Below are 115,343 nucleotides of genomic sequence, written 5' to 3'. Positions count from 1 at the left end.
AGTACTCCTCTATGTGGTCCGAGGGCGTCGAATCGCCGAAGGTCGCGAACATGCGCCGCAGACCTGCAATGTCGTCGTCCGAAGCGCGCTGGGTGGCCAGGCGCGCAGCGATGCTTTCGAGCGCGGCCCACATATAGATCATCTCCACGATCTCCTTGCGCGTCTTGCGCAAGATGTAAACACCGCGACGGGGCACCGTGCGTAGGAAGCCCTCCTGCTCCAGCAGCGTCATCGCTTCGCGCACCGGTGTGCGGCTCACGCCCAGCTTTTCGGTCAGTTCCTTCTCATCCAGACGGATCTCGTCTCGCGAGCGGTAGATGTCGGTTTCGGCAATGGCCTGCTTGAGCTTCGCGTAAGCCTGATCGCGCAGCGAAGCGGTCGCGTTGATCGGCTCCAGCGTCAAGGTGACCGGGGGCATCGCGGTGACGAATTCTCTTTCGGCGGACATCGGTCGTTTGTCTCCAACGTTCTGTTTAGCCGTTACTGCTGGGGAATTTCATATTTCCAATACAATATATCAGCAGAACGCTCGTGACTAAGCGGGGTTTACGCGTAACCGGCGCGCATTTCTCACGATTCGCGGGTTTGCCCTCAATACATAGCTTTCTATTTATATTTTTCTAAAAAAACTTTAACTATCGTTTATTCATTGGCGCTTCTACTCTTGCTTCACGGTACTCGACACGAGGAGACAGCCATGAGCCACCTGGACACCCGCCACGATCATCAACTGGAAGCGCAACTGTGCGCGTTCAATACGGCATTTGCCGAACTGGGCCTGCGGTTTCGCTGGGACGCGCGCACGCTCTACTCGCTCGCCTCGGTCGCCGGTGAACATGCGCGCGTCGCCGCTTATATCGAGGCGAATCACCCGCATCTGCTGAAGGCGTACAGCATGGAATTTCTGTGCGAGGCGATTCTCGCTCGCAAGAACGCGCAGGCACCGGGCGAGTGGCCGCTGGCGGCGCCCGCCCCACGCAGTTCGCAGGAATGGGGGATGGCCGCCGCCATGGAGCAGGATTGGCGCGAAGGCGGTTTGCCCGCGCTCGCAGGCGCGTAACACTTGCGCACGCATGCGCGAGCCCGAAAAAGACGAAACCCGTCTGGATTCGTCGCGCGCTACCGCGCTATCCAGACGGGTTCGGTATTGAAGGACAACTAAGGGGTACTGGGCAGGCCGGCGCGCTCAGGTGTTGCTGCGGGCCTCGGCCTCTTCCTCCTGCAGCTTGCGCCACAGAATCTTGCCGCTGCCCGATTTCGGCAGCGCCTCGACGAACTGCACGATGCGCGGCGCCTTGTAGGCCGCCATGTTGTCGTGCGCCCAGGCGATGATGTCGTCTTCATTCACGCTGCCGACCTGCTTCGGGTCGAGTACGACGACCGCCTTCACGGTCTCGCCGCGGCGCGCGTCCTGCGTACCGATGATGCACACCTCGTTGATCGCCGGGTGCCGGTACATCAGCGCTTCGACCTCGGCCGGCCAGACCTTGTAGCCCGACGCGTTGATCATGCGTTTGAGGCGATCGGTCATGAAGTAGTAGCCCTCCTCGTCGCGCCGTACGAGATCACCCGTGCGCAGGAAGCGCTTGCCGTCGCGTTCGATGAACGCTTCGCTCGTCGCCTTGGGGTTGCGCCAGTAGCCCTGCATTACCTGCGGCGCGTTCATGATCAGCTCGCCCGATTCGCCGGGCGGCACTTCCTCCAGCGTGATCGGATCGACCACACGCGAGTCGACGTCGAACACCGGAATGCCGAGACACTGCGGCTTGGGACGCTGCGGCGGATTGATATGGGTGCCCGCCATGGTTTCCGACATGCCATAGCCTTCGACGAAGTCGAGCCCGGTCAGATCCTTGAGCTTCTTCACCACCGCGTCGGGCATTGTCGCGCCGCCGCCGCGCATCCAGGCGAGGCTCGACAAGTCGTACTCGTGAATGCGCGGGTTCGAGATGAAGTCCACCACCATCGTCGAGATCGCCTGCCAGCCGTTGATGCGGTAGTGCTCGATCGCACGCGCCGCGGCGTCGCGATCCCAGCGCGGCAGCAACACCACGGTCGAGCCGTTGTAGATCGGGCTGTTCATGCCGCCCTGCATGCCTGTTACGTGAAAGAGCGGCAACACGGAAAGTTGTACGGCATCCTGATTACTGCCAAACCAGTTGCAACCGCCCACGGCTGTCGCCATCACGCTGCGATGCGTATGCATGCAGCCTTTGGGCTTGCCCGTGGTGCCCGAGGTGTACGGCATCACGCAGAGATCGTCGGCGCCGGCGGTGAGCGCGCCGGGCACGCAGCGCGCCTCGAGCACGTCGGCCCAGTGCGCGACACCCGGACCACTGACGCAGCGCGGCGCGCTCACGAATTCGGGCGGCGGCGAAAACGGCTCGCACTTCAGATAGTCGCTATACGTCGCAACGAGCAGGTGCTTGAGGCCATCGCCCTCGCCTTCCTGCACGAGCGGCGCAATACGCGCATAGAGATCCTGTGCGACGAAAGCGGTCGTCGCGCCGCTGTCTTCCACGTAGTGCGCGAGCTCGTCGGTGAGGTTCATCGGATTGACCGGCACGACCACGGCGTTGGCGCGCAGGATGCCGTAGTAAGCGATGACCCATTGCGGGCTGTTCTGCATGTAGAGCAGCACGCGGTCGCCGGCCTTCACGCCGCACTCTTGCTGCAGATACCCGGCTACACGCTCCGCCTCGTCCTTGAACTGCGCGAACGTAACGGGCGTGTCGTAGAAGACGATAAACGGTTTGTCGGGATAGCGCGCCGCCGAGACCTCCGCGTTATAGAAAAGGTTCGTCTGCGGAATGCTCAGATGCGGCGAAAGTTGCGCGGGCCAATGGGGCGATCTCGAGGAAGGCGAATTTACGGAATGCGTCGGGGCAGACGTGGACATGGCAAGCTCCGTCGGGCAAGACTGGTGAAGCACGCGGCCGCCAGCCGCGCGCAGCGGCGTGACGCCACGTACCATGCGAAATCAGACGATGCTCGCGCCGCCATCGACGGCGAGATACTGGCCCGTCATATGCCGCGACGCCTGGCTCGCGAGAAACACCACGGCGCCCTTGAGATCGTCGTCGTCGCCGAGACGGTGCAGCGGCGTATGGTCGATCACCACCTGCCCCAGCTTGTCGAGCAGGCCGGCCGACATCTTCGACGGAAAGAAGCCCGGGCAGATCGCATTCACGTTGATGTTGTACTTGCCCCATTCGGCCGCCAGCGCGCGCGTGAAATTGATGGCCGCCGCCTTCGAGGTGTTGTACGCGATGGTCTGCATGGGCCCGAGCGAGCCCTTCAGCCCGGCAATCGAAGCCACGTTGATGATCTTGCCACGCTGGCGCGGGATCATGCTGCGCTTGCCCACTTCGCGCGCGACGAAGAACGGCGCGTTCACGTTCAGGTTCATGACCTTGTGCCACGCCTCGTCGGGGTAGTCCTCCGCGGGGGCGCCCCACGTGGCGCCCGCATTGTTCACGAGGATGTCGATCTGACCGCAGGCCGCGAGCGTCTCGTCCACGAGCGGCTTGACGGCTTCGGCGCGCTGCAGATCGCTCACGATCGTGGTCGCCTTGATGCCGAGCGCCTGCAAATGGCTCGCCGCCTCGGCGAGTTCGTCGGCCTTGCGCGCGGTAATCACCACATGGCACCCCATCTCGCCTAGCGCCTGCGCCATCTGCAAACCCAGCCCGCGCGAGCCGCCGGTGATGAGTGCGACCTGACCACCCAGCTCGAACATTTCCCTGACCCGCATGCTTTCGTCTCCTTGATGTCTGTCGACCGGCCGAAGTTCCGCATTGCGGAACGCGATGAGATGCCGACGATTCTAGCGGGGCCCGCCAGCCACGAAAATAGGGAAAAGCACGACCGTTCATTAAATAACATTTGTGCTTTTGCGTCCGGCTCTATGCGGCCTGAGTTGTCTCAGAAACGAAATGCAGCGGCAGATACTTGCACGCGCAACCGTTGCAATCGCGCGACAGCCAGCGTTTTCAGCCTTTTATCGAGCGTCTATCATCGGCCCCCGGTCAGCATCCACTGGCTTGGCACACACGAAATACGGCCCCGGTACCCCGGCGGTCCGAACAACTTACAACACGCAGCAGAAGAAAAAGGATCCCATCGTGAGACATACCCAGATTGCATCGGCCATCGGCGGCGTTGCCCTCGCTCTCGCTTGCCAGCACAGCTTCGCGCAAAGCTCGGTCACGCTGTACGGCATCGTCGACACCAGCATCCGTTACCTCACGAACGCTAACGCGCACAACGACAACGAGCTGCAGATGACGCAGGGCCCGATCACCGGCAGCCGTTGGGGCCTGAAGGGCTCCGAGGACCTCGGCGGCGGCCTCTCCGCCGTCTTCCGCCTCGAAAACGGCTTCAACCTCTGGAACGGCCAACTGGCGAGCTCGAATACGCTGTTCAACCGGATGGCGTACGTCGGGGTATCGAGCAACAAGTACGGCACGGTCACGATGGGCCGTCAGAACACCCCGCTGTTCGATCAGCTCGGCAACACCTTCGACCCGCTGACCGTCGGCAACTTCGACCAGGACGGCTGGCTGCCGGGCGCACTCGGCTATGGCCTGCGCGAGAACAATTCGGTCAAGTACGACGGCAAGTTCGGCGGCCTCGAAGTCGAAGGCATGTACAGCTTCGGCGGCGTGGCGGGCAGCGTCGGCGCGAGCAACATGTACGGCTTCACGGCCACCTACGCGGCCGGTCCGGTCCAGCTGCTCGCGGGCTACCAGCAAAACAGCGACGCGCACAACAACAAGTACCGCGTGGCCAACCTCGGCGCGGTCTATGCGCTCGGTTCGGTTCACCTGTACGGCGGCTGGCTGTGGGGCCAGGACAACACGGGCGTGGTGGACCAGTACATGGCGGCTGCGAATTCGCCCGCGGCGATCAACTTCGTGACGCCCGTGACGAAAACCAACCGCATCGACAACGGCCTCTATGCCGGCGCCACGTGGCAGGTCACCTCGCCGCTGCAACTGACCGCAGCGTACTACTACGACCACGCCAAGAACGGCCTGAACGAAGACGGCGTGACGCTCAGCACCGGCGTGCGCTACTCGGCCGTGCTGCTGGCCGAATACTCGCTGTCGAAGCGCACCGAAGTGTATGGCACGGTCGACTTCATGCGTGGCACCGGCTCGGCAACCGCCGACTTCCCGGGCCGCAACAATCAGACCGGTGTCGCAGTCGGTTTCCGCAACATCTTCTAATAGCGGATTGCATCGCCGGGTCTGACTACCGGCACAGCGGCGGCGCCGCGCTTTCGGGCGCAGCGCCGCCGTTTTTTTGCGCCCATTCTCGTGAGCGGCGCCCCGACAGCGCCAGTCCCGCGATATCTCAGATTCGTCTGATTCCCCTGCAGGACGGCGTCGATAGAATTTTTCTGTCTCCCAGAAACGTTCGACGTCAGGCCGCCCCATGTCCCAATCCGCCCAGGAAAAACTTCTCGCAGCCTTCGAAGCCCACGCGCACGCGCCCGACAATACGGACCTGCTCATGCAGATCTGTGAAACGCTGGTCCAAGCGCGGCGCGACGAGCAGATGCTGCCCTGGGCCGACAAAGGACTCGCGCTCGCCCCCGAGCACCGCGGGTTCATCCATGCGCGAGGCCGCGCGTTGCGCCTGCGCGGGCGTCACGCCGAGGCAGCCGCCAACTGGCTCGCGCATCAGTCGTTACCGTGGGGCCCGCTTTTCTGCGAAGCGCGGATCGGACGCGACCTCTACCTGAGCGGCGAAACGCAACGCGCCATCGACCACCTCGAAACCGCGTTGAGCCGCCATCCGGCGGACCTCTCGCGAGACGCGCTAAGGGCGCGCAAGTGGCTGGCCGAAGCGTTGCTGAGCCTCGGCGACACGCGCGGGTTCACACATTGGCTCGAACGCAATCGCAGCGACAGCGGCAACTATCGCTACGCCGAAGCGCCGATGTGGAGCGGCCAACGCGACCTGCGCGGCGAACGCGTGCTCGTGACGCACCAGATGGGCTTTGGCGACCAGCTCCTGTTGTTCGCGTCCGTGCGCCAGTGGCGTGACGCGGGCGCCGAAATCATGCTCACGTGCGACCACGCAATACATGGTCTCATGCAGGCTTCCTTGCCCGGGTGCATCGTGCTTGGCACCGCGCGCCCGCTTGCGCAGAGCGCGCCCCTGCCGCCCGAAACGCACGACACGATCAAGGCATTCGCGCCGACGCTGCAGGCCACACTGCTCCATCTGCCACTGCTCGCCGCCGCTGATTCACCGCGGCCCCAACCGTATTTCGACGCTTATCTGCGTGCGCCCGCGGCAGCGCGCGAACGGGCGTCCACGTGGTCGCAAACGTTGCGTGCGCGCGCGCCAGGCAAACGCCTCGTCGGCCTGTTCTGGGACTGCGCGCAACAGCACGCCCCGGAAGTCGGCAGCAAGGAGCGTTGCTGGGCCGGCTTGCGCAGCGTACCGCTCGAGCAAATCGAGCGCCTGACGACCCACCCCGCGCTCACGCGCGAAGTGCAGCTCGTCAGCCTGCACCACCCCGCCGCCGAACTGGCGAACGGCACGCCCCGTGGCGCGGTGAGTCACTACGGGCCCGGCATTGCGAGCTTTGCCGACACGGCGGCCTGCATCGAGCAGCTCGACGTCGTGTTGAGCGTGGACGCCGTCGCCGCAAACCTGAGCGCAATGCTCGGCAAACCCACCGCCGTGCTCGTCAACCCGACCGGCGAATGGCGCTGGGGCCGCACGGGCGCACGCACGCCGTGGATGAGCGCGGCAACGGTCCTGCGCCAGACGCAAATGGGTGAATGGCACGACGTCATCTCGCGCGCCATCGGCTGGTTACTTCGCAGCTAAATCGCGCGACAGGCATCGTGTGATTTTTCAAAGAAAACGAGCGGGCCAACGCCCGCTCGTTTGCTTTGGTTCATCGACATCCCTTTAATGCATTCGCTCATTTAATTACCTGCACATTCATTACGTTTTAATTACGATTAAAACAAAATGCTTTCGCATATAGCCGAACTTCCCAGGGATTACTACGGGGTGTAGTCAAGAAGCATGCAAATGTTTAACGCCGGGCGTACACTGCTCGCGCACGGCCCGTTACGGGGGGGCCGCTCCAAGCGATACAACCAAGCCACACAACGCAATGCCGACACGTGCATGAGATCGCGACAAGCGCCAAAACGCCAACCGCGATCGACAGGAGACATGGCATTGCCCTAGTTTCACAGGAGAAGAATCAACATGAGCTGGACGCGTGAACAGAAGAACGTCACGATCGCGGCGTACCTGGGATGGACGCTCGATGCATTCGATTTCTTTCTGATGGTTTTCGTTCTGAAAGACATCGCCACCGAATTCAACACCAAAATCCCGGCAGTGGCTTTTGCCATTACGCTGACACTGGCCATGCGCCCGCTCGGCGCGCTGATATTCGGCCGACTCGCCGACAAATACGGCCGCCGTCCCACGCTGATGATCAACATCGCGTGCTATTCCCTGCTCGAACTGCTCACGGGCTTCTCGCCCAACCTCACTACCTTCATCGTCCTGCGCGCGCTCTTCGGCGTCGCGATGGGCGGCGAATGGGGCGTGGGCTCCGCGCTCACCATGGAAACCATTCCGCCCAAGTCGCGCGGCATCGTTTCCGGCCTGCTGCAGGCGGGCTATCCGAGCGGGTATTTGCTCGCCTCGATCGTGTTTGGCGTCCTGTATCAGCACATCGGCTGGCGTGGCATGTTCTTCGTCGGCGTGCTGCCTGCGCTGCTCGTGGTCTATGTGCGTTTGCACGTGCCCGAGTCGCCGGCCTTCAAGGAGATGCAAAAGCGCGCGCGTCCGAGCCTCATCAGCACGCTCAAGCACAACTGGAAGCTTTCGCTCTACGCCATCGTGCTGATGACGGCGTTCAACTTCTTCTCGCACGGCACGCAGGATCTGTATCCGACCTTCTTGCGCGAACAGCATCACTTCGATCCGCACACGGTTTCGATCATCACCATCGTGCTCAATATCGGCGCGATCGTAGGCGGCCTCTTCTTCGGGCAGATGTCTGAAAAAATCGGACGCCGCAAGGCCATCTTCATCGCCGCGCTGATCGCGCTGCCCGTGCTGCCGCTGTGGGCATTCTCGCAAGGCCCCGTGCTGCTCGCACTCGGCGCGTTCCTCATGCAGATTTCGGTGCAAGGTGCGTGGGGGGTGATCCCGGTGCACCTCAACGAAATTTCGCCTGACGAAGTGCGTGCGACCTTCCCTGGCCTCGTCTATCAGCTCGGTAACCTGTTCGCTTCGGTGAACGCCACGCTGCAGGCGTCGCTTGCCGAAACGCACAACCAGGACTATGCAATGGCCATGGCGATCGTCGCCGGCACGGTCGCCGTCGTGATCGCCGTGCTGATCCCGTTCAGCCGCGAACGTCGAGGCATCGACATGACGCAGACCGCGAAAGAGGTGTCCGGCGTCTGACGTGCGGGCGGCCCCGTAACGCCGCGCTGCAGCAACACAATAAAGGCCGTGCCGGGTTCACCCGCACGGCCTTTTTGCTGATCTTGACCGGCGCCCGCATTCGCACACCGGGTAACACCTCCTGGCTGCACGGCGCGTGGCGTTGCATGATGTAAGCCAACAGGCATTTGCAGTCGGTTGATATACCGCCCGGAGGTCCACCATGAGCGAAACGCCCCAGCCCGATCCGGCGAGCCCTGTGGCAGTCTCCGCTCAGGCAGCGGCCCCAGCTAAGGCGCCGCCACCCAACACCGACGGCATCTGGTACGCCTCGTACCCTCCCGGCGTGCCGCACGAAATTGGCGCGAGCCAGTACGCCTCGCTCACACACTTCTTCGACGATTGCACGGCGCGCTTTGGCGAGCGCGTCGCCTATGTGAGCGCGGGCTCGCCGATGACCTACGCCGCGCTCGCCCGCAAGGCCACGGCGTTCGCGTCCTGGCTGCAAGGCGCGGGTGTACAGCGAGGCGAGCGTGTCGCGATCATGCTGCCCAACACCTTGCAGTATCCGGTTGCTCTCTTCGGCGCACTCAAGGCGGGTGCGGTGGTCGTCAACGTCAATCCGCTCTACACTGTGCGCGAACTTGCGCATCAGTTGCAGGACAGCGGCGCGCAGACCATCGTCGTGTTCGAGAATTTCGCGGCCACGCTCGAAGCGGCCCTGCCCGGCACGCAGGTGCAACGCATCGTCGTGACGGCGCTTGGCGACTTGCTCGGCGAGGGCGTGAACCTCAAGGGCCGCTTCATCAACGTCATGCTGCGCCACGTGAAGAAAATGGTGCCGCCCTACCACCTTCCGCACGCCGTGCGTCTTCTCGATGCGCTCGCGCACGGCGCGCGTGCACCGCACGCCCCGGTGGCGACGCGCGCGGAGGATCTCGCGTTCCTGCAATACACGGGCGGTACCACGGGTGTCGCGAAGGGTGCAATGCTCACGCACGGCAACGTGCTCGCGAACGTGCAGCAGGCAAAGGCCTGGGTCGGCAACCAGCTCGACGCCAAGGCCGAGACGGTGCTCACACCTTTGCCGCTCTATCACATCTATTCGCTCACCATCAATGCGCTGATCTTCCTCGCGCTCGGTGGCCGCAACATCCTGATCGCCAATCCGCGCGACATCAAGCGCGTCATGAAGGTGCTGCGACACGAGACGTTCAGTTGCATCAGCGCGGTCAACACGCTCTATAGCGCACTGCTCGATAACGCGGAGTTCCGCGAGCGCGACTTCTCGGGCCTCAAGCTCGCGATGGCGGGCGGCATGGCCATGCAGAAAGCCATCGCCGACCGCTTCCGGGCCGTGACGGGCAAGTCAGTCGTGGAAGGCTATGGGCTCACCGAATGCTCGCCGATCGTCTCGATGAATCCCGTCGATGTCGAACGCCTGGACGCGGGCCAGGCGCATCCGGAAGGCTCCATCGGGCTGCCCGCACCTTCCACGCAGGTGCGCTTTCGCAAGGACGACGGCACGTGGGCCGGCATCGGCGAACCCGGCGAGCTCTGCGTGAGGGGCCCGCAAGTGATGAAGGGCTACTGGAATCGCCCGGACGAAACGGCAAAGGTGTTTGCCGATGGATGGCTCACGACCGGCGACATCGGCGTGATGGATGCGCGCGGCTATATCCGCCTCGTCGACCGCAAGAAGGACATGATTCTCGTGTCGGGGTTCAACGTGTATCCGAACGAGATCGAGGACGTGCTGGCAATGCATCCCGGCGTGCGCGAGGTGGCGGCAATCGGCGTGCCCGATCCGGTGCAGGGCGAGCGCGTGAAGGTATTCGTCGTGAAGCGCGACCCCGCCCTCACGGAAGACGCGCTGATCCAGTTCTGCCGCCAGCAGCTCACGGGCTACAAGGTGCCGCGCCTCGTGGAGTTCCGCGAGTCCCTGCCGCAATCGACCATCGGCAAGATCCTGCGCCGCCAGTTGCGCGACGAGGAAATCGCGAAAACCGCGAAGACCCCTTAGATACGAGACGCTGAAGCAAGAGCGCCACGAAACGATAAGGTCTACCAGGCAGCGTTGCGAAACGTCACCCCGCGCGCGTTTGCGAGGCGCTCAAGCACGAAGCGATCCGAGGGGCGCAACGCGCCTATCAAGGCCGCGCCGGGCTCGAGCCGCCGCGCGATCCGCGCGTGCCACAGGGTGCCGATGTCGTCGTCCGCGACACCGCCGCCATGATCGCCGATGGCCCACGCAACGCATCCCGCGCACGCCGCTTCTTGCGCGAGCGCGCGTCCTCGCGCGAGCGCCGGGTCGAACACCACGCCATTTGCCGAATTCAACGCCGCACTCGCACGAGGCGCGCGTTCGCCCAACGCAACCCGCAGCGCTTGCGTCTGCCAAGCCGCGCCTAATGCCACGGCACCTACATCGCAGAGAAAAGCCCGCCTGTCCATCTAGCCCTCCGTGCGCCCTCCTGCCGATCGCTACGCAGTCCTGAAGTGAATCGATCACGTATAGCCGCGTTGCGCGCGCCACGCCGCGGGCCAGACGCCCTGCTTGCCCGGCGAGAGCACGCCCTGTGGATCGAGCGCATCCTTCACGGTTTGCGCGAGCCGCAACAGCGCGCCGTCGTTAAACGCGTACTGCGCCGCGGCGTAATCCATGTAGAGCAGATGCGAACGGTATACGCCGTAGCCGGCCGCGCCCGCGTCGCTCATCAGCGCGCGTAGCAGGTCACCCGCGCGCGCCGCGTCGTCACGGCGCTCGCGCGCGAAGATCGCCGCGAATACATGGTGCAGATAGCGCCCCGCCGCGGTGAAACCGCCGTAGTAATCGAAACCGTACTCGGCCGCGCGCGCCTTGACGAGCGCATACTGGCGCAGCGCGTCGCGGCCGTCGGCGGGACATAGCGGCGAGAAGTCCACATGCGCGCCCTCGCCGCCGCGCCAGTCGAGCATGCGAAACGCGCTCATCGCCGGAATGCCCGCGAGATTGCGATCCGCGCCACCTTGCGGTTCTTCGCCTTCCACATAGCGCCGCGCAGAAAAACGCACGCCAGGTACACCAGCGAACGCACGCTCGACAATGCGCCGCTCCATGTCGATTACCTCGGGCGCGCCATAAAGCGCGTAGTGCAAATTCCAGCGGCCGACGCCCAGGTCGCGCTGCATGGCGGCGACAGCGGCCTCGGGCATCGCGCCCTCGCCTTCGTACCAGCGCGAGCGTGGCGCAAGGCTCGCGGCACGCCGGATTGCGCCTTCGATCGCGGCGTGCTGCCGTATCGTGCCGCCGAGCTGCAGTGCGCGCAGTGTATCGACGAGCACACCGAGATCGTCCTCGCGCGCAAACTGGATCTCGCCAATCACGAACGCCTGCGGCGCCGGCATGAGCCAGAGTCCCATCTTCGTGACGACGCCGTAGTTCGACTGCGTGAAGAGCGCGTCGAACGACGGCCCGTAGCCCGGCCTGTAAAGTTGCCACGCCGTGCCGTTTTCGATCGCACCCATGCCGGTGCGTACCACGTCGCCGTTGGCGAGCACGACTTCCATTCCGCACTGCGACGCGGCGTGGTCGCCGTAGGCGGTCGTGCCGAAGCCGCGCTCGAGCGTGTTGCCCACCACGCTGCCCCAGCCCGCTGCGGGCGGATCGACCCACAGGCGCAGATGCTGCTCACGCAGGTGCGCATGCAGATCGAAGTAACTCACGCCAGGCTCGACGCGCGCCCACGCGAGACGCTCGTCGACTTCGAGAATGCGGTTCAGGCGCTGCAGGTCGAGCACGACCGAGCCCGCCAGGCGCGGTGCGGCGCCGCCATAGGCGAAGTTGCGTCCCGTGGAAACGGTCCAGAGCGGCACGCGCGTTTCGTTCGCCACGCGCAGGATCGCGCGGATCTCTTCGACATTCGCGGGGAGGATCGCGGCCGACGGCGCGAAGGCATGGGCATCGGCAACCGGCACGAACGGGTCGAAATACGGCTCGAGCGAGGCGCCGCCGCGGCAGACGTTCGGCGCCCCGACAATGCCTTCGAACGCGGCGAGCGCACGCGCGAAACGGGCCTCGTCGATGCCGGGTGGCAAGGTCGGCGCGGCGTCGCTCATCGGCCCGCTCTGCTGGCGTCGTTCATCGGCCCGCTCCGCTAACGTCGCTCATCGAAACCATTGTCACCACTGCCCGGGCTTGCCGCCCAGCGCGCCGCAGACCTCCAGCGCGATCTCGTGCAGCTTCGGTTCTGTCTGCGGCCCCGAAAGCGCATAGCCCGTGCGTTCGGTGCTCCAGTAGAACGTGCGGCGATTGCCGTCGCGCAAGAGACGCACGGGGTCACGCTCCGCGGCCGAACCGGCCACGTAGAGCGTGAGGCGCTCACCCGCATCGTTCTCGTACATGAACTGCGCCGCCGGACCCGTGTTGCCGGGCAACAGACGTCCGCCTACGAGCGTATAACCATACTCCGCGAGCGACGGCACCGAAAGCGGCTTGCCGAGGCGCTTCGAGAGCCACGCGACGAGATGCGCCTCGTCGGCGGCACCCACTTCCACGGGATGCCGCTGCTCCGGCGAATAGACGGCATAGGCAATGTCGGCGCGGCGCGCGAACGCTTCGGGCGTTTCGCGGCGCACGGCCCCCGGCGCCGAATCGGCGACCCGTTCTGGCGCGAGACCCGCGAACTGCGGCACGACCAGGGCGGCCGTCACCGAGAGCCCTGCGCCCACGGCCACCCACGCCGCCGCGATACCCGCGCGCCACCACCACGGCACGCGCGGACGCAGCACGAGCACGGCAGGCGTGGCGGCGGCGGCGTCGGCACCGGGCACCTCACCCTCGCCAGACACGCGCGAGCCTTCGCACAAGGCCTTCAGCGCGGCCTTCTGTGCGCGCCAGGCCGCGACACGCGCCGCCGCGCGCGGATCGTTCGCGAGGTGCGCCTGCAGCGCTTCGCGCTCGCCCGCGGGCAGTTCGCCGTCGACGAAAGCGCCCAGCATCGCAAGATCCTCTTCAGCGCCGCTGTCAGGGGCACCAGGCGGCGCGCCATCGCGTTCGTGGCCGAGATCGTCGTCATTCATCGTAGCGTCCCCACCACCCTGAGCGGCGCCGCGCGTTGCGCCGACTCGCGGCCCGGATCCTGCACCGGGCCCGTATCGAGCAACGCGCGCAGATGCTCGCGCGCCCGCGAGAGGCGCGACATCACCGTGCCCGCCGGCACCCCGAGCACCGCCGACGCCTCGCTGTAGCTCAACTCCTCCACACACACGAGCAGCAGCACCTCGCGCTGCGCCGCCGGCAAGGCATAGAGCGCCCGCTGCAGATCGCGCAGCACGAGACCATCCACTTCGCCGTGCGGCGCTTCTAGCGTGCGCCACGGCGCGGCTTCGTCATCCACCGCGATCTCGCGTCGGCCGCGCAGCTGGTCGATGTAGAGATGGCGCAGGATCGTGAACAGCCACGCGCGCAGATTGCTTTGCGGGCGAAACGAAGTCCAGCGCGAGAGCGCGCGCTCCGCGGCGTCCTGCACGAGGTCGTCAGCCCACGCGGCGTCGCCGGTCAGGGCGCGCGCGTAGCGTCGCATCGGCGCGAGTTGCGCCACGACCTGTGCCTCGAACTCCGGCGACGGTTGAAGCAACACGCCGCACGCCGCTCAGTAGCCACCGCCCGACGAACCGCCCGAGCTGGTCGACGACGCCCCGCCCGGATTCATGTCGCCACAAGCAGTCAGGCCTGCACCCGCAACGCCGGCCAGCGCCGCCCAGACGACATACGCAAGAATTTTGCGAAACCGCTCCATGATCCCCTCCATTGAGGTCCATCGCCGATATCGCGTAAAACGTTGCAGCCGGTGCGCTTATTCCGCGCAAGCAGCGATTTCGCTTTTCGTGCGCCGCCGCGCCCGCCATCCACGGCCGACCAGGTGCCAATAAAGTGCCAATACGGCGCTCCGACGTGCGCCGCCGCACGGAACGCAGCCCTCGCGCACCGCGAGAATCGTCGCAAGCGGATCGACATGCGTCGTGCAGGCGAGCGATGCGCCGCGGTACCAAGCTTCAAGCCGGCCGCGAATCGGTCGAGCATGGCCGGCCGTCATGGACTACGCTGTGAGGGTGAGCGCATGCGCGTCGAAACGTCACGGGTCTGACAACACGAGTGACATATCGTCAGCAGGTCTCGCCCTCGAAAACCACTGTCGCTGAACATTGCAACCTGTCATCCGGGCGCCCGCTTCCCAGCGGCCGACGACAAGGGACGCAGCGATGCATTTTTCGTCAATCTGCGGTTGCGGCCGCGAGCCGGTATAGTTCTGCAGTAAGCTTATTCCCCGCACGCGCGCTTCGCCGACACAAGGTAGAATCGCGGCGAGCAAACGTTTCCAACTGATTGCGGCATTGCGCCGCCTGGCCAAATCTAGTCCATGCCTTCCGCAGAATCGCACCCGCAAAACGACTTCATGAACGCCGCGCGTAAGGAAAGAAAGCGCGTCGAAATCTATCTGGTCAACGGCATTCGCCTGACCGGATGCATCGAGTCGTTCGATCAGTACCTGGTGATGCTGCGCACGCCCGTTGGCCTGCAAGGCATCTACAAGCGCGCCATTTCGACCATCCAGCTCGACACCGGCACCCGGCCGGGTCCGCGCCCGGGCGGCGCTCGCAGCTCGCACGGCGAGCATACGAGCCGCGGCCCGCACGGCAGCCATGGCGGCCATGGTCCGCGTGAACAACGAGAACCGCGTGAATCGCGCGAGCCGCGCGAAAACTGGTCGGCGCCGTCCGGCGCACCCTCGGGTGCACCGGGCAACGACCGTGCGTCCCAGGACGGCCCGGTCGTCGTCACGCGCCGCCGCCGCCTCTACGGCGCGGTGAATAACGGTGGCAACGGCGGCGAAGGCTCGGGCAACAGCTAAGCCGCTGCGCGCTGGCTGCACGCCGCGCAGGTTTTCAGAACAGTACGGGCGCGCCACGGCGCGCCCGCTCTTTTGCGCGCGCTTCGTCGAGTTCAACGCAGTTGCGCTTCTGCGCCTCGTTCTGCGCCTCGAATCGGCCTGGCGGTCGTCGCTCACGGTCACGATCCTGGCTTTGCGTTATTCTGAACATGACGCCTATCGCCAGGGAGACCGCCATGAGCGCATCCAAGCCGAAAGCCCCGCAGCCCTCGCAGGAAGACCCGCTCGACGAAGCACTCGACGAAACCTTCCCCGCGAGCGATCCGATCGCCGTGGACCCTACGCCCACCCGCTCACAACCCAAGCCGCATTCCGCAGACGAATCCCACAAGGGCCGCGACACGCATCGCCACGGCAAGCACTGAGCGCGCCCGGCACGGTCGCAGCATGAAAAAAGGCGGAGCGCCATTGGCGCTCCGCCTTTTGCGTGTCGCATCTGCAGTCTCGCAAGGCTGGACGCAAACATGCGCCCAGGCCATACCGCGTACTGTTGATCAGCGGATCGGCAAACCGCCTTCAACCTGTTGCTGCAACTCGCGCACCTGACGCTGCACCGTGCGCAGTTGCGCCTGGGCGGCCGTCTTCTGCGCCTGCAACGCGTTCGCCTGATCGCGGCCCTGCTTCTGCTGGTCCGCGACGAGTGCCTGCTGTTCGCGCGCGATGGCCAGATCCGCCTGGAGCCGGTTCGCATGATCCTGCGTGAGCGCGATCATGCGGTCCGTGAACGCCTTCTGCGCTTCAAGGCGCGTGCGGCGGATTTCCACTTCGGCAAGCTGCCCCGACTTCATCGCGAAGTCGCGATAGATCGCTTCAGCACGCGTCTCGTCGCTCGTCTTGATCACGCGCCAGAACGTCTTGTTCTGGAACAGCGTGACGTAGTACGTCATTTCCTTGCCGTAAAACAGCAAGCTCGCGCCATACGAGCCGTTGTACGTCGTACGCAACTCGGCGAGATCCGAACCTCGCAGCATCTGCTGCAGTTCGGCAACGTTGCCTGCGGCGTTCTGCTTCGCTTCATCCGGCGTGAGTACGCCTGGCTGGGTCGCTACGCTCGCTGCCGTAGGCAACGCAGCGGTTGCTACCTGCTCGTCCTGCACTGCGGGTGCGGCGGTGGTCTGTGCTACGGGCGCCGCTACTGCTGGATTGTCAGGCGGCGTCTGTGCGCAGCCCGTACCGATACCCCCGACTAACACCAGCACCGCCAAGGCGGTGCGACGAACTCTCCACTTGTAGTCCATGTAGTACCTGCTTTGAACAGTTCTAATTTTTACAAATCGGCACAATTATTACTCACTTTCACGTGTTTCGGGTCGCTCGTAGAAAATTTGCCGATTACGTATCTTTTCCCACAACACTTTGCGAGAAATTCCGAGGAATTGTGCGGTGTCCTTGCGCCGACGGCCGTTTTGGTCCAGCGCCACACAGAGCGGAAAGTGCGTTCGATCATGTCTCGCGAACGGCGGGCGCTGTGCCCCCGACGCAAACGGCACGTTTAGCCGCCAACCGGTTGTCGACCGGATGCGGCGCCCCGCAGCCGGACAAACTAGAGTGCCTTCTCTCAAACGCGCGCGATCCTTTCCAGTATCCTGCCCTCACCTTGCGGCGTGCCAGTCGCGCTGCATGGGCAGCATCGACATGACAAACAACATCAGTGGAGGAAGACATGAGCCGATTCATGGGACGCGCGGCGCGCCGTGTCGCGTTGGCGAGCGCACTGCTGTGCAGTGCGCTCGCCGCGCACGCGCAGAGCGACACGCCTGTCGGCGTCTGGCAGACGATCGACGATCACACCGGCCAACCGAAGGCGCTCGTGCAGATCAGCGCCGACGCCAACGGTGATCTAAGTGGCAAGGTCATCAAGGGACTCAGCGCGAATGACCAGCCCGACCGGCGCTGCACGGCCTGCACCGACGCACGCAAGGACCAGTTGATCCTCGGCATGACGATCATCGACAGCATGAAGAAAACCGACGAAGGTTATGACGGCGGCCACATTCTCGACCCCGAGAACGGCAAGATCTACCGCTGCAAGATGCATACGGAAGACGGTGGCCAGAAACTCGTCGTGCGCGGCTATTTGGGCATTTCGCTGCTTGGCCGCTCGCAGACGTGGGTGCGCCAGCAGTGAACGGATAGAGCTAAGAACCGGCGCGCAAACCGCAAGGGAACCTGAGAGACGAAACCGGCCGAAGCGGGCACATGCGCCGCTTCGGCCGGAGTTTGATACGCGCTGGTGTTACGCCGTGTGACGATACACAGAGCGATAGTTGAATGGCTGCGATGGCGCGGACGCGGGCGCGACCGGTACGAACGGCGAATTGCGCGGCGTGTTGCGTGCCGCTTCCTGCCTGCGCGCCGCTTTTTCGGCGCGACTCACGTGCTTGCGCATGCGCGTTTCGATGGTGTCGCACAACGTCACGCCCTCTTCGCCGAACAACTCGCCCATCACGCGCTTGAGCACGCCATTGTCGTGCCAGGTCTTGAAGCGGCGATGGCAGGTTTGATACGAAGGGTAGCGGCGCGGCATGGCCGACCAGGTCGCGCCGCTATACATGATCCACAGTACGCCGTTGAGCACCGAGCGCGTGTTGGCAAGCGGCCGGCCGCGCAATTCGGTGCGCGGGCGCAGTTCGGGCAGGAGCAGCATCACGCGCTGCCATTCTTCGTCGGTAATATCGCGATGCGGGGTCATGGAGAGTCCTTTGTCAGAAGCTGTACCGACAAACGATATCCACTCGCCCTCGCCGTCCCTATCAGACGAGTCCGAATCTTGAAAAAGGTGCCGCAGCGCTATTTCGAGACTAGCCTGATGCCAGTGTGTCGCCGCGCATGCGCCCGCAACCCGCACGCGCGGTGCGGGCGCCGTGCCGTCAGGTCAGCGCCGTATCGACAATGCGGCGCGGCGTTTCGAGATACTCCTTCGACTGCATTTCGACGATACGCGACACCGTGCGCGTGAACTCGTTGGCCATCGGGCCTTCCACGTAGAGCTCTTCGGGCGGCACGGCGGCCGACATCAACAGCTTGACCTTGTGGTCGTAGAACACGTCGATGAGCCACGTAAAGCGGCGCGCTTCGGACTGCATGCGCGGCGTCATCTGCGGGACGCCTGAGAGGATCACGGCGTGAAAGCGGCTCGCCAGTTCCAGATAATCGTTCTGCGAGCGCGGACCGCCGCACAGCGTCGCGAAATCGAACCACACCACGCCGTCGGCCTTGCGCAACGCCTTGAGTTCGCGCTTCTCGATGCGCAGCAGCGGGCTTTCGTCGGGCACGGCAGCAAGCTCTGCGAACGAGTGGCGCAACGCCTTGTCGGCAGCCGCGCCGAGCGGCGTGTGATAGACCTCGACCTGCGCCAGCGTGCGCTGCCGATAGTCGACGCCCGCGTCGACGTTGAGCACGTCGAGCTTGCTCTTGATCAGCTCGATCGCGGGCAGCATGCGGTCGCGATGCAGGCCATCGGGATAGAGAAGATCGGGATCGTAGTTGGACGTCATCACGAACTGCACGCCGTTCTCAAAGAGGCGGTCAAGCAGACGGTAGAGGATCATCGCATCGGCAATGTCCGAGACGTGGAATTCGTCGAAGCAGATCAGGCGATAACGCTTCGCAATGCGGCGCGCGAGTTCGTCGAGCGGATCGGCCTGGCCCTTGAGCTCTTCGAGCTCGCGGTGCACCTCGCGCATGAATTCGTGAAAGTGCAGACGCGTCTTGCGCTGCAGCGGCACCACCGCATAGAAGCTGTCCATCAGGAAGCTCTTGCCACGCCCGACACCGCCCCACATGTACACGCCGCGTGGCAGGTCCGGGTGAATCAGAAACTTCTTGAGCGCGTTCGAACGCCGCGACTTGTATGCCGCCCACTCGTCATAGCACCGCTGCAGCCGGTCGATCGCGGCGCGTTGCGCCGTATCGGGCTTGTATCCCCGCTTCTGCAGTTCGTTTTCGTAGTATTCGGTGACGTTCATTTTGTGGGCCGCAAATGAGGAAAGGCGGGAGGGCAAACGCCCACCCGCCTCCGTACGTGATGCTGGTACATCGAGGCAGGGCGGCCAGAAAAGCCGGCCGCCCTGCCCCTGGCGCTCTTACATGTTGAGCGCGCGCTTGTCAGTCGCGAGTGCTGCTTCGCGCATGACTTCAGACAACGACGGGTGCGGATGGCAAATGCGGCCGATGTCTTCGGCGGCAGCCTTGAATTCCATCGCCACCACGGCTTCCGCGATCAGGTCCGATGCGTTGGCCGAGATGATGTGCACGCCGAGCAGCTCGTCGGTCTTGGCGTCGGCGATCATCTTCACGAAGCCGTCGGCCTTGTTGATGCCAAGCGCGCGGCCGTTCGCCATGAACGGGAACTGACCCGTCTTGATGTCGCGGCCTTCGGCCTTGAGCTGCTGCTCCGTCTTGCCGACCCATGCGATTTCCGGTTCGGTGTAGATCACCCACGGAATGCAGTTGTAGTCGATATGCGGCTTCTGGCCGTCGATGATCTCGGCCACCAGCACGCCTTCGTCTTCGGCCTTGTGCGCGAGCATCGGGCCGCGCACCACGTCGCCGATCGCGTAGACGTTCGGCACGCTCGTGGCGCAGTGGTCGTCCACGTCGATGAAGCCGCGCTCGTTGGCCTTCAGGCCGATCGCTTCGAGACCGAGGTTATCGGTGTTCGGCACGCGGCCAACCGACACGATCAGGCGGTCGGCTTCGAGCACTTGCGCGTTGCCGTCCTTGTCCGTGTAGTTGATCGTGACATTCTTGTCCGTCGCCTTCACTTCACCGACCTTCACGCCAACGTGAATGTCGAGACCCTGCTTCTTGAAGAGCTTGGCGGCTTCCTTCGAGAGCGCAACGTCAGCCGCGCCGAGGAATTCCGGCAGCGCTTCGAGCACGGTCACTTCCGCGCCCAGACGACGCCACACCGAGCCCAGCTCCAGACCGATCACGCCGGCGCCGATCACAGCCAGCTTCTTCGGCACGGTGTCGAACGAGAGCGCGCCTTCGTTGTCGGCGACGATCTTGTTGTCGACCGGGATGCCCGGCAGATGACGCGCCTTCGAGCCCGTCGCGATGATCACGTTCTTCGCCGTGACGACTTCGGTTTCGCCTTCGCCGCTCACTTCGATCTGCACGCCGGCGTCGGTCTTGCCGGTGAACTTGCCGTGGCCCTTGAGCCACGTGATCTTGTTCTTGCGGAACAGGAACTCGATACCCTTCGTCATCTTCTCGACGATGCCTTCCTTGCGGGCGAGCATCTTCGCGACGTCGATCTTCACGTCGCCCACGCTGATGCCGTGGTCAACGAGGTGATGCTGGGCGTTCTCGAACTCTTCCGACGAGGCGAGCAGCGCCTTCGACGGAATGCAGCCGACGTTCAGGCACGTGCCGCCGAGCTTCAGCGCGCCGGCCGGGTTCTTCCATTTTTCGATACACGCAACCGACTTGCCGAGCTGGGCGGCGCGGATCGCCGCGATATAGCCGCCGGGGCCGGCGCCGATCACGACGACGTCAAATTCTTTGGACATGGTCATCCTTTCGAGACGTGAGCGCCACGCGCGGTGTCCGGTTTCCGGAAACCGCGCGCGAGGCGCTCAGTGTGAGACTGGATGCGCGAGCAGGACGTGAGCCCTGGCTCGCGCTACAACGCGAATTACAGGTCGAGCAGCAGACGAGCCGGATCTTCCAGCGCGTCCTTCATTGCGACCAGCGACAGGACGGCTTCGCGGCCGTCGATGATGCGGTGGTCGTACGACATCGCGAGGTAGTTCATCGGGCGGATCACGATCTGGCCGTTCTCGACCACAGCGCGTTCCTTCGTGGCGTGCACGCCGAGGATCGCCGACTGCGGCGGGTTGATGATCGGGGTCGAGAGCATCGAGCCGAACACACCGCCGTTCGAGATCGAGAACGTACCACCCGTCATTTCTTCGATCGACAGCTTGCCGTCCTTGGCCTTCTGGCCGAATTCGGCGATCTTCTTCTCGATGTCGGCGAGGCTCATCTGGTCTGCGTTACGCAGGATGGGCACCACCAGACCACGCGGCGAGCCGACAGCGATACCGATGTCGAAGTAGCCGTGGTAGACGATGTCGTTGCCGTCGATCGACGCGTTGACGAGCGGGAACTTCTTGAGGGCGTGAACCGCAGCCTTCACGAAGAACGACATGAAGCCGAGCTTCACGCCGTGTTCCTTCTCGAACTTGTCCTTGTACTTGTTGCGCAGGTCCATGACCGGCGCCATGTTCACTTCGTTGAACGTCGTGAGGATGGCGTTGGTTTGCTGCGACTCGAGCAGACGCTCGGCGATACGCGCACGCAGACGCGACATCGGCACGCGCTGTTCCGGGCGGTCGTTGAGCCAGTTCGCAGCCGATGCCGGCGCGTTGACTTGCGGCAGCGAGGGCTTCGCAGCAGCAGCGGATTTGGCAGCCGGTGCAGCGGCCGGAGCGGCCTTCGGTGCGCCAGCGCCGAGCACGTCTTGCTTCGTGATGCGGCCGTCACGGCCCGTGCCGGCGACGTCGCCGCCCGACAGACCCTTTTCCGCCATCAGCTTCGACGCTGCGGGCGATGCCACGGTGCTGCTGGCCGTCGATGCGGCGACAGCAGCAGTCGGTGCGGCTGCGGGAGCCGCGGCAGCAGCCGGGGCGGCAGCGGCTGCGGGCGCTGCAGCAGCGCCAGCCTTGGCTTCCGTGTCGATCTTTGCGATCACCTGTTCGCTCTCGACGGTTGCGCCGTCGCCAACGAGGATCTCGGCCAGCACGCCGGCTGCCGGCGCGGGCACTTCGAGCACGACTTTATCGGTTTCGATCTCGATGACGACTTCGTCCTGAGCGATCGCTTCGCCCGGCTTCTTCTTCCACTGCAGCATCGTGCCTTCCGACACCGACTCCGAAAACTGCGGGACCTTCACTTCTACGATAGCCATGTGATTTTCCTGAATACTTTTTCGGGGACATCCCCGTATGACGAACCGGGTCGCGCACTTGAGCGCGGGAAAGCGTGCCTTGAATTCACACGCTTTCCCGGTTCGGTTGCTCTAGTGCTTACTTCGCGACCTGCGCGCCCTTCAGGCGGCCGAATGCACCTTCGATCAGCGTCTTCTGCTGCTCGTAGTGCTTCGCGTAGTAGCCAACAGCCGGCGATGCGGAAGCAGGACGGCCGCTGTACGCGAGCTTCATGCCTTCCTTCATGCCTTCCTTCAGGTGGTGCTCGATGTAGAACCACGGGCCCTGATTCTGCGGCTCGTCCTGCACCCACACCACTTCGGTCGCGTTGTCGTACTTCTTGAGCTCCGCTTCGAACTGCTTGTGCGCGAACGGATAGAGCTGTTCGATACGGATGATCGCGACGTCGTTCGCCTTCGCTTCGCGGCGGTGCGCGACGAGGTCGAAGTACACGCGGCCCGAGCAGGCCACCACGCGCTTGACCTTCTTCGCGTCGATGCTTTCGTCCACTTCACCGATGACCGGCTGGAACGTGCCCTTCGCGAGTTCGGACAGATCCGACACGGCTTCCTTGTGACGGAGCAGCGACTTCGGCGTGAAGATGATGAGCGGCTTGCGGAACAGGCGGATCATCTGGCGACGCAGCACGTGGAAGATCTGAGCCGGCGTGGTCGGCTGAACGACCTGCATGTTGTGCTCGGCGCACAGTTGCAGGAAACGCTCGATACGCGCCGACGAGTGCTCCGGACCCTGGCCTTCGTAGCCGTGCGGCAGCAGCATCGTGAGACCCGAAACACGGCCCCACTTCACTTCGCCCGACGAGATGAACTGGTCGATCACGACCTGCGCACCGTTGACGAAGTCGCCGAACTGGCCTTCCCACGCGACGAGCGTGTTCGGCTCAGCGGTCGAGTAGCCGTATTCGAAGCCGAGCACGGCCTCTTCCGACAGCACCGAGTCGATCACCGTGAACTGCGCCTGGTTCTCGCCGATGTTTTGCAGCGGCACGTACGTGCCATCGTCCCAACGCTCGCGGTTCTGGTCGTGCAGAACGGCGTGGCGGTGCGTGAACGTGCCGCGGCCCGAGTCCTGGCCCGTCAGGCGCACTGCGTAGCCCGAAGCGACCAGCGACGCGAACGCGAGGTGTTCGCCCATGCCCCAGTCGAGCTTCGCTTCGCCCTTGCCCATCGCGCGGCGGTCGTTGATGACGCGCTCGACCAGCGGGTGAACCTTGAAGTTCTCGGGGATCGTGGTGATGCGCTCAGCCAGACGCTTGAGTTCGGCGAGCGGCACTGCCGTGTCGGCAGCGTCGGTCCACTTGCGGTTCAGGAACGGAACCCAGTCCACCGCGTACTTGCTCTTGTAGTTCGAGAGCACGGGGTCGACCGTGTGGTGGCCTTCGTCCATCGCGGCGCGGTAGGCCTTGACGTAGTTGTCGCCGTCTTCCGCCGTGATCACGCCTTGCTGCACGAGCTTCTCGGCGTACAGGGCACGGGTGCCCGGGTGCTTCGCGATCGTCTTGTACATCAGCGGCTGCGTGACAGCCGGCGTGTCCTGCTCGTTGTGGCCGAGCTTGCGGAAGCAGATGATGTCGACCACGACATCCTTGTGGTACTGCATGCGGAAATCGACCGCGAGCTGGATCGCCAGCACGACCGCTTCCGGATCGTCGCCGTTCACGTGCAGCACCGGCGCTTCGATCATCTTGACCACGTCGGTACAGTAGAGCGTCGAACGCGCGTCGCGCGGGTCCGAGGTCGTGAAGCCGATCTGGTTGTTGATGACGATGTGCAGCGTGCCGTGCGTGCCGTAACCGCGCGTTTGCGCGAGGTTCAGCGTTTCCATCACGACGCCCTGGCCTGCGAAGGCCGCGTCGCCGTGGATCTGCACCGGCAGCACCTGCAGGCCGTCTGCATCGCCGCGGCGATCCATACGGGCCTTCGCCGAACCCTCGACCACCGGGTTGACGATTTCGAGGTGCGACGGGTTGAACGCGAGCGACAGGTGGACCGGGCCGCCTTCGGTTGCGACGTCCGACGAGAAGCCCTTGTGGTACTTCACGTCGCCGGCCGGCAGGTCGTCGACGTGCTTGCCTTCGAATTCGGCGAACAGGTCGGCCGGCATCTTGCCGAGCGTATTGACCAGCACGTTCAAACGGCCACGGTGGGCCATGCCGATGACGATTTCCTGCACGCCCTTCGCGCCGGCGTGACGGACGACTTCGTCCATCGCGGCGATGAAGGACTCGCCGCCTTCGAGCGAGAAGCGCTTCTGGCCGACGTACTTGGTGTGCAGGAAGCGCTCGAGGCCTTCGGCGGCCGTCAGGCGCTGCAGGATGTGCTTCTTCTTGTCGTTCGAGAAGCTCGGCGTCGAGCGGATCGACTCGAGACGCTCCTTCCACCAGCGCTTTTGTTCAGGATCGCTGATGTACATGTACTCGGCGCCGATCGTGCCGCAGTACGTGTCGCGCAGCGCCTTGACGATCTCGCGCAGCGTCGCGCGCTCAAACCCGAAATACAGGTTCGTGGCGCTGAACGTCTGGTCCATGTCGGCTTCGGTGAAGTCGTAGAACGCAGGTTCGAGTTCGGGAATAGGCGGGCGCTCGCGACGCTTCAGCGGATCCAGATTGGCCCACTGCGAGCCCAGGAAGCGATATGCGCCGATGAGGGACTGAACGTAGACTTGCTTGCGAGCCGTTGCGAGGTCTTCGCCGCCACCCTTGGGGACGAATGCATTGGCTTTTGCGCGCTGGGCAAACGACTCGACGATCGGCCCGTGGGCGATGTCGTTGTCGGTCGTGCCACTCGACGACGGCACGTTTTGCAGTGCGTCGAAGTATTCACGCCATTGGTCCGGAACGGACGCAGGGTTGTCAAGATATGCTTCGTATAGCTCTTCGACATACGGAGCATTGCCGCCGAACAAATAGGAGTTCAGCTGGAATTGCTTCATCGTTTCCGACATTTACGCTCACCTTTCTTCGAGTTTCTCGAGAAATAGCGGGTTACTCAACCTTCCGCGCCACGGCCTGACCGTTTAGCGGATTGCGAATCAAGTCTGCTTGGAAGGACCTAAATCATGCATCCGCGGAGTATAGCGCATATGCGCATCTCGCCACAGGATGCAATGCGACCGAACACCACGCGGGAACCCTATTTATATGGGCTCTTGCGGCATTCGCAATGCTCTCTTCCCGCAGCGCAATGCAATCCCCGCCAGACGCAAAAAAGCCGCCCATCAAGCGGCGGCTTTTCTGTGAGTCTGTTTGCATTGCAGTGCGGCAAAAAAGCGATAAAACTGCAAATTACTCGGCACCGGCTTCGCGGCTCGCGCGGCGACGCTCGTGCTCCTTCAGGTGACGCTTGCGCAGACGGATCGATTGCGGCGTGACTTCCACGAGTTCGTCGTCGTCGATGAATTCCACTGCGTATTCGAGCGACATCTGGATCGGCGGCACGAGGCGCACGGCTTCGTCGGTGCCCGAGGCGCGCACGTTGGTGAGCTGCTTGCCCTTGATCGGGTTCACGACGAGGTCGTTGTCGCGGCTGTGAATGCCGATGATCATGCCTTCGTACAGCGCGTCGCCCGGCTTCACGAACATGCGGCCGCGATCCTGCAGCTTCCACAGTGCGTAGGCCACGGCCGCGCCGTCGTCCTGCGAGATCAGCACGCCGTTGCGGCGCTCGCCGAGCGTGCCTTCCCTGACCGGGCCGTAGGCGTCGAACACGTGGCTCATCAGGCCCGTGCCGCGCGTGAGCGTCATGAACTCGCCCTGGAAGCCGATCAGGCCACGCGCCGGAATACGGTACTCAAGACGCGTGCGGCCGCGGCCGTCCGAAGCCATGTCGAGCATTTCGCCCTTGCGGCGGCCCAGCTCTTCCATCACACCGCCCTGGTGGGCGTCTTCGACGTCCACGGTCAGCATTTCGTACGGCTCCTGCTTCACGCCGTCGACTTCGTGCAGCACCACGCGCGGACGCGACACGGCCAGCTCGTAACCTTCGCGGCGCATGTTTTCGATCAGGATCGTGAGGTGCAGCTCGCCACGGCCCGACACTTCGAACGTGGTTTCGTCGCCGGTGTCCTTCACGCGCAGCGCAACGTTGTGGTTCAGTTCCTTCGTGAGACGGTCGCGGATCTGGCGGCTCGTCACGAACTTGCCTTCGCGGCCGGCGAGCGGCGACGAGTTCACGAGGAAGTTCATCGTGAGCGTCGGCTCGTCCACCGTGATCATCGGCAGGGCTTCGGGCGTGTCGACCGCGCAGATCGTGGCGCCGATGCCGATGTCTTCGATACCGTTGATCAGCACGATGTCGCCGGCTTCAGCCGATTCGACCTGCACGCGCTCGAGGCCGCTGAACGACAGCACCTGGTTGATCTTGCGGTTCATCACCTCGCCTTCCGGGCCGAAGCGCAGCGCCACCGGCTGACCCGGCTTGATGCGGCCGCGCTTGATGCGGCCCACGCCGATACGGCCGACATAGGTCGAGTAGTCGAGCGAGGTGATCTGGAGCTGCAGCGGGCCTTCCGGATCCGCATCGCGAACCGGCACGTATTCGAGCACGGCGTCGAAGAGGGGACGCATGTCGCCTTCGCGCGCGTCCGGCGACAGCGAAGCGTAGCCGTTCAGGCCCGAGGCATAGACGACCGGGAAGTCGAGCTGCTCTTCGGTCGCGCCGAGCTTGTCGAACAGGTCGAACGTCTGGTTGATCACCCAGTCGATACGCGCGCCCGGACGGTCGATCTTGTTGACGACGACGATCGGCTTGAGGCCGAGCGCCAGCGCCTTCTTGGTCACGAAGCGCGTTTGCGGCATCGGGCCTTCGACGGCGTCGACGAGCAGCAGCACCGAGTCGACCATCGAGAGCACGCGCTCGACTTCACCGCCGAAGTCGGCGTGACCCGGGGTGTCGACGATGTTGATGTGGGTACCTTCGTACTCGACCGCGCAGTTCTTCGAAAGAATCGTGATACCACGCTCTTTTTCGATGTCGTTCGAGTCCATCACGCGCTCGGCGACCTGCTGGTTGTCACGGAACGTGGCAGTCTGACGGAGGAGCTGGTCGACGAGCGTGGTCTTGCCGTGGTCGACGTGGGCAATGATGGCGATGTTGCGAAGAGCGCGGGACATAGGAACCTGGGTACAGTTGAGTGCGCCGCGCATGCCCTGCTGGCAGGCCCGGCAAGGGCGCGCGGCCGCCGCTTCGAGCCGCGCCGGACGACTGTCTTGGACGATCGCCGGCGGGTCAATTCAGCATCGCTGCAATGACGCACTTTGGGAACCTGAAAGTATAGCACGCGCAGATGAATTGATCTCGCGCATATCAGGGAGCACCCTGGATCGGGTTGGCCAGCGTCGCACCCACGCAACGCATGCGATGAGAGAAACCCGCGGAACCGGCGCGCCGCCGGCCCTGCATTTTCCCATGCCCGCGGGGCCGGATTAAGCCCCTACTCCGCAAAGGTTTCTCGGCAAAGGCAGAATAAACCTTGCCGCGTCAACTAACCGCCCCTATAATTCCTGCCTGGTCAACCATTGCAGTCGCAGCAGAATCTCATGACGGATCCGACTCCCACGCCCCCGCCCGAAGTCCGCGACTACGACCTTGGCGAGAGCGTCGGCTACCTGATCTCGCGGGTGAAATCGACGATGTCGAACATGGTCACCCAGCGCGCCGTTGCCGAACTCGGCGTAACGAGCCAGCAGGCCAGCATCCTGTTCATGGTGGCGACCGGCAAATGCACGCTCGCCGCCGAACTCGCCCGCGAGTACGGCATCGACGCGAGCGCCGTCACGCGGCTCGTCGACCGGCTGGAGAAGCGCGGGCTCCTGAAGCGCGTGCGCAGCTCCGAAGACCGCCGTGCGGTGCGCCTCGCGCTCACGCCCGAAGGCCTTGCCATCGCCGCGCGCATGCCGGCGATTTTCCGCAGCGTCACGGAGCATCTCTCGGCAGGATTCACGCCTGAGGAGGTCGGTTTCCTGAAGAGCATGTTGCGGCGGATTCTTTCGAATAGCTGCGAAGCGAGCCAGAGTTCAAGCCCGAATTCGCCCGAGAATTGATGACGGGGCAAGCAAATTTGAAATCGCCGAACAAGAAAATAGCTGCATCGTCCAGTATCACCACACACTCTCACGCATCGAGACGAGCAATGAAATCCCAAACCGAGTTTGCGCCAGTTCCGGCCGTGCGGGCGCTGTCCTGCCGGGCGGCGGTCGCCGCCGCGGTCGCGGCGCTCGCCCTTTCGGGTTGCGCGAACTACATCGGCATCAAGAGCGACAAGACCATCGATCAGCCGCAGCAGTTCGAAAGCTCGCAAAGCATTCCGGCGCAAGGCGGCCAGTGGCCCTCGCTCGACTGGGCGAACCAGTTCGGCGACCCGCAACTGCCCAAGCTGATCGACGAGGCGCTCGAAGGCAGCCCGACCATCGCTCAGGCGCAGGCGCGCCTGGCCAAGGCTTCGTCGTACATCGAAACCTCGCGCTCGGCGCTCTTTCCGAAGGCCAACCTGAGCTATTCGTGGACCCGCGAGCTGTACTCGGCCAACGCCCTTTTTCCGCCCCCGTACGGCGGCACCTGGTATAGCGAGAACAACGTGCTCGCCAGCGCCTCGTGGGATCTGGACCTCTGGGGCAAGAACCGCCAGCGGCTCGCGCAAGCCGTGTCCGCGCAGCGTGCCGCCGAAGCGGACATGCAGCAGGCGCGCATCACGCTCGCCTCCTCGGTCGCGCGCACGTACAACCAGCTCGCCCAGCTTTATGAGCTGCGTGCCATCGCCGTGCACGAGATCGACAACCGCAAGACCATCGGCACGATCACGAACGGCCGCGTGGTGGCGGGGCTCGACACCAACGTCGAGAAACAGACGGCGAACGGCAACATCGCGACGAGCCAGGCCAATCTCTCGCAGATCGACGGCCAGATCGAAACGACGCGCTACCAGCTCGGCGCGCTGCTCGGCAAGGGCCCGGACCGCGGCCTGCAGATCGCGCAGCCGGTGCTCAATCCGGTTGCCAACGTCGCGCTGCCCGACAATCTGCCCGCCGACCTGCTCGCGCGCCGCCCCGACATCGTCGCCGCGCGCTGGCAAGTCGAAGCCGCGATGCACGACGTCAAGGAAGCCAAGGCCGAGTTCTACCCCGACGTGAACCTCGCGGCCGGCTTCGGCTTCGATGCGTTCGGCTGGGGCAAATTCCTGAACTTCACGAGCCGGCAGGCGCAGTTCGGGCCGGCCGTGCATCTGCCGCTCTTCGACGCGGGCGCGCTGCGTGCGCAGCTGAAGGGCCGCTACGCCGACTTCGAGCTCGATGTGGCGAACTACAACCAGACGCTCATCGGCGCGTTCCAGGACGTGGCGACCGACGTGTCGACGATCCGCTCGGCCGACAAGCAGCTCGTGGACGCGGATCGCGCACTCGACGCTTCGACCAAAGCCTGGCAGCTCGCCGTGATCCGCTACAAGGCGGGTCTCTCCGAGCAGCTTCAGGTGCTCACCGCCGACCAGAACCGCCTCGCTGCGGAGCAGACGGTGTCGAACCTGAAGGCGCAGCGCCGCGACCAGCAGATGGCGCTCATCAAGTCGCTTGGCGGCGGCTTCGAAGCGCAAGGCGCGGGGCTCACGCCGCCGGCCGAAGTCGGCAGCGAAGCACGCGGCCAAAGCGACGTGAACGGCGCACCATGGCGCGGTACGCGCTCGCCGCAGAACGCGGCGGCATCGACGAGCGCGGCAAACGCCGCGCCCACGCCGAATTGAGCGCCAGGCAGCACACGAACATCAAAAACTGAACGAACAGCACGCAAGCATCCGGAGATCCTTCCATGAGCACCCCCCAGCAGCCGGCGGCCCCGCAGCCGAACGCGAACAGCGGCAAGCGCAAGCGCATGATGACGCTGCTTGTCCTCGTGATCGTGATTGCAGCCGTTGCCTACGGCCTCTACTACTTCCTCGTCGCGCGCTTTACCGAAAGCACGGACGACGCCTATGTGAACGGCAACGTCGTGCAGATCACGCCGCAGGTCACCGGCACGGTGATCGCACTGAAAGCGGACGACACCCAAACCGTGAACGTCGGTGACCCGCTCGTGCTGCTCGACCCGGCCGACGCGCGCGTCACGCTCGAGCAGACTGAAGCGCAACTCGCGCAAACAGTACGCCAGGTGCGCGGCCTCTTCGCCGACGACAGCCAGTACGAAGCGCAAGTCGCGGTTCGCCAGGCCGACCTCTCGCGCGCGCAGGACGACCTGCGCCGCCGCATGCAGGTCGCGCAGACGGGCGCCGTCTCGCAGGAAGAGATTTCGCACGCCCGCGACGCCGTGCGCAGCGCCGAAGCCGCGCTCGAAGCCGCGCAGCAACAGCTCGCCGCGAACCGCGCGCTGACCGCCAACACGACCATCGCCAATCACCCGAACGTGGAGGCTGCCGCCGCCAAGGTGCGCGACGCCTATCTGGCGAACGCACGCAACACGCTGCCCGCGCCGGTCACCGGCTACGTGGCCAAGCGCACGGTGCAGGTGGGCCAGCGCGTCTCGCCGGGCAATCCGCTCATGTCGGTGGTGCCGCTGAACTCGCTGTGGGTCGACGCCAACTTCAAGGAAGTGCAGCTCAAGCACATGCGCATCGGCCAGGCGGTCGAAATGACGGCCGACGTGTATGGCTCTTCGGTGGTCTATCACGGCAAGGTGGTGGGCTTCTCGGCGGGCACGGGTTCGGCCTTCTCGCTCTTGCCCGCGCAGAACGCCACGGGTAACTGGATCAAGGTGGTGCAGCGTCTGCCGGTGCGTATCTCGCTCGATCCGGAAGACCTCCAGAAGCATCCGCTGCGTATCGGCCTCTCGATGCAGGTGGACGTGAACATCCGCAACGATTCGGGCACGCAGCTCGGCAACGCGCAGAACACGGTGTACGAGACCGATGTGTTCGCCAAGTACGGCGCAGAAGCCGATGCGGAGATCGCGCGCATCATCGCCGAAAACGCCGGCCCGAATGCGCACAAGGCAGCCAGCAATGGCGCCAACAGCGGTGCCAACAGCGCCGGCAACAGCGCGACCGGCAATGCCGCCGCCAAGGCGCAGGTGTCGTCCGCTCACGCGACGAAAGCCGGCGCGAAAGGCTGATTGAAGCCCTGCTAAAAGCACTCGCAAACACCGGCGCGGGCTGATCCTCAGTCCGCGCCGCTTCGTTTCGCGTGCCCGCCAACAGGTCAACAGGAAAGGACGCAATGGCAGCACCACAACAACCCGTCGCGCATCCCCCGCTGCAGGGCGCGCAACTCGTGATCGGCACGATCGCGGTGTCGCTCGCGGTGTTCATGAACGTGCTCGACACCTCGATCGCGAACGTGTCGATCCCGTCGATCTCGGGCGACCTCGGCGTGTCGTCGGACCAGGGCACGTGGGTCATCACCTCGTTCGCGGTCGCCAACGCGATCTCGGTGCCGCTCACGGGCTGGCTCACCGACCGTGTCGGCCAGGTACGCCTGTTCATGGCGTCGATCATCCTGTTCGTGATCTCGTCGTGGCTGTGCGGCCTCGCACCCACGCTGCCCTTCCTGCTCGCCTCGCGCGTGCTGCAAGGCGCCGTGGCTGGCCCGATGATCCCGCTTTCGCAAACGCTGCTGCTCGCGAGCTATCCGCGCGCGAAGGCGCCCATGGCGCTCTCGATGTGGTCGATGACCACACTGATCGCGCCGGTGGCCGGTCCGATTCTGGGCGGCTGGATCTCCGACAACATCTCGTGGCCGTGGATCTTCTACGTGAACATTCCGGTCGGCATCGTGGCCGCGTTCGCGACGTGGGCAATCTTCCGCAACCGCGATTCAGTCGTGAAGAAGGCGCCGATCGACGGCGTGGGTCTCGCGCTGCTCATCATCTGGGTGGGCTCGCTGCAGGTGATGCTCGACAAGGGCAAGGACCTCGACTGGTTCTCGTCGACCACGGTCGTCGTGCTCGCGCTCACCGCGATCATCGCATTCGCTTTCTTCGTGGTATGGGAGCTGACCGCCGATCACCCCGTGGTCGACCTGTCACTGTTCGCGCGGCGCAATTTCACGGGCGGCACGATCGCGCTTTCGGTGGGCTACGGCCTGTATTTCGGCAACCTCGTGCTACTGCCGCTGTGGCTGCAGACCGACATCGGCTACACCGCCACCGACGCGGGTCTCGTGATGGCGCCGGTGGGCTTCTTCGCGATTCTGCTTTCGCCGATCACGGGGAAGATCCTGCCGCGCACCGACCCGCGCTATATCGCGACCACGGCGTTCATCGTGTTCGCGCTGTGCTTCTGGATGCGTTCGCGCTACACCACGGGCGTGGACACCTGGGCGCTCACGCTGCCTACGCTGATCCAGGGCATCGGCATGGCGGGCCTCTTCATTCCGCTCGTGTCGATCACGCTTTCGGGTCTGCCGGGCCATCGCATTCCGGCGGCCTCGGGCTTGTCGAACTTCGTGCGGATCATGTGCGGCGGTATCGGCACCTCGATCTTCGAAACGGCGTGGGATCACCGCACGACGTTTCACCATGCACGCCTGACCGAAGTGGCAACGCCGACCAATCCGGTCTTCAACCAGTCGATGCAGCAGTTCCAGGGCGCGGGTCTCGATCCTTCCCAGGCGCACGGGCTCTTCGACCGGATGCTCTCACAGCAGGCCGCGCAACTCGGTGTGAACGACCTGTTCTGGATTTCCTCGGTGATCTTCATCGTGCTGATCGCGCTCATCTGGATCACGCGGCCCGAACGTTCAGGCGGTGCGGACGCGGGTGCGGCGGCTTCGGCGGCGCATTGAGGCTCATGCGTTAGCGCTTGCCGCTGTCCATAGCAAAACGGCACGTCCGGTTGTTCACCGGCGTGCCGTTTTTGTTGGTGCGCCCGAGGCGCGATTCGAGTTCGCTCAGGCCGCGCCGCTCACGACCAGCCGCTCCGGCGCAAGCACGCCGTTCGCGGCCTTCGCCACGCCGAGCAAGCGCCCATCTTCCGCATACACACGCACGCGTTCGGCCGCTTCGCAAGCCGCGCGATCGAGCACCAGCTCGTTGAGCGGCAGGCGCTGGCCGTGCATGAAGCGGCGCGCCGCCTCTTCATTGAGCGTCAAGGCGGGAAACGTGGAAAGCAGCGCGTCGACAGGTTGCAGCCAGGTGTCGCGCTCGGGCTCGTCAGCGGCGGTGAGCGCTTCGAGCGTCACCGCATGCTCGAGCGTGAGCGCGCCCACACCCGTACGCCGCAGCATCACGAGATGCGCACCGCAGCCCAGCGCCTCGCCGATATCCTCGGCCAGCGTGCGGACGTACGTGCCCTTGCTGCACGTCACGCGAAACGTGACCTCAGGCGTCTCGGGAAGCGCGCATGCGATCATCTCCAGCGCAAGAATCTTTACCTCGCGCCCTTCGCGCTCGACCGTCTGCCCCGCACGCGCGTATTCGTAGAGCGGCTTGCCGTCGCGCTTGAGCGCCGAATACATGGGCGGCACCTGCACGATGTCGCCGAGAAAGCGCCCCATCGCTTCACGCACTGCGGCTTCGTCGCAGGCGACCTCGCGCGTTTCGACCGCCTCGCCTTCGGCGTCGCCCGTTGCCGTGCGAATGCCGAGGCGCATGGTCGCTTCATACGTCTTGTCGGCTTCGAGCAGATCCTGCGAAAACTTGGTCGCTTCGCCAAAGCACAGCGGCAGCAAGCCCGACGCGAGCGGATCGAGCGTGCCGGTGTGGCCTGCCTTCTTCACGCGATAAAGCCGCTTCGCGCGAATCAGCGCGTCGTTGCTGGAGAGGCCAACGGGCTTGTCGAGCAGCAGCACGCCGTCGAGCAGGCGGCGCGGCACCTTGGGTGGGGCCGCCTTAGGTCGGGCCGCGTCAGGTCGCGGCGCGCCCTGATTCTGTTTCGATGATGCAGTCATTGCCCGCGTCAGTCGTCCTTCGCGCGCGTCGCGTTCGCCTCGTCGATGAGGCGCGACATCTCGACACCCTTCTCGACCGACTGGTCATAGTGGAAATGCAGCGTCGGCACCGTATGAATGTGCAGGCGCTTGAAGAGCTGGTTGTGCAGGTGGCCGGCGGCGTGGTTGAGCGCTTCCTGCGTGGTCTTCGGGTCGCCCGTGAGGGTCGTGAAGTAGACCTTGGCGTGCGCGTAGTCGGGCGTGAGTTCCACGCTCTGGATCGTCACGAGCCCGACTCGCGGGTCCTTCACTTCGCGCATCAGCTCAGACAGATCGCGCTGGATCTGGTCCGCGATCTGCACGTTGCGATTCGGGGAGGTACGTTTTTTCGGCATGATGGTTCCACCTCTTGATCTACGAGGCATTCAGGCGGCGTTGCGTCCATAACGGCGCACACACGGCCGCACAAAAACAAAACGGGCGGGGCTGGCCAGCGCCTGCCCCGCCCGTTATCGGCAAACCCGCGGCGAACCGCGGCAAACGAGCCGCCCGAAGGCCGGCCCGCAGGCGTCGCTGTATTACAGCGTACGCGCGACTTCGGTGATCTCGAACACTTCGAACTGGTCGCCTTCGACGATGTCGTTGAAGTTCTTGATCGACATACCGCACTCGAAGCCTTGCTTGACTTCCTTGACGTCGTCCTTGAAGCGCTTGAGCGAGTCGAGTTCGCCGGTATGGATGACCACGTTGTTGCGAATCACGCGCACCGACGACGAACGCTTGACGAAACCGTCCGTGATCATACAACCCGCGATCAGGCCGACCTTCGGCACGCGGATCACCTGACGCACCTCGGCCATACCCGTCACCGTCTCGCGCTTCTCCGGCGCGAGCATGCCGGACATCGCCGCCTTCACCTCATCCACTGCGTCATAGATGATGTTGTAGTAGCGGATGTCGATGCCGTTCGCCTCGGCCACCTTACGCGCCTGCGCATCTGCACGCGTATTGAAGCCGATGATGACCGCCTTCGAAGCCGTTGCCAGGTTGACGTCCGACTCGCTGATCGCACCGACCGCGCTGTGCACGATCTGCACGCGCACTTCGCTGGTCGACAGTTTGAGCAGCGATTGCACCAGCGCTTCCTGCGAACCCTGCACGTCCGCCTTGACGATGAGCGGCAGGTTCTGCACTTCGCCTTCGCCCATCTGCTCGAGCATGTTTTCGAGCTTCGCGGCCTGCTGCTTCGCGAGCTTGACGTCGCGGAACTTGCCTTGACGGAACATGGCGATTTCACGCGCCTTGCGATCGTCCGGCAGCACGATGACTTCTTCGCCCGCGCCCGGCACTTCCGAGAGACCCTGGATTTCGACCGGGATCGACGGGCCGGCTTCCTTCGTGGGCTTGCCCGTTTCGTCGAGCATGGCGCGCACACGGCCGTAGGCGCTGCCTGCCAGTACGACGTCGCCGCGATTGAGCGTACCCGACTGGACGAGAATCGTGGCAACCGGACCCTTGCCCTTGTCGAGCTTCGCTTCAATGACGATGCCCTTGGCCGGTGCTTCGACCGGTGCCTTCAGTTCCAGCACTTCGGCTTGCAGCAGCACGTTTTCGAGCAGATCGTCGATGCCCGCGCCGGTCTTCGCCGACACCGGCACGAACGGCGAGTCGCCGCCGTACTCTTCCGGCACGACGCCTTCCGCCACGAGCTCCTGCTTCACGCGCTCGGGGTTCGCATCGGGCTTGTCGATCTTGTTGATCGCCACGACGAGCGGCACACCCGCAGCCTTCGCGTGCGAGATCGCTTCCTTCGTCTGCGGCATCACGCCGTCGTCGGCCGCGACCACCAGAATGACGATGTCGGTTGCCTTCGCACCGCGAGCACGCATGGCCGTGAAGGCCTCGTGACCCGGCGTGTCGAGGAACGTGATGACGCCACGCGGCGTTTCGACGTGGTATGCGCCGATGTGCTGCGTAATGCCACCCGCTTCGCCCGCTGCGACCTTGGCGCGGCGGATGTAGTCGAGCAGCGAGGTCTTGCCGTGGTCGACGTGACCCATGACGGTGACGACCGGCGGACGCGGCAGTTGCTCTGCGTCCGTACCCGTGGCCTGGCCTTCGACCAGCAGCGCTTCCGGATCGTCGAGCTTCGCGGCAACCGCACGGTGGCCAAGTTCCTCGACGATGATCATCGCCGTTTCCTGGTCGAGCATCTGGTTGATGGTGACCATCTGGCCCATCTTCATCATCGCCTTGATGACTTCCGATGCCTTCACGGACATCTTGTGCGCGAGGTCGGCCACCGTGATGGTTTCCGGCACGTGCACTTCACGCACGATCGGCTCGGTCGGCGCCTGGAACGTCGAAGCGTCCTGGTGACGGCCACGGCCCTTCGGGCCACCGCGCCAGCCGCGATCCACGCCGCCCGACGAGTCGCCGCGCGTCTTGATGCCACGGCGCTTGGCCGCGTCGTCCTGCCAGCCGCCCTTGCCTGCGCCCGGCTTCTTGTTGCGGTCGCCCGCGCCTGCACCCGGCGCGCTCGTCGAAGGCGCGGCCGTCGTGGCCGGCTTCTTCGCCGCGGCGCCTGCACCGCCGGCCGGACGCGCCGGCGCACCTTCCGGACGCGCCGGCTTGTGCAGCGTGCCCTTGGCCTCAGCGGGCTTGGGCGGCTCGACGGGCTTGGGCGGCTCGGGCGCCTTCACCTGCGCCTTGCGCGGCGTGTTCATCATTTCGCGGATCGCGCGCGCTTCGGCTTCGGCAGCCGCACGGCGGCGAGCGATCTCGTCCTGTTCCTTCTGCGCCTTTTCGGCGGCTTCGCGTGCAGCGACTTCGGCCTTCTGGGCCGCTTCGCGCTGCGCGGCGCGCTCGGCTGCGGCGCGCTGTTCTTCCTGCTGGTCCTGCTGTTGCTTCACTTCTTTGGCTTCCGCTTCGGCGTTGCGCTGTGCGGCCACGGCCTGAGCGGCCAGTTCGCGAGCGGCGGCGTCGGCCGCTGCCTTCTTCTTTGCAGCTTCTTCTTCGGCACGGCGGCGCTCGGCCTCGGCGGCCTCTTCACGCGCGCGGCGCTCGGACTCTTCACGCGCGAGCAGTTCCTGGCGCTCCTTGAGCTCCAGGGCCTGACGCTCGAGCAGTTCTGCCTCGCGGCGCGCTTCTTCCTCGCGGCGCTGCAGCTCCGCCTCTTCGGCGGCAGCGGCTGCGTCGGCGGCATGATTCGATGCCTCCGCCTCACCGGCGGACTCGTCGCGGCGGACGAACGTGCGCTTCTTGCGCACCTCGACCTGAATGGTGCGAGCCTTACCCGTCGAATCGGACTGCTTGATTTCCGACGTATGCCGTTTCGTCAGCGTGATCTTGCGCTTGTCTGCATCAGTCGAGCCGTGAGACTTGCGCAAGTGGTCGAGCAGACGCGCCTTGTCCGTTTCGGACAAGGAGTCGGCTTCGCTCGCTTTCGTGACGCCCGCCGCCTGCAGCTGCTCCAGCAGCACGCCGGCAGGCATCTTCAGTTCCGCGGCAAATTGGGCTACGTTGTTACTCGCCATTCATTCCTCTTAATGCAAGGACCGATTCCTTGCGGTTGACATCGGGTCATGCGGCCTTGGGTGCCTTGCTTCCTGCAAGGCTCCGCCGCGATCAGATCAGTGGGTCATGGTCGCTTCCTGCTCGTCGCGCCCTGGGGTCGTTTCCCGTTACCGGGTCACTGGAACCAGTGCTCGCGTGCCTTCATGATCAACGCCTTGGCGGCGTCCTCTTCCATTCCCGTCATTTCGACCAGCTCGTCCACGGCCAGCTCGGCGAGCTCGTCGCGGGTGTGAACTTCATGCTGCGCCAGTTTCGCGAGCAGGTCCGGGTCGATACCGTCCAGACTCTTCAGGTCCAGCGCGGCGCTTTCCACCTTCTCCTCGTTCGCAATCGCCTGCGTGAGCAGTGCGTCGCGAGCGCGGTTGCGCAGCTCGTGCACGGTGTCCTCGTCGAACGCCTCGATTTCCAGCATTTCGTTGAGCGGCACGTAGGCGATCTCTTCGAGGCTCGTGAAGCCTTCGTCGATCAGGATGTCGGCGACTTCTTCATCCACGTCGAGACGCGCCATGAACAGGTCGCGCAGCACCGTGCGCTCCTGATTCTGCTTTTGCGCGGATTCGTCCGGCGTCATGATATTGATTTGCCAGCCGGTCAGCTCGCTGGCGAGACGCACGTTCTGGCCACTACGGCCAATCGCGACCGCGAGTTCGCTCTCGTCGACCACGACGTCCATCGAGTGCTTTTCCTCGTCGACGACGATCGACTGCACGGCAGCCGGCGCGAGCGCGCCGATCACGAACTGTGCGGGATCTTCCGACCATAGCACGATGTCGACGTTTTCGCCACCGAGCTCGTTGCGCACGGCCTGCACACGCGAGCCGCGGATGCCGACGCAGGTGCCGATCGGGTCGATGCGCTTGTCATAGGCCACCACGCCGATCTTGGCGCGCACGCCCGGATCACGCGCCGCCGCCTTGATCTCGAGGAGGCCCTGTTCGATTTCGGGCACTTCCATTTCGAACAGCTTCATCAGGAACTCGGGCGCCGTGCGCGAGAGTTCGATCTGCGGGCCGCGGGCGGTGCGGTCGACCTTGCCAATCCAGGCACGCACGCGGTCGCCCACGCGCAGGTTTTCCTTCGGAATCAGCTGGTCGCGGCGCAGCAGCGCTTCCACACGGCCGGATTCGACGATGAAGTTGCCCTTGTCCATGCGCTTGACCGTGCCGGTCATGATGCTTTCGCCGCGCTCGAGGAAGTCGTTCAGGATCTGCTCGCGCTCGGCGTCGCGCACCTTCTGCAGGATGACCTGCTTGGCGGCCTGCGCGCCGATACGGCCGAACTCGACCGAAGGCACCGGCTGCTCGACGAAACCGTCGATCTGCGCTTCCGGGTCCTGCTCGCGTGCTTCGAACAGCAGGATTTCCTGGTCCGGCTCCTGCAGGCCCGCCTCGTCCGGCACGACGCGCCAGCGACGGAACGTTTCGTGCTCGCCGCTTTCGCGATCGATATGCACGCGGATATCCGCATCCTCGTCGAAGAGTTTCTTGGAGGCCGACGCAAGCGCCGCTTCAAGGGCGGCGAACACCACGTCCTTGTCGACATTCTTCTCGCGTGCCAGCGCATCCACCAGCATCAACACTTCGCGACTCATTGTTTGCGGCTCCTAAAGTCAACTTTGGGGACAAGGCGTGCTTTGTCGATATCTGCGAGCGTGAAATCAAGCATCGCAGGACCCGCCTTCCCTTCGAATTCCAGACCGATGGATTCGCCTTCGGGAGCATGCACGATGCCCCGGTACGATTTCCGTCCGTCCAATGGCTTTTTCAACGTGATTACCGCTTCGCAGCCTGCGAAGCGTTCGAAGTCCGCCAGTTTTTTCAGCGGACGGTCGAGACCGGGCGACGAAACCTCGAGCCGCTCGTAGTCGATGTTCTCGACCGTCAGAACGTGCTGCAGCTGACGCGTGACCTTCTCGCAGTCCTCGATCGCGATCCCCGCGGGCTGATCAATGAAGATAGTCAGCATGCCGCGCCCGGTGCGCTCGAGGTCGACCAGCTCGTAACCGAGCCCGGTGACCGTGGTTTCAATCAGTTCCGTCAGTTGCACAATGCCCACTCCAGATGTTCTGCGCAGCGGGCCAGCAACTTCCTTCGCTCTAATTCTTGCTTCGCTAGGGATTCGCGGGCCGCGCGCCAGGTGAGCGCGCGCGCTTCTCACCTACTTGCCCCACGATGACGAACGACCCGGCGCATGGTTCGGATAACCCCCAAATTGACAATGCCGAACGTGAAACGTCGGCATCTGTTGGTAACCAATTGGGGCGAACCAAAAAAAAATGGGCGAAACGCCCATCTTCTCACTTAGCCAGGTGGTCGCACCTGGGGCGCGAATTACAGCACGTAAAAGAGCCGCACGCCCAGCGACTTTGTGATTCTAGCCTTTTTTGCACATTAACGCAAACCCACGGTCAAGCCAGAGGCGCCTTTTGCCGTTATTTACGGGCTCGCAAGGGGGATTTGCCGGCGTTTTACGCATTAACCGCGCACAACTGAAAAGGCAGCGACTGCGCATACCGCACGCATCGCGGCCGTTGCATGGCCGCGACGCCCACCGCCTGGCGCGGCCGGGCGTCGCATGCCTCGCGAATTAATGGCCGCGTGTGCGGTTGCGCGGCGTGCCGCGCTGGCCGCCACGGTTGTTGCCGCCCGTGCGGTTGCCGTTGGGATTGGCATTGCCGCCGTTGCCCGGGCCGCTGCGGCGATTGCCGTTGGCGTTGGCGCTGCCGCCCGCACGCTTGCCCGCCGCGCCCGGAGCACGGTTGCCGTCGACGTCGCGGCCGCCCGCGCGGTTGCCGCCACGGCCGCCGAAACCGGAGCCCGCGCCGAAGTTGCCGTGACCGGTACCTGCGCCGCCGCCAAAGCCGCCCGTCGCGCCGCGCCGTCCCTGGCCCTGACGCGGCTGCCCCATTGCACCGTGCGAGCTCAGCACCGGCTCGCGGTTGATGAAGCCCATGGACGTCTGCATCGGATCCGGCTGGCGACGTTCCTGCTCCTTGCCGCCACGACCGCCCTTCTCTTCGCTCGGGGCCTTCAGGCCGACCGCCGCCATCAGCGCGCGCACCTGGTTGTCTTCGAGCTCTTCCCAGCGACCGCGCTTGAGGCCCTTGGGCAGCGCGATCGGGCCGTGACGCGTGCGGATCAGGCGGCTCACCATCAGGCCGGCCGCCTCGAACATACGCCGCACTTCGCGGTTACGGCCTTCGGCCAGCGCAACGTGGTACCAGTGATTCGTGCCTTCGCCGCCGCCATCGCGAATGCGCAGGAAGCTTGCCGGGCCGTCCTCGAGTTCGACGCCCTTGAGCAGTTTCTGGCGCATCCCCTCGCTCAGTTCGCCGACCACACGTACCGCGTACTCGCGCTCCACGCTGTAGCGCGGGTGCATGAAGCGGTTCGCCAGATCGCCCGAGGTCGTCAGCATCAGCAGACCTTCGGTGTTGAAGTCCAGACGGCCGACAGCAAGCCATTTCGCCGTCTTCATCGGCGGCAGGCGGTCGAACACCGAGGGGCGGCCTTCCGGATCGGCGTGGCTCACGATTTCGCCAGTCGGCTTGTGATAGATCAGCACGCGCGGCGGCTTGTTCTGCAGCTTGCGCTTGATAGGCTTGCCGTTGATGCGGACCTGGTCGGTCGGCAGGATGCGCTGGCCGATGTGCGCCGGCTCGCCGTTCACCGAGACGCGCCCGGCAATGATCAGCTCTTCCATGTCGCGGCGCGAGCCCATGCCCGCGTCCGCCAGCACTTTGTGCAGCTTCGGCGCGTCGTCGTCGGGGCTCAGCACGCGCTTGGGCTGCTGGGCGCGGCCGCGGCGCAGCATCGGTGCGCGCACGCCCGAACCGGCGCCGTTGTCGGCGTCGAACGCCGGCGAAGTCACATAGAGGAACAGATCGTCCGGTGTGGACTCGCCCGTGGCGGCAGCCGGCTGGCCTTCGGTGCGGCCCTGGCCCTTCTGGCGCTTGCCCGCGCCTTGCTGACGCTCGGCCTGACGCTCGCCTTGACGCTCGCCCCGGCCGGCGCCACCGGCGTTCTGGCCGCGGCCCGCCTTCTTCGCGCCGCCTTCCTTGCGCGGCGCGCGCCCGGCGGGAGCGCGCTCAGCTGTCGCTTGCGGCGGCTCGGCGTCAGGCGCTGCGGACACGTCGGCGCCCTCCGCGCCTTCAGCGGCCTTCGCCTTCGCGCCTGCTCGGCGGCGCGCGATCAGGCTGCGCGGCCCGCGGCGCAGACCACGGCGCGGACGATCTTCGCCCTCGCCGCCCTGTGCTTCGCCTTCGACCTGCGAAGCGCGCGTGTCATCGTCGCGCGCGGAGGACGCGCGGCGAGCGGATTCGGACGCGTCGGTCGAATCGGTGTCGTGGATATCAGTCAAAACAACCTCAAAATGTCAGGTTGCGCGCCCGCTTGCGGGGCGCGTCAAAAATGCTTGTTGCTTCAGATGCCGCGTCGTGCGGCTTCGTCGTCCGTCGTCGAGACGGGGTCGTCCTGCGCCGCGTCGCGGCGGTCTTCGTGTTCTTCTTCGCCCGCCGCATCTGCTGCGTGCGCGGCATCCTGCACGTGAGCATCCGGGATTGACCCGTGCTGCGCGAGGCTTGTTTCGCCATGTCCCGCGTCGCCCGAGGCGTCGGCTGCGTACGCAACGTTTGCGCCTGCCACCTCGTGCGCAGCTTCCGTTTCGTGGGCTGCTTGCGTTTCGTGCGTTTCGCCCCCGGCTACTGTCGTCGCTCCCGCATCTTCCGCGCCTGCGGCGTCAGCGTCGGCCGCCTCGGGCTGACCTTCCGCGACGAACTGCGCTGCGGCGCTATCGGGAAACTCGATCGCGTGCTGGGCAAGCAGTTGCTCGCCGAACTGGCTCGACGGATCGTCGAGCGGCGGCAGCTCGTCGAGCGACTTCAGTCCGAGATCGTCGAGAAACTCCCGCGTCGTTGCATAGAGCGCCGGACGTCCCGGCACGTCACGATGACCGATCACTTCGATCCAGTTACGGTCCTCGAGCTGTTTGACGACCTGCGTATTGACCGTGACGCCACGAATTTCCTCGATGTCGCCGCGCGTGACCGGCTGCCGGTACGCGATGATCGCGAGCGTTTCGAGCACCGCGCGCGAATAGCGCGGCGGCTTTTCGGGGTGCAACCGGTCAAGGTACGTCCGCATGGCCGGCTTGCTCTGAAAGCGCCAGCCCGACGCGAGCCCCACCAGCTCGACGCCGCGCCCGGACCATTCATGCCGCAGGTCTTCGAGCAGGTTGCGGACCGTGTCGGCCGAAATATCGTCGGCAAACAGTTTGCGCAGTTCGCCGATCTTCAACGGCTCCTGCGTGCAGATCAATGCAGTCTCGAGGACGATTTTCGCCTCTTGGGTATTCATGCAGCCAGGTCAGACCCTAAGTAAGGTAAATCAGGTTCAAGGAACCGGATCAGACAGACGAAAGACGATATGGAACTGGAGACGCGCTCGCCCGATTCTGATCGGTCATATTGATGGGAGCACGCACCGGGGGGCCGAAATTCAGGCAAAGAGCCAGACCCAGCCGGAGGGAGCCGCGAATTTCCCGCAGGGAATCGCTTGACTGAGCGCCATATTACGCAAAAACGCTGGGTGCGTAAAGACGCCATTCCGCATGAGCGGCCTCATTTTAACCGGGGCCGGGCCGCTGCCTTGCGCTCCCTCGCGCGACACCGGCCCGGCGCGCTCCCGCGCTACGGCTCAATGCGCTCCCACCGCCTCCAGGTAACGCGCGAGGCGCTCGACGCCCGCGTCGAGCCGCGCCGGATCGCACGCGTAGCACCAGCGCACGAAGCCTTCGCCTTGCGGGCCGAACGCGCTGCCCGGCGCGAGTCCGAGGCCCGCGTCGCGCACCAGCGCCTTGCACAGCTCGAGGCTGTTCTGCGCGCCCGCCAGCCGGAAAAACAGGTACATCGCGCCGTGCGGCACTTTCACATCGACGCCAGGCAGCTTGGCAAGCGCCGCGGCGAGGTGGTCGCGCGAGGCGCGCAGATCGGCCACGAGCGCACGTGTGAACGGCTCGCCGTGCTCGACCGCGGCAATGCCCGCCTGCTGCACGAACGAAGGTGCGCACGAGGTGTTGTACTCGACCAGCTTGCCGAGATCGTCGGTCAAGGTGCGCGGCACGACCATCCAGCCGAGCCGCCAGCCGGTCATGAGCCAGGCCTTCGAGAACGAATTCACGCAGATCAGCCGCTCTTCTCGCGACGCGATGTCAAGGAACGAGGGCGCGGTGCGCTCATTCGCGTCGCCGTAATAAAGGCGCTCGTAGACCTCGTCGGCGACGATCCAGATGCCGAGGCGTCGGCAATGCTCGAGCACCGCGCGCTGTTGTTCGCGCGTCATCACCCAGCCCGTCGGGTTGTTCGGCGAGTTGATCATGAGCATGCGCGTGTCGGGCGTGAGCGCCGCCAGCAGCCGGTCGAGATCGAGCGTCCAGCCGTGCTCGCCGTAGCCGAGCGAGACCGTCTCGACCGTGGCGCCAAGAATCTTCGGAATTTCGACGAGGTTCGGCCACAGCGGGGTCACTGCCACCACCCGATCGCCCGCGCCCACGACGAGTTGGGCCGCCAGCATCAGCGCGTTGACGCCGGCGCTCGTCACCGCGAGGTTGTCCACCGGCGTTGCGCCGTGCAGTTCGCTCACGTAACGCGCGAGCGATTCGCGCAGCGGCGCGATACCGAGGTTGTGCGTGTAAAACGTGTCGCCGCGCCCGAGCGCCTCGGCAGCCGCCTCGCGGATGAACGGCGGCGTCACGCGGTCGGACTCGCCGAACCAGAACGGCAGCACGTCGGGAACGCCGAACCCGGCGTTCGCCACTTCGCGGATCTGCGACGAGCGCAACGCACGCACCGCTTCGCGCGGCAGGGAGACGGAGGACGACGGATCGAGATCGCTCATCGGAGGTTCGGGCTAGCAGAATGTGGGAAAACGTGAAGTGTAGCGCGCGGCCGGGCGCCGTGCGGTCCGCGCCCGCAAGCGCCGGCGCGGTGGTCTCAGTGCTGCGCTTCGGGCTGTCCGGCCAGTTGACGGATCAGCGTCCACACCGCCTCGGCGGCCGGCGAAAGCGAGCGGTCGCGCCGCCGCACCAGCTCGACGGTGCGCTCTGCGCGCGGCACAAGCGGGCGCGCGAGCAAGGGCGCGCCCGCCGGAACGGGCAGCGCGAGCCAGGGCAGCACGCTGATGCCCACGCCCGCCTCGACAAGGCCGAATACCGTGGCGGGGTGGCCCAGCTCCTGCACCACCCGGGCGCGCACGCCCTGCTCGCTCATCACGGCGTCGATCAGCGGGCGGCTGCCCGAGGCGTAGTCGAGCATCACGAGGCGTTCGCCGTCCAGTTCCTTCCACGAGACTTCCTGGCTTAGCGCGAGCGCGTGATCGCCGCGCACGACCACACAGAACGAGTCCGTAGTCAGACACTCCGTTTCCAGATCTTCAGCGACAAAGGGCCCGATGATGACGCCGAAGTCCACCTCGCCCGAGCGGATCTTGCGGACGACGTCGCTCTGCACGTCGTCGCGCAATCCAAGCGTAATGTAAGGAAACTGCCGCCCGCACGCGGCCACGACCTGCGGCATCAAGCGGCACGCGACCGTCGGGCTCGCCGCCACGACGACGCGGCCGCGCCGCTGCTCGCCAATCTCGCGAATTTCGCGCAAGGCGTCGTCCAGATCGTTGAGCAACCGTGGAATGCTCGCGATCAGGTTCGCGCCCACATCCGTGAGCTGCACCTCGCGCGTGGTCCGATCGACGAGCTTCACGCCAATCTCGGCTTCGAGCTCGCGCACGCAACGGCTCACCGCCGACTGCGTGAGCCCGATTTCGTCCCCTGCCCGGCTAAAGCTCTGCAGCCGGGCAACCTCGATGAACACTCGCAACTGCCGCAGCGTCACATTCATCCACTCGCCTCATGAATTGTTCGTTTTCATGCAATTTTATGTCGGCTGCGCACTGTTACGGGTAACAACATGACGCCCCCGACTATTCGCCGCAGTGCAGCAATACGGCGCAAACGCACGGTGGACGGGCCTGCTTGCACAAGATTGGTGATTCTCCCGATTTCTTCGATAAGTGTTTTCGAGTCTTATACGCCCCTGGCAATCTCCCGCGCGGGCTTGGCGCCACGCGGCTTCAAGACGAGAACGTACGTGCTGGCACGGTTTTCGCATTAAGGCACGCACAGGTTCGATGGATGTACCGGAAGCATGCAGTCCGGGACGATCCAGCCGGGCCCGCCTGGTACTCCGGCATCCGGCCGGGAGTACATGAAGAGTGCGCAGCGCGGGGCAGCGCACCGGAGATAGCTTCGCTGAGGTGAAACATGATGCTGTTCGACGATTTGAGAGACAACGAATGGGCGCTGGTCGAGGCGTTGTTCTGTGCTGAACCGGCACGGAGCGAACGGCGCGGACGGCCTCGCGTCGAAGCGCGTGCTGTGGTCAACGCGGTGCTCTGGGTGCTTTCGACGGGTGAAGGCTGGTCCAAGCTGCCGGGCCGCTACCCCTCGCCGCCGACTTGCCGCCGCCGTTTCGACGAGTGGCAGGCAGACGGTACGCTGGCGGAAATCGTCAAGCGACTGAGCACGAACGGCCGCGAAATTTCGCTGCGCGGCCGTATCGGCGCCACGGCGACCAAGCCGCCCGCACCGCCGAGCCGCGATCGCCTGCGTGGCGCGTTCTGGACCAACCCGGAATCGTGGCGCGCACCGGTCAAGATGGCCTGAGCCACGCTTCACTTGCTTTCCCGCCGGGTGCCTCATGCACCCGGCGTGTTTTTCTCCCACCCCTGGCGCACGTCGCGGCCGTCGCAGACCGTTTCCGGTCCTGGGCCAAAACCGCCGCGCCTGCACGGCTCAACCAGACTGCGTTGAGCATCGCTGCGTCCGCAACAAAGCGATAGGCACCGCGCGATACATCTCTTTACCAATATTTACAGCGCGCTTTCGCTTCCGACGTTAGCTTAGGACCATGTCCATTAACGTCAAGAAACCGGATTGACGGGGAACCACCATGAAATCCATGAACCTGCACATCCGGGGCATCATGGTTTCGCTGTCCGCGCTCGCCCCCCTCGCCCTCTTTGCCCTGTTCGCGCCAACGGCGTCGTTCGTGTCGTTCAGCGTCGCTGCGCAACCGCCGCATGCCTCGGCACCGCCATGGCCGGTGTCGCGCACCGGCGCCCACGCCCAGCCGCCCGCAGCGCCTGGTCCGAACGCGGGCAAGCCGCCGGTGCCTCGTGGCGATTTACGCGGCGACATTGCGGACAATGCCCGCCGCAGCGCGCCACAGAGGCAGGAACCGACGCGGCGGCAGTGAGCCGGCTAGCGAAACACCATTGAGGGAACCGTAGGGACGACCGCCGGGACCGACGGGACCGATGAAAGAGCATCGGCGATCACGGAAGGCGGCAAGACCGCCCTGGAACGCCGCGGCTCAGCATATACCCTGCCCCGGGGAACCACCGCGCCTGACCTGCGGTCTACCCTTATGCCATCAAGCACAGCGTGGCAGCAGTAATTCCGGTAAGCCCGTATCTTTCGATGCGGGCTTTTTTTTGGCGGGACGAAGAAGGTAGAGTACTTACTGGCTGGCTTCGAGGCCGGATTGGGGCACGCGCTGCGCGACGTAGTCGGCCACGCGATGCGCGCTCCACTGTAGCGTGCGCTCGTCGCGTGCGAGCCGGGCGAATTCGGCGCGGCCGCGATCGGTGAGCACCGCGATATCGACCGGCGCATGGAAGCCCGGCGCCGGCGCAACCGTGCGTTGCCGGACGATGTCCATCATGCCGAGATCGCGCAAATACTGGAACACTTCAGGACGACGCGCCCACGGAACCTGCCGATACTGCACCCGCCGTAGCGCTTCGAGTACTGCTTCGTTGGAATACGTGGTCATCTCACTTCTTTCTTAAAATGCAGTCCTGCGATCATTGAGCCTCGCGCGAACCGGCAGCGGCGCAATGCGGACCTGAGAACGGCGCAGTCTGTGCCCTGGCGGGCCCACGCGCCCATCCGCGCGCTGAGCAGCGGCAGGGACTGCAGGTTATCCGGGCCCCCGTGAAAGCGGCTTCACCGCTTCCCGCACGGCCAACGCCGCGCCACGTTCGCGGCGCAAAGGTCGGTTGGACGCGCATTTTCCCGAAAACAATACGTTACCTCATCCAAATTGATTCTAATCGTTTTGTTTGCGCTATTTATTGCGCTCGGCCTGCTGTGGCGCAACGCGCGCTGGCGTGTCGCAGCCTGCGGGGCACTGGTCTTCTGGTTGCTCGCCACCGGCTGGCTCACCGGGGTGCTGCTCGATGTTGCGCAGCCGGCGTTATATCGCACTCCCTACGATCAGGCGAAAATCGGCCCGGCGCGCTTCGGTGCGCGCACCGCCATCATCATGCTGGGCGGCGGCACCGAATCCCGCGATGGCCAACTGGTCCCCGCCCGCGACGTGTACGCACGCATTGCCCTTGCCGCCGAACTGCACGCGCTGTGCGCGCGCGCGGGCGGCACATGCCGCGTGATCGTGAGTGGCGGCAACCCGGAGCACCATGCGAGCGCCGAGGCCGACAACTACGCGCCCTATCTGCTGCGCGCCGGTGTGCCGGGCACCGATCTCGTGCTCGAAAACCAGAGCCTCACGACTTATCAGAACGCGCGCAACGTCGCGCCCATCGTCCGTGCCGGCAACGATGAAACGCTCCTGCTCGTGACGTCGTCGTACCAGATGCGCCGCGCGATGCTCGATTTCCAGCGTTTCGACATGAATCCGTTGCCCGCGGTATCCAACGTGCGCCGCGTCGAGCGCGGGCTGCTTCCGCGCGTGGCCAATCTCAAGTCCGCCGAAACGGCGCTCCACGAATCGATTGGGGTTGTCCAGTTTTATGTGTATCGGATGATCGGCTGGTTCTAGTATGACCTTATCGCGGCGCCAGATGTAACGAGATGTAACTCCCGCGCGAACGGGTTACGCGATGTCATCTGGAGCGAGTATTTGATCGTTAGAATGGCATGTCCATCCTGCTTGGACAGGTACCGGCTGGGTCCATAAACCGCTCCTTCGGAGGTAGAGATGAAAAAAGTGTCCCTCGCAGTCCTGATTTCACTTTCCGCACTGGCGGGCGCTGCGCATGCGCAGTCGGATAACGGCATCACGATGAGCACCGATCCGGCCAGAGCCGACGACGTCCTGCAACGCGCCCAGGCCCTGCAGCAGCAACAGGAAGCCGCACCCGCGCCGGCACCCATGACGCATCACAAGCCGGGGCACCCGCATCACAAGAAGGCCCCCGCCCAGTAAGAACAGGGAAGGCCAGACGGCGCGCAGCCCAGCGCAAGCGGGCAGCGCCTTCCCGGAAATGAAGCCGATGCCGGTCTTGCCGTCATCGGCTTTTTTATTCGCGGCGCCACCTGCCGCGTTTGTGGTGTTGTGCGCATCGCCGCCGCCACGGCGCGCGGGCGCGGTATGCTAAAGTCGCGCACCTCGAAAACGCCCCGGTCGGCGTAGACCCAACCTTTTGTGCGCGCCACGCGCGGAGAAACACAATGAGCAACATCCAGCTCGACATCGAATGGACCGAAGCGGCCTCACGCAAGATCGAAAAACTGATGCCGCGCGGCGGCAACCAGGACGCGTATCTCGCGCTGCCCCCCATCGAATGCCTGCCGATGGAAGGCGACGTGCTGTTCCTCGGGCCGGCCGGCAAGCAGCAGCCGTTCATCGTCGCCGAACGCCAATACCATCACGAAGGCGACGCGGACTGGACCATCATCCTGATTCTCGACGTGCCCGACACCGCGCACTGAGCGGCAAATCGGACCGCCGGCAGGCGGTACGCAAGGCGCTCGCACCCGAAGCGGGCGCCCTCTTTCGACTCTCCCCACGCTCCATCGGCACGCATCGCGTCGCCATCCCAGGCACGACTTGTGCGCGCAGTTTTTTCCGATAGTCCGTACACTTGGCGACAGGCCCCGCCGGTTACCGCCGTCGGACGCGCGCCTGCGAAAAAGCGGCAGTCGCGCGACCCACGAGCCTGCGGGTTCGAACGCTCACGAACCGCGCGCGTCGCCGCGCGTCCCGAGCCATGCCGAACGATCCGTCGAACGCAAAGGCGGCTGCCGCCGCCAGTCTGCTCGCCCAGCTCCAGCCGCGCGCTGCCGGCTGGGGCGCGCAATGGCACGCGCGGCAGCATGGTTACGCGCTCGACAGCGCCTTCCAGCCCGTGCTCTCGATCACGCATCAGCGCGTGGTCGGCTATGAGGCATTGCTGCGCGTGACCGACGAATCGAGCCACCCCGTCGCCCCAGCGGATCTGTTCGCATCGGTGGAAGGCGCCGAAGCGCAGCAGCTCGACGAACTCGCCCGCTGCCTGCACCTCGCGAATTTCGTCGCGCAAGGCGTGGAGACCGGCTGGATCTTCCTGAACACGCTGCCGCGCAGCGCACGCGCCGCCGACCCCGCGCAAGCCGCAATCGACGGCTTGTGCCGGCACTTCGATTTCCCGCGCGAACGCGTGGTGATCGAGGTGCTCGAGCAGCGCGGCGGCGACGAGTACAGCTCCTTCGTCGACGAACGGCCGCCTGCCGGCCGACGCGATTTCCTCGTCGCGCTCGACGACTTCGGCGCGGGTTTCTCCAATTTCGATCGCGTCTGGCGCTATCGGCCCGACATCGTCAAGCTCGACCGCTCGCTCGTCACGCGCGCGACCCGCGGCGAGAGTCATGTGGCATTCATTTCGGAACTCGTCTCAATTCTTCATCACGCCGGCACAATGGTGCTTGCAGAAGGTGTCGAGACCGAGTCGCAGCTCATGGTATTGATGCAGGCCGATGTCGATCTCGTGCAGGGCTTCTGGTTCGGCGAGCCGCAAGCTTCGATTCCGGAAGCCGGCGCCGCCGCAGCCGCGCTGGCGCAGTCGATGTGGCGGCGCTTCGCCGACTACCAGCGCAGCACCGAGATCATCGAGCAGGTCAATTTCGGCGCGCTCTCACACACCATGCTGTGCGGCGCGCGCGTGCTCACGGGCGGCGGAACGCTCGAAGCGGCCGCCGAGGCCATTTTCGGCGACGGCGGCAGCCACGCGCAGCGCGTCTTCAGCGCAGACGAACATGGCGAGCAGCACGAGCCTTCGATTGCCATGCCCGGCGTCGGGCCGCCCGCGCGCCTCGCGCCTTTCTATCCCGACACCGACAGCAACTGGTCGCGCCGCGAGTACTTCCGGCGCGCGCTCGCCGCGCCCGGCCGGGTCGCGGTGATGGGTCCGCACTACTCGCTCAACGACGGCGAACTCTGCTACACGGCCGCCATCGCGCTCGACTATGGCGGCGCGACGCACGTGTTGTGCGCGGACTTTCCGCCCGAGCATGGGCCGCGCGAGCGGCCTTGGAGCGAGCGGGGTTAATGCGTGGCGAACCGGCAATGCACCGCGTGGTCGTGGCAGCTATTCGGATACGCGCCGCCGCCCTGCCTTCAGCTCGCCGGTGCGCGCCTTGCTGTCGAGGCGGCGCAGCTTCGAGGCGCGCGTGGGGCGCGTCGCCACGCGTGCCTTGCGCGTGACGCTCACGCTGTCGACCAGTTCCTCGAGGCGCGCGAGCGCAGCCACCCGGTTCTGTTCCTGGGTGCGGTATTCCTGCGACTTGATCACCACGACGCCCTCAGTCGTGATCCGACGGTCGGCGAGCGCAAGCAGACGCATCTTGAGCACCTCGGGCAACGACGAGGCGCGGATGTCGAAACGCAGATGAATCGCACTCGACACCTTGTTCACGTTCTGGCCGCCCGCGCCCTGTGCGCGAACGGCGACGAGTTCGATTTCCTGCAACGGGATGGGCGCGCGTGCGGTCATGGGCGGAGAGAAGGTGAACACGCGGCAGTGTCGCACAGCGCGGCCAGGTTGACACAAGCGCGAAACGTACGCGCCATGAACCCAGCGCAAGCGCCAGGCCTCTGCCACGGGCATGCGACATGCAGCCACCCCGTCGGGCGCCTGCGCAGCCGGTTTGCTGCCGCGCGGCGCATGAACCATACTGGCGTCATTGCCTCCGCAGAACCTTCAGGAGCACGCACCCCATGAAGCTGCGTCCAGCATTCGTCGCCGAACTGGCGGTCAACCTGCTGCTTCCCTGGGTCGCCTATCGTCTCGCCGAGCCGCACTGGGGCGAAGTCGGCGGCCTCATTGCCTCGGCCGCGCCGCCGCTTGCCTGGAGCATCGTCGAACTGGTGCGCTTTCGGCGCGTGGATGCACTCTCGGCCGTCATACTGCTCGGCATCGTGCTCTCGCTCCTTGCCGTGGCGTTCGGCGGCAGTCCGCGTGTTCTGTTGATGCGCGAGTGCCTCGCCTCAGGCGCAATCGGCGCCGCGTTCCTGATCTCGCTACTGGCGAAGCGCCCGCTCGTGTTCTATCTCACGCGAGCAACGGTCGCGCGCGAGACTCGCGAGGGCGTCGCGCGGCTCGAACAGCTCTGGAACGAGAACGCAAGCTTCGTCGCGGCCATGCGGCTGCTTACGTTCATCTGGGGCTTCGGGCTGTGTCTCGACTCCGCGCTGCGCACTTATCTGGCCGCCACCTGGCCAATCGAGCGCTTTCTCGTCGTCTCGCCGATCATCGGCTATGGCGTGTTCGGCGGCCTGATGGCCTGGACCTTCTGGTATCGCACGCGCATGCGGCGCATTCACGGCACGCACGGCCTGCTCGGCGACGCCGCCGCGACCACGAACACAACGTCGCTGAGCGTGGACTGAATGACACCCGGTCGGGCACGCATCGGCGGTCAGATCGTGCCCGAAATACGTTAGACTCAGCGCCACAGTCCGCGGCGTACCGTCCGCTCTCGAACTTCCCGGCAGTCGATGCGCTACTCCGTAGAAATCAGGAAATTCCTCTATAGCCAGTACTTTTACGGCGGCCTGCGCATCGCGATCGGCATCTCGCTTCCGGCCGTCCTGTGCCTGTTCGTCTTTCACAAGAGCGAGCTGGGCTTCACCATCTCGACCGGCGCGCTCGGCGCGTGCGTGGTCGACATGCCGGGACCGCTGAAATACAAGCGCAACGAAATGCTCGCGTGCAGCGTGATCGGGTTTCTCTCCGCTTACGCGACCGGCCTCGCCACCTTCAGTCCCATCGCGCTATGGGCCACGGTAGTCCCGCTCACCTTCGTGCTTTCGCTGATCGTGGTCTACGGCAACCGCTGGCCGCAGATCAGCTTCGCCACCCTCTTCATGATGGTGATGACGCTCGAAGAGCACTTCACGCCCCATCTCGCGCTCGTCAATGCGCTGTGGATCCTGCTGGGCGGCCTCTGGTACACGGCGTGGTCGACCTTGATCAGCCATCTGATGCTCGATCGCATCGAGCAGCAGGCGCTTGCCGAGAGCGTGTTCGCCTGCGCCGACTATCTGCTCGCGCGCGCCCAGTTCTTCGACCTCGACAACGATCTCGACGAGTGCTACCGCAACCTCGTCGCGAAGCAGATCGCCGCCGTCGAGCGCCAGGACGCGGCGCGCGACATCGTGCTGCGCAATCTGCCCAAACTCAGGGCCGGCAAGATCGATGCGCGGCGCGCCATGCACTTCAACCTGTTCATCAACACGGTCGATCTGCATGAGTTGTTCGTGGGCGCGCACACCGACTACCCGCTCGTGCGCAACACCTTCGGCGGCTCGGACCTGCTCGTGTTCTACCGCGACCTGATCCGCAAGGCCGCCGCCGATCTCGAAGACATCGGCCTCGCGGTGCTGCAAAACGAAGCGCCGCGCGCGAGCGTGAACGTGAAGGCCGAGCTGCGCGCCATCGAATACGAGCTCGAGCTGCTGAAAAAGCGCGACCTGGCCGCGACCGACCCGGAGGCCTACGCGGCAATCTCGGCGTCGTTCCGGCGCATCTGGAGCGCCACGCGCCTGATCGACCGCATGCGCCGCAGCCTCGCGAGCGAAGTGCCGACAACCGAGACCGAGGTGCGCGTCGACGAGGCGCTCGCACGCTTCGTCACGAACCGTCGCGTGTCCTGGCTGCAGATTTTCTCGAATCTCACGATGGCCTCGCCGAGCTTTCGCCACGCGCTGCGCGTGACGATCGCCGTGGCGGTGGGGTTCTGGCTCGGGCGGCTATTGCCGCTCACCAACGCCTACTGGATCGTGATGACGAGCATCATCATTCTGAAGCCGGGCTATTCGCTCACGCGCCAGCGCAACGCGCAGCGTATCGTCGGCACGCTGATCGGCTGTCTCGCGAGCATTGCGCTGATCCTGCTCGTGAAGCAGCCGCTCGTGCTGCTCGTCTCGATGTTCGCGGCGATGGTGATGAGCTACAGCCTCCTGCTCTTCAACTACACGGCGAGCGTCGTGTTCACGTCGGCCTATGTGCTGCTGATGTTCCATCTGCTCGCGCCGGGCAGCATGCGCATCATCGGCGAGCGCGCGATCGACACGGTGGTGGGCTGCATGATCGCCATTGCCGCGAGCCATCTGTTCCCGTACTGGGAATACCGTCTGATGGGCAAGCTCGTGCACGACATGATCGCGGCGACACGCAGCTATCTCGAGGCAAGCTGGTGGTGGAGCGGGCGCACCAGCGCGCCGCAGCCGGCGTTCGCGGGGGCCGCGGTGAGCGAGGCAGGCGCGCGCGTGTCGGCCCATAAGCCGGCCCATGACGCGCCTGCGATGACGATTGCAGCGGACTCGGGCGGCGTGAGCGCAATGGCAAGCGCTTCTGCGAACGCAGCGAGCGTCGTTGACGAAGCGCTCGCCGCCGCGACCGTCAGCGATTCGCCTACGGCCGCCGCTGCCGGCTCGCCGGTGTCAGCGGTGGGCGCGAAAGCCACTGCGCAGTCCGCACAAACCACTTCGAGCGCAGCCGCGGCAGCGCCGTCGCTCGCGCGCGACTTCCGCTACCGGCTCGCGCGCAAGAACGTGCATGTGGCGTTTGCGAATCTCGGCCAGGCGTTCCAACGCATGATGCTCGAACCGAAGGCCGCGCAGAAGTTCGTGCCCGAGCTCAACGACCTGCTCGTGCGCAGCCACGTGCTCGCCTCGCAGATCACGGCCACCGCCCCGCTGCTGCGCAGCACGGCGCGCCCCGACCAGCCAGAGGTCAAACTCGATGCGCTCGAGCGCGCGCTTTCATGCGTGCGCGAAAACCTCGTCGCCGCCGAGGCGGGCACGCCCGCGCCCCTCGATCAAACCGACATCACGAAGCAGCTCACGCGCGAGCTCGATACGATGGTGGTGGAAGCCGAGCGCTCGCTCGGCGCCACGGCGGAACTCGCGCAGGAGCTCAAGCTGCTCGCGCATCAATGCAAGCAGATGATCGCGGCGTCCTGGCTCATTCGCCGGGACGCGAGCATTATCCGGCTACCGGAGGAATAACAAGCGCTCGGCCCGGCGCGTCACTGCGTCGAGACGCTGGCTTGCGAAGCGGCCGTGCTGGCGGACGCATGGGCCGCGCTGGCGCCCATGGTCTCTTCGTACTCGCGCTTGCTTTTCAGCGCATTGAACAGCACGGTGCCGATCACGAACACAACTACCGCTACGATGAGCACGGCAACGCCAAAGGTGGGGTTATTCTTGCGCGGTTCGTTCATCGGTCGTGCCCAGCCTCGAATTGGAATTGGATGACGGCAACGGGCATTCTACGCCGCCATGCCTTGCAGACGGCTTGCGCCACGAGGCATTGCGCGCCGCTATTTACCGCTACGCCCCACTGCGCACAGGCAGCGCCGTCGAGTACTTGAGCTGCTCCATCGCGAAGCTCGAACTCACATCGAATAGCGGCACGGCGCGAATGAGCTGCTTGTACACGCGGTCGAAATCGTCGATATCGGACACCACGATGCGCAGCAGGTAGTCGGTCTCCCCGCTCATGCGATACGCCTCGACGATCTCGGGAATCTCCTGCACGGCGCGCGTGAAGGTCTGCGCCCATGCCTCGGTGTGCTGGTTGGTGCGCACGGCAACGAACACCGTCGTCCCCACGCCGAGCTTGCGCGGGTCGCACAGCGCGACCTGCGCGCGGATCACCCCCGTTTCCTTCAGGCGCTGAACGCGCTTCCAGCACGGCGTTTGCGAAAGATTGACGCGCTGCGCCAATTCGGCAACCGGCATGGTCGCGTCCTGCTGCAGCAGCTCAACCAGCTTTCTGTCGATGAGATCCATTTCCGCACTCCCCGATGTGTAGAAATTTATTCTACACGATGGGTAAACGAGGGAAAAATAGGAAAACTCTTTCTAGGCGCGAACGGCTATAAATCTTCCTATAGGAAACGGAGGAAAAACACGCCATGAACGCCCCTGCCGAATTCGCCCTGCTGAGCGCCTTTCACACCGCGGAGCAGCACGCCGCGGCCGTCGCGCGCTTCACCGCCGCGCTCGATGCGGCCTTCGACGCCTGCGCCACCCCTGCCGACCCGTCGCGCTGCGCACGCTTCGCGCGCGGCATGCGCGCGGCGCTCACGCTTGCGCTCGGCGACCCGGCGCTCGTGACGAGCGCGCAGCGCGAAGGCAGCGCCGACAGGTACCAACGTCACGTCATCGCAACCGACAGCCGCGGCCGCTACACGGTGGCGGCGCTCGTCTGGCAGCCGGGCCAGGCAAGCCCGATCCACGCGCATCACACCTGGTGCGGCTACGCCGTGCTCGACGGCACGCTGACCGAAACGCTCTACAAGTGGGACGATGTGCGCCAGGGCGCCGAAGTGGTTCGCTCGCATCCGCGCGCAAGCGGCGCGGTCTCGTTCGGCGGACGCGGACGCACCAGCATCCACCGGCTGTCCAACGGCAGCGCTGCACAGGCCGTTTCGCTGCATGTCTACGGCGTCGCGGCCGAGCATATCGCCACGCAGGTCAACGACGTGCTGCCGCTCGCGTGTGAAACCGCGCTCGCGCGTTAAGGCGCGCGCCCCATATCCATCGAAGGCGCCATGGCGCGCTGCTGGATGCCCTCGTTGACCGGGGACTGCGCCGCATCCCGCCGGGCCGCTTCGAGAATGCGCTGGCGCGATTGTTCCGGGTTCAGCAGTACGAGACCGAGCGCGCCGCTCGCGAGCAGCAGCGCACCCACCACGATAAAACCGTGCTCGTAGCCGAGCGCCGGATTGCCATGATTGGCCTGCACGATGCCGCCCATCAGCGCCGGCGCGATCAGGCCGGCGAGCGTGCCGATCGAGCTGTTGATGCCGAGCAGCGCGCCGCGTTGCCTGACCGAGACGATATCGCTGATCATCAGCGGTCCGAACGAAAAGACGAGCTGGCTCAGCGCGCCGCCTATTGCGAGGCAGGCCACCTTGAGCGCGGGACTCAGGCCGCTCGATGTCGCGAGAAACAGCACGCCGCCGAGCATGGCGAAGCCGCTCACCATCGCGCCGCGCGCCAGACGTGAACTGACACCCTTGCGGATGAGCCGCTGCGAGACCCACGCGAGCAGCAGCGTCACCGGAATGAACGAGCCGACAATGCTCGAAAAGAGCCACCCCGTCACGATGGGCGCGTAGCCCAGCCCCAGCCGCAGATAAACCGGAAACCAGGTGAACGCGAGCGAAATGACGGCGTACTCGACGAAGTAGATGAAGAGCACGCCCATGAACGTGCGGTTGAGCAACAGGTGGCGATAGGCGATCGTTTCGCCCGCGCCGTCGTGCGCCACGCCCGTTGCGTGGCTCGCCGCGCCCACTGGGCCGTCGCGCCCGATCACGAGCCACAGCGCCGTCCACACGAGGCCGACGATCCCCAGCGCGAAGAACGCCATGTGCCAGTCGTAGCGCACGATGAGGTACGAAAGGATCGGCCCCGCGAGCATGAGGCCCGCACTCGCGCCCTGCTGCACGATGGTGTTAGGCACATTGCGGTGCGCATTGTCGAACCACTTGTAGCAGGCGTGCTGCGCGAGCGGAAACGCCGGGCCCTCGCCAACCCCGAGCAGCACGCGCGAGGCAATCAGCATGGGCAGCGTCACGCTCGCGGTCACGAGCGGAAACTGGACCGCGCTCCACACCACCGCCAGCAGCGCGAGCAGCCATTTGCTCTGCACGCGGTTCGCGACGAACCCGAAGCCGATGCCCGAGAGCGAGAACAGCAGGAAAAAACTGCTGCCGACCAGCCCGAATTCGCGCGGACTGAGATTCAGGTCGCGCATCATCGGTACGGCCGCCAGGCCAAACACGGCTTTGTCGGCGAAATTGATCACCATGAACAGGAACAGCATGGCGACGATCAGCCACGCGCGTATCGATCCGCTTGATGCCTTTGCATTCATTGTCGTCTCCGTGTCATCGTTTTATATGAGCACCATGGCTTCAATCGGCCATCGCCGCTTCTAGCGCCGCAAGCGCCGCGTTGGCATCCGCGATCAGCGTGGCCATTTGCGCGGCGACCGTTGTGGGCGCATCGATTGCAAAGACGCTTTGTCCCGTCGCCTCGTAGATCAGGTCCGCGCGGTCGTACTCGTGCATCGCGCTGAAGTCGCCGCCCGTGAGCGCCTGCTGCTGCGGCATGGGCAGCGGCGCGGGCGCGTCGCTCGCCTGCCACGCGTCGATCCAGGCGCTGCGCACGACGCGGCACGGCTTGCCGCTGTGCGCGCGCGTGACGAGCGTGTCGTCGCTCCTCGCTTCGATGAGACGTTGCAGCAGCGCGGGCGGCGTGTGGTTCTCTCTCGCGGCGAGCCATAGCGTGCCGAGCCACGCCCCTTGCGCGCCCATTGCGAGCGAGGCGGCCACCTGCGCGCCGGTGCCGATGCCGCCTGCCGCGAGCACGGGCCGCCCCGCCGCCACGGCGACGATTTGCGGCACGAGCGAGAAGGTGCCGATCGGGCCGGTGTGACCGCCCGCGTCCGCGCCCTGCGCGACGAGCGCATCCACACCGAGCGCGAGCGCCTTCTGCGCATGGTGCGGCGAGCCGACGAGCGAGATCGTATACTTGCCCGCGGCTTTCGCGCGCGAGATCAGGTCGGGCCGGATGCCGATCGCCGTCGCCACGGCGCACGCCTTCGAAGCGAGCACGGCTTCGATCTGCGCGTTGAAAAGCGCCTCGCTGCGCACCTGCGTCGTGAAGAAGCTCGGCCGTGTGGGAGCGTCGAGCCCGAAGCGCTCGCGCAATGCCGCGACGAATTCGATGTGCGCAGGTGGCAGCGCAGCGCGCACGTTGCCGATATCGGCATGTTCAGGCACACCGGCGGGCAGCATCAGGTCGATGCCGTACGGCTTGCCTGCGAGTCTTCTCTCGACCTGGGCGATGATCGGCGCAATGTCGTCCGGCATCTCGCGCGCGAGACCCAGCACGCCAAAGCCGCCGGCTTCGGCGAGCGCGACGATCACATCGGGCGAATGCGAGAAACCGAAAACCGGATAGCGCGCGCCGAGTGCGCGGCAAATGGCAGTGGGACCGAGTCGGACCATAAGGCGTCTCCCGTGGGGCTCGTTGCGCCGCGCTTATTCGGCGCTCTGATGCAGCTGGTGATGGCGCACGTCGTGCAGCGGCGCGCGCAGCGTCTGCTTCGCGATGTTGATCTCGTGGATTTGCGACGTGCCCTCGTAGAGCCGGAACAGCCGCACATCGCGGTAGAGGCGCTCGACCGGGTTATCGGCGATGTAACCCGCGCCACCATAAACCTGCACCGCGCGATCGGCCACGCGTCCGCACATTTCCGATGCAAACAGCTTGCACATGGAAGCCGCCATCGTCACGTCCTCGCCACGGTCCCGTGCGCGGGCCGTCTGAAGCACGAGTGCGCGCGCCGCGTGAATATCGGTGTTGCTTTGCGCGATGAGCTGCTGCACGAGCTGAAATTCGGCGATCGGCTTGCCGAACTGTTCGCGCGCCTTCGCATGCGCAAGCATCTCGTCGAGCAGGCGGATCGCCGGCCCCACGCACAGCCCCGCCAGATTGATGCGCTGCTTGTTGAGCGCCTTCATTGCGCTCTTGAAGCCGCGCCCGGGCTCGCCGCCAAGCACGGCCGACGCGCTCACGCGGCAGTTCTGCAAATGCACTTCGCCCACGGGAGAACCCCGCTGCCCCATCATGCGATAGCCCTCGGAGGTCGTCAGTCCCGGTGTACCGCGTTCGATCAGGAATGCAGATATTCCGCCTGCGCCGGGATCGTCCGCATTCGTGCGTGCGAACACGGTGAACAGATCGGCGATCGGCGCATTCGTGATGTAGCGCTTGCTGCCATCGAGTACGTAGTCGTTGCCGTCGCGGCGCGCCGTGGTGGTGAGCGCGGTGGCGTCGGAGCCCGCGTCGGGCTCGGTCAGCGCGAAACAGCCCGTGATCTCGCCGCTCGCGAGGCGCGGCAGGTAGCGCCGCTTCTGCTCTACGGTGCCGTCCGCGATGAGCGCCTCAGAACCAATGCCGGTATTGCCGCCGAAGCGCGCGCGGAAGGTGGGCGCGGCCTGGGAAACCACCATGTTCACGCACGCGAGTTCTTCCGTCGTGAGGCCCGCGCCGCCATACGCTTCAGGAATGCTATGGCCAAAAAGACCCAGTTCGCGCATGCGCGCGACGAGCGCTTCGGGCAGTACGTCGGTACGGTCGATCTGCGCCTCGAGCGGAATGCACTCTTCCTGCACGAAGCCATAAAGCTGCGTGAGCAGGCGGTTCAGGCGTGCGGCGTCGCGAATCATCGTGTCTCCATCCAGTTTGAGTTGAGTTCGTTTCCGGTGCGGTATCAGGGCGGGCCCGCCGCCGCGCTCGCATCCGTCACCCCGCATGCGCGCTCGATGCGCAGCGCCGCTTCGAGCAAGAGCGGCGCGACCGTGCGCTCGATCCAGTCGTCGGCGAGACGGCGGCTCACGATCGTGCAATTGAGCGCGATGCGTTCGTCGTCGGGCGGTTGGCGCACCGGCACAGCGATCGCGTGGATATCGCGAATCCAGTCGCCGCGGCTCAGCGTGTAGCCGCGCGACGCGAAGGCAGCCTGGTCGGCTTCCCACTGCGGCTGGTCGGCCGCATAGCGTTCGGGGTCGTCGAGGCGCAGGCGGTTCAGCACAGCCTGGCGCTCCTTCGCGCTTTCGGCGATGAGGAGCGCGCGCCCGATCGAGGTGGCCAGGAGCGGCCGCGTGCTGCCGATGTCGGGTTGCGCGCTGTTGTCGCGGCCCGGGCGGCAGCTATCGACATACACCACGCTGAGGCGGTCGCGCATGCCGAGGTTCACAGAGCAGCGCGTTTCGCGCGCGAGCTTTTCCATGTAAGGCCGCGCGATCTGCCGAATCTGCATGGCAGCGAGCATCGGATAGCCCAGTGTCAGCACGCCAGCGCCGAGCCGATAGCGCTGGTATTTTTCGCTGCGGTTCAAGTAGCCGAGCAGCGTCAGCGTGTAAGTGAGCCGCGAGATGGTGGCCTTGGGCAGCCCTGTGCGGTCGGCCAGTTCGCGGTTGCCGAGCATCGGCTCGGCCGGCGTGAACGCGCGCAGCACTTGCAGGCCGCGCGCGAGGTTGATCGCGAACTGGCGATCGGTCGATTCGGCGTCGGGCGGCGCGGGTAAAAGCGGCTCGCCGGCGTGTGACATTTGCGCGCCGCCCTCGCCACGCATGTGAGCGGCGTCGAGCCGGCTCGCGCGGCGCCGCGCGCTGCTGGAGGGCGCGGCGCGGCTTTCGGTAACGGATGGCGTAGGCGATTGCATCTGCGGAGTCTGGCGGCGAGACGGTTTGGAATGTGACGAACTCATGGTCGATAAACGCCTTCCGGGGGTCAAGAAATTCAGCATAGTGTTTCGCTCTGCGGTACGCCAGTTGAACGGAACCGGCGCTCTCGCCTAGTGTTGCGGGCAGACCATTCCCACTCGGCACGAGGAGACACGATGCTCGCGAACAGCACTCTCGCCACCGCCGCTGGCGCACCGGAAGGCACGCCACAAGGCCAACAGGGCCCTCTCGCCGGCGTGCGCATTCTCGACCTCTCGACGGTCGTGGCCGGTCCGTTCGGCGCCACGCTGTGCGCCGATCTCGGCGCCGATGTCACGAAAATCGAACTGCCCGACGGCAGCGACGCGCTGCGCAAGCTGCAGCCCGTCAAGGACGATATTTCGCTCTACTGGAAAGTGACGAACCGCGGCAAGCGCGGCATCACGCTCGATGTGCGCAAGGCCGAGGGGCGCGCGCTGCTGCTGCGGCTCGCGGCACAGGCGGACGTGCTCGTCGAGAACTTCCGCGCGGGCAAACTGGAGGAATGGGGACTCGACTTCGAGACGCTGCACGCGGCCAATCCGCGCCTGGTCGTGCTGCGCCTGACCGGCTTCGGCCAGACCGGGCCATACCGTCAACGCGGCGGCTTCGCGCGCATCTTCGAAGCGATGAGCGGCCTCACGCAACTGACCGGCGAAACGAACGGCGCGCCGCTGCACATGAATTTCCCGATGGGCGACACGGTCGCGGGCCTCTTCGCCGCCTTTTCGATTGCCGCGGAGATGGTGCGCATGCGCTCGGACCCGGCGGCGCGCGGCGTGGAAATCGATCTCTCGGCCACTGAGGCGCTCTTTCGCATGCTGGAGCCGCTCGCCGTGGAGCGTGAACAGCTTGGCCTCGTGCGCGGCCACCATGGCAACCGCGCGACCTATACCGCGCCCTCGAACATGTATCGCAGCGCCGACGGTGAGAGGTTCTCGCTCGTGGCGTCGTCGCAACCGATCTTCCGGCGACTGTGCGCGGCGCTAGAGCTTCACGACGTGCCCGACGATGCGCGCTTCGTCGACAACGTGAACCGCGTCGCGCATGCGGCGGAACTCGACGCGCGTCTCGAGAAGGCATTCGCGGCACTTCCCTTCGCACTGCTCACCGACCGCCTGACCGAAGCAGGCGTGCCGCACACGAAGATCTACACCATCGACGACATCGCCGCTGACCCGCATTTCATCGCGCGCGAGACGATCATCCGCCTGCCTGACGCGGATCTCGGTTCGGTGCCGGCGCCGTGCGTGGTGCCGCGCGTGAAGGGTCGGCCTGCCGGCGTGCCGCGCAGCGGCCCGGCGCTCGGCGAGCACAACGAGGCGGTGTATGGCGCATTGGGGCTGAGCGCCGAAGCGCTCGCGCAACTGCGGCGCGCCAAGGTGATTTGAGTTGGCCTGAGCGGCGCCGGCGTTCAGCCGCGGCCGCCGGCCGTGGGAATCTGCGGCGGCGCGCCCTCGGGGCCCGCGGTCGGCGGCGGCGCGGGCCGCGGCTCGTGCGAAGCGTCGCGCGCCACGCCGCCGGCCGCGCGCGCGCCAGGCGCATGCGGATGATCGTGCGCCGCGTCGTGCGGCTCAACACGCGGCTCCTCGACATCGCCGCTGCGCGAGGACATGTGCACCTGCATCTGCGGCACCGGCATCTCGATGCCCGCTTCGTCCATGTGGCGCTTCAGGCGCGCATTGAACGCACGCGCCACGCTCCACTGCTGCAGCGGCCGCGTCTTGATCTGGCCTTTCACGACCATCCAGTTCGGGTCGAAGCGGTCGAGGCCCCACACCTCTACCGGCCCGAGAATCTCGCGGCGATAGCGGAAGTCGGCCACGAGTTCGGCGCCTGTCTCGCGAATCATGCGCGTGACCGTATCGAGATCGACCGAGAACGGCACCCGCACTTCGAATACCGCAAACGCGAAATCGCGCGAGAGGTTCTTCACGATCTTGATCTGCGAGAACGGAATGGCGTGGATCGCGCCCTGCCCGTCGCGCAGCCGCACGGTGCGGATCGACAGATGCTCGACCGTGCCCGCATGGCCGTTGTCGATGTCGATCCAGTCGCCCACCGAGATCGTCTCCTCGATGATGATGAAAAGACCCGTGATGAGATCGGCCACGAGCGACTGCGCGCCGAAGCCGATGGCAAGCCCGATCACGCCCGCACCGGCGAGCAGCGGCGTCACGTTGATGCCGAGATTGGCCGCGGTCACGATGCCGGTGATGGTGAGAATCGTCACGAGCACGGCGTTGCGCACGAGCGGCAGCATGGTGCGCGCGCGCGTGCTGGGCGCGCGGCCCTTGGTGCGCGGGCCGGTCGGGTTGAGCGCTTCGAGAATCGCGGTATCGACCGTGATCCAGACGAGCCACGAGAGAAACACCGTCGACACGATCGCGAAAATGGCATGCGCGATGCCGCGCGCGGCCACGCTCGCCTCGATGATGGCGGCAAGCGAGATGTCCCAGAGGCGCGCGCACGACTCGAAATACGCGAACCAGATGAACACGACGAGCAGCGTGCCGGCGAAGCGCAGCAGGCGGCGCAGATACGGCGAGCGCCGCCGCACGCGCGCCGGGTTCGGGCGCGTAATGCGCAGCACGACGGCCGAGAGGAAGAAGGCGAGCACGAGCAGGAGCGCGGAGACCACGGAGATCTGCAGCACGTCGTCGCGGCTGCCGATGCCGCCGAACGTGGCGACGATCGAGGCGCCCGCGAGCAGCAGCATCGGCAGTTGCCAGAGCGAGGCGAGCACGTCCAGGACTTCGGTGAGCGCCTTGTGTCCGTGGCGCAGCGTATAGCTGCGGTTGCGGATCAGATGCGCGACCGGGCGCCGGAATGCGATAGCGAATACGACCGTCAGCGCCGCGGCCGCCATGTTCGCCGCGGTGCTCACGAGCGCGGCCAGGTTCACGCCCAACTGGCGCGCGACCTCGAAATTGGTCGCGGCGTCGCCGAGTGCGGCCAGCACGCCGATTGCGAAGAGCAGCCGCCGCGAGCGCGCGATCAGAACGCGCACGGCCGCGCGCCGGTGCCCCGAGCCAAACAGCGAAAACATGATCAGGCAGATCGACGAGAACACCGCGCCCGCGACGATCGCGTAGGCGATCACGAGCGCGAGCGTGCGCCCGAGCGCATCCGGCATCGAGCGCTCGACCACGAGCGCGCCGACGAACGCCACGATCCACGGCGCCGCGCGATGCACGACGAAAATCAGCAGATCGATGGTGCGCGGATCGGGCCGCAGGCCGGTATCCACATCGAAACGCCTAAGCAGGCGCCGCTCGATCCAGCGCAGCACGGCCGCGCATGCGCCCCATCCGGCGAGCATGGCGAACAGATCGAACACGACGCGGCCGAGGCTTTGCCCCGCTCCGCCCGAAGCGATGTCATACAGCTCGATGCCTGCTGCCCTGAAGCGCCCTGCCCAGTAGTGAAACGGACTGCGGCCGCGGCGCGCGTCCGCCTCCACCGAGGCCAGACCCGAGGCGATCGCACCCAGCAGCCCCGAGGTCGCCGCCGCGCCCGAAGCGGGCGCGGGCGCCACGTTTTCCGACGCGCTGCGCAGTTTCTTGAGCTGGTTGAGGAGCGCGGTGCGCTGGCGCTCGTTGTCGAGCGTGGCGATGACGCTGTCGAGCGAGCGCGTGAACTCGGCCTGGCTTGCCGGTGAAGGCGCCGAAGCCGCTTCGGCTGCCGACGCGCCCGAAGCAGCGGCCGGCGCGCCGGTGATGATGCTCTTGAGCACGGGCAGCACAGGCGCCGCAGCCGCCTGGGCGGCGGCCCGCATCGGCATGGCCAGGCACGCCGCGAGGCACACGAGGAGCATCAGCGCGCGAAGGCAACCGCGCACGGATGGGCGCGTCGACGCGGTGCGCGAAAGTAGTGCACGATCCGCCGCACCGAAGCGCACGCGCGACGGCCCGGCGCCCGCGCCATCGCGTCCGATGCAGGGATTCATGGCGGAGGGTCAAAAACAGGACGTTCCAGTTTAGCCGCACTCCGCCTGACCGCGCCTCGCGCGTGCGTAACAGTTTGTCAGCGAGTTTGCCGGCGCGAAGGTCGCGCCGCTTCGCGCCTCAGTAGGCCACCGTTGCGATCTGACGAATGAAGCGGCCCTGCTCCAGCTCGTCGACGAAGGCGATTGCGTAATCCTCAGCCGAGATCCGGCTTTCACCCTTCGCATCGGCGATCAGCGTGCTGGCGCCCGTGCGGAACGCGCCCGTGCGCTCGCCGGGGGCGATGATGGCGGCGGGCGCGAAGAACGTCCAGTCGATGTCGCTCACCGTGCGGTAGTAGTCGAACGCCTCGCGGTGGGCGAGCGCGATCGCCTTGTAGGCGTCCGGGAAGCCTTCGGTATCGACAAGCTGCTTGCCCGGCGCCACTTCCAGCGAACCGGCGCCGCCCACCACCACGAGACGCTTGAGCCCCGCCGCGCGCACGCCGTCGACGAGAGCCCGGCTCGCGAGCAGCAGATCGCCGAGCTGCTCTTTGGGCGGCGCGTAGGCGCTTGCGACCACGTCATGGCCGCGCACGGCCGCGGCAACGCTCGCCGCTTCGAGCAGATCGGCCTTCGCAGCGTGAACGTTCGGCGCGGCTGCCACACGCTCGGGCTGGCGCACCAGCGCGCTCACCTGGTGGCCGCGGCGCGCCGCTTCGGCGGCGATGCGCGAACCGACCATGCCCGTTGCGCCAAAGAGGGCGATTTTCAGCGTCTTGCTCATGAACTGACTCCTGTTTTCCGTATTTATGTAACTAACAAAGTTACATTTAAGGGGTGAAAAAACGGGGCAATGCCCCGCTGGTGAATCTGGCAGCGCGCCACGCGCTAAAGCCCGCTCATGCCCGCCGTGCTCGCGCGCGTTCGAGCTTGCGCTCGCTGCGCGTCATATCGTCGACGACGTCCGCCAGCGTGCGGGTGGCGAGCGACGCCTCCATGGCCCGCTGTGCGTCGTCGATCACGCCGCGCAGCGTCTGCTGGATATGGCGCCCGACAAGGCAAGCCGGGTTCGGCTCCTCGCGGTGCATGGCGAACAACTGCGCGTCGTCGACCGCATGGTAGACGTCGAGCAGCGTGATCGCCTGCGGCTCGCGTGCGAGCAGCGCGCCACCGCCCGCGCCCAGTTGCGACGCCGTGAGGCCCGCGCTGGCCAGCATCGACAGCAGCCTGCGAATGAGCGCGGGATTCGTGTTCACGCTGCCCGCGATGATTTCCGACGACAACGGCACGCCCTCTTGCTGCGCAAGCAGCGCGAGCACATGCACGGCGAAGGCGAAACGGCTACTCGTATTCACGGCGAACCTGCCACTGCTGAGCGGCGCGCGAACGCATTAAAGCCCGGTAGCGGACCGCGCGCACCAAAAAGTGTAACCATCATAATTACATTAATCCGTAGCGTCAACCGGACAGCCGCAGCGTGCACGGCTGCGGCCTTACTTCGCGGCATCCGATGCCTGCCCCGGCGCCGATGCGGCCTCGGCGGCGTTGCTCGCCCAGCGTTGCAACGAGTGCCCCGCATTCGTCAAGCCGGTGCCGGTGGTCGCGGCGGCCTGCCCGAGCAAGGCTTGCGCCGTGCTAGCCGCGCCGCGCAACTGGCCCTGTGCCGCGGAAGCCAGCTCGGCCGTGGATGCGCTCGCCTGCTGACCTTGCGACGCCGCCGAATCGAGCTTCTGCTGCGCCGCACCGAGTTGCTGGTTCACGTAGCTCGCGGCCTTGCCGAGCGCTTGCGCCGCCTGCTGCGCAGCCTGGTTCGCGGCGTCCTGCGCGGCCTGCTTCGCGGCGTCGGCGGACTGCTTGCTCAGATCGGGCGTGGAAGCGTCCTGCTTGTTACAGCCTGCAGCGAGCGCCGCGCACACGAGTAGGGAGGCAAGCGTCAGCCTTTGCGTCGAAACCTTCGAAAACATGGTCATCCTGAAAAATTCGCCGCATGAAGCGGCTTGCATAGATGAAAACGCGGCAATGATACGCCGTCGCGCCACACCGATTCTGACGAAATCAACGAAAAACCTGCGCGCTCGAAAACAGGCCGCGACACCGCGCTCGCGTCGGCGCTCAACACCGTCGAGCGCGCCTCGCGCGCGAGTGCCTCGAGCCGCGCCAGCAACGCCGTCGCGAGCCCGCGGCGCGACCACGCCGGCGCGACGTAGAGCATCTCGACATGATCGAGCGGAAAGAGCTGCCCGAACGCAACAGCCGCTCCGTCACACTGCGCCACCAGCGTTACGCCGCGCGCGAGGCGCGCGTCGAAGTCTGCAAGGTCGTCCGCCGTCGCGGCCCACGCCACGCGCTGCGCCGCGTCGTAGCGCGTGGCCGCAAGCGTGGTCACGGACGCGCGAAACAACACGGCGAGCGCGGGCGCGTCGCGGCCCGGCGCGTAGCGCCGCCAGTCGATGGATGGCTGAAGGTGCCGCGCTTCGCCATGCTTTGCGAAATCGTCAAACATGATGGAGTAGACTGCCCTCGCGCACGATCTGTTCCACCGTCCACCTCTGGAGACAAACGATGGCCGTCAAGAAGATCCTGTTCCTCACCGGCGATTTTGCCGAAGACTATGAAACGATGGTGCCATTTCAGGCGCTGCAAGCCGTCGGGCACCGCGTCGACGCCGTGTGCCCCGGCAAGAAGGCCGGCGAGCGCATCAAGACCGCGATCCACGATTTCGAGGGTGACCAGACCTATACCGAAAAGCCGGGGCACCAGTTCGCGCTCAACGCGACCTTCGACGAAATCGACGCCGCCAGCTACGACGCCCTCGCCATCGCTGGGGGGCGTGCGCCCGAATACCTGCGCCTCGACCCGAAGGTGATCGAGATGGTGCGTCACTTCGCCCACTCGAACAAGCCGATCGCGGCGATCTGCCATGCGGCCCAGCTGCTCGCCGCGGCCGAGGTGATCCGCGGCAAGCGCATTTCCGCTTACCCGGCCTGCGCGCCCGAGGTGCGGCTCGCGGGCGGCGAGTATGCCGAGATCGCCATCGACAGCGCGGTGACGGACGCCCCCTTTGTCACCGCGCCGGCTTGGCCCGCCCATCCCGAATGGCTGCGCCAGTTCCTCGCGCTCCTCGGTACGCGCATCGAGCCTTGATCGAGCCTTGATCGAGCTTTGACCGAGCGCTGATCCGCTCGCGCGTCGCGCCCGCCTTTCACGAGGCGCGGCGCGCGCCGACCACCAATTCAGACTGGTCTGATTTCACCGCACCGTGCCGCTGGCCAGAATAACCGCCAGTTATTCTGGAGTACGGAGTGCGTGTCGTGGATCTGACGGACTGGCTAGTGATACTCGCGATCGCCCTGGCGGCGATCCTCTTTTTTTGCAGGCATGGCGGCCGCAAAGGCAGCCTGACCGACCGGGCGCGCCACGTGCACGGCACGCGTCTGCTCCTGCAAGGGGCGTTTGCGCTGTGGGCCGCGCTGCTCATGCTCGACCGCAGCTTCGTCTTGCCGCTCAGCGTGCCGTTCGGCATCGTCGTCAGTCCTCACACGATGCTGGCCGCGGCGCTGGCGCTCGCGGGCGTGGGTTCCCTCTGGTCGTTTCGCGCGAGCCGCCTGCTCAAGCCACGCCGCATCTTCGGCACGTGCTGAGCGCATAGCGAGCGCCTACGGCATCTAAGCGCCTGCGGGCGGTCGCTACGCCGCTCCCGGCGCCGTGCGCAATTCGTTTCGAATGCCACCTTTCGCGTTAGCGCCACCCGCGTTATCGCTCGCGCCATAGCCTCCAACGCCACCCAGCGCCCCTTCCGAACGCTCGGCGCGTTCGAGTGCGCTGATGATCTGTTCCGCGTCGCCGGGCAGTGGCGGCGCCACGGCAAGCGCGTCGGGCAGCGTCAGATAAAACGTCGTACCCTCGCCTTCCGTCGACTCCACCCACACGCGCCCGCCATGCCGCTCCACCACGCGGCGCACGAGCGCGAGCCCAATGCCCTCGCCCGGCGCAACATTGCCGTGCATGCGCTGGAACGCCTGAAAGAGCCGCGGCAAGCCCACCTCGGGAATACCGAGCCCGTTGTCGCGCACATAGAAAATCTGCAGTGACTCGACGCCCGGCGGCGCATGCGCGGTGCCGATCTCGACGCGCCCGTCGCGCGCCGGATCGAGATAGTTGAGCGCATTGCCGATCAGGTTTGCGAACACCTGCTCCAGCGCCGTAGGGTCACCCCAGACATCGGGCAGTGTCTGCACGCTCACCTGCGCGCCGCGCGCGCGGATCGAGGCGTGCATCGCATCGACCACGCGCTGCACCAGCTCCTGCACGCTCACGCGCTGCCGGCGGTATTCCACGCGTCCCACGCGGGCGAGCCGCAGCAGCGCGTCGATGATGTGCGACGCGCGCAGCACGGCCGTTTGCAGATAGCGCAACGCCTCGCCGATGTCCTCGTCGATGGTCCGCTCGATGCGCGCGCGTGCCTGCGGTGCGAGCGACGACTTCGCGATGCGCTTGCGCAGGTCGTCGCACGCATGAATGAGCTCGCGCGAGAAGCCCTGCAGGTTCACGAGCGGCGCGCGCAGATCGTGCGACACGCCGTGGATGAACATCTCGTTTTCCTGAGTTTGCTGGCGCAGGTTTTCGTTGATGCGCGCAAGCTGGTCCGCGCGCCGCGCAAGGTCGGCCTGAAAGCCGAGGCGCAGCCGCTCGGCTTCGATCAGGCGCTGGCTGATCTGGTGCAGCGTGAGGTCGAGCTCGGCGATTTCGTCGCTGCCCGCCGTGAGCGGCGCAAGCGGCTCGTTCGCGGCCAGCCGGTTCGCGTTGTCGGAAAGCGCATCGAGCCGCCCGCGCACCCCGCGCGTAAAAACCCACACCGCAATTGCGACCAGCACGATCGAGCCGAGCACGGCCGTCAACACGAGCGTCTGCTGCTGGGCGCGTGCCGCTTCGGCAGCTGAAACGCGAAACACGTCGAGGCGGCGCTCCTCGGTCTGGAACGAGACGATCTGCGTGCGCACGCGGTCGAGCACGTCGGCGGCCATGAGCGCGCGAAAGCGCTCCGCGAGGTCGGCACGGCGGCCCGAGCGCAGGAGGTCCTGTACGCGGTCCGACCATTGGCGATAGTTCTGCACGGCGTGGCGAATCTGCACGGCGCGCTCGACCTGTGTGGGATTGTCGGAGGCGAGATCGACGAGCCGGTCGATGCGGCGATCCACCTCCATCCACATCGAAACGGGTGTCGCGTAATTCGTGTCGTTGGCCGCCACGGCGCCGCGCAGCTTCACCGACTCGACCAGCACCGGTTCGAGCACACGCGAAGCCTGCGCCAGCACGGCCTGGCTGTGCTGCCCCCAGCGCTCTGCCGCGGCGGCGTCGGCCTCGGCCTTCACGATGGCCGACAGCAAGCTCAGCTCGAATACGGCGGGAATCGCGATCAGCAGAAGCCCTTTGGTCGTAAGGCGCATTGCGTGGCGGGTACCGGGCGACCGGACGTGCGAGGGGTGGCAATCCGGCCATTATGTCGGCGTTTGCGCCCTATGTGCGTCCCAAGTGAGTCCCAAGAGCGTCGAAGTTTGCCCGGCCACGAAAACGTCAGATTATTTCGATTTGCCGACAATTCATTGATATGGAAAGGAAAATCGAATCAATCGCCCTATTCTGGAGCGCACTTTCCCCACCTTTGCGCGCAGGCCCTGAGATTGTGCGAAACAAGCTGTATGCGCCCTGAATTCCAGCACCCAGTTCAATGCCCCCGGCGTGCATATTTTTCCCGCATCGGTGCACGGTCGCACCGGCTTGACGCCCGTTGCGACCGCAAATTCACCAGTTTGGCGCTGAAGCTGGCCCGCATCTTGCTATGTATGCGCCCATTTTGGGCAAACTGGGTACGTCAGATGGACAATCTCAAGACCGGCACCGACACGCTATTTCTGCTGCTAGGCGCCGCCATGGTGCTCGCCATGCACGCAGGGTTCGCGTTTCTCGAACTCGGCACCGTGCGCAAGAAGAATCAGGTCAATGCGCTCGTCAAAATCCTCGTCGATTTCTCGATTTCGACGATCGCCTACTTCTTCATCGGCTATACGCTCGCCTACGGCGTGCAGTTCTTCTCGCACGCCGACGTGCTCGCCGAGCACAACGGCTATGCGCTCGTGCGCTTCTTCTTCCTGCTCACCTTCGCGGCGGCGATTCCGGCGATCGTGTCGGGCGGCATAGCGGAGCGCTCGAAGTTCAATCCGCAACTGTTCGCGACCTTCGTGATCGTCGGCTTCCTCTACCCGTTTTTCGAGGGCATGGTGTGGAACAACCGCCTCGGTTTCGAAGATGCGATGACGCACGTGTTCGGCGTGCCGTTCCATGACTTCGCGGGCTCCGTGGTCGTCCACGCGTTCGGCGGCTGGATCGCGCTGCCGGCCGTGCTGCTGCTCGGGCCGCGCCACGGCCGCTATACGCGCGACGGCCGCATCGCCGCGCACCCGCCCTCGAACATTCCGTTTCTCGCGCTCGGCGCGTGGGTGCTCGCGGTGGGCTGGTTCGGCTTTAACGTGATGAGCGCGCAGACCATCGACAAGATCAGCGGTCTCGTCGCCGTCAACTCGCTCATGGCGATGGTGGGCGGCACGCTCGCCGCCTGGTTCGCGGGCCGCAACGATCCGGGCTTCACCTACAACGGGCCGCTCGCGGGGCTCGTGGCCGTGTGTGCGGGCTCGGACGTCATGCATCCGCTCGGCGCGCTCGTGACGGGCGCGGTGGCGGGCGCCCTGTTCGTCTATATGTTCACCTGCGTGCAGAACCGCTGGCGCATCGACGACGTGCTCGGCGTGTGGCCGCTGCACGGCCTGTGCGGCGCGTGGGGCGGCATCGCCGCGGGTATTTTCGGCCAGCGCTGGCTGGGCGGGCTCGGCGGCGTCTCGCTCGGCGCGCAGATCGTCGGCACGATTGCGGGCATCGTGATCGCCTTCCTCGGCGGCCTCGTGGTGTACGGGCTGCTTCGCAAGCTCGTTGGGCTGCGCATCGATCGCGAAGAGGAATTCAACGGCACCGACCTGTCGATCCACAAGATCACGGCCACGCCGGAGCGCGAAACGGTTTCCTGAACGCCGCGCGACACACCAACCCGACCGCGGGCGGCGCCCTGCCGCCCGCACGCCACACTCAAGCGAGTGTCAAAGCTGGCCCATGCCACCGGCGACGATCACTTCGGTGCCGATCATGAAGGCCGATTCGGCGGCGCTCAAATGCAGCACGGTCGAGGCAATCTCCTCCACGGTCGCGAAGCGCTTGAGCGGCACCAGCGCGCGGATCGATTCCTCAGCCGCCGCGAGCGCGGCGGCGTCCATGCCGAACTTGTTGTAGAGCGGCGTCTTCACGGGCCCGGGGCTCACCACGTTCACGCGAATGCCGCGCGGCAGCAGTTCGGCCGAGAGCGTCTTCGCAAACGATATCAGCGCAGCCTTGCTCGCCGCATACACCGACGAGGTGGGCATGCCGATATGCGCGTTGATCGAACCGTTGAGCACGATGGCCGCGCCGTCGTTGAGCACCGGCAAGAGCGCCTGGATCTGGAAGTACGCGCCCTTCACGTTGGTGTCGAAGGTGACATCCCACAGCGCTTCGTCAACTTGCTCGAACGGCGCGAGCTTCGCCACGCCCGCATTGATGAACACCGCGTCGAGGCGCAGGCCCGCGTCGCGCACGGCGGCAGCCAGTTCGCGTGCGCCGGTGAGCGAGGCCGCGTCGTTGCGCCAGGCGTGGGCGTTCGGGCCGAGTGCGAGGCGCGCGGCTTCGAGCCCGGCTTCATCGCGGCCGGTGACGATGACATGCGCGCCTTCGGCGGCATAGGCAAGCGCTGCAGCGAGCCCGATGCCGCTGGTTCCGCCGGTGACGAGGACAGTTTTGTTGGCAAAGCGGTTCATGACGTTCTCCTTGAGAGGGATAGTCCCGATCTGAGACTGTGATGTCATCTTGCCGGCCGGCGCGGCGCCTGCCGTACGACGGTCCTGGCGCAAACGTTCGAAGGCATCGAACGTTCGCACCGGACGTGCGGCCGAACCTGCAGACGGCCGGCTTCAACCCGTGACCGCAACGCCCTCCACGAGGCGCTTCGCAAGACGCGGCTCGCGCAGCCGGTCGATCCACCATTGCAGCGCGCGCCCCACGTGTTCGCCGCGCCACGCCACGTACAGCACGTTCGGCTCGCGCGGGTTCGCCGTGGCCTTCTCGACGAGTTCGCCACGCTCGATCAGCTTCGCCGCGCGCTGCCGCGGCACCCAGCCCACGCCCAGGCCCTCGCGCTGCGCGAGGATCTTGGCGCGCATCGACGGCACCGCCAGCACCTCCTGCGCGCCGAACAGCCCGTAGCCGCGACCGGGCGCGTGCCGCGCCGAATCGCCGACCGCCACGCCGCGCTCGGCCAGCATACGCTCGCGCGTGAGCGGCCCCTTCTCGCGCGCGAGCCGGTGGCGCGGCGCCACCGCGAACACCCACTCCATCACACCCAGCTCGAACCAGTGCAGGCCGTCGATGGAGGGCGGCTCGTTGGTTGCGCCGACGACCAGATCGGCACGGCCGTCGCGCAGGGCCTCCCAGGTGCCGGAGAGCACTTCATGCGTGAACCGCAGCTTGACGCCGGACTGCAGCGCGTCGAAGTCGCGCACCACCGGCATCAACAGTTCGAATTCGAGAATCTCGTCGGTGACGATCCACAGGCGGTCCTCCCAGCCGTTTGCAACCTGCCGCACGCGCTGCGTCATGCGCGCGACGTCCTGCATCAGGCGGCTCGCCTCCTCGGCAAGCAGATGCCCGGCCGGCGTAAGCTGCAGGCGGTAGCGCCGGCGGTCGAAGAGCAGCGCGTCGAAGCGCGCTTCGAGTTGGCGCGCGGCGTGCGAAATCGTGGATGGCGCCTTGTTCAAACGCGCTGCCGCACGCGACAGGCTGCCGGTTTCGCGGATGGCGTCGAGCAACGCCAGTTCCTCTTCGGAGAGCATGTGCGGCTCCATCGAACGGTTGATCAGGCGATGGTACGGCAGAAACGGGGCGGGAGTGAGGTTGCGTGACGCCGTCCTGCTGGCAGACTGTCAAAGTCGCCTTGACGGTCTGTCCAGAAAATTTGTCATTGTTTAGCGTCTTTGCCGGGCAGAGAATCGAACGCGCGTTCACAAACTATCGATCGTAGCCGCGCCACTCCGAAGGGAAACCAGTACGCAAGCAAGCTGGATCATTCCATCGCGAACACATCTTTCCAGTGAGGTATGAGGCCATGTCCGTGAAGTCTCCGTCACCCGAAACGCCGTTCGTCGATCTGACCGCCATGATTCGCCAACGGGCGGAGGAACGCGGCGAGCGTGCGGCAATCGTCTGCGACGATGAAACGGTCACGTTCGCCGCACTCCAGGCGCTGATCGAGCGCTGCGCCGCCACGCTGCAGCGTGATGGACTGTCACCCGAAGACGTCGTTGCCATCTGCGCGTCGAGTTCCATCCAATACACCGCAGTATTCTTCGGCGCACTCAGAGCGGGACTCGCGGTCGCGCCGCTGTCTCCCTCCACGCATCCGGACAGCCTCGTCGCCATGCTGGAGAACTCGCGCGCGCAAATCCTCTTCGCCGACGACGCAGTTTGCCAGCTGCTGTCGAGCGTCGCGTTGCCGCCTGCGCTGCGCGTCGTCAAGATCGGCGCGGCCGGGCAATACAACGCCTGGCTAGCGCCAGTGGGGGCCATTCCCGCACCCGTGGAGATCCAGCCGGAGTGGGCATTCAACATCATTTACTCCTCCGGCACGACGGGAGCGCCCAAGGGCATCGTCCAGTCGCACGCCATGCGCTACGCCTACACGCAGCGAAGCGTCGAGCGCGGATACGGCCCGGACGCGGTCACCTTGATTGCAACGCCCCTCTATTCGAACACTACGCTGGTGAGCTTCTTCCCGACGCTGGCGCTCGGCGGAACGGTCGTCCTCATGCCCAGGTTCGACGCGCGGCAATATCTGGAGCTTGCCCAGCGCGAACAGGTCACGCACACCATGCTCGTGCCAGTGCAATACCAGCGCATCCTCGCCCATCCCGACTTCGATCGCTACGACCTGTCGCGTTTCCGCGCGAAGTTCTGCACGAGTGCGCCGTTCCCGGCCGGGCTCAAGGCGGACGCCCTGCGCAGGTGGCCCGGCAAGCTCACCGAGTTCTATGGCATGACCGAAGGCGGCGCGTCATGCGAGCTGTGTGCGGACGAATTTCCCGACAAGCTGCACACGGTTGGCCGCCCGCTGAACGGTCATGAAATGCGCTTGATCGATGCCGACGGGCGCGAGGTCGCCGCCGGAGAAACGGGCGAAATCGTCGGGCGCTCTCCCGCGATGATGACCGGTTACTACCGGCAACCCGAAAAGACGGCGCAAGCCGAGTGGTACGACAGCGATGGCCGGCGCTTCATCCGCACCGGAGACGTCGGCCGTTTCGACGAAGACGGCTTCCTCGTTTTGATGGACCGCAAGAAGGACATGATCATCTCCGGCGGATTCAACCTCTATCCAAGCGATCTGGAACAGGTGCTCGACCGGCACCCCGACGTCGTCGAATCTGCCGTGGTCGGCGTGCCGTCGCAACGCTGGGGCGAAACGCCGGTCGCGTTCGTCACCCTCCAGCGCGGCTCGACCTGGGAGGCCGAAGCGCTTGCCGCCTGGGCCAACGAGCAGTTGGGGAAAATGCAGCGACTCGCTGGCGTCGTGATTGTGGACGCGCTACCGCGCAGCCCGATTGGCAAGGTCCTCAAACGCGAATTGCGCGAGCGCTTTAGCGGCGAGGTCGCCTGATTGGCCGCGAATCGCCCGTTTTCAGCTGGGGACAGCCGGGGAAAATCGGGCGAAAAAAAAGCGCCACGTTTGCACGTGGCGCCTTGAAAAGTTCTAGCCATTCCGAGGGCCGTGCTAGAACCTGAGAGACGGTATTCGGCTCGCCGTGCCGTCAGAAAACGATGCGCAATTATGCGAATTGCATATCGCGAAGCACATTAAAACCCGCAGTTTTTGCGGGCTCGTGGCGCATTGCCGAAATCGGGTTCCATTTTTTACCTACATGCTGACTAAGTCAAGCAAAATCTCGCCAAAATACGCCAATCATCGAGCATCTGGCATCCATTACAATTGTCTGAGATTTTGCGCCCTATTTTAGGGAGCACAGTGTTGATCGAACGCAAACCGGTGTGCCGCACTGCAAGCCCGCGTCGGCTTTGCGACGCCACGCGTGAAATCTGAAATCTGAAATCTGAAATCCCGTTTCGGAAAATTGCCCCGCCAATGACTTTCGCACCCGATTCGCGCCATGCCGACGAAACTCCGCGCGACAAAGACGGCGGCGCTGACGAAGTCACCGCGCTCGCGCGCGGTCTCGCCGTGCTGCGCTGCGTCGCGGCCGCCGACGCGCCGCTCAGCAACCGCGAACTGACCGAGCTGACCGGCATTCCCAAACCCACGCTTTCGCGGCTCACCGGCACGCTCGTCAGCACGGGCTTTCTCGCGCGGCTGCCCGACAGCGAACGCTTCGTCCTCACGTCGTCGGTGCTGGAGCTCTCCAACGGCTTCTTGCGCAACTCCGACATCCGCAGCCGCGCACGGCCTTTTCTCACGCGGCTTGCCGAGCGCACCGCGCTTTCGGTGCACCTCACCGTGCGCGACCGTCTGGACATGGTCGTGATCGACGCGATCCGCCCGCGCACCGCCGTGCTCGTCACGCGCCTCGAGGTCGGCTCGCGCATCGACATGGGCCGCACCGCCGTCGGGCGCGCCTACCTCGCCGCGCTCGATCCGCATGCGCGCGCCGAACTCACCGCCGCGTTGCAGACCTCGAGCGGCAACGACTGGGGCGTGCTCGGCAGCCGGCTCGACGCCGCGCTCGCCGAGACCGCCGCGCAAGGGTACGGACTCGCGATCGGCGAATGGTACGAGGGGCTCAACGCCATTGCCACGGCGTTCGCCGGTCCCAATGGCGAGATCTACGCCATCAACTGCGGCGGCGCCTCGCAGCAGTGCCCGCGCGAGTGGCTCGTCGCCCATGTCGCGCCGCTGCTGCGCGAATGCGTCGAACGCATCGTCGACGAGATTGGCGGCGCCCTGCGTCTGCCCCATTCAACCTGACAGCGCGCGCGCCCTCGCCTTACAAAAAGCGCACGTCGCATGTAACGCTCGTAACGTCTCGAAAGAAACGGCACTGGACTGTAACGAAGCGGGCAACGTAGCATCATGCTTTTTGGCGGCAAGAGCCTGCTGTGCCGCCGCGCGTGCGCACCGCCAGCCAACCGCCAGCGAAGCCGCCCATACCCGTGAACTCGTGGCACGGCATTCGTGCCAGAGCGGGGCCAGCCCTGACATCCTGCTTGCGCACGACGTGCGCAGCATCGGAGCGCGTCCGCTACGCCGGCCGCGTGCGCTTTGTGTGCGCTTTGTGTGCGCTTTGTGTGCGCTTTGTGTGCGCTTTGTGTGCGCTTTGTGTGCGCTTTGTGTGCGCTTTGTGTGCGCTTTTGCGTGCGCCTGGCGGCCGGCACCCCATAATCCGCTCAGCCCAGAGCCTTCGAGAACCCGTTACTGACCTGACCGATGGATCAACAAGAAAAGCGCCCGGATTCCCCCCGTAAAGACACGACGCCGCAGTCCCCCGCTCCGGTCGCCGCGAGACGCGGCAAGGGCAAGTTCATCGCATTGGGTGTGGTCATCGTGATCGCCGGCATTGTGCTCGCACGCTGGCAACCGTGGAACAAGGCGCTCTCGGGCGGCGACGCAGCACCGGCGGCCGGCGCGCGCATGCGTCACGGCGGCCCGGGCGCCATGGCCAACATGCCTCAGCCGGTGAGCGTGGCCACCGCCCAGGCCGGCGACATGCCCATCGTCATCACCGCGCTCGGCACGGTCACGCCGCTTGCCGACATCACGGTGCGCACACAACTATCCGGCACGCTGCAGAACGTGTACTTCCAGGAAGGCCAGATGGTGCAGAAGGGCGACGTGCTCGCGCAGATCGACCCGCGCCCCTACCAGATCTCGCTCGCCAACGCCGAAGGCCAGCTCGCCCGCGACCAGGCGCTGCTCGCCACCGCGCGCCTCGACCTCAAGCGCTACCAGACGCTGCTCTCGCAAGACTCGATCGCGAGCCAGCAGGTCGACACGCAGGCATCGCTCGTCAAGCAGTACGAGGGCACCGTCAAGTCCGATCAGGCCAACGTCGATACCTACAAGCTCGACCTCACCTACGCGCGCGTCACCGCGCCCGTGTCGGGCCGCGTCGGTCTGCGCCAGGTCGATCCGGGCAACTACGTGACGCCCAGCGACACCAACGGCATCGTCGTGCTCACGCAGCTCGAGCCGATCAGCGTGATCTTCACGACTTCGGAGGACAACCTGCCGCCCATCATGAAGCAGTTGCGCGCGGGCACGAAGATGTCGGTCAAGGCGTACGACCGCAGCAACACCACGATGCTGGAAACCGGGTCGCTCCAGACCATCGACAACCAGATCGACACCACCACGGGCACCGTCAAGCTGCGCGCGAGCTTCGCGAACCACGAGCAAGGTCTCTTTCCGAACCAGTTCGTCAATGCGCGCCTGCTCGTCGATACGCTCCACGACGCCGTGATCGTGCCCACTTCGGCCGTGCTCAACGGCTCGCAGGGGCAATACGTCTATGTCGCGAAGCCCGACAACACGGTGAGCGTGCGGCTCGTGAAGGTCGGCCCCGTCGACGCCGAACGCACGAGCATCGCTTCGGGCCTCGCCGTGGGCGAGCGCGTGGTGACCGACGGCTCCGACCGTCTGCGCGAAGGCGCGAAGATCACGATTCCGGCCGAGCACCCGCAGCACGCGAAGGGGGCATCGGGCGCGAAAGGCGCCTCGTGGGCCGGCGCGGCCTCGGGCGCGCGTCATGGCCACCGCCACGCCTCGCAGACGCAAGCCCAGTAAGCCAGCATGAATCCATCCCGCGCCTTTATCCTGCGGCCGGTCGGCACGGCGCTGCTCATGGCGGCGATCATGCTGGTCGGCCTCGTCGCGCTGCGCTTTCTGCCGCTGTCCGCGCTGCCCGAAGTCGATTACCCGACCATCCAGGTCCAGACCTTCTACCCGGGCGCGAGCCCGGACGTGATGACGTCCTCGGTCACCGCGCCGCTCGAGCGCCAGTTCGGGCAGATGCCGTCGCTGAACCAGATGTCGTCGCAAAGCTCGGCGGGCTCCTCGGTCATCACGCTGCAGTTCAGCCTCGATCTGCCGCTCGACGTGGCCGAGCAGGAAGTGCAGGCCGCCATCAACGCGGCCGGCAACCTGCTGCCCTCGGACCTGCCCGCGCCGCCGATCTACGCCAAGGTCAACCCCGCCGACGCGCCGATCCTCACGCTCGCCATCACCTCGAAAACGCTGCCGCTCACGCAGATCCAGGATCTCGCCGACACGCGCCTCGCGCAGAAAATCTCGCAGGTGGCGGGCGTGGGCCTCGTGAGCCTGTCGGGCGGCCAGCGCCCTGCGGTGCGCATCCAGGCGAACCCGCGCGCCCTCGCGGCCTACGGCCTGAATCTCGACGACCTGCGCACGAGCATTTCGAACCTGAACGTCAACACGCCGAAGGGCAACTTCGACGGCCCCACGCGCGCCTACACGATCAACGCGAACGACCAGCTGACCGACGCCGACGCCTACAAGGACGCGGTGATCGCCTATCGCAACGGCCGCCCCGTCATGCTCACCGATGTCGCGAACATCGTGCAGGGCGCGGAGAACACGAAGCTCGGCGCATGGGCGGACGGCACGCCCGCGATCATCCTGAACGTGCAGCGCCAGCCGGGCGCAAACGTGATCCAGGTGGTGGACAGCATCAAGGCGCTGCTGCCGCAGTTGCAGGAATCGCTGCCTTCCTCGCTCGACGTGCAGATCGTCACGGACCGCACGACCACGATCCGCGCCTCGGTGCGCGACGTGCAGTTCGAGCTGCTGATGTCGGTCGTGCTCGTCGTGCTCGTGATGTACCTGTTCCTCGCGAACATCTACGCCACGATTATTCCGAGCTTGTCCGTGCCGCTCTCGCTCATCGGCACGCTCGCGGTCATGTACCTGTGCGGCTTCTCGCTCGACAACCTCTCGCTCATGGCGCTCACCATCGCGACCGGCTTCGTGGTGGACGACGCCATCGTCATGATCGAGAACATCGCGCGCTACGTCGAGGACGGCGAAACACCGCTCGAAGCGGCGCTCAAGGGCTCGAAGCAGATCGGCTTCACCATCATCTCGCTGACGGTTTCGCTCATCGCCGTGCTGATTCCGCTGCTCTTCATGGGCGACGTGGTCGGGCGCCTGTTCCACGAGTTCGCCATCACGCTCGCGGTGACGATCGTGATCTCGGCCGTGGTCTCGCTCACGCTCGTGCCGATGATGTGCGCGAAGATGCTGCGCCACACGCCGCCGCCCGAAAGCCACCGCTTCGAGGCGCGCGTGCATGCGTTCTTCGACTATGTGATCGGCCGCTACGGCGTGGCGCTCGAATGGGTGCTCGCACGCCAGCGGCTCACGATGATCGTGTTCCTCATCACGCTCGTGCTCACCGGCATTCTTTACGTGGTCGTGCCCAAGGGCTTCTTCCCCGTGCAGGACACGGGCGTGATCCAGGCCATCACGCAGATGCCGCAATCGGTGTCCTATGCGTCGATGGCCGAACGCCAGCAGGCGCTCGCCGCGGAGATCCTCAAGAACGACAACGTCGAGAGCCTCACCTCGTTCATCGGCGTGGACGGCACCAACATCACGCTCAACAGCGGCCGCATGCTCATCAACCTGAAGCCGCGCGACGACCGCAGTGAAACGGCCAGCGAGATCATCCGCGACCTGCAAAAAAGCGTGGCCCACGTGCCGGGCGCGTCGCTCTACATGCAGCCGGTGCAGGACCTCACGATCGACTCGACGGTGAGCCCGACGCAATATCAGTTCATGCTCACCACGCCGAACATCCAGGACTTCACGACCTGGGTGCCGAAGCTCGTGCAGCGCTTGCAGCAACTGCCCGAACTCGCCGACGTGGCGACCGACCTGCAGGACCAGGGCAGTTCCGTGTTCATCGAGATCGACCGCGCGAGCGCCGCGCGCTACGGCATCACGCCCGCGACAGTGGACAACGCGCTCTACGACGCCTACGGCCAGCGCATCATCTCGACGATCTTCACGCAGTCGAACCAGTACCGCGTGATTCTCGAAGCCGACCCGGTGATGCAGCACTACACCGACGCGCTGAACTCGATCTACCTGCCCTCCTCGACCTCCACCACGGGCCAGGTGCCGCTTTCGGCCATCGCGAAGTTCCACGAGCGGCCCGCGCCGCTGCTCGTCTCGCATCTTTCGCAGTTCCCGGCCACGACGGTCTCGTTCAACCTGGCGCCAGGCTCGTCGCTTGGCGCGGCGGTCAACGCGATCCAGCAGGCGGAAAAGGACATTGGCCTGCCGGGCTCGTTCCAGACGCGCTTCCAGGGCGCGGCGCTCGCGTTCCAGGCGTCGCTGTCCAACGAGCTGTTCCTGATCCTCGCGGCCATCGTCACGATGTACATCGTGCTCGGCGTGCTGTACGAGAGCTTCGTGCATCCCATCACGATTCTCTCCACGCTGCCGTCGGCGGGGATCGGCGCGCTGCTCGCGCTCATTCTGACCGGGCACGACCTCGACATCATCGGCATCATCGGCATCGTGCTCTTGATCGGCATCGTGAAGAAGAACGCCATCATGATGATCGACTTCGCACTCGAGGCCGAGCGCCACGAAGGCAAGCCGCCGCGCGAGGCGATCTACCAGGCGTGTCTGCTGCGCTTTCGCCCGATCATGATGACGACGATGGCGGCCCTGCTCGGCGCCGTGCCGCTGATCCTCGGCAACGGCGCGGGCAGCGAACTGCGCCGACCGCTCGGTATCGCGATTGCAGGCGGCCTGATCGTGAGCCAGGCGCTCACGCTGTTCACGACGCCCGTGATCTATCTCGCGTTCGACCGGATCGCGCAGCGCCTGCGCCAGCGCTTCGGCAGCGGCTCGCACGGCGCGCCCTCGTCTTCGACGGAGAACTGACGCGATGAATCTCTCGCGCCCGTTCATCTCGCGCCCCGTCGCGACCACGCTGCTCGCCGTCGGCATTGCGCTCGCCGGCCTCTTCGCCTTCACGAAGCTGCCGGTCGCGCCCTTGCCGCAGGTGGACTTTCCCACCATCTCCGTGCAAGCCACCTTGCCGGGCGCGAGCCCCGAAACGGTGGCGACCAGCGTGGCTAGCCCGCTGGAGCGCCACCTGGGCTCGATCGCCGACGTCACGGAGATGACCTCGCAAAGCTCGGTGGGCAGCACGCGCATCACGCTGCAGTTCGGCCTGAACCGCGACATCGACGGCGCCGCGCGCGACGTGCAGGCGGCGATCAACGCCGCGCGCGCCGACCTGCCCACGAGCCTGCGGCAGAACCCGACCTACCACAAGGTCAACCCCGCCGACGCGCCGATCCTGATTCTCGCGCTCACCTCGCCCACGCTCACCGCGGGCCAGCTCTACGACTCGGCGGCCACGGTGCTGCAGCAATCGCTCTCGCAGGTGGACGGTGTGGGCGAAGTCGACGTGAGCGGCTCGGCGAATCCGGCCGTGCGCGTGGAGCTGGAGCCGCACGCGCTGTTTCATTACGGCATCGGCCTCGAAGACGTGCGCGCGGCGCTCGCCTCGGCCAACGCGAACAGTCCGAAGGGCGATATCGAATTCGGCCCGCAGCGCTTTCAGCTCTACACCAACGACCAGGCGAGCAAGGCGAGCCAGTACAAGGACCTCGTGATCGCCTACCGCAACGGCGCGGGCGTGAAGCTCTCCGACGTGGGCGAAGTGGTCGATTCGGTGGAAGACCTGCGCAACATCGGTCTCGCCAACGGCAAGCGCTCGGTGCTCGTGATCCTCTACCGCCAGCCGGGCGCGAACATCATCGAGACCGTGGACCGCGTGGTCGCGATGCTGCCGCAACTCAAGGCGTCACTGCCCGCCGACGTCGAGGTGATCCCCACGTCGGACCGCTCCGTCACGATCCGCTCCTCGCTCAAGGACACCGAACACACGCTCATCATCGCCGTGGCGCTCGTCGTGATGGTGGTGTTCCTGTTCCTGCGCAACTGGCGCGCGACGCTCATTCCGAGCGTGGCCGTGCCCATCTCGATCATCGGCACCTTCGCGGCCATGTATCTGATGGGGTTCTCGCTCGACAACCTCTCGCTCATGGCACTCACCATCGCGACGGGCTTCGTCGTGGACGACGCCATCGTCGTGCTCGAGAACATCTCGCGGCATATCGAGAACGGCGTACCGCGCATGAAGGCGGCGCTGCTCGGCGCGCGGGAGGTGGGCTTCACGGTGCTCTCGATCAGCGTGTCGCTCGTCGCCGTGTTCCTGCCTATTTTGCTGATGGGCGGCATTGTCGGGCGCCTGTTCCGCGAGTTCGCGCTCACGCTCTCGCTCGCCATTGCGGTGTCGCTGGCCGTCTCGCTCACGCTCACGCCGATGATGTGCTCGCGCCTGCTCGAAGAAGCGCACGAGAAGAAGGAAGAAGGCCGCTTCGCGCAGTGGCTCGAACGCGGCTTCCTGCGCATGCAGGGCGGCTACGAGCGCACGCTCGGCTGGGCGCTCGCGCATCCGTTCGTGATCCTGCTCACGCTCGTCGCGACCATCGCGCTGAACGTCGCGCTCTACGTGGTCGTGCCCAAGGGCTTCTTCCCGCAGCAGGACACGGGGCGCCTGATCGGCGGCATCCAGGCCGACCAGGCCACCTCTTTCCAGGCGATGAAGGTGAAGTTCTCCGAGATGATGCGTATCGTGCAGGCGAACCCGGCGGTGGACTCGGTCGCGGGTTTCTCCGGCGGGCGCGCGACCAATTCGGGCTTCATGTTCGTCTCGCTCAAGCCCAAGAGCGAGCGCAAGCTTTCCGCCGATGAAGTCATCGCCCAGCTGCGCGGGCCGCTCTCGAACGTGGCGGGCGCGCGCACCTTCCTGCAAGCGGTGCAGGATATTCGCGTGGGCGGCCGGCAGTCGAACGCGCAGTACCAGTTCACGCTGCTCGCCGACAATACCGCCGACCTCTACAAGTGGGGGCCGAAGCTCACCGAGGCGCTGCAGGCGCGCCCCGAACTCGCCGACGTGAATTCGGACCAGCAGCAAGGCGGCCTCGAGTCGATGATCAACATCGACCGCGCCAGCGCCGCGCGGCTGAACATCACGCCCTCGCAGATCGACAACACGCTCTACGACGCATTCGGCCAGCGCCAGGTCTCGACGATCTACAACCCGCTGAACCAGTACCACGTGGTGATGGAAGTCGCGCCGCAGTACTGGCAGAGCCCGACCATGCTCAACGAGATCTGGGTGAGCACCTCGGGCGGCACGGCGAGCGGTGCGCAAAGCACGAATGCGACGGCGGGCACGGTGACCGGCCCGACCACCGCCTCGACGGGCGGCACATCCACCACCACGGCGTCGAGCGCCGCGACCATTGCCGCCGACTCCGCGCGCAACCTCGCGACCAACTCGCTCGCCGCGAGCGGCAAGTCGAGCGCGTCGTCGGGTGCGGCGGTGTCGACCTCGAAGGAAACCATGGTGCCGCTGTCGTCGATCGCCTCGTTCGGCCCCGGCACGACGCCGCTCTCGGTGAATCACCAGAGCCAGTTCGTGGCCTCGACGATCTCGTTCAACCTGCCGCCCGGCAAGTCGCTCTCCGACGCGACCGCCGCGATCTACGACACGATGGGTGCGATCGGCATGCCCGCGACGATACACGGCAGCTTCCAGGGCACGGCGCAGGCGTTCCAGCAGTCGCTCGACAACCAGCCGCTCCTGATTCTCGCGGCGCTCGCGGCCGTGTATATCGTGCTGGGCATTCTGTACGAGAGCTACATCCACCCGCTCACGATTCTTTCCACCCTGCCCTCGGCGGGCGTGGGCGCCCTGCTCGCGCTGCTGCTCTTCAAGACGGAGTTCAGCATCATCGCGCTGATCGGCGTGATTCTGCTGATCGGCATCGTGAAGAAGAACGCCATCATGATGGTGGACTTCGCGATCGAGGCTTCGCGCCAGGGACTGAGTTCGCGCGATGCGATCCATCAGGCGTGCCTCTTGCGCTTCCGGCCGATCATGATGACGACCTGCGCGGCGCTGCTCGGTGCGCTGCCGCTTGCGTTCGGGCGCGGCGAAGGTGCGGAGTTGCGTGCGCCGCTCGGGATCTCGATCGTGGGCGGCCTGATCGTGAGCCAGATGCTCACGCTCTATACGACGCCGGTGGTGTATCTGTACATGGACCGGTTGCGCGTGTGGTGGGATGCGAAGCGCGGGCGCGGGGCGCCCTCGGCGCAGGTGGAATAAGCGCTGGCGTTAGCGTATTGAGAAACGGCTGAAGCCTGGCTTCAGCCGTTTTTTTATGCCCGTACGCTGCGAGGCTGAGGCTGGGGTTGCCGCAAATGCACCGGCAGGCAACGCACGATCAGATGCAGCACCAGCGGAACGATGATTCCATCGTCCACGACACCGGCGAGCGGCAGCGCGATATTGAACGGGTCGAGCGCGTAGAGCGCGAGCAGCGCCGTGGCGGGCATGAGCCACACCGGGCGTTCTGGCTGGCGCAGCGCGTGCCACAGCACGCGTGCATCGCCCTTCACGACATTCCAAAGCAACGCGATACGTTTCATCTGCTTCCTCCTTGCGGCTGGTGCAACTTGTGCGGCCTGAGCGCTCGCCGCCTCAATGCTGCTCGTGGCCCGGTGCATCCGAGCGCGACGTTCTGATCACGAGCCCATCCGGCGCAAAATGGGCGTTGAACATGCCGTCCCCCGCCACGCCGCCTTCGGCCCAGTGCCAGCTCCACACTTCCTCGTGGCTCAGCGCGTATTTTGCTACCGTGGCCGGCTTGCCGAGCAGGCGGCGCACTTCGTCCTGCGTCATGCCCGGCACGACCTGAGCGATATTTTGCGCCGTAAGCGCCTGAGTCATCGCCACGAGTTTGCCGTTCGCGTCGAAGTCGAGCATCCACGTGGTGAGGCCGTTTGGCCCGCGCGGGTATTCCAGGCGCTGCGCGCCGTCGTCGTCTTCCCAGACCATTTCGGGCTTGCCCGCTTGCTGGCGTACGTCTTCGACGGTCGACACGCCAATACGCAGGCCGCCGAACGCCATCGAATCGGGTTTGATCGCGTTGACGGCGTCGGTGACCTTTTGCTGGTCGCACGCCGCGAGCAGCGTGGCGCTGACAGCGATCAAGGTCGCGGCAATCCAGGGTTTTCGTGACATATCCATCTAACCTTGCTGCTCAAAACTACCGGGAAGTGATTGGGACAACGCAGGCTGTGCAACGTTCGCCGCCGCGTCGCGCTGGGCGCCGCGGTGCATTGCCAACGCCGCCTCGCGCTCGGGTTGCGTGAGCATGCGCTTGACGAGAATGGCCTCCATGGCGTCCACCGCGCGTGGCGTGCGGAAAATTTCCTCGTCGGCAACGCCGCGCGAGCGCAATTCGCCGCCGAGCGGGCTGAACTGCATGGTGAGCCTGCTCAGGTCGAAACGCGCCTCTGTCCAGCCGAGATACCAGTGCCACTGCGTGTAGTACCGCCAACTGCGCTCGTTGAACGCGCGCACGTGCGTGGGATCCTGCCACGCGCCGTACGACAGGTCGTAGGGAACGAACACGCGCAGGGTGCCGCCCTCGCGAAGCAGTTCGAGGCAATGCGTCATGAAGCGCGTGAGAGCCGGGACATGTTCGAGCACGTCTATCGCCTCGATCTCGTCGAACTGCCCCACTTCGAGCCGGATCAAGCCATATCTGGGGCTGAAAAAGATCGACTTCAAGCCTGCCGGGTCCGCAAGATCGCCGAGGAGGTCAGGCTGCCATTTCGGGTCGATGTCGATATTCAGTCGCTCGGGGTCGTAAGACTTGCCGCTGCCAAGATTGATGCGGCGCGGCACCGGTAGCGAGAGCTTCGGCAGCAGCGCGGCGAGAATCGCGGCCTGATCGCGGCGGGCAAAAATCTCGAAGCCGCGCTGCTCGACCGCGTGGCGGCGCGCGTCGTCTTTTGCCAGCGCAACGCAGGTTTGCACGAGGGCATCGTAGGGAACCGCGACGACGGCTTCGCACAGATCGTCTGCAATTTCGGTGTCCGGCTCGCACTCGCTCACCACCGCCTTGCGATTGGCAAGCAACCAGGACGTGCGGACGACTTCGTGAATCTTGTCGTCGTAATAGTGGACGTTGAGCACAAGCTTGCTGCGCGCAATCCACCGGTCGCGCTCGTCGCCGTAGACGCCTTGCAAATGCTGCACGACGAGGCCCGACGCGCGCAGCGCCTCGAGAATCTTGTGCCTGCGCTCATTGAGCATGCCGTAGAACAGCACGTCGACGTCCTGCTCCGCCGCCGGAATGCAGGTGAGTTGCGGCACGTAGCCGGGCGTGAGCACATGTACATGCGCATTGCCCGTGAGTTCGCGAATGCGCTCGACATTCGAGGGCGAATAGTCGAGCACGGGATGACGCCGCAGCGTCTCGACATAGTGCGGGATCCTGGCAGGCCAGCCGGCGCGCATCTGCTCGAGATTGACGATGACGGTATTGGACGGCAGCACCGTGCCAGGCGCGAGCAGATGCGCGCCGAACACGAAGTTGACGCCACCGCCCGCGAGGAATTCGTTCTCGGCGGCGTCAACCTGCGTGCCGAGCGCCGCAAAAGCGGCCCTTAGCCCGAAGGCGTAGTCCTGGAAAGCGGCGCTGTGCGCGTAGCCCGCGGGCCGGGCCGTGACGATGCGCACACGCTCGAACATACGAGGGGGAACGGGAAGATTCTGCATCGGGATTGCCTCATCGGTGCGCCCGGATGGGACGCCACGAAGCGGCGATCTCGAAGTATCCAATGACGCAAGACCATGGTATTTGCGCCTCCCAGGCATTGGAATCGGATTTATCTCAAATCCTGTCAGACCTGGCCTGTCACCCCCTACAGCTTCTGAGCCATCGCGAGCGTAAAAATACGCGCCCAGCGTTTCGCTTCACGCTCGCTTGGCATAGGCAGTTCCCAGAGCGGGCGCTGCGGGTCAACCACGCGCAGCGCCACGTGCCAGCCGTCGGCGCCGCGCGCCGGTTGCGCGCCTTGCAGGTCGGCAAAGATATACGCGCCATGCGCCCCGCCCTGCGTCAGCTCGCAAAAACGCTTGCCCGCGGCGAGGCGCGCTTCGCCCCATGCGCCCGCTACGCGGTGCGTCCAGTCGCCTTCGCCGCGCACGTTGGGCGCGATGTCGCGCATACGGCGCCACCACCAGGCGATGAGCGCGACAAACAGCGCCGCGGCGATCACGGCTGCCCCCACGGCAACTCCCAGGCCGAACTGCGCCGCAATGGCGTTGAAAGACCAGTACGCACCATAGACGAGCGCGGCGAAGGCAAACAGGACAACGATGATCGGCATGCGGATTTTCCAGGCGGTGGGGAGCCGTGCGAGGGCGAGGTGTCGGCGCGCCAATGCCGGCACGCCAGGACGAAACGCGGAGGGACGATCGGAACGGATCGCTGCGAGGCCCACGCGCGCGGCGGGCCCCGCTTTTTACTGCGGTTTGCGGCGACTACTGCTGCGGATGCTGCGCGGCCCACTCCTTCACGGCGCGCAGCGTGTTCGCGACATGCTGGTCCGGCGAGAGGCTCGTGTATTCGTAGATGATCTTGCCGTCCGGCGCGATCACATACGAAACGCGATTGGCCATCGATTCGTGCATCGGCATCGACGCGTCATACGACTTGATGATCTTCGAATCTTCGTCGGCGGCCACCGGGAACTTGCTGCGGCACTCGCTCACCGAGAACTTCGTGAGCGTGTCGATGTTGTCGTGCGAAACGCCGATCACGGTCGCGCCGTACTGCTTGTACTCATCGACCGCTTCGGCGAATTCGTGCGCTTCGATCGTGCAGCCCTTCGTGAACGCGGCCGGATAGAAGTACACCACCACCGGCCCCTTCTTCAGCTCCGAAGCGAGCGAATAGGTGTAGGTCTTGCCGCCCAGCGACGCCTGGGTCGTGAAGTCGGGCGCAGGGTCGCCCGGCTTGAGTGTTGCCTGTGCGGACAACGTAAAGAGCGCAAGCCCGGCGCAGACGAGCGCCGCGGCTCCCGCCGCAAAGAACCTCGGTTTCATGTCGAATGCCCTCGAGTTGAATCGCCACGCCGGCGCGCGTTTTGTGGGCGCTTTTGCCCATCACGCAATTCAGGCGCATGACGGCGCGCCCCCGGCGATGGCGATATTCAATCACACAATTGCGGCGCTCGCAGCGCGCACCGGCGCAAACCTTACAGCCTGTTTTCAACCCTCGGCGTAAGCCGTGAACCATGCGCCGGCCCACAGGTTCAGTTCACCGAGCAGCGGCGGCGTGAGCGCGGTGAACATGCCGCCCGCCTCGCGCGCGAGGCGCTGCGCGCCGTCGTGATCGCCGCGCTCGGCTGCGGTCGCGATGAGCAACAGGGTGCCGAGCTCGCCGCGATGACCGTCCACGGCCTCGACGATCTCGCGCGCAAGGCCCAGCCGATCGAGCGTGTTCTCGGGCGTCGAGCCCACCAGCACGTGCACGAGCGAGAAGATGCCGGTCATGAAGGCGGCATCGGCGAAGTCGGGGTCCTGCGGGTTCAGGCTGCGCGCGGCAAGCTCCATGAAGTGCGAGCGCGTACCGGCGAGTTGCACCAGCGGGTCCGAGCCCCAGGGCAGGTCGCGCCCGCTCGCGTAGAGCAGCAGTTGCGCCCAGCGCGCAATCTGGCGCGTGCCCGCCGCGAGCACCGCTTCGCGCAGCGACGAAATCGGCCGTCCGGGCGAGTACGCGCTCGAATTGACGAGACGCAATAGTTGCACCACTACGCCCGGGTGGCTGCGCAGTTCGCGCTCGAGTTCGGCCGTGCCGACGTCGTTCGCCACGAGCGCGAGCAGGCGCACGAGCGCAAGGCGCGAAGCGCGCACGCGCGGCGCGCGCAGCACCTGCGGACGCGCAAAGAAGTAACCCTGGAAAAGCTCGAAGCCAAGCGACGAGGCCAGTTCGAAGTCCTCGCCGGTCTCGACCTTCTCGGCGATCAGCGTCTTGCCGTGCGCGGCGAGGTTCGCGACCAGTTCGGGCAGCGCCGCGCGCTCAGTCTGCATCAGGTCGACCTTGACGATGTCCGCGTAGGGCAACGCGCGCAGCAGGTTCTCCGTGATCTCGCTCACGTCGTCGAAGGCAATGCGGTAGCCCGCGCGGCGCAGTTGCGCGAGCCGCTCGAGAACCGCGGCGTCGAAGCGCACGTGTTCGAGCACCTCCAGCACGAAGCGGCCGGGCGGCAGCAGATGCACGATGTCGTCGAACAGCAGTTCGCGGCTGATGTTGACGTAGCCGTAGTGACGGCCGAGCACCGCGGGCACGCCGAGCTGGCCGATCGTACGCGTCATCACCTGGGCCGTGGCGAGCGCGTCGTCGTCGACATCCGCGCGGTTCTGCGCGCCGCCGCGAAACAGCAGCTCATAGGCATTGAGCGCGCCATTGCGATCGAGAATGGGCTGCCGGCCGAGATAGACGAACGGCTGGACGGCGCCCGAACCCGCGCCGGGCGCCGCCTGCGACTGCGGGCGAGACGGCGGCACCGACAACGCCTCAGACGATGGCGCGGGCGCGGCGTCGGGCTGCGGGCCGGTGGATGACCCGGGCGTAAGGCCGGGTTGTGAAGCTGACGGCATAGACGGCGCGGAACCAGGGGTGCCCCTGTCCGCATCGTCTCGCACAGCCTCGCTTGCCCGCGCGGCAAACGCTGACGATGAATCGGACATGGCGGATGACTCGTACGGATGGAATAGCCGGTATTGGCCGCCGACGCACCGGGCCGCCCCTGCGGCCGGCAAGACGGGCGCTTTACGCGCGCCGACCCATCGCGCATGGCGAATGGCGTCTCGACCGGCGCCACTTTAACCGAATCTGGACGCCGCCGCACCGCTCTGCCGTCACCTTTATGCGTTAGGTGTTTTTTCGGTCGCAGCGGCTAAAGATTTCTCGTCCGAGGTCGATAACTTGCTCTGATGGGCGGCTTCAGCCGGATACGGAAACCGGCAAGGACGCCACAGACAAACAAAGGGTTGCCAGCGACAGACATGGAAGCGAACAGGATCTCCGCGCCCCGCCAGGGCTGGTTGCGCACGGTCATCGACCGGCTCTATGCGCTTGCCGGCCTCAAGGGCATTGCCGGCGACCCGCCCATGCCTGGCGAAGCGAACGCGGCGCACGAAGCGCGCACACAGCGCGCAGCGGAGCCGGCGCACAACGAAGGCGCCGCACCGCTCGTGCCGCCTTCGCTCCCCGCAGCCGCATCGAACTACGCCGACGCCGTTTCGCTCTCGTTCGAGAACACGGCTGCCGCCGTGGACTTCCTCGTGCACGTGGACTCGCGGCTCCACTTTCTCTACGTTTCCGACGCAAGCCTGCGCTTTGCGGGTTATCACCGCGAGTTCCTGCTCGGCGCGACGCTTGCCGACATCGTCACGCCCGAGCATCACGCGCGCCTCGAAGCGCTCTTCGCGCGCGCTGCGCACAGCGGCGCCGTCGAAAAAGACACGATCGATCTCGTCAAGGCGCTCACCTACCCGCTTCCCGTGGAGCTGCGCGTGCAGCGCGCCCAGTATGGCGAGACGACGGGCTTCGCCGTGGCAGGCTTCGACGTCTCCGGCTGGCAAGGCACCGAGGCCGCGCTGACCCACGCGCTCCACCACGATCCGCTCACCGGCCTGCCCAACCAGACCGCGCTCGCGCCCGCGTTGCAGCGCGCCCAGGCCGACGCGGACCATTTCGGCGTGCCGGTCGCGCTCCTGCTGCTCGACCTCGACGACTATCAGCGCGTGAACCGCGCGCTCGGCTACGACGCCGGCGACGAACTGCTGCGCGAGACCGCGCGGCGCCTGACCCACCTCGCGCTGCAAGGCGAAATGATCGCGCGCATCGGCAGCGACGAATTCGCCATTTTGATCACGCCGCAACGTCACGCCGCGCCCGACGAAGTGCGCGCCGCCGCCGAAGCGCTCGGCCGGCGCCTGCTCACCTCGATCCTGCAGCCGTACTCGTTTCGCAACCAGCCCGTGCACCTTTCGGCGAGCATCGGCATTGCGTTCCATCCGGACCAGCGCCCGGATGCGTCCGGCGCAAGCTATACAGATAACCGCGCAGATAACGGCGCCGACGCCAGCGCCGACACCACGCCGCTCATCCGCCGCGCGGACCAGGCGCTCCAGCAGGCCAAGGCCATCGGCGGCAACACGCTCACGTTGCACGTACCCGTCGACGACCCCACCGACGCCATGCGCCTGAAGCTGGAGTCGGACCTCTACGACGGTGTTCGCAACGGCGAATTCTCGCTACACTTCCAGCCCATCACGAGCAGCGCGTCGCGCGGCGTGGTCGGCGTGGAGGCATTGATCCGCTGGCAACATCCATTGCACGGTCTCGTGCCGCCTTCAACATTTATTCCTCTTGCGGAATCCGTCGGCCTGATTAATTATCTCGGCAATTGGGTTTTGAAGGCTGCCTGTATGCAACTGACCCAATGGGACGAGCAAGGCATCGAGCTGCAGTACGTTGCAGTCAATGTCTCGCCCCAGCAGTTCCGCAATCCGCGTTTCAGGGAAAGTGTCGAGGAGGCGATCGAGCTCACCGGCGTCGATCCGCGCAGGCTCGTGTTCGAGATCACCGAAAGCCTGCTCATGCACGATCCGCAGCACGCGAAAACGCTGCTCGAAGAACTGACCTCGCTTGGCATTCGCTTCGCGGTGGACGACTTCGGCACGGGCTATTCGAGTCTTGCGTACCTGCAGCGCTTCCCGCTTTCGAAGCTGAAGATCGATCGAAGCTTCGTGGAGAACCTCATCACTTCGCGCAACGATCAGGCGATCGTGAACGCGGTGGTGGGGCTCGCGCGTACGCTCGATCTCGAGCTCGTGGCCGAGGGCGTGGAAACGGAGGCGCAGCGCGAGCTGCTGACGAACATGGGTTGCGAGCATATCCAGGGATGGCTCGTCTGCAAGGCGCTGCCTTCAGAAGAATTGCAGCAGCGCTTCGTTTCGGGTGCGTTGCACGTGCACGAGGTGCAATGATGCGGGCATCGCAAACAGCAGGGCTTTCGCGAAATTGACATGGTTCAGATGGTAAAGGCCGTCCTGCTAGACCGCTTGTGGGCCCGCATGAATGAACGCGGGGACTTCCCCTTGCTGTCGCAATCGCTGCGCACCACGGTCGCGGCGATGACGAACGACGACTACGATTTCAGCGCGCTCGTGAAGGTCGTGCTCTCGGATTTCGCGCTCACGCAGAAAGTGCTGCGGCTCGCGAATTCGGCCATGTACATGGCGTTCGGCGGCAACATCACGACCGTCACGCGCGCGCTGATGGTCCTCGGCATGGACGCGGTCGGCCATCTCGTCGTCGGCCTGAAGATCGTCGATCACTTTCACCACAGCGCCCCGCGCCGTATCGACGCCAAGCTCGAACTGAACCGCACCATGCTTTCGGGCTGCGTCGCGCGCAAGCTCACCGAGCACGGCGACCTGCGCGCAGGCGAAGAAGCCGTGGTCTGCACGCTCATGCGCCAGGTGGGCAAGCTGCTCGTGGTGTTCTATCTCGAACCCGAGTGGGACCAGATTCGCCGCGAAATCGACGAAGGCTCGAGCGACGACGAAGCGTGCCTCGCGGTGCTCGGCGTGACCTTCGAAGAACTCGGCCTCGAAGCCGCCTCGCGCTGGCGCCTGCCCGACACGATCCGTGCGGGCATGCGCCAGTACGACCCGGCCGACAAGGAGCCGCGCGACGTGCAATGGCTGCGCGCCATCACCAACTATTCGACCGAAGTCGCACGCGTGCTGACCACGGCGGGCCTCTCCGACGAAATGCGCGAGACGCACATCGCCGAGCTCGCGCAGCACTATGGCCGCGCGCTGTCGACCGACGCGGACGTGCTCGTGCAGATGAGCCTCGCGCTCGCGCGCGAGGAGGCTGAAGACGGCGTCATGCGCGAGATCGTCGAATTGCGCGCCAACGCCGACGCCATTGCACGCGAGGCGCTCGATCCCGAGGCGCGCATCGCAGCCGGTGTCGAGGACCTGCGCGCGCTCCCCGCCGATAGCCCGCTCAGCACCGCCCTCACGCTCGCGACCGAAACCGTACTCGCGGGGCTCGGTTTCGCACGCAGTGTGGTGTTCGTGCGCCAGGGCGCGAACAAGTTCGAGGCGCAGCACGGCTTTGGCGCGCACATGGGGGACGTGCTACCCAAGCTCTCGTTTTCAGCCGCGTTCCAGCCCGACGTGTTTCACCTCGCCATCGCGAACAAGGTGGGCATCTTTATCGAGAATGCGCGCGACGCGAAGATTCTCGCGCGCCTGCCCGGCTGGTATCGCTCGAGCTTCGACGACACGCGCGCGTTCGTCCTGCTGCCTGTGGGCGCGCCCGGCGTCGAGCCCGTTGCGTTGATGTACGGCGACTGGCTCATGAGCCAGGAGCCGCGCCGCATCTCACAGAAAGAGATGAGCGCGTTGAACGATCTCGCGCAGCAACTCGCGCGCTTTTTCACGCACGCTCCGCAGGCCGTTTGAGTTTGCACTGAGCGCGGCGCCGCATGCTCGCGCGGCACCGCCCTCCTCCTTCTTCAGTCCTCGATCCTCTCCAGCCCCTCGTCTTGCGCGTCGCGGCCGGACGTGCCCGCCCATTCCGCAGCGCTCAGCGAGATGGCCGCAGCAGTGGCCGCGTCGAGCGGCGCGAGTTCCGCGCACAGCGCGTCCACACGGGTCCAGTCCGCACGCTCGAGCGCCTCGGAAAGTTCGAGCAGCCGCCCGAGCGCGCCCTCGCGCTTCACGATCGCCGTGCGAATCGGCTTGGCCAGCGTGAGCACTTCGAGCGTGCTTTCGAGCGGACCGCCGAACACCGCCTCGACGAACGAGAACACGCCGACGAGAAACGCCGCGTCTTCTTCTTCGAGGTGCGCGTGGGCGAGCTGCGTCACGGCGATTTCCATGAAGCGCGCGCGCGTTGCCACGAGTTGCAGCAGCGGGTCGTCTTCTGCGGCGATCTTGCGGCCGTCCGCGTAGAGCAGCAATTGCGTCCAGCGCGCGATGGCGTTCGTGCCGGTCGCGTTGATCGCCTCGCGCAGCGTCGTCACCTTGCGCCCGATGTTCATGCTGCCCGAGTTGGCAAGCCGCATCAGATGCATCACGAGCACGGGGTTCAGTTTCAGCTCCGCTTCGAGCTGCGCGACGGTCGGTTCGGCCGCCAGCAGATGCAGCAGGTTCAGCAGCGCCTGGCGCGGCGCGCTCGAGCGGCGCGCGCCGCCGTGCGGCTTCGCGAAGAAGTAGCCCTGGAAGCGGTCGAAGCCAAGGTCGTGCGCGCGCTGGTAGTCTTCCTGGGTCTCGACGCCCATGGCCACCAGCAGCTTGCCCGCCGCCTTCATCACGCTCGCGAATTTCGGCAGCACCGTGGGCGCGATCTCGCGAATATCGATCTTGATGGCGTCCACGTACGGCAGCAGTTTCGCGAGCGACTCATCCGCCTTCGACACATGGTCGAGCGCGAAGCGGTAACGCCGACGGTGCAACTCGACGAGCCGCGCAATCAAATCCGCGTCTGCGCCGATGTTCACGGGCAACTCGAGCACGACGCGCTCGGGGCTCACGCGCTGCAAACTCTCGTGAAAAAGCGCGTCGCGCGTCATGTCGAGCCAGGCCGGATGGCCCGCGAGCGAGGCGCGCAAACCGGGCGCGGCAATGCTTTTCAGAAGCGCGGTGCTCGTGGCGAAAGGCTTGGGCGTCATGCCCGAGGCGCGGTCTTTGGCAGCCGCTTCGGCCTCTTGCTCGATCTCGGCGCTTTCGCGCCGGTCCACGAGGCGTGGCAGCGTCTCGAACGCGCATAAGAGGCCGTCGCGGTCGAGCATCGGCTGGCGTGCGAAATACACTTCGATGGGCGGGCCGGCATATTCCGGCGACTGTGTGCTGCCTGCGACTCCTGACATCTGCGGCCGGTCTGCGGCGTTGAAGCTCATGGGTCCCCCGCGCGGCGCCGCGCGCATGGCGGCATCCTGGTCTTGTTTCTTGGCATGCCGCAACCGTTTGACCTCGCTGCGGACGCGGCACTTTCTTATCGCGATTTTATCCTGGCAAGTAAGACGCGGAAATGAAGTTCTTCTCGTTCGGAGGGATATTTTTGCGGGTTTTGCAGTGCAATAGCGATTGCCGGCCCAGGTTCGCCCTTCAAGGTCCGAACAACTTAATACGCAATCCGAAACAAAATCACGAAAAAAAACGACCGGCTGGATTGTCGTCCAGCCGGTCGGTCTATCGATACGGCTCGATTACTTGAGCACGACCTTCACGTCGAAGTACTTCGCGGCGATACGGTCGATCGTGCCGTCCGCCTTCAGGTCCTTGAGTGCGCCGTTCAGCGCAGCCTTGAGCGCCGGATCGTTCTTGCGCACGCCGTAGCCTACGCCCTCGCCAAGCAGCCTGGCGTCCACGACCTGCGGGCCCGCGAACGCGAATGCCGCGCCCTGCGGCTTGTTCAGGAAGCCCTTGGAGGCGGCTTCGGCGTCCAGAAACGAGGCGTCGAGGCGGCCCGAAACCAGGTCCGCGTAGATCTGGTCCTGCGTCGGGTACGGCACGACGTCCACGCCAGCGGGCGCCCACTTCGCCTTCGCGTAGGTTTCCTGGATCGTGCCCTGGAGCACGCCCACGTGCTTGCCCTTGAGCGACTCGGGCGTGGGCTGCAGCGCGCTGCCCTTCTTCGCGATCATCTGGTTAGGAATCGCGTAGATCGGGTCGGTGAAGTCGATGGCCTGGCGGCGCTGGTCCGTGATCGACATGTCGGAATTGATCGCGGCGAATTTACGCGCCTGCAGCGCCGGAATCAGGCCGTCGAACGAGTTTTCGACCCACACGCACTTTGCCTTGAGCTTCGCGCAGACGGCATTGCCCACGTCGATATCGAAGCCCTGCAGTTCGCCCGCGGGCGACTTCGATTCGAACGGCGCGTACGACGCCTCCACGCCAAAGCGGATTTCCTTGATATCGGCGGCGTGTGCGGCACCTGCCGCGCCTGCCGTCATGGCGGCTGCGCAGAATGCGAGCGATGCCAGCTTGTTCCAGTTCGTCTTCATCAGTGTCTCTTTCCAGTCAGATTGGGTGCGCCGGCTGTGCCCGTTCAGGCGGCTTCGTGGTTCGATTTGCCGCTAAAAGACGGCTTCCCGGCGCCGGCACAGGATCGCTGCGCCAATATCACGGCTCAATGACGCGCACCGCGTGTGGTGCGCCGCAGCAACCGCGAGGGCGCGATTGTACCGCGACGGCGCCTGCGCCCCGCCGCGCGGGCAGCACGCGGCGCGTGGCGCTTCCAACTGCGGCGCCACACCGACGCGGTGCGTTCGAACATGCAAGTGGATGTCGTGGATGCGCAAGCGTGCGAAGGCGTGCGTTTGCGGCAAGCGCTCAGGCGAGCGCGGCGAGCGTCTCCCGAGTGGTATCGACGACGAGCAGGCCTGCGCGCAAGCCCGGCTTCACGCCCGGATTCGGAAACACGATGCGCTCTTCGTCGTGCTGCACCACGTAGCGGTATGCGCCGTCTTCGGCCAGCACCTCGCCACGCTGAAACGGGGTGAAGTTGGGCACGTCGGCGGCCACGTTGAGCTTGAGCGCGTCGCTCTGCTTCGTGATCTGGCCGATCACCGTGAAGATGCGCGGCATCTGCGCGCCTTTCGGCAACGACAATTCGCCCGCCACGAGACGGCGCACGGCGGCGTCGGCACCGGCGAAGCGAGCGAGGTCGTTCTCACCGAAGGGACGCACCTTGCCGAGTTCGAGCGTACAGGCAAGCGCGCCGCACGTTTCGGCAGTAAACGACGACAACGTCGCGCCCTTCTCGGTGTGAATCAACACGGCCGCGATGCGCGCGTCGGCGAGCCATTCGAGCATCGCGCGCGCGGGCCGCTCGCCCGTGTGCGGCAACAGCGCGAACTGCTCGAACGCCGAGGCGCGGATCGCCGTATGCATGTCGAGATGCCAGCGCGCGAATGGCGCATCGGCGGCAGCTGGGGCCTTCGCGAAGAAACGCTGCGCCGCCGCTTCGAGCGCCACGGCGCGCGGCGCCTCTCGGCTTGCCGGCACACGTGCGTGGCGGCCGCCGAACAGGCGGTTGAGATCGTCGTCGAGATAGCGCTCGCCAGCGCGCATTGCCGCTGCGTTGCCGAGCACCGCGAGCACACGGCAGGCCAGCGGCACGTGGCCCGCCGCGATGTCGGCCACGAGTTGCGAGAGCAGTTCGATCGGCGCGGTCTCATCGCCGTGCACGCCCGCCGAAAGCAGCACGCTGCGCGTCGTCTCGTCGACGTGCGCCGGCTCCAGCTCCAGCACGCCCTCGTCGAGCCATTGCCAGCGCACGCCGTCCGCGCATTCGCCGCGCGCCGCCTCGGGCGGGGCCGGGCGCGTACCGGCCAGCGTGTACGCCAGAAAATCGGCGAGCAGGAGATCAGCGCTGGAAGTCATAGAGCGATCCGAGGCCGAGAATCTGCGTGAGTTCGTCGAGCGCCGTGCGCGACTCGACGAGCAGCGCCGGATCGGTCAGATCCTGCGGCGCGAGCCGGTCGCGATAGTGCCGCTCGATCCAGCCGTCGAGGCGCGTGAAGAGCGCGTCGTTCATCCAGACGCCCGGCGCCGTCGCCGCACGCTCTTCGTCGCTCAGGACCACGCGCAGACGCAGGCACGCCGGGCCGCCGCCGTTCTTCATGCTTTCGCGCAAATCGAACACGAGCACTTCGTCCACCGGTCCGCTGCTCGCGGCCAGTTCGTCGAGGTAGATCGCCACGTGCGGATTCTCGCGGCACTCCTGCGGCACGACGAGAATCTGCGTGCCGTCCGCCCGGCTCAGCAACTGGCTGTTGAAGAGGTACGACGACACCGCGTCGGCCACGCTCACGCGCGCTTCGGGCACTTCGATCACGTGGAACGGCGCGTCGTGCGCCGCGAGCTTCGTGCGCAGTTCGTCGTACACCGCCTTCTGGTCGACGAACGCGCGCTCGTGGCAAAACAGCGTGCTGCGGTTGCCCACGGCGATCACGTCGTTGTGGAACACGCCCGCGTCGATCACATCGGGGTTCTGCTGGGCGAACACGGTGCCGGCGTCGGTCAGGCCGTGGCGCTGCGCAATGGCGCGGCTCGCCTCGAACGTCTGCCGCGCCGGAAAGCGCTTGGGCTCCGGCCCGCGACGGTATTCGCTGCGCCCGTACACGAAGAACTCCACGCCGCGCTCGCCGTACTGCGCGCTAAAACGCGTATGGTTGGCCGCGCCTTCGTCGCCGAGCGCGGGCGTGCCGGGCAGCGCCTCGTGCACGACGAAGTGCGACGGGTCCGCGAACACCGTGCCGAGCGTGCGGCGCGTGGCCTCGTGCTCGATCGCGCGATGCAGTTTGCTGCACAGATTGGCGGGCGTGAAATGCACGCGCCGGGTGGGCGTATCCGCCGAAGGGCTCACCGTGGCCGCATTGGCGGTCCACATGGCCGAAGCGGAGCTTGCCGCCGCGAGGAGCTCGGGCGCGTCCTTCGCAGCGCGTGCGATTGCTTCGGCATCCTTACCGCCGAAACCCAGTTCGCGCAGCAAGCGCATGGAGGGCCGCTCCTGCGGCGGCAGCACGCCTTGCGCGAAGCCCAGGTCGGCGAGCCGCTTCATCTTGCGCAAGCCCTGCTGCGCCGCGGCGCGCGGGTTCGCCACGGACTTCTCGTTGTTCTGCGAGGCGACGTTGCCGAACGACAGCCCGGCGTAGTTGTGCGTGGGGCCGACGAGTCCGTCGAAGTTGGCTTCAAGGGTTGTCATCGTCGTTCCTTAGAAGTGAAGACCCGGCGAAACGCTCGCGGGCATCTGCAATTGCGCGCTTTCTACCGAGGCCATCGGGTAGGCGCAGTAGTCGGCGGCGTAATACGCGCTCGGCCGGTGGTTGCCCGAGCGGCCCGCGCCGCCGAACGGCGCGCCGCTCGACGCGCCGTTGGTCGGCCGGTTCCAGTTCACCACACCCGCGCGGATTTCGCGCGTGAAGCGCTGCCACAGCGCTTCGTCGTCGGCGAGCAGGCCCGCCGAGAGACCGTAGGCCGTATTGTTGGCCTGGGCGATCGCGTCGTCGAAACCCGCGTAGCGGGTGATCTGCGCGAGCGGCCCGAAGTGCTCCTCGTCGGGCAAATCGGCCACGCCGGTCACGTCGAGAATCGCCGGCGTCACGAAGCCGAGCGCCGGGTCGCGTTGCGTCATCGGCAGCAAGGCTCGTGCGCCGCGCTCGAGCAACTGCGCTTGCGCACTCATCAGTTTCGCGGCCGCGCGCGCCGAAATCACGGCGCCCATGAACGGCTGCGGCTCGGCGTCGTACTCGCCCACCGTAATGCGCGAACTCACTTCGACGAAGCGCGCGAGGAAGCGCTCGCCGAATGCATCCGCGGGCACGAGAATGCGGCGCGCGCACGTGCAGCGCTGCCCCGCCGAAAGAAACGCCGACTGGATCGCGTGATGCACGGCTGCGTCGATATCCTCGACCGGTGCGACGACGAGCGGATTATTGCCGCCCATCTCCAGCGCGAGCACGATCTCGGGCCGGCCGCCGAACTGACGATGCAGCAGCGTGCCGGTGTCGGAACTGCCCGTGAAGAAGAGCCCGTCGATCTGCTGGTGATTCGCCAGCGCAATGCCCGTGTCGCGCTCGCCCTGCACGAGATTGAGCACGCCCGCGGGCAAGCCGGCTTCGCGCCACAGCTCGACCGTTGCGCGCGCAACTTCCGGCGCAAGTTCCGAAGGCTTGAACACGACCGCGTTGCCCGCGATCAGCGCCGGCACGATATGACCGTTGGGCAGATGGCCCGGGAAGTTGTACGGACCGAACACGGCAACGACGCCATGCGGGCGATGACGCAGCACCGCCACGCCGTCGGCCATTTGTGCGCGTTTTTCACCGGTGCGCTCGCTGTAAGCGGTGATCGAAATCGCGACCTTCGCCGCCATCGACGCGGCTTCGGTGCGCGCCTCCCAAAGCGGCTTGCCCGTCTCGCGGCCAATGGCCTGAGCGAGCATTTCCTTCTTTTCGGTGACGAGCGCTGCGAAGCGCTTCACGATCTCGCAGCGCGCTTCGAGGGGCGTTTGCGACCATTCGGCAAATGCTCGGCGCGCGGCGCTGACGGCGCGATCGACATCTTGCGCGCTCGCGGCATTGCCGCTCCACACGGTCTCGCCGGTGCCGGGGTTGCGCGACGAAAACGCGGGGCCCGAGGCCGCGCACCATTGTCCATCGATATAAAGCTCGTTCATGGTCATCCTTGTGTCGACCAGCGCTAGCGCTTTAGCGCTTACGCGGGTCCCATGCAGGTTTATCGCTGTTGCTTCGCTGCGGGGCCGAGCACGCGCACCGGTTCACCCGCCGTGACATTCAGTGCCGCCGCTTCACTCGCGCTCAGTGTGAACACGCCGTCGTGCACGATGCCCGGCGCGAAGCCCACGCGAAAATCGCCCAGCGACGTATTCGAGACGAGCGAGCGCACGCCCTCTGGCGCATGCGCCTCGCCGATCTCGACCGGCACCACCACGCTGTCGCGCACCGTGCGCAGGTCGCCGATATGGCATTCGAGCACCGGGCCCGCGTCGAAGATATCGACGTGATTCTCGTAGCGCAGCCCTTCGGCTTCGAGCATGCGTCGCGCGGGAACCGTGTCGGCATGCGTGAGGCCGACGCACGCCTGCGCTTCCTCGGGCAGGAGTTCGACGTACACCGGGTATCTCGGCATCAACTCCGCGAGAAACGACTTGCGCCCGTGCGAACTGAGGTAGTCGGCGGCGTTGAAATCGATCTGGTAGAAGTGCGAACCGACTGCGCGCCAGAACGGCGACGTGCCTTGCGCGTCGAAATGGCCGCGCAATTCCGCGCACAGGCGCTCGGGAAAGCGCTCGCGAAACTGCGCGATGAACATGAAGCGCGAGCGCGAAAGCAGCCCGCCCACGCCACCCGTGCGATACCGCGGCGAAAGAAAGAGCGAACACACCTCGGCATAGCCCGTGAGATCGTGCGAAATATTGAGCGCGCGCATGCGCGTCCAGATGCCGAGTTCCTGGCTCGCGTGCACCACCGTGCTCACGCGGTAGTTGTAGAACGGCTGCTCCAGTCCCACGGCCGTTTCGATGCCGCACACACCGGCCACGTCGCCCGTTGCCGTGTCTTCCATCACGAAGAAGTAGCCGGCTTCGCGCAACTCGGCCTCGCCTGCGAGCGTGCGCCGTGCGCGCTCGATGCGCGCCTTGAGCGCTTCACGGTCCGGCTTGAAGGTGGTGAGGCCGGGCCCCGTTTCCTGGGCGAGCGCGACGAGCGCGTCCACGTCGCCCGTTTGCACGACGCGTACCACGATCATTGTGCGTCTCCCATGTATGCGTCCTCTGTTTGCGGGGTGGCGCGGTAAAGCGGCGCACAGCGCACCGGTTCGCCGTCCTGCACGCCGAGCGCGGCGCGCGCGGCGGCGTCGAGCGGCGCGAAGTGACGTTCACTCGTGCCTGCGCCCTTCTCGCGTTCGGGCAGCGTCGCGAGCACGCAACGGAACTCTCCCGCGCGTTGGCTCGCGACCAGATACGCCGCGCCCTCAGGATTCGATGCGAGCGCAACTTCGCGTACCGTGCGCGCCTCGCTTCCGGCGACCGAAGCCGTGCGATCCACCTGGGCGGTCAGCACCGGGCCCGCATCGAAAATATCGACGTAGCGGTCCGGCTCGTAGCCCTCTTCCAGATGGATTTCGTAAGCGAGCAACGCGCTCGGGTCGGGCTCGCCGAGCACGCGCTGCGCAGGCTCGGGCAGCAGCGGCACATAGAGCGGGTAAGCCGGCATCACTTCGGCGATGAACGTGCGGCTGCGTCCACCCGAGGCCAGCTCGATGTCCTTGAAATCGCGCCCGAAGAACTTGCGCCCCACCGCTTCCCAGAACGGTGACGCGCCGTTTTCGTCGGTCACGCCGAGCAGCAGCGTGAACACTTCGGGCGTGAAGCGCCGACGGTTCATCGCGATGTACATCATGCGTGCGCGCGACATGAGATGTGCGGCCGCGTCGCCGCGCAGCGTTGGCTCGATATAAAAGCCCGCGAGACGGCTCTTGCCCGTGAGTTCATGCGACATCGTCAGCGCATGAATCTTGCGGTTCACGTGCAGCTCACGCGACGCATGAATGAGCGCATCGTTGCGAAACGCGTAGAACGGCTCGGCGTAGCCGGCCGCCGCCACGATGCTCGACGTGCCGACGAGCCGCCCGGTGGCGGAATCTTCGAGCACGAACAGATAGAACTCCTCACCGGGGAAGTCCACGTCCGCGCGAAACGAATCTTCGGAAAGCGCGATGCGCGCTTCGAGCGCCGCGCGGTCGTGCGGCAGCGAATGCAGCACCGGCTGCGCGGTGCGCGCCATGTGGGCGATCGCATCGAGATCGGAAAGCCTGGCGGGGCGAACGAATAGCATCGTCGGTCCTATGTGCGCTGTGGTCCAGTTGGGCGCGCTGCGATCAGCGCGTGCCGTCGACGCCAATGACGTCGTTGCAGGCCTGCTCGAAGCGGGCGAAGCCTTCGTCGAGATCCGCTTCGGGAATGATGAGCGACGGCGCGAAGCGCAGCACGTCCGGCCCCGCAATCAGCATCATCACGCCGCGATTCGCCGCCGCCGCGTTGAAGTCCTTGGCGCGGCCGGCAAAGCGCGCGTTCAGCTCGGCGCCGATCAGAAGACCCTTGCCGCGCACCTCCTTGAACATGTCGAAGCGCTCGTTGATCTTCGCAAGCTTGGCGCGAATCGCTTCGCCGCGTGCACGCACGCCTGCGAGCAGCGCAGGATCGCTCACCAGTTCGACTACCTTGCCCGCAATCGCGGCGCCCAGCGGATTGCCGCCGTAGGTCGTGCCATGCACGCCTACCTTGAAGTGCGCGGCGATCGCTTCGGTCGTGAGCATCGCGCCGATCGGAAAGCCGTTGCCGAGCGCCTTGGCCGTCGTGAGGATGTCGGGCGTGACGCCCGTATCCTCGTAGGCGTAGAAGTGCCCCGTGCGGCCCACGCCCGTTTGCACTTCGTCGAAAATCAGCAGCGCGCCGTGCGCGTCGCACGCTTCGCGCAGTGCGCGCAGGAAGGCCGGATCGGCGGGAATCACGCCGCCCTCGCCCTGCACCGGCTCGACGATCACGGCGCAGGTCTGCGCGCCGATCGCGCGCTTCGCCGCTTCGATATCGTTGTATGGCAGATGCGTGATGCCGCCCGGCACGGGGCCAAAGCCTTCCGAATACTTGGGCTGGCCGCCCACGCTCACGGTGAAGAACGTGCGGCCATGGAACGACTGCGTGAACGAGACGATCTCGAACTTGTCAGCGCCGTGGCGATCGAAGGCCACGCGGCGCGCGAGCTTGAGCGCCGCCTCATTGGCTTCCGCGCCCGAGTTCGCGAAGAACGCGCGGTCGGCGAACGTCAGTGCTTCGAGTTGTTGTGCGAGGCGCAGCACCGGCTCATTGGTGTAGCCGTTGCCGATGTGCCAGAGCTTGCTGCCCTGCTCCTGCAGCACGCGCAGCAGTTCCGGGTGCGCGTGGCCGAGCGAAGTCACGGCGATACCGCACGCGAAGTCGATGTAATCGCGGCCCTCTGTGTCCCACACGCGCGAGCCTTCACCCCGGTCGGGCACGAACGGCGCTGGCGAGAAACACGGCACCATCACTTCGTCGAAGGTCTTGCGGCTCACAGTCTGGTCGTTCATGGCGATTCCTCTATTACGCAGTGCGTGTCGAATTCGGGGTCGATGTGCGTTGGGGCCGTGCCCTTTCGCTCAGGTAGTTCGTGCAGTGTAGGCAAGCTGCGCGCAAACGTCTTGCGCAGGCGCGACGCGTTTTTTCGTACGGAAGCTGCAAGGTCCGCGCACTGGCCGCGCCGCGGCTACGTTTCACTCAACTTCCGGCGGCTCGACGAGCGCGCCCGCGCGCGGCTCGGCGGCGGCCCCGCCGTGCTGGCGCTCGATCCAGTTGCGGCGGTCCTCGCGCGGCGTGACGCCAAAGCGCTCGCGGTACGCATTCGAAAAATGCGCCGCCGAAGAAAACCCGCACGCAAGACTGATCTGCACCACCGACTTGCTCGTGCGCTGCAACTGCGAGCGCGCCTTGGCAAGGCGCAGGCCCAGGTAGTACTTGGAAGGCATCGCGCCGAGGTACTGGCGAAAGAGCCGCTCGAGTTGACGCCGCGAGACGCCCACGAGATTCGCGATCTCGTCGGTCGTGAGCGGGTCTTCGATGTTCGCTTCCATCAGCTTGAGCGCGTCGTTCAGGCGCGGATGCCGCTCGCCCGGTGCGGTCACGAACGGAATGCGCTGCCGCTCGTCGCCGCTGCGCAGCGTGCTTGCGCCCAGCGCGTCGGCAATGCGTTCGGCCAGTTCCGGGCCGTGGTCGCGGCCGATCATCGCGAGCATGAAGTCGAGCGTGGCCTGGCCACCCGCGCAAGTCGCGCGGTCGCGGTCGATTTCGTAGATGTGCTGCGTGACGATGGTGCGCTCGAACTGCTCCGCGAACTGCTGGAACGTCTCCCAGTTCGCGGCCACGCGGTAGCCCTGCAACTGCCCCGCCATCGCGAGCCACCAGATGCCGTGGTGAATGCCCGTGACGAGCGGCGTGCGCTGGCCCACGCGCGCGAGGCTCGCGAGAAACAGGCGGAAGTCGGCGAACTGCTGGTAGCGCTCGGTCACGACGATGAGCCAGTCGCACGACACCGCGTCGCCAAACGCGCAGTCGGCGGGCCATTGCGCGCCGCCCGCCAGCGGCACGGGGCGGCCGTTCCACGAGCACATTTGCCAGCGGTACAGCGCGCGGCCGTCGATTTCGTTGGCGAGATTGAGCGCATCGACGACCGGGCCCACGCCCGACATCGAAACGGGCGGGAGCGCGACGATCGCGACCTGGGTGGTGCGGCCGGCGCGCGCGAGCGGCGCCTGGCCGCCGGGCGCTGCGGCAGGAACGGAAGCGGGATGGAGAACGGTGGGACGGACCATCGGCGAGACGGGGCGCGCGACTCAACGCGCCGCTTACTTGAGGCTGCCCGAGAGGAACTGGCGCAGGCGATCGCTCTTCGGCGCGCCGAGCACATCCGCGGGCGCGCCCTCTTCCTCCGTGCGCCCCTGGTGCAGGAACATCACATGATTCGAGACGTTGCGCGCAAAGCCCATTTCGTGCGTCACGACAATCATCGTGCGGCCTTCTTCGGCAAGCTTTTGCATGACCTTGAGCACTTCGCCCACGAGCTCGGGGTCGAGCGCCGAAGTCGGCTCGTCGAACAGCATCACGTCGGGATGCATGGCAAGCGCGCGCGCAATCGCCACGCGCTGTTGCTGGCCGCCCGAAAGATGCGAGGGATATTGCTTCTCCACGCGAGGCGCGAGACCCACCTTCTCCAGATACTCCCGCGCGCGCTCCTCGGCTTCCTTGCGCGGCACGCCCAGCACGTGCAACGGCGCTTCCATCACGTTCTCGAGCACGTTCATGTGCGACCACAGGTTGAAATGCTGGAACACCATTGCGAGCTTGGTGCGGATGCGTTGCAGTTGCTTGTGGTCGGCCACGTCCAGGTCGCCGTTGCGGCCCGCCTTCGTGCGCACGGCCTCGCCGTCCACGACGATCTCGCCGGCGTTCGGCTTCTCGAGGAAATTGATGCAGCGCAGGAACGTGCTCTTGCCCGAGCCGCTCGCGCCGATGATGCTGATCACGTCGCCCTTCTTCGCGTCGAGCGAGACGCCTTTGAGCACCTCGTTGTCGCCGTAGCGCTTGTGGATGTCGCGCGCGACGAGCTTGCTATCTGAGGATTGCGTCTGAGCCAAGATGGTCTCCAGTTTCCGAGGTTCCGGTGTTCCGGTGATTCAGCGGGTGCGCACGGCGAGATGGCCGAGCCAGCGTTTTTCGGCGCGGCGGAACGCGGCCACCAGCACGAACGATACCGCACAGTAGATCAGCGCCGCGAGGCCGAACGACTCGAACGAGCGGTAGGTGGCCGAGTTGGCGTCGCGCGCGACCTTGAGGATGTCGGGCACCGTCGCGGTGAAGGCCACCGTGGTCGCGTGCAGCATCAGGATCACTTCGTTACTGTACAGCGGCAGTGCGCGGCGCAGCGCCGAAGGCAGGATCACGCGCCAGTACATCGTGAACGGGCTCATGCCGTAGGCGCGCGCCGCTTCCACTTCGCCGTGTGAGGTGGCGCGAATCGCGCCCGCGAAAATCTCTGTCGTGTACGCGCAGGTGTTGAGCGCAAACGCGAGCACCGCACAGTTCAGGCCGCTGCGAAAGAACGCGTCGAGGAGCGGCTCCGCGCGAATGAACGCGAGACTGTACACGCCCGTGTAGATGAGCAGCAACTGCACATAAAGCGGCGTGCCGCGAAACACATAGGTGTAAAAGCGCACCGGCAGCGAAAGCCAGCGTTTGCTCGACACACGCGCCACGGCGAGCGGCACCGCGCACACGAAGCCGAAAGCCACGGATATCACGAGCAGCCAGAGCGTCATCGCGAGGCCGGACACATGCTCGCCGTCCCAGTAGAGGAACGCGCGGCCAAATTGCTGAATGATTTCGTTCATGGCGGGCGTTTTCCTCAGAGTTGCGCGTGACGCACGCCCACCGAATAGCGGCGTTCGAGCCAGATCAGCGCGAAGTTCGAGAGCGTGGTGATCGCGAGGTAGATGAGCGCCGCGATCACGAGGAAGAAGAACAGGTTGAAGGTGCTGCGGCCCGCGTCCTGGGCGGCCTTCACGACATCGGCGAGACCGATGATCGAGACGAGCGCCGTCGCCTTCACGAGCACCTGCCAGTTGTTGCCGATGCCGGGCAGCGCGAAACGCATCATCTGCGGAAAGAGGATGCGGGCGAACACACGCGCGCCGCTCATGCCGTAGGCGTGGCCCGCTTCGAGCTGGCCGCGCGGCACGGCGAGAAACGCGCCGCGAAAGGTCTCGGTGAAGTACGCGCCGTAGATGAAGCCAAGCGTGACGACGCCGGCCAAGAACGGATCGATGTCGATCTGCGCCATGCCGAGCGCGTCGGTGGCCTCGTTCACGCCGATCTGGATGCTATAGAAGAGCAGCAGCATCAGCACGAGGTCGGGCACCGAGCGGATCAGCGTCGTGTAAGCGGTCGCCACGGCCGCGAGCGGCCGGTTGAACGAGAGCTTGGCCGCCGCGCCGGCAAGGCCTAGCAGGACAGCCACGCCGAGCGAGAGAAGCGAAAGCTCGATGGTCTGGATCGTGCCGGCGAGCAGCACCGGGCCAAAGCCGTAAAGGATCACGCGCGTCTCCGGATCAAGTCGTTTTGTCGTGTCGGGCGGCCTCGCGCGGCCTGTGAGCGCCGGCGAAACCGATGAACTGGCGCGGATCGTCTCAGTGCAAAATAGATTGCTCAAACTGGCACGGCGTGAATATTGCACTGCAGCATTGCGGTGCCGCGCATGGGCGCACGCGGATCCGGCCCGCGCAGCCGCGGGCCCGATGCTTTTGAAAGGTGAAAAAAAATGCCCCGGCACGCGGGGCGTGCGGGGCATTTACGCAAGTTTGGGGTCGCTTTTTCGATAGGTGCGCGGCGCGCGCCCAGCGGCCCTGCCGCGCTTACGCGGCGCGCGTATGCGTGCCGCGCGCGCTGAGCGCACGGGCGTTCGCGCCAATCAGCTTTTCGGCGAGCGCGCCGAAAAGCAGGCCGATCGTGGTCCAGAGAATCACCTGCATACCGATCGACGCCGTGCGGAACTTCCACAGCAGCACGGCCGGGAAGGCGGCGGGCACCTCGTTGACCGCCGGCAGCGCGAACTGGACCGCGCCGATCACGACGACGAACAGCGCGAGCGCCACGATCGAAGCATTCCACCCGCCAAGGCGTGGCACGAAGACCGCGCGCACCTTGAGCGAGAACACCGACACGGCGATCGAGATCGCGACCATCAGGAAGAAGAGCCCGGTTCGATAGCCGATCGTCTCCGGGTCGCCGACCGAGGGCGGGTTCGCCGGGTACTTGATGCTCGGCACCATGTAGATCGCGACAAACGCCGCGAGCGCGAGCCAGGCCGAGAGCGCGCGCGGCGAAAGACGCCCTACGCGTCCGTTCGCATACGCGAAGACGAGCGCAAAGAGACCGCCGATCGACGCGCCGTAGACCATCACGCCTGTGAAGAGCCCGAGGCTCGCCTGGGTCTTGCGGCTCACGATTTCGGGTTCGGGAGCTTCACCCTTCGCGGCATCGAGCTTTTCTTCGAGGGAAATCGCCTGATCGACCTGGGGCTCGCCCACGATCTTCGCGAAGCCGAACGTGAGAAGTCCCGCGGCGATGCCTGCGAGCATGCCGCGTACCAGCAACTTGCCGACCATGTTCAGCTCCCGGTCAGTGGCAGGGAAAGCCGAGCAGGTGGCGGCCGTCGTGAACGAATTCGTGGACGTACATGCCCGGGACGATCGAGGTCGCGCCTTGCTCGGCGCCCACGAAGTACAGGGCCAGCAGCAGCATGAGGCCGCCGAAGATCGCCCAGGGCAGGATCTCCCGCAGCGCAATGGGTGCCGGCGCGGCCGGTGCGTGCTGCAGGGGGAATGCGGTGTCGGACATGCTGACTTCTCCTGGGGTAACGCGCCCCGCTAGTCGTTGAAAGAGTGGTTCACGACGCGCGGGTCTGACTCCCGTTGCTTCGATTCAATCGAAATTCAATCGACGGCAACCAGTTACAGTGGCGCGACCGCGCCGGACTTGCACCGGCTTCCGCGTGTCGTGGAGCCTGTATTCTACGCGCTACGACAACGGGCTGCGGACCGGATGTCAGCTACAGGGAAGTGATACGTAAGGAAAAGCATGCCGACGATAGTCTGGCTGATCAGTCATGCGGCGAATGCCGCACAGCGCTCGGGAACATTCCCGCAAGCGCCTGTAGCGGACGATGAAGCCGAAGAAGCGCTCGACGCCCGCGCACTCGCGGCGCTTGCTGCTTGGCGCGAGCGCTGGCACGCGCGCCTGGCCGGTGGCGAGCGCAATGGCGAGGCGCAACACGCGGTGACGAGTCCCGCTGCGATCGCGCGCGCGAGCGCACACGCGGCCGGCTTCGCCGGGGCAACGCCAGTCGGCGCCCTCGCCGACACGGCCTTTGGCGCGTGGCAAGGCAAGCGCCTCGCGGATCTTGCCCATGAAGCGCCCGATGCCCTTGCCGCCTGGACACGCGATCCGGCTTTCAGGCCGCCAGGCGGGGGCGAGTCGTTCGACGATGTCCGCGAGCGCGTTAGCGCCTGGCTCGATGCGATCCCCAGCTCCGCTACCGACATGGTCGCCTTCACCCATGCAAGTGTGATGCGCGCGGCGATTCTTCGCGCGCTGGGCGCGCCGTCGCCGGGTTTCCGCTCGATCGAAATCGCGCCGCTTTCCGTCGTAGCGCTACGCCGCGCCCAACACGGCTGGTTGTGGCTCGCGGCAATGGGCTGAGACCAGACACGGCATTCCTTGATCTGTGTACGTGCGCCGCGAACATCGCGCGTATCAACGCGTTGACACATACGCACTTGAAGCCTAGCATCCGTGATGTATCAACCACGTAGATACACCACGATCAGGTATGGACATCAAACTCAATACGTTATTGGCCAAACGGCCAATTCAGTACGAGGACGAAATGGCGATACAAACCCTGAAGCGTTGGGGAAACAGCCTTGCGGTGCGCATTCCAGCCAGCCTTGCCAGCAAACTGTCGTTGGCGGAGGGGCAGGAAGTCGAGGTGGAAGTCGAAGATGGGTCGCTCACGGTTCGCCCGCATACGGCGATCCGGCGCTTCTCGCGCGAGCGCTATTTGCAGCAGTTGCGCGAGCGCAAGCTCGAGCCGCACCCGCTCATCGACTTCGGACAGCCGCAAGGGACCGAAATCGGCGGACCCGATGACCCCACGCGTTTCGACCCATGGTAAGGAACGCATGAAGAACGGCACACCAGACGCAGGCGACATCCTCTGGCTCAACGTCGGTCCAGGCGCAGGCAGTGAGCAGGAAGGATATCGCCCTGTCCTCGTCCTGACCGACGCCGAGTTCAACGGACTCACAACCCGCTTCGTCGGCCTGCCGATTACCCGCACCGTTCACGGGTGGGAGTCGGAAATCCCGATCAGCGGCTTGGCCAGCCCCTGCGTCGCAATGGCCGACCAGGTCACGACGCTTTCGCTCGCGGGCAGAGTCTGGCGGCACAAGGGGGAATCGGCGAGCGCGGAGGAACTGGAGGCGGCGAAGTTCGCCGTCGCCGGCATTCTGGATCTGTAGCCGGCAATGCAGTAGCAGAAAGAAGCCGAAGCGCCCTAGTCCAGTCCCAACTGCGCCTTGATGGCCGGCATCATGTACTGCACAGCCGCGCGCCCTTCTTCAATGGCGGGGCCGGCGCGATGAAAGTCGAAAATCCCCATGCCGCCCAGGCGCGGCTGGATCAGCACGTCGGCGGGCTCGCCCGCCAGGCGGCTGCGCGTAATGCGCACCTGCATGATGTCGATACTCTGGGCCACCGAACTCAACACAGAAGGCACGCGCGTGCTAGGCGGCGGCGCCACGCGCACGTCCGGGCCGCCTGCCGCGCCGGGACCGGCCGGCTGCAGCCAGCGCGGGAAGCGCTTGCCGTTGCGGCGCAGAAGCGGTTCATGCGCCGCTTCAGCGCTTTCTGCGCCATTGGCGCCGTGATTCACCGCCCCTGCAGCCGATGCGGCCGTCGCTGCGTCGCTCGCCTCCACGGGCAACTCGCGCGGCATCGTGTCGATCGCGCCGCCCAGGTCGCGGCCGTTGAGAATGTCGTGATTCAGGTCGATGGCGATCACGGTGTCGGCACGCATCGCGCGCGCGGCGGACACCGGCACCGGGTTGCTCAGCCCGCCGTCGACGAGCCACACGCCGTCATGCCAGATCGGCGTGAAGATGCCGGGAATCGCAATCGACGCGCGCACGGCGTCCACCACGCCGCCTTCGCGCAGCCAGACCTCGCGCCCGGTGTCGAGTTCGGTGGCGACCGCCGTGAACGGCAGCTTCAGGTCATCGATCGAGCGGCCATTGAACTGGTGCGCAAACAGGTCGATCACCTTGCGCCCGCCGAGCAGCCCGCCCGAAAAACGCAAGTCGAGCAGACGCACCACAGTCTGCCAGGTGAGCTTGCCCACCCAGTCCTCGAGCCAGTCGAGATCGCCGTTTGCGTATACGGCGCCAACCAGCGCGCCGATCGACGTGCCGCACACTACGTCGGGCTTGATGCCCGCTTCCTCGAGCGCGCGAATCGCGCCGATATGCGCCCAACCGCGCGCCGCGCCCCCGCCGAGCACGAGCCCCACACGCTTGGGCCGTCTCCGGTTCATCATGCGCGCCTCCTTGCGTGATCGTGAGTCAACTGGGTCAGCGCCCGCGGATCACGTCCGAGCGCGAGGTCGTCGTGACCCGCCCGTCCGGTCCGAAATGCACGTTGAAATACGCTTCGGGCGTCACGCCCCCTTCCAGCCACTTCCAGCTCCACACCGTCTCCTTCTTCAAGCGGTAGCCGGCCACCTGCCCCGGCTTGCCGAGCAGGCGCCGCACCTCGTCCTCGCTCATGCCAACGCGGATCTTCGCAAAGTTTTCCGCCGTCAGCGCCTGGGTAATGGCCACGAGCCGCCCGTTCGGGCCGATGTCGACCATCCAGGTCTTGAGGCCCTGCGGACCGCGCGGATACTCGAGGCGGCGCGAACCGTCGTCGAACACGCGCTCGGTTTCGGGCTGGCCCATCTGCTCGCGCACCTGCTCGAACGTGGAGACGCCAGGCGTGAGCCCCCTGAGCAGTAGCGCGTCGGGCTTGACCGAATCGATGAACGTCTTGAATCCCTGCCAGATGGAATGGAACATGGCGCCGAGCTGGTGATCGTTGCAGCCGGAAAGCATGAACGCCGCCATGGCGGCGCATGCGAGCGCGAGCGAACGCGTGGATGAAAACGTGGGCTTCATGTCCCTGATAACGCATCAACATGGGCTTGCGCCTACGCGTGCGCGAAGAACCCGCGCGCGCCGGCATGCCCACAATGTACCGTCAATGGACCTGATCGTGCCGTGAGCCCCGCTTCGAGCCCACCTGCGCGGAGACCTTCGTCACGGCAGGCAGCGCCTCCCCGGACTGCGGACCATGGCGCAATGCGCGACGCGCGCGAACGATTTCCGCGACCTGCCACGTAATCAGCGCGAGCACGCCGAACACCACTTCGCGCATGCGCTTGACGAGCGCGAGCGAGAACGCCACTTCCTGGCTCACGCCAAAGAGTTGCGCGAGCAGCACCACGGCGACTTCCTGCACGCCGAGGCCGGCAGGCACCATGAAAGCGGCATGGCGCACGGCCTGCGTGATGGCTTCGATGGCGAGCGCATCGCCCACCGAGACCGGATGGCCGAGCAGCGCGAGCGCCCACCATGTCTCGAACGCCCCGAGCATATAGCCGGCGAGCTGCCAGAAGAAGGCGCGAAACATGAGGCCGGTGCGCGACATCAGCGCGTCGAGATCGGCGTCGAGCTGCTTGCCGTCGAGGCCGACCATGAGCGGATTGTCAGTGCCGAGCAGGCGCGCGGCCCAGCGTTCGATCGCATGAAATACGCCGCCGCGACGCAGCAGGAATACGGCGAGCACGGGCAACGGCGCCGAGAGCAGGAGCGCGAGTGCGATCGTGACGATGGTGCGCAGCGACCCGCCGTCGCCAGTGGCCGCGACGATCAGCACGACACCGAGCGCCGAGAACGCATATTGCACGGCGATCGTCACGAACACCTCGACAATCACCGAAGCCGTCACCTCGCTCGCATTGCGCACCTTCCAGCGCGCGAGGCGAATGCCGACGAGCTCGCCGCCAACCCCCACCACGGGCAGCAGCCGGTTCACGGCCTCGCGCACGGTCGCGGTCCACCAGAGGAAGCTGAGCGGCGCGCGCTTGTCGAGCAGGAGGCGCCACGCGTGCGCATCGAGCAGAAGCGGCAGCGCGTGGAATGGCACGAGCCACAGCAGCATGGGGCCAGCCGTGCCGATTACGCGCAGCACATCGTGCGCGCCGTTATGGACGACGAGACCGATCAGAATGGCGATGCCGACCGGCAGGCCAAGCCACTGCAGCCACTTCATGACGCTCGCACCTCGGAGCCGCGCGACGCGGCGGAACCTGAGCCCGAAGCCGCGCTGAAAAACACATCGGTAAAGCCGCCACGGCGCACGCCCGCTTGCGCGAGCGCTGCGGCCACGCGCGGCGAGATCAGCGCGCCGAATTCGTCGGCGTGGCGATAGGTGCGCATCGACGGCGTGATGGGCGCCTCTGCCGCTTCATCGGCGAGCGCCGGGTGGCAGTAGATCTCGCCTACACCTTGTGCGGGCAGATGCGCGAGCGCGTCGAGCACGGCGGCCTCGTCCATTGCGCCCGTCTTTGCGATGCCGACTACATAGTCGTTGTGGGCGATGCCCGCTCGAGCCAGGCGCGCGCGCACGAGCGCGAGCCAGGGCTTCAGCGCGAACGGCGCGCCCGCCTCGAGCGGCAGACGCATCGCGCGCAAACCATAGTCGCGGCCGATCTCGAGGATCAGCGCGAGCACCGTGGGATGCAAATGAAAATGCTTGTGCGTATTCACGTGATCGAGCGCGAGCCCGGTCGCCGCGAACGCTTCGAACTGCGCGCGTATTTCCTTCGCGAGCTGCCTGCGTACATGCGGCAGGAAGAAGAAGCGCACGCCGTCGCGAACCATGTTGTCGCCAAACCGCCCTTGCGCATCGACGAGCGCGGGGATCTGCGCGCGCGGCAGCATCGCCGCGCCGTCCGCCAGCACCAGATGCAGCCCCACGCGCAAACCCGGCGTGCGGCGCGCCCGCGCTACGGCGTCGAGCGCGGCGGGCGCGGCCACCATCAGGCTCGCGCAGTCGAGCACGCCCTCGCGATGCGCACGCTCCACCGCCGCATTGACCCGCTCGTGCAGGCCAAAGTCGTCGGCGGTGAAGATCACCGCGCGAGCATCGCGGGA

Annotated in this window: 100 protein-coding genes, 1 pseudogene and 1 riboswitch (1 of these 102 running past the window's edge); of the genes and pseudogenes, 35 read left to right on the top strand and 66 right to left on the bottom strand. The window is 65.7% G+C overall.

The features are described from left to right. A protein-coding gene (locus tag U5A65_RS29935) for a GntR family transcriptional regulator (protein WP_321936744.1) crosses the window boundary here: on the bottom strand, positions 1–448 show its 5' portion. Its footprint begins 272 nt before the window's first position; the window shows 448 of its 720 coding nt (coding positions 1–448); its start codon is at positions 446–448; its stop codon lies off the left edge, out of view. Positions 449–697: 249 nt separating this feature from the next. Between U5A65_RS29935 and U5A65_RS29930 the strand changes: the two genes are divergently transcribed. Continuing rightward, entirely contained in the window at positions 698–1,060 is a 363-nt protein-coding gene (locus U5A65_RS29930) for a hypothetical protein (protein ID WP_321914249.1), read from the top strand. Positions 1,061–1,186: 126 nt separating this feature from the next. On the opposite strand, the gene U5A65_RS29925 is transcribed toward U5A65_RS29930, so the two are convergent. Beyond that, positions 1,187–2,899, bottom strand: a complete 1,713-nt coding sequence (locus tag U5A65_RS29925; protein ID WP_321948717.1) for a long-chain fatty acid--CoA ligase — start codon at positions 2,897–2,899, stop codon at positions 1,187–1,189. Between the two features lie 81 nt (positions 2,900–2,980). Beyond that, positions 2,981–3,754 carry an SDR family oxidoreductase gene (locus U5A65_RS29920; protein ID WP_321948716.1) on the bottom strand — a complete coding sequence of 258 codons (774 nt, stop codon included), beginning with the start codon at positions 3,752–3,754 and terminating at the stop codon, positions 2,981–2,983. Positions 3,755–4,121: 367 nt separating this feature from the next. Here U5A65_RS29920 and U5A65_RS29915 point away from each other — a divergent pair, with 367 nt between their 5' ends. The 4 genes from U5A65_RS29915 (at position 4,122) to U5A65_RS29900 (ending at position 10,462) form a co-directional block, all read left to right on the top strand. After that, positions 4,122–5,231, top strand: a complete 1,110-nt coding sequence (locus tag U5A65_RS29915) for a porin (RefSeq protein WP_321936794.1) — start codon at positions 4,122–4,124, stop codon at positions 5,229–5,231. A gap of 208 nt (positions 5,232–5,439) precedes the next feature. Next, the gene (locus U5A65_RS29910; RefSeq protein ID WP_321948715.1) at positions 5,440–6,849 is read left to right on the top strand and encodes a hypothetical protein; all 1,410 of its coding nucleotides are present in this window, start codon (positions 5,440–5,442) and stop codon (positions 6,847–6,849) included. A 393-nt stretch (positions 6,850–7,242) separates the two neighbouring features. Further along, entirely contained in the window at positions 7,243–8,460 is a 1,218-nt protein-coding gene (locus U5A65_RS29905) for an MFS transporter (RefSeq protein ID WP_321914245.1), read from the top strand. 202 nt (positions 8,461–8,662) lie between these two features. Next, entirely contained in the window at positions 8,663–10,462 is a 1,800-nt protein-coding gene (locus U5A65_RS29900; protein WP_321948714.1) for an AMP-binding protein, read from the top strand. Between the two features lie 41 nt (positions 10,463–10,503). On the opposite strand, the gene U5A65_RS29895 is transcribed toward U5A65_RS29900, so the two are convergent. The 5 genes from U5A65_RS29895 to U5A65_RS29875 all read right to left on the bottom strand — a co-directional run bounded on the left by U5A65_RS29895 (position 10,504) and on the right by U5A65_RS29875 (position 14,219). After that, a complete protein-coding gene (locus U5A65_RS29895; protein WP_321948713.1) occupies positions 10,504–10,779 on the bottom strand; it encodes a hypothetical protein in 276 nt (91 codons plus the stop codon). A 168-nt stretch (positions 10,780–10,947) separates the two neighbouring features. After that, positions 10,948–12,537, bottom strand: coding sequence for an FAD-binding oxidoreductase (locus U5A65_RS29890; protein ID WP_321914242.1), 1,590 nt, complete (start codon positions 12,535–12,537; stop codon positions 10,948–10,950). Between the two features lie 63 nt (positions 12,538–12,600). Then, the gene (locus U5A65_RS29885; protein ID WP_415765855.1) at positions 12,601–13,500 is read right to left on the bottom strand and encodes an anti-sigma factor family protein; all 900 of its coding nucleotides are present in this window, start codon (positions 13,498–13,500) and stop codon (positions 12,601–12,603) included. After that, entirely contained in the window at positions 13,497–14,060 is a 564-nt protein-coding gene (locus tag U5A65_RS29880) for a sigma-70 family RNA polymerase sigma factor (RefSeq protein WP_415765853.1), read from the bottom strand. Before U5A65_RS29880 ends, U5A65_RS29885 begins: the two co-directional genes overlap by 4 nt. Positions 14,061–14,072: 12 nt before the next feature. Then, positions 14,073–14,219 (bottom strand): hypothetical protein, encoded by a 147-nt coding sequence (locus tag U5A65_RS29875; RefSeq protein WP_321914241.1) that lies wholly within the window; start codon positions 14,217–14,219, stop codon positions 14,073–14,075. Positions 14,220–14,840: 621 nt separating this feature from the next. Here U5A65_RS29875 and hfq point away from each other — a divergent pair. Next, positions 14,841–15,332 carry an RNA chaperone Hfq gene (gene hfq, locus U5A65_RS29870; RefSeq protein ID WP_321914240.1) on the top strand — a complete coding sequence of 164 codons (492 nt, stop codon included), beginning with the start codon at positions 14,841–14,843 and terminating at the stop codon, positions 15,330–15,332. Positions 15,333–15,366: 34 nt separating this feature from the next. Here hfq and U5A65_RS29865 read toward each other — a convergent pair whose 3' ends face one another. Next, the gene (locus U5A65_RS29865) at positions 15,367–15,549 is read right to left on the bottom strand and encodes a hypothetical protein (protein WP_321914239.1); all 183 of its coding nucleotides are present in this window, start codon (positions 15,547–15,549) and stop codon (positions 15,367–15,369) included. Between U5A65_RS29865 and U5A65_RS29860 the strand changes: the two genes are divergently transcribed. Next, positions 15,548–15,736, top strand: coding sequence for a hypothetical protein (locus U5A65_RS29860; RefSeq protein WP_321914238.1), 189 nt, complete (start codon positions 15,548–15,550; stop codon positions 15,734–15,736). The two genes, U5A65_RS29865 and U5A65_RS29860, sit on opposite strands and share 2 nt — an antisense overlap. A 129-nt stretch (positions 15,737–15,865) precedes the next feature. Here the strand turns inward: U5A65_RS29860 and U5A65_RS29855 are convergent, their stop codons facing one another. Then, a complete protein-coding gene (locus U5A65_RS29855) occupies positions 15,866–16,609 on the bottom strand; it encodes a DUF2968 domain-containing protein (protein WP_321914237.1) in 744 nt (247 codons plus the stop codon). A 48-nt stretch (positions 16,610–16,657) separates the two neighbouring features. Further along, positions 16,658–16,792: a helix-turn-helix domain-containing protein gene (locus tag U5A65_RS29850; protein WP_415765887.1), complete on the bottom strand. Its 135-nt coding sequence runs from the start codon at positions 16,790–16,792 to the stop codon at positions 16,658–16,660. A gap of 254 nt (positions 16,793–17,046) precedes the next feature. On the opposite strand from U5A65_RS29850, the gene U5A65_RS29845 reads away from it, so the two are divergent. Beyond that, entirely contained in the window at positions 17,047–17,499 is a 453-nt protein-coding gene (locus tag U5A65_RS29845; protein WP_415765885.1) for a DUF2147 domain-containing protein, read from the top strand. Between the two features lie 108 nt (positions 17,500–17,607). Here U5A65_RS29845 and U5A65_RS29840 read toward each other — a convergent pair whose 3' ends face one another. The 6 genes from U5A65_RS29840 to typA form a co-directional block, all read right to left on the bottom strand. After that, positions 17,608–18,063 carry a transposase gene (locus U5A65_RS29840; RefSeq protein ID WP_321914235.1) on the bottom strand — a complete coding sequence of 152 codons (456 nt, stop codon included), beginning with the start codon at positions 18,061–18,063 and terminating at the stop codon, positions 17,608–17,610. A gap of 178 nt (positions 18,064–18,241) precedes the next feature. Beyond that, the gene (zapE, locus tag U5A65_RS29835; protein ID WP_233881726.1) at positions 18,242–19,339 is read right to left on the bottom strand and encodes a cell division protein ZapE; all 1,098 of its coding nucleotides are present in this window, start codon (positions 19,337–19,339) and stop codon (positions 18,242–18,244) included. Between the two features lie 117 nt (positions 19,340–19,456). Next, positions 19,457–20,887, bottom strand: a complete 1,431-nt coding sequence (lpdA, locus tag U5A65_RS29830) for a dihydrolipoyl dehydrogenase (protein WP_321914234.1) — start codon at positions 20,885–20,887, stop codon at positions 19,457–19,459. 125 nt (positions 20,888–21,012) lie between these two features. Beyond that, positions 21,013–22,287 (bottom strand): 2-oxoglutarate dehydrogenase complex dihydrolipoyllysine-residue succinyltransferase, encoded by a 1,275-nt coding sequence (gene odhB, locus U5A65_RS29825; protein ID WP_321948712.1) that lies wholly within the window; start codon positions 22,285–22,287, stop codon positions 21,013–21,015. A gap of 118 nt (positions 22,288–22,405) precedes the next feature. Further along, positions 22,406–25,270, bottom strand: a complete 2,865-nt coding sequence (locus U5A65_RS29820; protein WP_321914232.1) for a 2-oxoglutarate dehydrogenase E1 component — start codon at positions 25,268–25,270, stop codon at positions 22,406–22,408. Between the two features lie 340 nt (positions 25,271–25,610). Continuing rightward, the gene (gene typA, locus U5A65_RS29815; protein WP_321948711.1) at positions 25,611–27,437 is read right to left on the bottom strand and encodes a translational GTPase TypA; all 1,827 of its coding nucleotides are present in this window, start codon (positions 27,435–27,437) and stop codon (positions 25,611–25,613) included. A 426-nt stretch (positions 27,438–27,863) separates the two neighbouring features. Here typA and U5A65_RS29810 point away from each other — a divergent pair, with 426 nt between their 5' ends. The 4 genes from U5A65_RS29810 to U5A65_RS29795 all read left to right on the top strand — a co-directional run bounded on the left by U5A65_RS29810 (position 27,864) and on the right by U5A65_RS29795 (position 33,089). Next, the gene (locus tag U5A65_RS29810; RefSeq protein WP_321948710.1) at positions 27,864–28,367 is read left to right on the top strand and encodes a MarR family winged helix-turn-helix transcriptional regulator; all 504 of its coding nucleotides are present in this window, start codon (positions 27,864–27,866) and stop codon (positions 28,365–28,367) included. Between the two features lie 89 nt (positions 28,368–28,456). Then, positions 28,457–30,058 carry an efflux transporter outer membrane subunit gene (locus tag U5A65_RS29805; RefSeq protein WP_321948709.1) on the top strand — a complete coding sequence of 534 codons (1,602 nt, stop codon included), beginning with the start codon at positions 28,457–28,459 and terminating at the stop codon, positions 30,056–30,058. A 65-nt stretch (positions 30,059–30,123) separates the two neighbouring features. Continuing rightward, complete coding sequence (locus U5A65_RS29800) at positions 30,124–31,419, top strand: EmrA/EmrK family multidrug efflux transporter periplasmic adaptor subunit (protein WP_321948708.1); 1,296 nt, start codon at positions 30,124–30,126, stop codon at positions 31,417–31,419. A 104-nt stretch (positions 31,420–31,523) separates the two neighbouring features. Beyond that, positions 31,524–33,089, top strand: a complete 1,566-nt coding sequence (locus U5A65_RS29795; protein WP_321914227.1) for a DHA2 family efflux MFS transporter permease subunit — start codon at positions 31,524–31,526, stop codon at positions 33,087–33,089. 105 nt (positions 33,090–33,194) lie between these two features. Here U5A65_RS29795 and truB read toward each other — a convergent pair whose 3' ends face one another. From truB to U5A65_RS29750, 9 genes are all read right to left on the bottom strand, one after another. Continuing rightward, positions 33,195–34,118 (bottom strand): tRNA pseudouridine(55) synthase TruB, encoded by a 924-nt coding sequence (truB, locus tag U5A65_RS29790; RefSeq protein WP_415765847.1) that lies wholly within the window; start codon positions 34,116–34,118, stop codon positions 33,195–33,197. Between the two features lie 83 nt (positions 34,119–34,201). Then, a complete protein-coding gene (rbfA, locus tag U5A65_RS29785; RefSeq protein ID WP_158758004.1) occupies positions 34,202–34,567 on the bottom strand; it encodes a 30S ribosome-binding factor RbfA in 366 nt (121 codons plus the stop codon). A 183-nt stretch (positions 34,568–34,750) separates the two neighbouring features. After that, positions 34,751–37,708 carry a translation initiation factor IF-2 gene (gene infB, locus U5A65_RS29780; RefSeq protein WP_321914225.1) on the bottom strand — a complete coding sequence of 986 codons (2,958 nt, stop codon included), beginning with the start codon at positions 37,706–37,708 and terminating at the stop codon, positions 34,751–34,753. A gap of 155 nt (positions 37,709–37,863) precedes the next feature. Further along, positions 37,864–39,339, bottom strand: a complete 1,476-nt coding sequence (nusA, locus tag U5A65_RS29775; RefSeq protein WP_069267875.1) for a transcription termination factor NusA — start codon at positions 39,337–39,339, stop codon at positions 37,864–37,866. Further along, positions 39,336–39,794, bottom strand: coding sequence for a ribosome maturation factor RimP (rimP, locus tag U5A65_RS29770; protein ID WP_028204813.1), 459 nt, complete (start codon positions 39,792–39,794; stop codon positions 39,336–39,338). The genes nusA and rimP overlap by 4 nt, the downstream gene beginning before the upstream one ends. A 540-nt stretch (positions 39,795–40,334) precedes the next feature. After that, entirely contained in the window at positions 40,335–42,107 is a 1,773-nt protein-coding gene (gene rluB / locus U5A65_RS29765; RefSeq protein ID WP_321914224.1) for a 23S rRNA pseudouridine(2605) synthase RluB, read from the bottom strand. A gap of 62 nt (positions 42,108–42,169) precedes the next feature. Further along, entirely contained in the window at positions 42,170–43,102 is a 933-nt protein-coding gene (gene scpB, locus U5A65_RS29760) for an SMC-Scp complex subunit ScpB (RefSeq protein WP_321936758.1), read from the bottom strand. A 339-nt stretch (positions 43,103–43,441) separates the two neighbouring features. Beyond that, complete coding sequence (locus U5A65_RS29755; RefSeq protein ID WP_321914222.1) at positions 43,442–44,641, bottom strand: pyridoxal phosphate-dependent aminotransferase; 1,200 nt, start codon at positions 44,639–44,641, stop codon at positions 43,442–43,444. A gap of 95 nt (positions 44,642–44,736) precedes the next feature. Continuing rightward, positions 44,737–45,639 (bottom strand): LysR family transcriptional regulator, encoded by a 903-nt coding sequence (locus U5A65_RS29750; protein WP_321914221.1) that lies wholly within the window; start codon positions 45,637–45,639, stop codon positions 44,737–44,739. A 425-nt stretch (positions 45,640–46,064) separates the two neighbouring features. On the opposite strand from U5A65_RS29750, the pseudogene U5A65_RS29745 reads away from it, so the two are divergent. Next, positions 46,065–46,460, top strand: a pseudogene (locus U5A65_RS29745) (transposase); the annotation flags it as partial. Between the two features lie 289 nt (positions 46,461–46,749). Beyond that, positions 46,750–47,055 carry a hypothetical protein gene (locus U5A65_RS29740; RefSeq protein ID WP_321914220.1) on the top strand — a complete coding sequence of 102 codons (306 nt, stop codon included), beginning with the start codon at positions 46,750–46,752 and terminating at the stop codon, positions 47,053–47,055. A gap of 264 nt (positions 47,056–47,319) precedes the next feature. Here U5A65_RS29740 and U5A65_RS29735 read toward each other — a convergent pair whose 3' ends face one another. Further along, entirely contained in the window at positions 47,320–47,634 is a 315-nt protein-coding gene (locus tag U5A65_RS29735) for a hypothetical protein (RefSeq protein WP_321914219.1), read from the bottom strand. A gap of 285 nt (positions 47,635–47,919) precedes the next feature. Here U5A65_RS29735 and U5A65_RS29730 point away from each other — a divergent pair, with 285 nt between their 5' ends. The 4 genes from U5A65_RS29730 (at position 47,920) to U5A65_RS29715 (ending at position 51,130) form a co-directional block, all read left to right on the top strand. Continuing rightward, positions 47,920–48,642, top strand: a complete 723-nt coding sequence (locus tag U5A65_RS29730; protein ID WP_321914218.1) for a YdcF family protein — start codon at positions 47,920–47,922, stop codon at positions 48,640–48,642. 159 nt (positions 48,643–48,801) lie between these two features. Beyond that, on the top strand, positions 48,802–49,029 hold the full coding sequence (locus U5A65_RS29725) for a hypothetical protein (protein WP_321914217.1): 228 nt from the start codon (positions 48,802–48,804) through the stop codon (positions 49,027–49,029). Between the two features lie 245 nt (positions 49,030–49,274). Then, positions 49,275–49,535 (top strand): DNA-binding protein, encoded by a 261-nt coding sequence (locus U5A65_RS29720; protein WP_133184189.1) that lies wholly within the window; start codon positions 49,275–49,277, stop codon positions 49,533–49,535. Positions 49,536–49,813: 278 nt separating this feature from the next. Next, positions 49,814–51,130 carry an EAL domain-containing protein gene (locus U5A65_RS29715; RefSeq protein ID WP_321914215.1) on the top strand — a complete coding sequence of 439 codons (1,317 nt, stop codon included), beginning with the start codon at positions 49,814–49,816 and terminating at the stop codon, positions 51,128–51,130. Between the two features lie 39 nt (positions 51,131–51,169). Here U5A65_RS29715 and arfB read toward each other — a convergent pair whose 3' ends face one another. After that, a complete protein-coding gene (arfB, locus tag U5A65_RS29710) occupies positions 51,170–51,574 on the bottom strand; it encodes an alternative ribosome rescue aminoacyl-tRNA hydrolase ArfB (protein ID WP_321914320.1) in 405 nt (134 codons plus the stop codon). A gap of 224 nt (positions 51,575–51,798) precedes the next feature. On the opposite strand from arfB, the gene U5A65_RS29705 reads away from it, so the two are divergent. Continuing rightward, a complete protein-coding gene (locus tag U5A65_RS29705; RefSeq protein WP_321936762.1) occupies positions 51,799–52,470 on the top strand; it encodes a VC0807 family protein in 672 nt (223 codons plus the stop codon). Between the two features lie 108 nt (positions 52,471–52,578). After that, positions 52,579–55,092, top strand: coding sequence for an FUSC family protein (locus tag U5A65_RS29700; RefSeq protein ID WP_321948706.1), 2,514 nt, complete (start codon positions 52,579–52,581; stop codon positions 55,090–55,092). 20 nt (positions 55,093–55,112) lie between these two features. Here the strand turns inward: U5A65_RS29700 and U5A65_RS29695 are convergent, their stop codons facing one another. Both U5A65_RS29695 and U5A65_RS29690 read right to left on the bottom strand, forming a co-directional pair. Next, entirely contained in the window at positions 55,113–55,307 is a 195-nt protein-coding gene (locus U5A65_RS29695) for a hypothetical protein (RefSeq protein WP_321948705.1), read from the bottom strand. A 109-nt stretch (positions 55,308–55,416) separates the two neighbouring features. Then, entirely contained in the window at positions 55,417–55,878 is a 462-nt protein-coding gene (locus tag U5A65_RS29690) for an Lrp/AsnC family transcriptional regulator (RefSeq protein WP_133184185.1), read from the bottom strand. 125 nt (positions 55,879–56,003) lie between these two features. Between U5A65_RS29690 and U5A65_RS29685 the strand changes: the two genes are divergently transcribed. Beyond that, positions 56,004–56,612 carry a cysteine dioxygenase family protein gene (locus tag U5A65_RS29685; RefSeq protein ID WP_321914211.1) on the top strand — a complete coding sequence of 203 codons (609 nt, stop codon included), beginning with the start codon at positions 56,004–56,006 and terminating at the stop codon, positions 56,610–56,612. Here U5A65_RS29685 and U5A65_RS29680 read toward each other — a convergent pair. Genes U5A65_RS29680 through U5A65_RS29665 form a run of 4 tightly spaced genes read right to left on the bottom strand, consistent with a single transcriptional unit; the run spans position 56,609 to position 61,219 of the window. Further along, the gene (locus U5A65_RS29680; RefSeq protein ID WP_321948704.1) at positions 56,609–57,973 is read right to left on the bottom strand and encodes an MFS transporter; all 1,365 of its coding nucleotides are present in this window, start codon (positions 57,971–57,973) and stop codon (positions 56,609–56,611) included. The two genes, U5A65_RS29685 and U5A65_RS29680, sit on opposite strands and share 4 nt — an antisense overlap. Positions 57,974–58,013: 40 nt before the next feature. Next, on the bottom strand, positions 58,014–59,111 hold the full coding sequence (locus tag U5A65_RS29675; protein WP_321948703.1) for a nitronate monooxygenase: 1,098 nt from the start codon (positions 59,109–59,111) through the stop codon (positions 58,014–58,016). 33 nt (positions 59,112–59,144) lie between these two features. Next, on the bottom strand, positions 59,145–60,335 hold the full coding sequence (locus U5A65_RS29670) for an acyl-CoA dehydrogenase family protein (protein ID WP_321936766.1): 1,191 nt from the start codon (positions 60,333–60,335) through the stop codon (positions 59,145–59,147). Positions 60,336–60,379: 44 nt separating this feature from the next. Then, entirely contained in the window at positions 60,380–61,219 is an 840-nt protein-coding gene (locus U5A65_RS29665; protein ID WP_321914319.1) for an IclR family transcriptional regulator, read from the bottom strand. A gap of 291 nt (positions 61,220–61,510) precedes the next feature. Here U5A65_RS29665 and U5A65_RS29660 point away from each other — a divergent pair, with 291 nt between their 5' ends. Then, positions 61,511–62,764, top strand: a complete 1,254-nt coding sequence (locus U5A65_RS29660) for a CoA transferase (RefSeq protein WP_321948702.1) — start codon at positions 61,511–61,513, stop codon at positions 62,762–62,764. Positions 62,765–62,787: 23 nt separating this feature from the next. Here U5A65_RS29660 and U5A65_RS29655 read toward each other — a convergent pair whose 3' ends face one another. The 5 genes from U5A65_RS29655 to U5A65_RS29635 all read right to left on the bottom strand — a co-directional run bounded on the left by U5A65_RS29655 (position 62,788) and on the right by U5A65_RS29635 (position 67,804). Next, positions 62,788–65,322: a mechanosensitive ion channel domain-containing protein gene (locus tag U5A65_RS29655; RefSeq protein WP_415765838.1), complete on the bottom strand. Its 2,535-nt coding sequence runs from the start codon at positions 65,320–65,322 to the stop codon at positions 62,788–62,790. Between the two features lie 118 nt (positions 65,323–65,440). Beyond that, positions 65,441–66,085, bottom strand: coding sequence for an NAD(P)-dependent oxidoreductase (locus U5A65_RS29650; RefSeq protein ID WP_321948701.1), 645 nt, complete (start codon positions 66,083–66,085; stop codon positions 65,441–65,443). Positions 66,086–66,200: 115 nt separating this feature from the next. Further along, the gene (locus U5A65_RS29645; protein WP_321928350.1) at positions 66,201–66,656 is read right to left on the bottom strand and encodes an Rrf2 family transcriptional regulator; all 456 of its coding nucleotides are present in this window, start codon (positions 66,654–66,656) and stop codon (positions 66,201–66,203) included. A 138-nt stretch (positions 66,657–66,794) separates the two neighbouring features. Then, entirely contained in the window at positions 66,795–67,265 is a 471-nt protein-coding gene (locus tag U5A65_RS29640) for a hypothetical protein (RefSeq protein WP_321936768.1), read from the bottom strand. A gap of 2 nt (positions 67,266–67,267) precedes the next feature. Beyond that, on the bottom strand, positions 67,268–67,804 hold the full coding sequence (locus U5A65_RS29635) for a GNAT family N-acetyltransferase (protein WP_321948700.1): 537 nt from the start codon (positions 67,802–67,804) through the stop codon (positions 67,268–67,270). A 59-nt stretch (positions 67,805–67,863) separates the two neighbouring features. On the opposite strand from U5A65_RS29635, the gene U5A65_RS29630 reads away from it, so the two are divergent. Both U5A65_RS29630 and U5A65_RS29625 read left to right on the top strand, forming a co-directional pair. Further along, positions 67,864–68,445 carry a DJ-1/PfpI family protein gene (locus U5A65_RS29630; RefSeq protein WP_321914202.1) on the top strand — a complete coding sequence of 194 codons (582 nt, stop codon included), beginning with the start codon at positions 67,864–67,866 and terminating at the stop codon, positions 68,443–68,445. A gap of 167 nt (positions 68,446–68,612) precedes the next feature. Then, positions 68,613–68,942, top strand: coding sequence for a hypothetical protein (locus tag U5A65_RS29625; protein ID WP_321948699.1), 330 nt, complete (start codon positions 68,613–68,615; stop codon positions 68,940–68,942). Between the two features lie 45 nt (positions 68,943–68,987). On the opposite strand, the gene U5A65_RS29620 is transcribed toward U5A65_RS29625, so the two are convergent. Further along, a complete protein-coding gene (locus U5A65_RS29620) occupies positions 68,988–70,748 on the bottom strand; it encodes a sensor histidine kinase (RefSeq protein ID WP_321914200.1) in 1,761 nt (586 codons plus the stop codon). A gap of 429 nt (positions 70,749–71,177) precedes the next feature. Here U5A65_RS29620 and U5A65_RS29615 point away from each other — a divergent pair, with 429 nt between their 5' ends. Next, positions 71,178–72,380: an ammonium transporter gene (locus U5A65_RS29615; RefSeq protein ID WP_321914199.1), complete on the top strand. Its 1,203-nt coding sequence runs from the start codon at positions 71,178–71,180 to the stop codon at positions 72,378–72,380. A 69-nt stretch (positions 72,381–72,449) separates the two neighbouring features. Here the strand turns inward: U5A65_RS29615 and U5A65_RS29610 are convergent, their stop codons facing one another. After that, a complete protein-coding gene (locus tag U5A65_RS29610; protein ID WP_321914198.1) occupies positions 72,450–73,199 on the bottom strand; it encodes an SDR family oxidoreductase in 750 nt (249 codons plus the stop codon). 153 nt (positions 73,200–73,352) lie between these two features. Continuing rightward, positions 73,353–74,270: a LysR family transcriptional regulator gene (locus U5A65_RS29605; protein ID WP_321914197.1), complete on the bottom strand. Its 918-nt coding sequence runs from the start codon at positions 74,268–74,270 to the stop codon at positions 73,353–73,355. A 272-nt stretch (positions 74,271–74,542) separates the two neighbouring features. Here U5A65_RS29605 and U5A65_RS29600 point away from each other — a divergent pair, with 272 nt between their 5' ends. From U5A65_RS29600 to U5A65_RS29580, 5 genes are all read left to right on the top strand, one after another. Beyond that, positions 74,543–76,090, top strand: a complete 1,548-nt coding sequence (locus U5A65_RS29600; protein ID WP_321948698.1) for a class I adenylate-forming enzyme family protein — start codon at positions 74,543–74,545, stop codon at positions 76,088–76,090. Positions 76,091–76,573: 483 nt separating this feature from the next. After that, on the top strand, positions 76,574–77,410 hold the full coding sequence (locus U5A65_RS29595) for an IclR family transcriptional regulator (protein ID WP_321948697.1): 837 nt from the start codon (positions 76,574–76,576) through the stop codon (positions 77,408–77,410). A gap of 459 nt (positions 77,411–77,869) precedes the next feature. Then, positions 77,870–79,225: an MdtA/MuxA family multidrug efflux RND transporter periplasmic adaptor subunit gene (locus U5A65_RS29590; RefSeq protein ID WP_321948696.1), complete on the top strand. Its 1,356-nt coding sequence runs from the start codon at positions 77,870–77,872 to the stop codon at positions 79,223–79,225. Positions 79,226–79,231: 6 nt separating this feature from the next. Beyond that, complete coding sequence (locus U5A65_RS29585) at positions 79,232–82,354, top strand: MdtB/MuxB family multidrug efflux RND transporter permease subunit (protein WP_321948695.1); 3,123 nt, start codon at positions 79,232–79,234, stop codon at positions 82,352–82,354. A gap of 4 nt (positions 82,355–82,358) precedes the next feature. After that, on the top strand, positions 82,359–85,658 hold the full coding sequence (locus tag U5A65_RS29580) for an efflux RND transporter permease subunit (RefSeq protein WP_321948694.1): 3,300 nt from the start codon (positions 82,359–82,361) through the stop codon (positions 85,656–85,658). A 53-nt stretch (positions 85,659–85,711) separates the two neighbouring features. On the opposite strand, the gene U5A65_RS29575 is transcribed toward U5A65_RS29580, so the two are convergent. The 6 genes from U5A65_RS29575 to U5A65_RS29550 all read right to left on the bottom strand — a co-directional run bounded on the left by U5A65_RS29575 (position 85,712) and on the right by U5A65_RS29550 (position 91,010). Continuing rightward, positions 85,712–85,981, bottom strand: a complete 270-nt coding sequence (locus U5A65_RS29575) for a hypothetical protein (RefSeq protein WP_321936777.1) — start codon at positions 85,979–85,981, stop codon at positions 85,712–85,714. Positions 85,982–86,033: 52 nt separating this feature from the next. Continuing rightward, positions 86,034–86,576 (bottom strand): outer membrane protein assembly factor BamE domain-containing protein, encoded by a 543-nt coding sequence (gene bamE, locus U5A65_RS29570; RefSeq protein WP_321914190.1) that lies wholly within the window; start codon positions 86,574–86,576, stop codon positions 86,034–86,036. 6 nt (positions 86,577–86,582) lie between these two features. Continuing rightward, positions 86,583–88,121: a hypothetical protein gene (locus tag U5A65_RS29565; RefSeq protein ID WP_321948693.1), complete on the bottom strand. Its 1,539-nt coding sequence runs from the start codon at positions 88,119–88,121 to the stop codon at positions 86,583–86,585. A gap of 146 nt (positions 88,122–88,267) precedes the next feature. Continuing rightward, a complete protein-coding gene (locus U5A65_RS29560) occupies positions 88,268–88,735 on the bottom strand; it encodes a hypothetical protein (RefSeq protein WP_321914188.1) in 468 nt (155 codons plus the stop codon). 154 nt (positions 88,736–88,889) lie between these two features. Beyond that, positions 88,890–89,453, bottom strand: coding sequence for a peroxiredoxin (locus U5A65_RS29555; RefSeq protein WP_321914187.1), 564 nt, complete (start codon positions 89,451–89,453; stop codon positions 88,890–88,892). A gap of 165 nt (positions 89,454–89,618) precedes the next feature. Continuing rightward, the gene (locus tag U5A65_RS29550; protein ID WP_415765834.1) at positions 89,619–91,010 is read right to left on the bottom strand and encodes an EAL and HDOD domain-containing protein; all 1,392 of its coding nucleotides are present in this window, start codon (positions 91,008–91,010) and stop codon (positions 89,619–89,621) included. 408 nt (positions 91,011–91,418) lie between these two features. On the opposite strand from U5A65_RS29550, the gene U5A65_RS29545 reads away from it, so the two are divergent. Together U5A65_RS29545 and U5A65_RS29540 are read left to right on the top strand one after the other, a co-directional pair. Beyond that, a complete protein-coding gene (locus U5A65_RS29545; RefSeq protein WP_321948692.1) occupies positions 91,419–93,407 on the top strand; it encodes a GGDEF domain-containing protein in 1,989 nt (662 codons plus the stop codon). A gap of 48 nt (positions 93,408–93,455) precedes the next feature. Next, positions 93,456–94,898 carry an HDOD domain-containing protein gene (locus U5A65_RS29540; RefSeq protein ID WP_321948741.1) on the top strand — a complete coding sequence of 481 codons (1,443 nt, stop codon included), beginning with the start codon at positions 93,456–93,458 and terminating at the stop codon, positions 94,896–94,898. 53 nt (positions 94,899–94,951) lie between these two features. Here the strand turns inward: U5A65_RS29540 and U5A65_RS29535 are convergent, their stop codons facing one another. The 14 genes from U5A65_RS29535 to U5A65_RS29470 all read right to left on the bottom strand — a co-directional run bounded on the left by U5A65_RS29535 (position 94,952) and on the right by U5A65_RS29470 (position 109,932). Then, a complete protein-coding gene (locus U5A65_RS29535) occupies positions 94,952–96,337 on the bottom strand; it encodes an EAL and HDOD domain-containing protein (RefSeq protein WP_321948691.1) in 1,386 nt (461 codons plus the stop codon). 309 nt (positions 96,338–96,646) lie between these two features. Further along, a complete protein-coding gene (locus U5A65_RS29530) occupies positions 96,647–97,447 on the bottom strand; it encodes an ABC transporter substrate-binding protein (RefSeq protein ID WP_321914182.1) in 801 nt (266 codons plus the stop codon). Positions 97,448–97,775: 328 nt separating this feature from the next. Then, positions 97,776–98,828, bottom strand: a complete 1,053-nt coding sequence (gene astE, locus U5A65_RS29525; RefSeq protein ID WP_321948690.1) for a succinylglutamate desuccinylase — start codon at positions 98,826–98,828, stop codon at positions 97,776–97,778. Further along, positions 98,812–100,152, bottom strand: coding sequence for an N-succinylarginine dihydrolase (astB, locus tag U5A65_RS29520; protein ID WP_321948689.1), 1,341 nt, complete (start codon positions 100,150–100,152; stop codon positions 98,812–98,814). Before astB ends, astE begins: the two co-directional genes overlap by 17 nt. A gap of 9 nt (positions 100,153–100,161) precedes the next feature. Further along, positions 100,162–101,625 carry a succinylglutamate-semialdehyde dehydrogenase gene (gene astD, locus U5A65_RS29515; protein ID WP_321914179.1) on the bottom strand — a complete coding sequence of 488 codons (1,464 nt, stop codon included), beginning with the start codon at positions 101,623–101,625 and terminating at the stop codon, positions 100,162–100,164. 59 nt (positions 101,626–101,684) lie between these two features. Further along, positions 101,685–102,716, bottom strand: coding sequence for an arginine N-succinyltransferase (gene astA, locus U5A65_RS29510; protein WP_321914178.1), 1,032 nt, complete (start codon positions 102,714–102,716; stop codon positions 101,685–101,687). Next, the gene (gene aruF, locus U5A65_RS29505) at positions 102,713–103,804 is read right to left on the bottom strand and encodes an arginine/ornithine succinyltransferase subunit alpha (RefSeq protein ID WP_321914177.1); all 1,092 of its coding nucleotides are present in this window, start codon (positions 103,802–103,804) and stop codon (positions 102,713–102,715) included. Before aruF ends, astA begins: the two co-directional genes overlap by 4 nt. 43 nt (positions 103,805–103,847) lie before the next feature. Then, the gene (locus U5A65_RS29500; protein ID WP_321936786.1) at positions 103,848–105,074 is read right to left on the bottom strand and encodes an aspartate aminotransferase family protein; all 1,227 of its coding nucleotides are present in this window, start codon (positions 105,072–105,074) and stop codon (positions 103,848–103,850) included. A gap of 183 nt (positions 105,075–105,257) precedes the next feature. Next, positions 105,258–106,229, bottom strand: a complete 972-nt coding sequence (locus U5A65_RS29495; protein ID WP_321914316.1) for a GlxA family transcriptional regulator — start codon at positions 106,227–106,229, stop codon at positions 105,258–105,260. 156 nt (positions 106,230–106,385) lie between these two features. Beyond that, positions 106,386–107,177: an ABC transporter ATP-binding protein gene (locus U5A65_RS29490; RefSeq protein ID WP_415765882.1), complete on the bottom strand. Its 792-nt coding sequence runs from the start codon at positions 107,175–107,177 to the stop codon at positions 106,386–106,388. 36 nt (positions 107,178–107,213) lie between these two features. Then, positions 107,214–107,927, bottom strand: a complete 714-nt coding sequence (locus U5A65_RS29485) for an ABC transporter permease (RefSeq protein ID WP_321914174.1) — start codon at positions 107,925–107,927, stop codon at positions 107,214–107,216. A 14-nt stretch (positions 107,928–107,941) separates the two neighbouring features. Then, positions 107,942–108,631 (bottom strand): histidine ABC transporter permease HisQ, encoded by a 690-nt coding sequence (locus U5A65_RS29480; RefSeq protein WP_321914173.1) that lies wholly within the window; start codon positions 108,629–108,631, stop codon positions 107,942–107,944. A 316-nt stretch (positions 108,632–108,947) separates the two neighbouring features. Continuing rightward, positions 108,948–109,700 carry a CbtA family protein gene (locus tag U5A65_RS29475; RefSeq protein ID WP_321948688.1) on the bottom strand — a complete coding sequence of 251 codons (753 nt, stop codon included), beginning with the start codon at positions 109,698–109,700 and terminating at the stop codon, positions 108,948–108,950. A gap of 13 nt (positions 109,701–109,713) precedes the next feature. After that, positions 109,714–109,932 (bottom strand): CbtB domain-containing protein, encoded by a 219-nt coding sequence (locus tag U5A65_RS29470; protein ID WP_321914171.1) that lies wholly within the window; start codon positions 109,930–109,932, stop codon positions 109,714–109,716. Positions 109,933–109,971: 39 nt separating this feature from the next. Further along, positions 109,972–110,141, bottom strand: a riboswitch (cobalamin riboswitch). A gap of 31 nt (positions 110,142–110,172) precedes the next feature. On the opposite strand from U5A65_RS29470, the gene U5A65_RS29465 reads away from it, so the two are divergent. The 3 genes from U5A65_RS29465 (at position 110,173) to U5A65_RS29455 (ending at position 111,614) form a co-directional block, all read left to right on the top strand. After that, a complete protein-coding gene (locus tag U5A65_RS29465; RefSeq protein ID WP_321948687.1) occupies positions 110,173–110,793 on the top strand; it encodes a histidine phosphatase family protein in 621 nt (206 codons plus the stop codon). A 130-nt stretch (positions 110,794–110,923) separates the two neighbouring features. Continuing rightward, on the top strand, positions 110,924–111,268 hold the full coding sequence (locus U5A65_RS29460; protein WP_321948686.1) for an AbrB/MazE/SpoVT family DNA-binding domain-containing protein: 345 nt from the start codon (positions 110,924–110,926) through the stop codon (positions 111,266–111,268). Positions 111,269–111,275: 7 nt separating this feature from the next. Then, positions 111,276–111,614, top strand: a complete 339-nt coding sequence (locus tag U5A65_RS29455; protein ID WP_321914167.1) for a type II toxin-antitoxin system PemK/MazF family toxin — start codon at positions 111,276–111,278, stop codon at positions 111,612–111,614. Between the two features lie 35 nt (positions 111,615–111,649). Here U5A65_RS29455 and U5A65_RS29450 read toward each other — a convergent pair whose 3' ends face one another. The 4 genes from U5A65_RS29450 to hpnK form a co-directional block, all read right to left on the bottom strand. After that, a complete protein-coding gene (locus U5A65_RS29450) occupies positions 111,650–112,687 on the bottom strand; it encodes a patatin-like phospholipase family protein (protein WP_321914166.1) in 1,038 nt (345 codons plus the stop codon). A 34-nt stretch (positions 112,688–112,721) separates the two neighbouring features. Further along, positions 112,722–113,303 (bottom strand): hypothetical protein, encoded by a 582-nt coding sequence (locus tag U5A65_RS29445; RefSeq protein ID WP_415765829.1) that lies wholly within the window; start codon positions 113,301–113,303, stop codon positions 112,722–112,724. A gap of 82 nt (positions 113,304–113,385) precedes the next feature. After that, the gene (locus U5A65_RS29440; protein WP_321936789.1) at positions 113,386–114,459 is read right to left on the bottom strand and encodes a lysylphosphatidylglycerol synthase domain-containing protein; all 1,074 of its coding nucleotides are present in this window, start codon (positions 114,457–114,459) and stop codon (positions 113,386–113,388) included. After that, positions 114,456–115,343: hopanoid biosynthesis-associated protein HpnK (hpnK, locus tag U5A65_RS29435; RefSeq protein ID WP_321914164.1), on the bottom strand; the 888-nt coding region annotated here is incomplete at its 5' end. The genes U5A65_RS29440 and hpnK, both read right to left, overlap by 4 nt.

Source organism: Paraburkholderia sp. J10-1 (assembly GCF_905220165.1).
In the GTDB taxonomy this organism is placed as follows: Bacteria; Pseudomonadota; Gammaproteobacteria; order Burkholderiales; family Burkholderiaceae; genus Paraburkholderia.
This window is presented reverse-complemented; position numbering and strand designations above follow the sequence as displayed.

Coding starts and splice junctions, on each gene's coding strand:
- U5A65_RS29580 (WP_321948694.1), top strand. CDS start 82,359: ATGAATCTCTCGCGCCCGTTCATCTCGCGCCCCGTCGCGACCACGCTG.
- U5A65_RS29655 (WP_415765838.1), bottom strand. CDS start 65,322: ATGAATCCCTGCATCGGACGCGATGGCGCGGGCGCCGGGCCGTCGCGC.
- U5A65_RS29755 (WP_321914222.1), bottom strand. CDS start 44,641: ATGAGCGATCTCGATCCGTCGTCCTCCGTCTCCCTGCCGCGCGAAGCG.
- U5A65_RS29545 (WP_321948692.1), top strand. CDS start 91,419: ATGGAAGCGAACAGGATCTCCGCGCCCCGCCAGGGCTGGTTGCGCACG.
- U5A65_RS29445 (WP_415765829.1), bottom strand. CDS start 113,303: ATGAAGCCCACGTTTTCATCCACGCGTTCGCTCGCGCTCGCATGCGCC.
- U5A65_RS29495 (WP_321914316.1), bottom strand. CDS start 106,229: ATGTCGGGCGTGGGCCCGGTCGTCGATGCGCTCAATCTCGCCAACGAA.
- U5A65_RS29865 (WP_321914239.1), bottom strand. CDS start 15,549: ATGGCGGTCTCCCTGGCGATAGGCGTCATGTTCAGAATAACGCAAAGC.
- astA (WP_321914178.1), bottom strand. CDS start 102,716: ATGATCGTGGTACGCGTCGTGCAAACGGGCGACGTGGACGCGCTCGTC.
- U5A65_RS29565 (WP_321948693.1), bottom strand. CDS start 88,121: ATGCAGAATCTTCCCGTTCCCCCTCGTATGTTCGAGCGTGTGCGCATC.
- U5A65_RS29900 (WP_321948714.1), top strand. CDS start 8,663: ATGAGCGAAACGCCCCAGCCCGATCCGGCGAGCCCTGTGGCAGTCTCC.
- U5A65_RS29500 (WP_321936786.1), bottom strand. CDS start 105,074: ATGAACGACCAGACTGTGAGCCGCAAGACCTTCGACGAAGTGATGGTG.
- U5A65_RS29475 (WP_321948688.1), bottom strand. CDS start 109,700: ATGGTCGGCAAGTTGCTGGTACGCGGCATGCTCGCAGGCATCGCCGCG.
- U5A65_RS29720 (WP_133184189.1), top strand. CDS start 49,275: ATGAGCAACATCCAGCTCGACATCGAATGGACCGAAGCGGCCTCACGC.
- U5A65_RS29920 (WP_321948716.1), bottom strand. CDS start 3,754: ATGCGGGTCAGGGAAATGTTCGAGCTGGGTGGTCAGGTCGCACTCATC.
- U5A65_RS29690 (WP_133184185.1), bottom strand. CDS start 55,878: ATGGATCTCATCGACAGAAAGCTGGTTGAGCTGCTGCAGCAGGACGCG.
- U5A65_RS29485 (WP_321914174.1), bottom strand. CDS start 107,927: ATGAACGAAATCATTCAGCAATTTGGCCGCGCGTTCCTCTACTGGGAC.
- astD (WP_321914179.1), bottom strand. CDS start 101,625: ATGAACGAGCTTTATATCGATGGACAATGGTGCGCGGCCTCGGGCCCC.
- U5A65_RS29750 (WP_321914221.1), bottom strand. CDS start 45,639: ATGAATGTGACGCTGCGGCAGTTGCGAGTGTTCATCGAGGTTGCCCGG.
- U5A65_RS29530 (WP_321914182.1), bottom strand. CDS start 97,447: ATGAAGACGAACTGGAACAAGCTGGCATCGCTCGCATTCTGCGCAGCC.
- U5A65_RS29695 (WP_321948705.1), bottom strand. CDS start 55,307: ATGAACGAACCGCGCAAGAATAACCCCACCTTTGGCGTTGCCGTGCTC.
- U5A65_RS29910 (WP_321948715.1), top strand. CDS start 5,440: ATGTCCCAATCCGCCCAGGAAAAACTTCTCGCAGCCTTCGAAGCCCAC.
- U5A65_RS29875 (WP_321914241.1), bottom strand. CDS start 14,219: ATGGAGCGGTTTCGCAAAATTCTTGCGTATGTCGTCTGGGCGGCGCTG.
- U5A65_RS29670 (WP_321936766.1), bottom strand. CDS start 60,335: ATGATTCGCGACGCCGCACGCCTGAACCGCCTGCTCACGCAGCTTTAT.
- U5A65_RS29855 (WP_321914237.1), bottom strand. CDS start 16,609: ATGGACTACAAGTGGAGAGTTCGTCGCACCGCCTTGGCGGTGCTGGTG.
- U5A65_RS29630 (WP_321914202.1), top strand. CDS start 67,864: ATGGCCGTCAAGAAGATCCTGTTCCTCACCGGCGATTTTGCCGAAGAC.
- U5A65_RS29600 (WP_321948698.1), top strand. CDS start 74,543: ATGTCCGTGAAGTCTCCGTCACCCGAAACGCCGTTCGTCGATCTGACC.
- U5A65_RS29665 (WP_321914319.1), bottom strand. CDS start 61,219: ATGTCACACGCCGGCGAGCCGCTTTTACCCGCGCCGCCCGACGCCGAA.
- U5A65_RS29550 (WP_415765834.1), bottom strand. CDS start 91,010: ATGCCGTCAGCTTCACAACCCGGCCTTACGCCCGGGTCATCCACCGGC.
- hfq (WP_321914240.1), top strand. CDS start 14,841: ATGCCTTCCGCAGAATCGCACCCGCAAAACGACTTCATGAACGCCGCG.
- U5A65_RS29725 (WP_321914217.1), top strand. CDS start 48,802: ATGAAAAAAGTGTCCCTCGCAGTCCTGATTTCACTTTCCGCACTGGCG.
- odhB (WP_321948712.1), bottom strand. CDS start 22,287: ATGGCTATCGTAGAAGTGAAGGTCCCGCAGTTTTCGGAGTCGGTGTCG.
- U5A65_RS29535 (WP_321948691.1), bottom strand. CDS start 96,337: ATGAGCTTCAACGCCGCAGACCGGCCGCAGATGTCAGGAGTCGCAGGC.
- astB (WP_321948689.1), bottom strand. CDS start 100,152: ATGACAACCCTTGAAGCCAACTTCGACGGACTCGTCGGCCCCACGCAC.
- U5A65_RS29660 (WP_321948702.1), top strand. CDS start 61,511: ATGCTCGCGAACAGCACTCTCGCCACCGCCGCTGGCGCACCGGAAGGC.
- scpB (WP_321936758.1), bottom strand. CDS start 43,102: ATGAATACCCAAGAGGCGAAAATCGTCCTCGAGACTGCATTGATCTGC.
- U5A65_RS29820 (WP_321914232.1), bottom strand. CDS start 25,270: ATGTCGGAAACGATGAAGCAATTCCAGCTGAACTCCTATTTGTTCGGC.
- U5A65_RS29810 (WP_321948710.1), top strand. CDS start 27,864: ATGACGGATCCGACTCCCACGCCCCCGCCCGAAGTCCGCGACTACGAC.
- U5A65_RS29800 (WP_321948708.1), top strand. CDS start 30,124: ATGAGCACCCCCCAGCAGCCGGCGGCCCCGCAGCCGAACGCGAACAGC.
- U5A65_RS29705 (WP_321936762.1), top strand. CDS start 51,799: ATGAAGCTGCGTCCAGCATTCGTCGCCGAACTGGCGGTCAACCTGCTG.
- U5A65_RS29540 (WP_321948741.1), top strand. CDS start 93,456: ATGGTAAAGGCCGTCCTGCTAGACCGCTTGTGGGCCCGCATGAATGAA.
- U5A65_RS29890 (WP_321914242.1), bottom strand. CDS start 12,537: ATGAGCGACGCCGCGCCGACCTTGCCACCCGGCATCGACGAGGCCCGT.
- U5A65_RS29620 (WP_321914200.1), bottom strand. CDS start 70,748: ATGCGCCTTACGACCAAAGGGCTTCTGCTGATCGCGATTCCCGCCGTA.
- arfB (WP_321914320.1), bottom strand. CDS start 51,574: ATGACCGCACGCGCGCCCATCCCGTTGCAGGAAATCGAACTCGTCGCC.
- U5A65_RS29885 (WP_415765855.1), bottom strand. CDS start 13,500: ATGAATGACGACGATCTCGGCCACGAACGCGATGGCGCGCCGCCTGGT.
- U5A65_RS29675 (WP_321948703.1), bottom strand. CDS start 59,111: ATGGTCCGACTCGGTCCCACTGCCATTTGCCGCGCACTCGGCGCGCGC.
- astE (WP_321948690.1), bottom strand. CDS start 98,828: ATGACTTCCAGCGCTGATCTCCTGCTCGCCGATTTTCTGGCGTACACG.
- U5A65_RS29560 (WP_321914188.1), bottom strand. CDS start 88,735: ATGCCGATCATCGTTGTCCTGTTTGCCTTCGCCGCGCTCGTCTATGGT.
- lpdA (WP_321914234.1), bottom strand. CDS start 20,887: ATGTCCAAAGAATTTGACGTCGTCGTGATCGGCGCCGGCCCCGGCGGC.
- U5A65_RS29585 (WP_321948695.1), top strand. CDS start 79,232: ATGAATCCATCCCGCGCCTTTATCCTGCGGCCGGTCGGCACGGCGCTG.
- U5A65_RS29680 (WP_321948704.1), bottom strand. CDS start 57,973: ATGAATGCAAAGGCATCAAGCGGATCGATACGCGCGTGGCTGATCGTC.
- U5A65_RS29610 (WP_321914198.1), bottom strand. CDS start 73,199: ATGAACCGCTTTGCCAACAAAACTGTCCTCGTCACCGGCGGAACCAGC.
- U5A65_RS29575 (WP_321936777.1), bottom strand. CDS start 85,981: ATGAAACGTATCGCGTTGCTTTGGAATGTCGTGAAGGGCGATGCACGC.
- U5A65_RS29555 (WP_321914187.1), bottom strand. CDS start 89,453: ATGAAACCGAGGTTCTTTGCGGCGGGAGCCGCGGCGCTCGTCTGCGCC.
- bamE (WP_321914190.1), bottom strand. CDS start 86,576: ATGTCACGAAAACCCTGGATTGCCGCGACCTTGATCGCTGTCAGCGCC.
- U5A65_RS29905 (WP_321914245.1), top strand. CDS start 7,243: ATGAGCTGGACGCGTGAACAGAAGAACGTCACGATCGCGGCGTACCTG.
- U5A65_RS29590 (WP_321948696.1), top strand. CDS start 77,870: ATGGATCAACAAGAAAAGCGCCCGGATTCCCCCCGTAAAGACACGACG.
- zapE (WP_233881726.1), bottom strand. CDS start 19,339: ATGAACGTCACCGAATACTACGAAAACGAACTGCAGAAGCGGGGATAC.
- infB (WP_321914225.1), bottom strand. CDS start 37,708: ATGGCGAGTAACAACGTAGCCCAATTTGCCGCGGAACTGAAGATGCCT.
- nusA (WP_069267875.1), bottom strand. CDS start 39,339: ATGAGTCGCGAAGTGTTGATGCTGGTGGATGCGCTGGCACGCGAGAAG.
- U5A65_RS29740 (WP_321914220.1), top strand. CDS start 46,750: ATGAAATCCATGAACCTGCACATCCGGGGCATCATGGTTTCGCTGTCC.
- U5A65_RS29635 (WP_321948700.1), bottom strand. CDS start 67,804: ATGTTTGACGATTTCGCAAAGCATGGCGAAGCGCGGCACCTTCAGCCA.
- U5A65_RS29465 (WP_321948687.1), top strand. CDS start 110,173: ATGCCGACGATAGTCTGGCTGATCAGTCATGCGGCGAATGCCGCACAG.
- U5A65_RS29860 (WP_321914238.1), top strand. CDS start 15,548: ATGAGCGCATCCAAGCCGAAAGCCCCGCAGCCCTCGCAGGAAGACCCG.
- U5A65_RS29845 (WP_415765885.1), top strand. CDS start 17,047: ATGGGACGCGCGGCGCGCCGTGTCGCGTTGGCGAGCGCACTGCTGTGC.
- U5A65_RS29700 (WP_321948706.1), top strand. CDS start 52,579: ATGCGCTACTCCGTAGAAATCAGGAAATTCCTCTATAGCCAGTACTTT.
- U5A65_RS29640 (WP_321936768.1), bottom strand. CDS start 67,265: ATGTTTTCGAAGGTTTCGACGCAAAGGCTGACGCTTGCCTCCCTACTC.
- aruF (WP_321914177.1), bottom strand. CDS start 103,804: ATGCTATTCGTTCGCCCCGCCAGGCTTTCCGATCTCGATGCGATCGCC.
- U5A65_RS29450 (WP_321914166.1), bottom strand. CDS start 112,687: ATGATGAACCGGAGACGGCCCAAGCGTGTGGGGCTCGTGCTCGGCGGG.
- U5A65_RS29735 (WP_321914219.1), bottom strand. CDS start 47,634: ATGACCACGTATTCCAACGAAGCAGTACTCGAAGCGCTACGGCGGGTG.
- U5A65_RS29715 (WP_321914215.1), top strand. CDS start 49,814: ATGCCGAACGATCCGTCGAACGCAAAGGCGGCTGCCGCCGCCAGTCTG.
- U5A65_RS29925 (WP_321948717.1), bottom strand. CDS start 2,899: ATGTCCACGTCTGCCCCGACGCATTCCGTAAATTCGCCTTCCTCGAGA.
- U5A65_RS29840 (WP_321914235.1), bottom strand. CDS start 18,063: ATGACCCCGCATCGCGATATTACCGACGAAGAATGGCAGCGCGTGATG.
- U5A65_RS29615 (WP_321914199.1), top strand. CDS start 71,178: ATGGACAATCTCAAGACCGGCACCGACACGCTATTTCTGCTGCTAGGC.
- U5A65_RS29470 (WP_321914171.1), bottom strand. CDS start 109,932: ATGTCCGACACCGCATTCCCCCTGCAGCACGCACCGGCCGCGCCGGCA.
- rbfA (WP_158758004.1), bottom strand. CDS start 34,567: ATGCCGAAAAAACGTACCTCCCCGAATCGCAACGTGCAGATCGCGGAC.
- U5A65_RS29930 (WP_321914249.1), top strand. CDS start 698: ATGAGCCACCTGGACACCCGCCACGATCATCAACTGGAAGCGCAACTG.
- U5A65_RS29605 (WP_321914197.1), bottom strand. CDS start 74,270: ATGCTCTCCGAAGAGGAACTGGCGTTGCTCGACGCCATCCGCGAAACC.
- U5A65_RS29650 (WP_321948701.1), bottom strand. CDS start 66,085: ATGAGCAAGACGCTGAAAATCGCCCTCTTTGGCGCAACGGGCATGGTC.
- U5A65_RS29795 (WP_321914227.1), top strand. CDS start 31,524: ATGGCAGCACCACAACAACCCGTCGCGCATCCCCCGCTGCAGGGCGCG.
- U5A65_RS29455 (WP_321914167.1), top strand. CDS start 111,276: ATGAAGAACGGCACACCAGACGCAGGCGACATCCTCTGGCTCAACGTC.
- typA (WP_321948711.1), bottom strand. CDS start 27,437: ATGTCCCGCGCTCTTCGCAACATCGCCATCATTGCCCACGTCGACCAC.
- U5A65_RS29595 (WP_321948697.1), top strand. CDS start 76,574: ATGACTTTCGCACCCGATTCGCGCCATGCCGACGAAACTCCGCGCGAC.
- U5A65_RS29685 (WP_321914211.1), top strand. CDS start 56,004: ATGAACGCCCCTGCCGAATTCGCCCTGCTGAGCGCCTTTCACACCGCG.
- U5A65_RS29805 (WP_321948709.1), top strand. CDS start 28,457: ATGAAATCCCAAACCGAGTTTGCGCCAGTTCCGGCCGTGCGGGCGCTG.
- U5A65_RS29440 (WP_321936789.1), bottom strand. CDS start 114,459: ATGAAGTGGCTGCAGTGGCTTGGCCTGCCGGTCGGCATCGCCATTCTG.
- U5A65_RS29460 (WP_321948686.1), top strand. CDS start 110,924: ATGGACATCAAACTCAATACGTTATTGGCCAAACGGCCAATTCAGTAC.